Here is a 112,639-nt window from a genome sequence, read left to right on the forward strand (position 1 = left end):
TCGCGGTGGTGTTTGAGCGGGTCGACGCCGACGTTGATCAGCAACAGCACCTCTTCGGGCACCGCCGAGCGCAGCAGGCGCTCCTCATCAACGCTGGTCAGGGGCAGGGCGATGGTCTGCTGCAGGCTGCCCAGCAGGTTGAACAACTCGAACTCGGTCATGTCACTGACGCCAGGATGCAGGGCCAGGCGTGTACTGCTGTCGATGACCCCGTTGCGATGGCACCAGGTGAGCATTTCCAGCAGGTCGCGGCTGCGCTTGATCGGCGCGAAGTGCTCGCATTCGAGCGCGGTGAGGTTACCGTTATACAAGCCCCAATGGTGCTGGCCAGGCTCTTTGCGGACGGGCGACTGCACCAGCGTGAGGGTGTCTTCGGCCAAGTCCGGGGCGATGCCAGGGTTGATGAACTCGACTTTGCCGGCCTTGCGCTCGAACGCTGCATACAGCCGGCGGCCGAGCACGTTGAGGTCGCGCTTGTTGATCAGGCTGACGGTCTGCTCCGTGCGCGCGAATTGGGCCAGGAAGCGGTAGCTGTGGTTCAGCTCGTTGACCAGGGCACGGCGTTCAGAGGCCACCTGGCGTACTTTCCACTGGCTGCGGCTGTCCAGCAGGGCCAGTTGGCGATGGTCCCAGCCCCACTCATCAGCGAGACGTTCGAGCAGCAGGCGCTGCCAACTGGTCGTGCGCTGGCCGCTGCTGAGCTTGCGATTGACCTTCAGATACAGCGCGCGCCTTACCAGCTCCAGGCGTTCGGGCTCGTTGCGCTGCGTGAGGTATTCCTCGATGCGGCGGTACACCACGATGTAGGGGTCCAGCTCGTCAAGGTCAACCTGATTGGCGAACACGGCTCGCTTGAATCGCAGGCTCAGACAATGCACCTGTGGGTGCTCGCTGGCATAGACTTCGGTCAGCAGCAGTTTGAGCAGCGACTTGTAAGGTGACTCTATGCCTTTGAACAGTTGCCACAGCCCGGCTCCCATGAACTCGCCCGCCGGAATGTGTGCCAAGTGGCCCAGGTCCAGGGTCTCGTCGGCACGGATGAAGCGTTTGGACAGCAGCGTGTGAGTGAACTCGGCGTAGCGAGGTTCTTCATAGACCGGTACCAGCCACCAGATCGGCGTGCGCCCGGCCAGCCAGATGGCGGTGCGGTAGAACTCGTCGAGCAACAGGTAATGTTGGGTGGTGCCGCAATCATCGGAGCTGAGCTGCGTATCGCGCTCACCGAGTACGAAGCGGGTCGGCTCGATCAGGAAAAAATGCGCCTCGGCACCCATGCTCAGGGCCCAGGTCTCCAGCAACTGGCATTTCCTGCGCAATTCGGCCAGTTCGCTCTCGCCCAGGTCAGCTGCGTGGCACACCCACACGTCCATATCGCTCTGGTCGGCCTGCGCCAGCGTGCCGAGACTGCCCATCAGGTACAGCCCGTGAATCGGCCTTGGCGGGTTGCCATGGCGTGGCTTATAGGAGAACGAGCGGGTCAGGCGCTGAGCTTCGGCCAGGGCCTGGGCGTCGGGCTCGAAATTCGACAGCCCGGCCGGCGTGCTGCCCGATACATAACCGGGCAGCAGCGGATGATTAACATGAAAAAACAGCGGTAGCAGCGTCAGCACGCTCTGCTGGCGTGGCGTCAGCCCCTCGACGGCTCGCGCCATGCGGCCTTCGTTCAGGGTCATGAACCGCGCACGCAACTGGGCCAGCACCTTGCGGTCGATGCCTTCGTCCAGGTCGGGGCGGATTTCGTGGGTGCGGGTCATGTAGAACTCGGCGGCTCGCAGGGCCCGGCATGGGCGGCCGTGTAGGAGTTTACAGCCAGAAACGTAGGAGGTTTAGAGGGAAATGGCTTTCGAGGTTAAAAATCGAGACGCTCCATAATGCGGCCCTCGGAATCCGCAGGAAGCGGACTCCATGGGCGGCGTACGCTCTCAGGCTGCTTCTTTAGTGCTGGCGGTGGTGAGGATGGTCAGCAGGGTTTGGGCCTGCTCTGCAGCGTCTCGGCCAAGGCTGGTCAGGTAGCCTCCATCCGCTTGATCGATCAGCCCTTTCGCGTGGAGGCGCTTGGCCGCGGCGATGGCAGCGGGAGCGGCGGTCTGATGGACTTTCAGGCCTTCCTGGGTGCTGTCCAAGGGGAAGAGTACAAGGATTTCCAGTTCGGCAACCAACTCAGGGGTATACGACATAAGGACTCCAGACTTTCTAAAATTTATTAGAGGCTAGCAGACCATAAGGTGAACGCACTTTGCCGAACTGTCCAGCAGCGTTGCTGCGTGTCGGGATTAATCCTTTTCAGGCGGCAGATCGGGCAGTGCGCGCAGCGCTGTTTCATACCATTGGGTATCGAACGCGCGGTCCTCATCCAACATGGCGTCGATTTCGAACGCCAGCACATGAGCCATCAGATTCAGAATCTCCTCGCGCTCGTAACCCACTAGCGTCAACTTGTTGAACGTGGCCTTGGCGGCAGGCGGGTTGTTGTTTTCGATCTGGTTTTCGATCGCTTCGATCAACATATTTTCGGTGAATGTTTCTTCGTCGCTATCGATATCGGTGGGCTCGCTCATGGCGGGACTCCTTCAAGGAAAGGGCGCCAGTCTACCCCCATTCAGCCAGGTGATGCTGCTGGTCAGATGGCCCGGCGGCGTCTATAACGCTTGCAGCCAACCCCGCACACGGCCTGGAGGCTTTGCGATGCTCAAGCTTTACGGATTTTCGGTCAGCAACTACTACAACATGGTGAAACTGGCGCTGCTGGAGAAGGGCCTGCCCTTTGAAGAAGTGCCGTTTTATGCCGGACAAACCCCTGACGTTCTGGCCGTCAGCCCGCGCGGCAAGGTGCCGGTATTGGGGGTGAAGCAGGGGTTTATCAATGAAACCAGCGTAATTCTCGAATACATCGAACAGACTCAGGAAGGGCCGTCGCTGCTCCCGGCCGACCCGTTCCAGCGCGCCCAGGTGTTGGCCTTGTGCAGGGAGATCGAACTGTACATCGAGTTGCCTGCGCGGGCGTGTTTTGGCGAGGCATTTTTTGGCATGCAAGTGCCGGAGGCGATCAAGGAAAAATCCAGGGCGGAATTGCTGCTGGGTATCGCTTCGCTGGGAAGGCACGGCAAGTTTGCGCCGTATGTGGCGGGAGACAGCTTCACGATCGCGGATCTGTACTTTATGTACAGCCTGAACCTGGCCTGCGGGGTGGGGGATAAATTGTTTGGCCTGGACCTGCTGGCGCAGCTGCCGGCTGCCAAGGCATTGCTGGAACGTCTGAATGACATGCCTAACGCCCGGAAGGTAGAGGCTGACAGGCAGGCCGCGATGCCGGGGTTCATGGCGATGGTTGCGGCCAAAAAGTAATCAAGTATGGGAGGGGCAAAACCCCTCCCATATGTCTTAGCGACTGGCGAGCAGTGCCTGGCCGCGCACGACGGCTGCCTTCACCTGTGCCGGCGCCGTGCCGCCCACATGGTTACGGGCGTTGACCGAACCTTCCAGGGTCAGCACGGCAAACACGTCCTGCTCGATCTGGTCGCTGAACTGGCGTAGTTCTTCCAGGCTCATTTCCGCCAGGTCTTTACCAGTGTCCACGCCGTATTTCACGGCGTGGCCGACGATTTCGTGGCAGTCGCGGAACGGCAGGCCACGGCGCACCAGGTAGTCCGCCAGGTCAGTCGCGGTGGAGAACCCGCGCAGGGCGGCTTCGCGCATCATGGCGTGCTTGGGCTTGATCGCAGGGATCATGTCGGCAAACGCGCGCAACGAGTCGCGCAGCGTGTCGGCGGCGTCGAACAGCGGTTCCTTGTCTTCCTGGTTGTCCTTGTTGTAGGCCAATGGCTGGCCTTTCATCAGGGTCAGCAGGCCCATCAGTGCGCCGAATACACGGCCGCTCTTGCCACGCACCAGCTCAGGCACGTCGGGGTTTTTCTTTTGCGGCATGATCGAGCTACCGGTGCAGAAGCGGTCCGGCAGGTCGATGAACTGAAATTGCGCGCTGGTCCACAGCACCAGCTCTTCGGAGAAGCGCGACAGGTGCATCATCGCGATGCTGGCGGCGGCGCAGAATTCGATGGCGAAGTCGCGGTCCGACACGCCGTCCAGAGAGTTGCCGCCCACGGCATCGAAGCCCAGCAATTGCGCGGTGTACTCACGGTCGATCGGGTAAGTCGTACCGGCCAGCGCGGCGCTGCCCAGGGGCATGCGATTGGCGCGCTTGCGGCAGTCCACCAGGCGCTCATAGTCGCGGCTGAGCATTTCGAACCAGGCCAGCAGATGGTGGCCGAATGTCACGGGTTGCGCAGTCTGCAGGTGGGTGAAGCCGGGCATGATGGTGTCCGATTCACGCTCGGCCTGCTCCAGCAAACCTTTTTGCAGGCGGGTGATCTCGGCCAGGATCAGGTCGATTTCATCGCGCAGCCACAGGCGGATATCGGTGGCCACCTGGTCGTTACGGCTGCGCCCGGTGTGCAACTTCTTGCCGGTCACACCGATGCGGTCGGTGAGGCGCGCCTCGATATTCATGTGCACGTCTTCCAGGTCGACGCGCCAGTCGAAGGTGCCGGCTTCAATCTCACCGCGGATGGTGGTCAGACCGTCGATGATACTGTCGCGCTCGGCGTCGGTCAGCACGCCGACTTTGGCCAGCATCGTGGCGTGGGCGATGGAGCCCATGATGTCGTGGCGGTACAGGCGCTGGTCGAAGGTGACGGAGGCGGTGAAGCGCGCGACGAAGGCGTCGACGGGTTCACTGAAGCGGCCGCCCCAGGACTGGTTGGTCTTGTCGGTGCTCATGGATTCGCTCGTGATTTGCTGTAAGTAAAAGGCATGGACGTGTGACGCCGATCATAACAGGGTTGCTCGCGGAGGCGGTGGCGAGGGTCGTCGGCATTTTTATTTGTACAAAGGATGGCTAAGTGCCTTGCCGCCGATCACGTCCGGGACGAGACTGGAGAAAGACGCTTATTGAAACGATATTTGACGATTGAGCAATGTCGCCTCGGCGAGCGTCTACAGTTGGACTGAGAGTGTATGAATGCACCAAAGTCGGCTATTGCGGTCAGAGCCCAGACTAACCATTAAACAAGGGGGGTATTCGGATTGTGTATCAGCAAACCCTACGACGATGCCCGAAGGCTGCAGGTCTTGGGCACTCTTGAACAGATCCGGGTAAATATGGGTGCCACCGTCGGGGCACTTTTTGCCGCTCGCACTAGTCTTAGCGTGGATCGCTGTGACGCAAGTCACCGCACCTGTCTACGTTATCCATGTGCGAGACTCACGCAGGAATCCAGCGCAATATGAATGTCCTGATCGTTGATGACGAACCCCAAGCCCGCGACCGACTGAGCCGTCTGGTCGGTGAGCTCGAGGGTTATACAGTCCTAGAACCGAGCGCCACCAGCGGTGAGGAAGCGTTGACGCTGATCGACAGCCTCAAACCGGATGTACTGCTGCTCGATATCCGCATGCCGGGCCTGGATGGTCTGCAGGTTGCCGCCCGCCTGAGTGAACGCGAATCACCGCCGGCCGTGGTGCTGTGTGCGGCCCAGGAAGAGTTTCCCGCGCAGACGCTGGAAGACAGCGGTGTGAGTTTCGTGACTAAACCGGTGACGGCCGAAGCGCTGCTCAAGGCCCTGAAAAAGGCCGAGCGCCCCAGCCGCGCCCAGCTCGCCGCCTTGACCCAGCCTGCCGCCCAAAGTGGCAACGGCCCCCGCAGTCATATCAGTGCGCGTACCCGCAAGGGCATCGAGTTGATTCCCCTGAATCAAGTGGTGTACTTCATTGCCGACCACAAGTACGTGACCTTGCGTCACGAAGCGGGAGAAGTCTTGCTCGACGAGCCGCTCAAGGCCCTGGAAGATGAGTTCGGCGACCGCTTCGTGCGGATCCACCGCAATGCGCTGGTGGCCAGAGAGCGTATCGAACGCCTGCAACGCACGCCATTGGGGCACTTCCAGTTGTTCCTCAAAGGGCTCAATGGCGATGCCTTGATCGTCAGCCGACGGCATGTCGCCGGCGTACGCAAGATGATGCAGCAGCTTTAGCTCGAGGGCTGTGGCGCAATTTGCATTCCTTATCCCGGTGCGACGAGGCCAGGGAGGCCCCGCACTTGCTGATTCAAATCAAGGCGTATTTGCCTGAGCTGTTATTATCTGCCGTATCTATTCAGTACGGATTGATTCATGTCCTCTCGCGAAATCCGCATCGCCACCCGTAAAAGCGCCTTGGCCCTATGGCAGGCCGAATACGTCAAAGCACGCCTGGAGCTTGCCCATCCGGGCCTCAAGGTGTCCCTGGTGCCCATGGTCAGTCGTGGCGACAAGCTGCTCGACTCACCGCTGTCGAAGATCGGCGGCAAGGGCTTGTTCGTCAAGGAGCTGGAAACCGCGCTGCTGGAGAACGAAGCCGACATCGCCGTGCATTCGATGAAAGACGTGCCGATGGACTTCCCTGAAGGCTTGGGCCTGTTCTGCATCTGCGAGCGCGAAGACCCGCGCGATGCCTTCGTTTCCAATAACTACGCATCGCTGGGTGACCTCCCTTTGGGCAGCATCGTCGGCACGTCGAGCCTGCGACGCCAGGCTCAGCTGCTGACCCGCCGCCCCGACCTGCAGATCCGCTTTCTGCGCGGAAACGTCAACACCCGCCTGGCCAAGCTGGACAGCGGTGAATATGACGCCATCATCCTCGCCGCCGCCGGTTTGATCCGTCTCGGTTTCGAGGACCGCATCACTTCGGCCATCAGTGTCGAAGACAGCCTGCCAGCGGGTGGGCAGGGCGCAGTGGGCATTGAGTGCCGCAGCGCGGACAGCGAAATTCACGCGCTTCTCAAGCCTCTGGATCACTACGACACTGAAGTGCGCGTCACGGCCGAGCGTGCCCTGAACAAGCACCTCAATGGCGGCTGCCAGGTGCCGATTGCCTGCTACGCGGTGCTCGAAGGCGATAACCTGTGGCTGCGTGGCCTGGTGGGCGACCCCGACGGCGGCACGTTGCTGACCGCCGAGGTGCGTGGTCCGCAACGCGATGCGACGGCACTGGGGGTCCAGGTGGCTGAAGAGCTGCTGGCCAAGGGCGCCGGCGCCATCCTGCAAAAAGTCTATGGCGAGGCCGGGCCGCAGTGACCGGCTGGCGCTTGCTGCTGACGCGGCCCGCCGAGGAATCGGTGGCGCTGGCAGCGGCGTTATCCGACGTCGGGATCTACAGCAGCAGCCTGCCTTTGCTGGACATCGAGCCGCTGCCTGTCAGCCCGGAACGGCAGGCGGTACTTCGTGATCTGGGCCGTTACTGCGCGGTAATCGTGGTCAGCAAGCCGGCCGCGCGCCTGGCCTTGCAACACCTGGACAGGCAATGGCCTCAGGTGCAGTGGTTCAGTGTCGGCGCGGCCACCGCGCAGGTGTTGGCCGAGCGTGGCTACAGGGTTGATTACCCGCAAACCGGCGACGACAGCGAGGCTTTGCTGCAACTGCCGGCGTTGCGCGAGGCGATTGCTCGCCCCGATGCGCGAGTGCTGATCGTGCGGGGTGAGGGCGGTCGCGAGTTGCTGGCGCAACAGTTGCGCGCCAGAGGTGTTAGTGTCGATTATCTGGAGTTGTACCGGCGGCTCCTGCCTGAGTACGACGTCGGTGAACTGACGCGGCGCATCCAGTTGGAACGCTTGAACGGCGTGGTGGTCAGCAGTGGGCAGGGTTTTTTGCATCTGCAAGCCCTGGCCGGTGCCGATTGGCCACAGGTGGCACAACTGCCATTGTTCGTACCCAGCCCGCGAGTCCAGCAGATGGCGCAGGCTGCCGGCGCAGAAAAAGTTGTGGATTGTCGCGGCGCGAGCGCTGCGGCGTTGTTAGTGGCGTTACGCGGCATTGTCTTATAAAAAGATCCCGCCCCACTCTCTGATACGCAAAGGACGGATACGTGAGCGAAACAGCCTTGCCTAAAGATGAAGCTCAACCCGCACTTCAAGCGCCGGTCGAGTCAACGGTCACCGCGCCGCGCCGTGGCAATGGCTTGGCAGTCGTCGCCTTGCTGCTCGGCGTTGCCGGGGTGGCAGCCGGCGGTTGGGGCATCTGGCAGGTCCGTGCCCTGCAAGCCAGCGGCCAGCAGCAGACCGGTCAGGTGCAGGCCCTGGACGACCAATCCCAGTCCCTCAAGCAGAACCAGCAGCAACTGGCCGCGCGTCTGGCCCAGTTGCCAGCTGCGGACGAGCTGGAAGAGCGCCGTCGCCTGGTGACGCAGTTGCAGGCCGATCAACAACACTTGAGCCAGCGGCTGGAGACCGTGCTGGGCGCCAGTCGTCAGGACTGGCGCCTGGCCGAGGCCGAGCACTTGATCCGCCTGGCGAGCCTGCGTCTGTCGGCGTTACAGGACATCAACAGCGCCCTGGCGCTGGTGCAGGGCGCCGACGAGATTCTTCGCGAGCAAAGCGACCCAGGTGCGTACGCCGCGCGTGAGCAATTGGCCAAGAGCCTGGTGGCGCTGCGCAGTACCGAACAACCGGATCGCACCGGGCTTTACCTGCAATTGGCCGCCCTGCGCGACCAAGTGGTGCAGCTGGCGGCGATTGCGCCGGAGTATCAGTTGACCGAGCCATCCAGCGATGGGCGGCCGACCACTGACACACAAAGCCGTTGGAGCGAATGGTGGGAGCAGATTTCCCGCTACTTCCGTATCGATTTCAACCCGGACGACAACATTCGTCCGCTGCTCGCCGGGCAAGGCTTGAACCAGGTTCGCCTGGCCTTGAGTCTGGCTCTTGAGCAAGCACAATGGGCTGCGCTCAATGGCGAGTCGGCGGTGTACAGTCGCTCGCTCGCAGAAGCGCGCAGTGTGCTGCAGGACAACTTCAATCAGGATAATCCCCAGAGCAAAGCGATGCTGGCGCGTATTGCCGAGCTTGAGCCTAAAGCCGTTTCGGTGGTGACGCCCGATCTGGCCGCCAGCCTGGCGGCCGTGCAGGCGTATCTTGATCGTCGTCACTTGTCCGCCGATGAAGCCAAGGCGGCTGCCAAGCCGGCGACCCAGGAGTAGAGCCGATGAAGCGTTTCTATGTGATCCTGGTGCTGGCGATTGCCATCGCCCTGGCGCTGGCCGTGGGCATTTCGAAACATACCGGCTACGTGCTGATTACCTACCCCCATGTGTTGCATTACGAGTCGAGCCTTTGGGCGACCCTGATCGCGGTATGTGGCATCGCCCTGGCAATCTATCTGATCCGCGTGGCGCTGAGCCTGGTCACCACGTCGAGCGGTGTGGTCAACCCCTGGTCGCGGCGTAACCGCAGCCGTCGTGTGCAGATTGCTATCGAGCAGGGCCAGATGGACCTCGCCGAGGGACGTTGGGCCAGCGCTGAACGCCATTTGCATCGGGCTGCCGAAGCTGAGCGCCAACCGTTGCTCTACTATCTCGGCGCCGCGCGTGCGGCCAACGAGCAGGGGCGCTACGAAGAGGCCGACGGCTTGCTCGAGCGGGCCCTTGAGCGTCAGCCCCAGGCTGAATTGGCGGTCGCCTTGAGCCACGCCCAACTGCAACTGGACCGTGGCGACACGGACGGGGCCCTGGTCACCCTGCAGGCGATGCATGAGCGCCACCCGCATAACGCGCAACTCCTGCGCCAATTGCAGCGCTTGCATCAGCAGCGTGGCGACTGGTCCTCAGTGATCCGGCTGCTGCCGGAACTGCGTAAGGACAAGGTGTTACCCGCCGCTGAACTGGCCGAATTGGAACGTCGCGCATGGGGTGAGAACCTGAGCCTGGCTGCTCAGCGCGAAGAGCAGGGCGAGGCGGGGTTGCAGTCGCTGGAGCGCGCCTGGCAACAACTCACCTCCGCCCAGCGCCAGGAACCACAGTTGGTGCTGGCCTATGCCGAACAGTTGCGCCAGTTGGGCGCAGACGCCAAGGCCGAGGAGGCCCTGCGCGCAGCGATCAAACGCGACTACAACAGCCACCTGATGCGACTGTACGGCCTTCTGCGCGGCAGTGACTCGGCGCGGCAGTTGAAGTTTGCCGAAGGCCGGCTCAAGGAGCATCCAGGCGACGCCAGCCTGCTGCTGACCTTGGGTCGCTTGTGTCTGCAGAACAGCTTGTGGGGCAAGGCGCGCGACTACCTCGAACGCAGCCTGCAGGTGCAGCGCAACCCCGAGGCCTGCGCCGAACTGGCACGCCTGTTGGCGCAACTGGGGGATACCGAGCGCAGCAACCAGCTGTTCCAGGAAGGCCTGGGCTTGCTGGATAGCCGTCTGCTGGCGTCCCCCTTGCCAGTTCCCGCGCGAGTTTGATGTAGGAACAGAGCCGAGGGCTGCCTCAGATGCGTCTGAGCGTCAGCCCTTTCTGGGAGGTCAAAACTCGGCCGGGCGTTGCTGGCGGCAGCCTCCTACACACAGTGGCTTAAAGTCTTCCAGGTTCTGGCGGGATCTCCTTAAGCGCTCACGGAATCGGCTGATCTGTCGCGTATTGAAAGGAGTCAGGCCTTTCCTCTACCGTAGCCACCTGTCTTTCGCGATGCGGATAAAGCATGTCTTTGGCCCCTTCACGTTCCTTGTTTTTTCTGGCGTTCATGGCGGGTACGCTGACGTTGGGCGCTTCCTATTACCTCGAATTCGGAGCCTCGCTGCGCCCGTGTTTTCTGTGCCAAATGCAGCGCGTATTTCTAGCGGCGTTCACGTTGGTCAATCTGGTGGCCGCGCTCCATAACCCCAGGCGTCCCATCATCTACGTGTACGGCGTGGCGAGCATGGGCTGTGCATTACTGGGGGCGGCCACCGCCGTGCGCCAGGTCTTGCTGCAAAATTCCGCACCTGGGCAGGCCGCCAATTGTTGGCCGAACGCCAGCCACATGCTCGAAGATATTTCGTGGTGGCAGGCGCTGCAGCTGGCGGTCAAAGGCACCGTCGACTGCATGGAAATCAGCTGGACGCTGTTTGATTTGAGCCTCCCTGAGTGGAGCCTGCTGTTTTTCGTGGGAATGCTGATCCTGGGCATCATGCAGTTTTCACGGCTGCTGCTCAGGCGAGGCCTGCACCCTGCGAGGCATTAAAACCCGGCGGTGGTTTGTAGGACGGGATTAAACACTTGTATGAACTTTCTGTCCTGCGTACCTTGAAGCCACAGTCGTGCGGGCATAATCTGGCCCGCACGCGTTATTCAAACCGGTTGTCAGATGCAGCCTTGTTCCGCCCCCGCTTATCCTTGAATAGCGCGGGTATCAGGCGGCAGCGCCCCCTATTAGGGAAGAGAGATCATCATGTTGGAACGTTGCAAGAATGCTCGGGAACGCTGGGGTGGGGTGCACAAGCTGATCGACAGCTGGTTGAAGGCACGCCATGAACTGATTCGGGCTTTCGATGCGCTGGGTGCCGAGCCCGAGGCGTTGGCCGAGAAGCGCGAACCGTTGCAGGACTTCTGCGTTGTACTGGTGGATTACGTATCGGCTGGGCATTTGAGCATTTACACCCAACTCACCAAAGAGGCCGAAGCGTTCGATGACCGGCGTGGCCTGGATTTCGCAAAGACCCTTTACCCGCGTATCGATGTGATTACCGAGATGTTGCTGACGTTTACCGAACTCTGTGATCAAGGCAAATGCGTCGCTGAAAAATTCAAAGAATTGGGTGCGCTGCTTCACGAGCGCTTCGAGCTGGAAGACTGCCTGATCGAAGTGCTGCACAACGCGCACAAGGAACAAACCGTCGCCCAGGCCTGACCTGGGGGATGCGATAAAAACGGTGCGCGGGTCGCACCGTTTTTTTTTGGATTCAGGAACGCGTACCCAGCAGTTCGATCTCGAAAACCAGTGGCGTATAAGGCGGGATCAACTCGCCGGCACCGTCGGCGCCGTACGCCTGGGCCGATGGAATCACCAGGCGCCATTTCGCGCCCACCGGCATTTGTTGCAACGCGCTGCTCCAGCCGTTGATCACACTGTCCAGGCGAAACCACTGTGGTTGGTTGCTCTTGTCGAAGACTGTTCCATCGGGCAGTTGGCCGACGTATTTCACTTGAACCTGACTATTGGCCGACGGCGTGTTGCCCGTGCCGGGCGTGAGTTCGGTGAGCAGGATTCCATCCGCTAATTCACGAACGCCTTTTGAGGCTTTTTCCCTGGCGAGGAATTGTTGCTCGGCGGCCAATGCCTTTTCGCTTTGGGGAATCTGGGCAGCGGCTTCGATCTGCGCCTCGTGCTGCGCCAGGATCTGCTCGATGCGTGCAGCGTCCAGCGCCAGTGGCTTGCCTTGATAGGCCTGCTGGAGGCCGTCGATCAGGGCTTGTATCTGCAGGTCGGGAACCTCCTGACGCAGGCGTTCGCCGAGGCTGGCACCCACGCTGTAGGCGAGGTCGTGCCGATCCTGGTCGTTGGTCTTGGACGGCGATGATTCGCTCGCACCGGCCACTGGGATCGCCAGGCCAAGCACAAGAAAAAGGTAGCGCAACATGGGCATCCTCCAGCCGAAAGTGCGACGGATTATGCCAGTGTGGAAAGGTAAAAAGTGCTGGGTATTTTCGTCATCCCAATAAGAATTTTCGTACGGTGCAACGCAAGGCTATCGATACTGTCAACATGCGCTAGCGGCGGTAAGAGCAGAGGGCTAGTATGAGCCGCACCCACGTCAGCCAGGAGGTAAACCATGTCGGCCAAACAGAAGCCTGTTAATACCCCGTTGCACTTACTCCAACAACTCTCGGGCAGCTTGCTCGAACATCTGGAAAGCGCATGTTCCCAAGCGTTGGCTGATGCAGAAAAACTGCTCGCCAAGCTGGAGAAACAACGCGGTAAGGCGCAAGAAAAGCTGCACAAATCCCGTACCAAATTGCAAGATGCCGCCACTGCCGGCAAAGCCAAGGCACAAGCCAAGGCCAAAGACGCCGTCAAAGAACTTGAGGACCTGCTGGACGCCCTCAAGGATCGCCAGGCCGAAACCCGTGCCTACATTTCCCAACTGAAAAAAGATGCTCAGGAAAGCTTGAAGCTGGCCCAGGGCGTTGGTCGTGTGAAAGAAGCAGTGGCTAAGGCGTTGGGTGCTCGTACCCCCGTGAAAGCTGTTGCAGCAAGCACCGCTAAAAAGCCATCGGCCAAACCAACCGCCAAGCCAGCAGCTAAAACCGCTGCCGCTAAACCAGCAGTCAAGCCTGCAGCTAAAACCGCTGCCGCTAAACCAGCAGCCAAGCCTGCAGCCAAGCCTGCAGCCAAAACCGTTGCCGCTAAACCAGCAGCCAAGCCTGCAGCCAAAACCGTTGCCGCTAAACCAGCAGCCAAGCCTGCAGCCAAAACCGTTGCCGCTAAACCAGCAGCCAAGCCTGCAGCTAAAACCGCTGTCGCTAAACCAGCAGCCAAGCCTGCAGCCAAAACCGTTGCCGCTAAACCAGCAGCCAAGCCTGCAGCCAAAACCGCTGCCGCTAAACCAGCAGCCAAGCCTGCAGCCAAAACCGTTGCCGCTAAACCAGCAGCCAGGCCAGCAGCCAAAACCGCTGCCGCTAAACCAGCAGCCAAGCCAGCAGCTAAAACCGCTGCCGCTAAACCGGCTGCCAAGCCTGCGGCTAAAACGACTGCCGTCAAGCCAGCAGCCAAGCCAACGGCTAAACCCGCTGCCGCCAAACCGGCCGCTGCAAAGCCTTCGCCGGCCAAGCCCGCTACTCCAGCAGCGACCCCGGCAGCATCCACCGCTGCAACCGCACCGGCCAGCAGCACCCCTGCATCGGCGACGCCAACCGCTACCCCAACCAGCGCCTCTTAAGTGCCGGTGGCCGCGACGCGCAGCTGCTGCAGCGCGTCGTGGTCAAGGTTGGCGGCATCCTCAGCCGCCAGTCTTTCCAGCCAGTGCTGTTGATCTGCCCGCTCGCCAGATGACCATGTTTCGATCAACTCTTCGAGACGCATCAACAACTGCCGTTCGGCCTCCAACTCCATCGACTTGATCCGTTCCCGTAAGGCAGCCAACGGCTTGTCCTGCTGCGCGTTCGTTCGCCATTGCACACGCAACTGGCGTAACGGCTCGATCACCTGCGTCTGCCAAGGGCCGGCAATTTGCCTGAGCGCCTGCAATCGCTCGGCGGTCTGGATAACGCCGCGTTGTTCCAGCCATGCGCCGCAGAGCACCAGGCACACGTCCGCCCCTTGCGCCTGAAGGCGCAGGCAGGCGGCTTCTATGCCCGGGCGGGCATACATCGAAAGAGCAAAGCTCCACAGGTCAGCGCACATAGTCACACCCAAGCCAGCGGCCAACGAAGCTGGTAGACTCCGCCGCCATTATGATCCGACTTCAAAGCCTAACATTACAGCGTGGCCCGCAACGTCTTCTCGAAGACGCCGAGCTGACCCTGCACGCCGGTCACAAAGCCGGCCTGATCGGTGCCAATGGCGCCGGCAAATCCACGTTGTTCGCGCTGTTGCTGGGCGAGCTGACCCCGGACTCCGGCGACTGCCTGCTGCCGGCCGACTGGCGCATCGCTCATATGCGCCAGGAGATCGACACCCTGGACCGCATCGCGATCGACTATGTGCTCGATGGCGACCTGCGCCTGCGCCAGGTGCAGCACGACCTGGCCGAAGCCGAAAAAGCTCAGGACGGCGCCGCCCAGGCGCGCCTGCACTCGGAGCTGGACAGCGCCGACGGCTACACTGCCGACGCTCGTGCCCGCAAGATGCTCGCCGGTCTGGGATTTACCAACGAACAGATGGACCGCCCGGTCGCCGACTTCTCCGGCGGCTGGCGCATGCGCCTGAACCTGGCCCAGGCGCTGATGTGCCCCTCGGACCTGTTGCTGCTCGACGAGCCGACCAACCACCTGGACCTCGATGCGATCCTGTGGCTGGAAGATTTCCTCAAGAGCTACCAGGGCACCTTGCTGCTGATTTCCCACGACCGGGACTTCCTTGACGCGGTGGTCGATAACATCGCCCATGTCGAACAGAAGAAAATCACCCTGTACCGCGGCGGCTACACTGCGTTCGAACGTGCACGTGCCGAACGCCTGGCCCAGCAGCAACAGGCCTACGAGAAACAGCAGGCGCAACGCGCGCACATGGAAAGCTACATCGCTCGGTTCAAGGCCCAGGCCACCAAGGCCCGTCAGGCCCAGAGCCGGATCAAGGCGTTGGAGCGCATGGAAGAGCTGTCGGCGGCCCACGTCGATTCGCCGTTCGACTTCGTGTTCCGCGAGTCGGTGAAAATCTCCAGTCCATTGCTGGATCTTTCTGACGCGCGCCTGGGCTATGGCGATAAAACCATCCTGGAGAAGGTCAAGCTGCAACTCACGCCGGGTGCGCGGATCGGTTTGCTCGGCCCTAACGGCGCGGGCAAGTCGACATTGATCAAGAACCTGTCAGGTGAACTGGAGCCTTTGGCCGGCCGCCTGACCCGTGGCGAAAACACCGTGGTGGGTTACTTCGCCCAGCATCAGTTGGACTCCCTCGACGCCAAGGCCAGCCCGTTGCTGCACCTGCAGCGCCTGGCACCGACCGAGCGCGAGCAGACCCTGCGCGACTTCCTGGGTGGCTTCGACTTCCGTGGCGCGCGCATCGATGAGCCGGTGCTGAATTTCTCCGGCGGCGAAAAAGCCCGTCTGGCCCTGGCCCTGATCGCCTGGGATCGCCCGAACCTGCTGCTGCTCGACGAGCCGACCAACCACCTGGACCTGGAAATGCGCCTGGCGCTGACCATGGCTTTGCAGGAGTTCAGCGGTGCGGTGTTGGTGGTCTCCCACGACCGCCATTTGCTCAAGAGCACCACGGATAATTTCCTGCTGGTGGCCGATGGCAAAGTCGAAGAGTTCGATGGCGACCTCGACGACTACGCCCGCTGGCTCACCGATTACCGCCTGCGCAATGCGCCGGCCAGCAACACGCCGGTCAACCCGGACAAGACCGACAAAAAGGCCCAGCGCCAGGCCGCCGCTGCGTTGCGCCAGCAATTGGCGCCGCACAAGCGCGAAGCCGATAAGTTGGAGGCCGAGCTGGGCAAGGTGCACGAGCGGTTGGCCAAAATCGAAGCCAGCCTCGGTGACAGTGCCGTGTACGAAGCCGCACGCAAAGACGAACTGCGCGACCTGCTGGCCGAACAGGCCAAGCTCAAGGTGCGCGAAGGGCAATTGGAGGAAGCCTGGATGGAAGCCCTCGAACTGCTTGAAACCCTGCAGGCGGAGCTGGAGGCGCTGTCCTGATGGAGGCATTGCAACTGCCGGCAGAGTGGGTCGAGCCTGTGTGGATTGGCGCGCAGATCCTGTTGATCCTGCTGGCCGGTTACCTGGCGCAGCGCTTTGTGGGCAAGGGCCTCACGCGCCTAGGCGAGCGCTACCCATTCCCGCCGCAACTGCTGATGCCGCTGCGGGGCGGCCTGCGCTGGCTGATCATGGGCAGCGCGCTGATCTTCGTGCTCGGCCGCCTCGGTGTGTCCGCCACGGTGTTGTGGACCGCGTTGTCGGGGTTTGTGGCGGTCGCCGCCGTGGCGTTTTTTGCCATGTGGTCGGTGTTGTCCAACCTGCTCTGCGCGATTCTGATCTTTACGGTCGGACCGTTTCGTCTGGGTGACATTGTGGAATTGGTGGATACCGTCGACAAACCGGGCGTCAAGGGGCGGGTAGTGGCAATCAATCTGCTCTATACCACGCTGGTCGAAGTGGAGGCCGCAGGCACCGACAGCGCGATCGTGCAGGTGCCTAACAGTCTATTCTTCCAGCGCTCGGTGCGACGTTGGCCGGGCACCCATGTGTTCCCGGGCGACCGCTAGCGTTCATATCGAGTAAAAATTGATAGCCAGCCGTTGGTCGCTGGCGTTAGCTTTAGGCACAACCGCTAACTCTCTGCGAGGTGTGTCATGGCACTCGATACGTGGCTGGCCTTTTTCCTGGCCAGTTGGATCATCTCCCTTTCTCCCGGCGCCGGCGCCATCGCCTCGATGTCCAGTGGCCTGCAATACGGCTTTCTGCGCGGCTACTGGAATGCCATCGGCCTGCAACTGGGCCTGGCGATGCAGATTGCCGTGGTCGCGGGCGGGTTGGGTGCCATTCTCGCCGCATCGTCCACCGCGTTCTATGCGATCAAATGGTTCGGTGTGGCCTACCTTGTGTACCTGGCCATCAAGCAATGGCGTGCCTTGCCTCTGGACATGGCCAACGATGCGGCCGTGCGCCCCGTCGGCAAGCCGATGGCGATGATGTTCCGTGGTTTTCTGGTCAATGCCAGCAACCCCAAGGCCTTGGTGTTCATGCTCGCGGTGTTGCCGCAGTTCGTGAACCCGCAGGCGCCGTTGCTGGTTCAATATTTGATCATCGGCGCGACGATGATCAGCGTCGATATGATCGTGATGGCGGGCTACACCGGGCTGGCGTCGAAAGTGTTGCGCCTGTTGCGCACGCCCACGCAGCAAAAACGCGTGAATCGTACGTTTGCCGGGTTGTTCGTGGGAGCGGCGGGGTTTCTGGCCAGCCTGCATCGCGCAACGGCGTAACTGGCCAAACCGAGTCAAGAATGTGGGAGGAGGCTGGCCACTTCCCACATTGTGTTGCCTGGAGGATTAACGGTCAGCGCAGAATCTTCGGCGCTTCGTCCCTTGGCAGATTGCTACGCGGTGTCGGCTGGCCAGGTTCCTGATAGCCACCGCCCAATTGCTCTGCCAACTGCCTGGCCACATCCTCACCCAACGCTTTGGACACTTCCTTCACCACCCGTGGCCGGTTCAAGCTCACGCGGATGTCACGGCTGTTCACCAGTTTAGTGTCCTGGCCTTCGCCCATGGCGGTGAACGCCGACGTGATCTCGTAGGTGCGGGTGTTGATCAGGCTGAAATCCGCCACCAGCGTCAGGCCCAGCACAGCCGAATAACTGTTGGTGTGGTCCAGGGCGTTGATGTCCTGGGTGAAGTCGATATCCGACAAAGTGCCGAACAGCACGTAATCGGCCCCCTTGAAGTGGCCGGCCTTGATGCGCTTGATGACGTCGTAGACGTCACCCTTGGCATCGGCGGTATAGGGCGTGCCCTGCACCAGCTGAAACTGCCGCGACTTGAGGATCTCCCCCTTGATATCACCGCTGAATTTACGCAGCTCGGTCTGCTCGATATAGCTGGTACGGCTTTCGTACTCGCTGTAATTCGAGGCGCCACTGGCGTGGTAGGCGCTGGCCTGAAAGGTGTCGCTGGCCGAGACCTGGTGGATGTACTCCTCGACCCGCGCCTCGTAGGCCAGGTCGGTCACTGCGATCTTCGGCGCGGCCGAGGCGCCAAAGGCGCACAGCAGGCCGATCATGCCGATCCATGCACGCATTGTTCAGCGCTCCGTGGTTTTGCGGATTTCTTTTTCGTCCATCCATTCGGCCACGCCGCTCTCGACGTCGATCAACTGCAGGCTGAATTTGTAGAACACGTCCTTGTAGTCCGAGCTGCGCTTGACGATGGAACTGATGGAGCCTTCCAGACGGTACTGGGCAGCGACCATGTTGCCGGTCTTGCTGACCGTGGACTTCTTGTACAGGCCGCTCTGGTTCTGCAGCTTGAGCTGGTCGACCTGGCTCTGCATGTCGGTATTGTCGCTGGCGAAGCGCGCGGTGCCCGTCTTCATCAGTTGGGTCTTGATCGACGTGGTGATCTCGCGGGTATCGATGTACTCGCTGGTCTTGTTCTTCACGTCGTACACCTGCACCACCGGGCGACCTCGCAGCACGCCGGACTGCGCCAGGGAGCGGGTCATGCTTTCGGCGATCATCTGCAGGTCGGTGGAGCCGAACTCGTTGGTCACGGTTTCCACGGCCTTGGTGTCGCCGTAGTTGATGTGCTTGCTGCCGAGTACCGGCGAGGTATTGGCGCAACCGCTGGCCAGGACGGCGACCACGGCGAGCATCGAGAAGCGTGCAAACATGGGGAAATCTCTCAGAAAGGGTGAGCGGCTCAAGGGGTTTTCACTTCAAGACGAAAGTCCGCCGCCTGGGGCAGGTTGGCGATGGCCGGCAGGAAGGTGGCCTGGTTGGCGTACAGGTTGAGCACTTTCCAGGTCTCTTCGTCGCCTACCGGGAAGCCATCGGCGCCCAGCCAGGCGAAGCGGTAATACATCGTCTGGTTGCTGCTGGTGATGTTGCTCAGTTGCACTTTGGCAGTCAGGAAGCCGTTCTCGCGCGCGACGCGGATAGCGCCGACGGCGATGCCCTTGAACTTGCCCATCACTACGATTTTGCTGGCGGCGCTGCCGGGCGCCGGTGGCGGCGGGGTGGCGCAGCCGACGAGCAGGACCAGCGCCAAAGCGCCGAGGATGAAATGACGCATAGCGTGCTCCTTACGGTTGTTTAAGGGTGGCGATTGCCTGAGGCGTGCTGCTCGGCACGACATGGGCCGCGAGGCCACCGGCAAACACTTGGTTGCCGACCACGCGCAGAGTGATCACCTGATAGCGCTGATCGGCCTTGATCGTCACCAGCGTGCCGCCCAGCGCGTTGGGCAGGCTGACCTGGTGCTCGCCGTGCTTGAGGCGCAGGCGCGTCACTTGGGTCATGTCCGGTAAGGTGCGCCAGGTGCGGGTGTCGGCGCCCTCGGTCACGGCCGAAGCGATGCCCAGTACCAGGCCCGCCATGGGGTTGGTCTTGTTCAGGTTGTTCTGCGCCACGCCACGGCTGACTGCGCGTACGGTGGTGCGCAGGATGATCCCCGGCATGTCATCACGCAGGGCGCGGCGGGACATGGCGGTGGTGCTGTTGAGCGCGGTGAGGTTCTGTTGCTGGCCGTCGACACCGATCTGAGCGAAGGTGACGGTGGAGGTGTCGGCCTTAATCACGGGGAACGACAGCGGGGTGATCACCAGGTTGCCGTTGATGGGGATCGGCAACGGCAGGCGGATCGAGTCGCGGGCCGGCGCCAGACCGCTCTGGACCACAATCAGCACGTCGGTTTCATTGGCGCCGACCTTGGATTTGTCCAGGTCTCGCAAGGCCTGCTCCAGCAGCGGGGTATTGGGGCGCAGCTCGGCCGCCTTGCGATAACCGGGCGCGGCCAGGTCTTTTTCGCCCAGGGCTTCGTAGACGAAGCCGGCCAGGTAGTGGCTGAACGCACTCTGGTAGCTGTTTTTCAGGCCGACCACTTCCGGCGCGTTCAGGGCCGCCACCGGGTAGCCATTGAGGTCTTTGAGCTGGGTGGTCACGCCCTGGCGCTCGGCCTCGTCTTCGCGCTTGAGGTATTCCTTGTCGCGCAGATCGGCGATCACGGCTTCGCGCTCGTGGGTTTTCTTGATCTCGGTGCGGGCGCCGTCGAAGTCGTTCACCGCCAGCAGGTTCAAAGCCATCTGGGTGGTCAGCATGACTTTTTCGTAGTCGTAGCCTTCGTAGCGGCGCACTTTGTCGTTGGCCAGGAAGCTACCGAACTGGGCGAGGTACCTGGCGCTGTCGAACTTGACCGACTCTTCCCATTTGTAGACTTGCAGGTCGGCGCTGCGCCAGGCGGTCTGGCTGCCGGTCAGGTCGCCCTTGGCGCGCAGCAGCTCACCTTTTTCGAAGAAATACAGCAGGTCTTTGTCTTCGCCGGTGTTGTTCTTCTCCAGCAGAGTCAATGCTGCATCGACGTTGCCGGTGGCCAGTTGCTGGTTAGTGGCTTGCAGCTCGGTGTCGTAGCTGCGCAACATCGAACAGCCGGACAGCAAGGTCACCGCCGCGAGCGCAAGCGGAGTTAAGGCGCGAAATGCCATGCAGATTTCTTCCCTGAAAGTAGTCAGCCAATGTGGTCATTGCGCATAAAAAACGGCAATGACATTCCCTTTCGCACTAACAGGGCGCGGCATTATAGGCGCCATAACTGGCAAAACAATGGCTTTTTGCTGCGATGTGCTCCACAGAATGCCACTACTGAACGCGTAAACCGATGCGCTCAGGTGTTCCAGGTCACGAACGGCTTGAGTCAAATCCCTTATCGTTAAACAATGTGTTACTTCGTATTTCCCTTTGAGATTCATTCATGACTGCCCCCCACCGTTTTCTCGCCTGGCTGGTGTTGCCGGCGTTGATGTCGTGCAGCTTCAACCTGTTGGCCGCGACGGCCGAGGGCGCGCCCCAAGCCCTGCATTTGCTGGACTACATCGGTGCTGATTACCCGCCGACCGTGGACGCGGGCAAGGTGGTGGACACCTCGGAATACCGCGAGCAGGTTGAGTTTCTTGGGGTGTTGCAAGGTTTGGTGGCGGACTTGCCGGCCAAGCCGGAACGCGCCGAGCTGGTAACGGGCGTCGAAGAACTGCGCGCGGCGGTGACCGCTCGTCAGGACGGTGCCACCGTTGCCCGTCAGGCCCGGCAGTTGGGCGCCAAGCTGGCGGTGGCCTATGAAGTGAGCCAGGCCCCGGCCATTACGCCTGACCCGACGCGTGGCGCACCGCTCTACGCCCAGCATTGCTCGGTATGCCACGGCACCGCCGGCGCCGGCGATGGCCCGGCGGGCGTGGGCCTTACACCGCCGCCGGCGAATCTACGGGATGCCGCGCGGCTGGATCGCCTGAGCCTCTACGCGATCTACAACACCTTGGGCCTGGGCGTCGAAGGTACCGACATGCCGGCGTTCGCCGATCAGTTGGACGACCGTCAGCGTTGGGACCTGGCCACCTACATCGCCGGGTTTACCGCCGACCCGGCGGCCGCCAAAAGCGAGCAGCCATTCAACCTCGCTGACCTGGCCCGGCGTACACCCAATGAAGTGCTGGCCGCCGACGGCGCCGTTGCTGCCGCGACCTTCCGCGCTCAGCGCGCGCAGCCGCCACAGGTCAAGCGCGGCCCGGCGCAGTTGCTCGACTACACCGCGACGACCTTGGACAAAAGCCTCGCCGCGTACCGCAATGGCGATCACGAACAAGCCTACGACCTGTCGGTAGCCGCCTACCTGGAAGGTTTCGAGCTGGTGGAAAGCTCTCTGGACAACGTCGACGCCAACGTGCGCAAGGACACCGAGAAGGCGTTGATGGCTTATCGACAGTCGTTGCAGGACGGGCTACCGATCGAGCAAGTGCAACAGCGCCTGGACGTCGCCAAGGCCAAGCTCACCGCGTCGGCCGATTTGCTCGGTGGCGATGGCCTGAGCTGGTCGTTGAGCTACATCTCCGGTTTGCTGATCCTGCTGCGGGAAGGCCTGGAGGCGATCCTGGTATTGGCGGCGATCCTGGCCTTCCTGCGTAATACCGGCCAGCAGTCGGCGGTGCGCAGCGTCAACGCGGGCTGGGGTTTGGCGCTGTTGGCCGGCCTGGCTACCTGGGCACTGGCCGCGTATGTGATCGACGTCAGCGGCGCCCAGCGTGAATTGCTGGAAGGGTGCACGGCGTTGTTCGCCAGCGTGATGGTGCTGTGGCTGGGGGTCTGGATGCACGACCGACGCCATGCAGCGGCCTGGCAGGACTACATCAAAAGCAGCCTGGTAGGCGGCGGTGGGCGTTTTGGTTTTGCGGTGCTGGCGTTTTTCTCGGTATACCGCGAGCTGTTCGAAGTGATCCTGTTCTACGAAACCCTGTGGCTGCAAGCCGGTCCGGCCGGACATAACGCGGTGCTGGCGGGGGGCGCCACGGCGCTGGTGCTGCTGGTGGGCCTGGCCTGGGTGATCCTGCGCGGCTCGGCGAAGCTGCCGCTGGCGCTGTTCTTCGGTATCAACGCGGCGCTGCTGTGCGCGCTGTCGGTGGTATTCGCCGGGCATGGCGTCAAGGCATTGCAGGAGGCCGGTGTCTTCGGCACGCGGCCGGTGGCGTTCTTTGACTTCGACTGGCTGGGCATCCACGCCGACGCCTACTCGCTGAGTGCGCAGGTGGTGGCGATCCTGGCGATTGTGGTGCTGTACGGCCGAAGCCGCCTGGCCGAAAGACGTCGAGTGGCGGTCTAGACGTGCGCGTGTGGATCGATGCCGACGCGTGCCCACGCGCGGCCAAGGACCTGGTGGTGAAGTTCGCCCTCAAGCGCCAGTTCGAAGTGGTGCTGGTAGCCGGGCAGAGCCAGATCAAGCCTGGCTTTTCCTGCGTGAAATTGATCGTTGTGCCGAGCGGCCCGGACGCCGCCGATGACTACCTGGTGGAACATGCGGTGCCCGGCGAACTGGTGATTTGCAGCGACGTACCGCTGGCTGATCGTTTGGTGAAAAAGGGCGTCACGGCGCTGGACCCACGAGGCAAGGAGTTCAGCCCGGCAAACATGAGCGAACGGTTGGCGGTGCGCAACCTGTTCACCGACCTGCGTGAACAGGGCCAGATGGGCGGCGGACCACCGCCCCATGGAGAGAAGGACAAGCAGGCGTTTGCCAACGCGCTGGATCGTATCCTCACGCAGCTGATGCGTCAGGAGTGAGCGGGCCTGTAGCGATCAGGCGCTCACTCATCGTTCTCGTGGGTCAACTCCAGCACGCGATCCACCAGTTTGTTGATGCCTGACGCCACCTCGCTGATGTTCTTGCCCAGCATATAGGCGGGCGTGCTCACCAGTTTGCGCGCTTTATCCTCGACGATGTCTTCTACCGAGCACTCCTGATGGGTAGCGCCCATTTTATTGAGGGCGGCCGAGGTATCGGGATCGTTACCGATGGTGCATGTCACGCCCGGCCCATAGATCTTCGCGGCCAGGGCCGGCGAGATGCAGATCAGCCCGACGGGCTTGCTCGCCTCGGCAAAGGCCTCCGCCAACGCCAGTACCTGCGGGTTGACGCTGCAGGCGGTGCCTTCGCTGGCAAAATTCGACAGGTTCTTCGCCGCGCCAAACCCGCCGGGCACGATCAGTGCGTCGAAGTCGTCGACATTGGCCTGGCTGATGTCCTTCACCTCGCCACGGGCGATGCGCGCCGACTCCACCAGTACATTGCGTGATTCGGGCATTTCTTCGCCGGTCAGGTGATTGATCACATGGTGTTGGGCGATATCGGGTGCAAAGCATTGGACCTGAGCGCCGCGCTGATCCAGGCGCAGCAGGGTGATCACGCTTTCTTGGATCTCTGCGCCGTCATACACGCCGCAGCCGGAAAGGATCACTGCAATCTTTTTGCTCATGGGCGTTTCTCCTGAGTTCTTGGCGTTAAATGTCTACTAATTTGTAACCTGTTGCCAATGGGATCTCACAGCGCTGCACCTAATCTTGATGTAACAAAAATAGACCGGACTTGCCCATGGACTTCGTGCCTTACGCGGTACCGTTTTTCATTGCCTTGATCGTGGTGGAATTGCTCGCCGACCGTTGGCGCGGCCAGCGCAATTACCGGGTGGCGGATGCCATCAACAGTCTGAGCACCGGTGTGTTGTCCACCACCACGGGCCTGTTGACCAAGGGTGTGGGCGTGTTGACCTATGCCTTTGCCCTTGAGCATCTGGCGCTGCTGGAGTTGCCGGCGCAGAGCCCATGGACGTGGCTGTTCGCGTTCGTGTTCTATGACTTCTGCTACTACTGGCTGCATCGGCTGGGGCATGAGCGCAACATCCTGTGGGCGGCACACTCGGTGCATCACCAGAGCGAGGACTACAACCTCACCACTGCCCTGCGCCAGACCAGCACGGGCTTTTTGCTGAGCTGGATCTTCTACCTGCCCCTGGCTGTGCTCGGTGTGCCGTTGGTGGTGTTTATCAGCGTGGCGTCGCTCAATCTGCTGTATCAATTCTGGGTGCATACGCGGCATGTGCCCAAGCTGGGTTGGTACGAGTGGTTCTTCGTCACGCCGTCCAATCATCGGGCCCATCATGCGCAGAATGCTCTCTACATGGATCGCAACTACGGCGGGGTGTTCATTATTTGGGACCGTCTATTCGGCAGCTTCCAGGAAGAGGACGAAAACGAACCGGTGATCTTCGGCGTGACCACGCCGCTGGCCAGTTGGAACCCGCTGTGGGCCAACCTGCAGTTCTATGCCCAACTGTGCAGCGATGCGCGGCGCACGCACAGCCTACGGGACAAGCTGCGCATCTGGTTCATGCGTACCGGCTGGCGCCCGGCGGACGTGAAGGCCAAGTACCCGTTGGCCAAGCCGGACCTGAGCCAGTTCAGCAAGTTCGAGGTGCCGCTGGATGTACGTCAGCAGGTGTACGTGGCCCTGCAATTTGTGGCCTACGCAGGCTTTGGCAGTTACTTGATGAACGTCGGCCAAGGCCTGCCCACGGCAGCGCTGATCCTGGGCTGGGGCGCGATGGCGCTGGGCTTGTTTGCCTTGGGCGTGGCCCTGGAGAATCGTCCCTGGGCATTGACGGCCGAGCTGGTGCGCCTGGCGCTGAACGTGCCGCTGGTATGGCTGGCGCCGTTGGTCGGGCTGTGGCCGGCAAGCCCGTTGGCCTGGCTGGGACTGGCCAGTTACAGCCTGCTCAGCGTGATCGGCCTTTACTGCTGCAGAAGCCGGCTTACTCGACTGGTGTCTTAGGTTTCTCGCTCGGCACCGGTTCGGCAGCGCGCTGGGCTTGCGCGTCGGCGCAGGCCTGACGGGCGATACGCGCATTTTTGAAGCGACGGCGCAGCCACAGACCGAAACCCAGCACCAGCAGCGCGCCCAGCACCCACAGCTCGTACTTCTTGACGCTGCCCAGCATGCCTTCGAGCACCGCGCCAAAATGGTACGCCGCTGCGCCCAGCGCGGCCGCCCAGATCGCCGCGCCGATGCCGTTGAGGATCAGGTAGCGCAGCGGCGGATAGCCGGACAGCCCGATCGCTACCGGCATCACGGTGCGCAGCCCGTAGACGAAGCGGAAGCTCAGCACCCAGATGTCCGGGTGCTTACGGATATGTTCCAGTGCCTTGTCACCCATCAATTGCCAGCGCGGTTTGCGCGCCAGCAGCTTGCGGCCATGCTTGCGCCCCATGTAGTACCAGAGCTGGTCGCCGGCGTAGCTGCCGAAGAAGGCAACGACCACCACCAGATTGATATCCATGTAACCACGGAACGCCAGAAAGCCTGCGAGCACCAGAATGGTTTCGCCTTCGAAGAAGGTGCCGAGGAAGAGGGCAAAGTAGCCGAAGTCATGCAGAAATTGTTGAAGCATGGTCTGGGTGCTGGCGAAATGAACGCGCAGCCTACGCCTTCGCGAACATTCATGAAAGTATCGAGATGTGTCACGAAGTGAACAATTCCTACGGAAACGACGAATGCGACTACAGGCCGCATCGATAAGCACAACTGTCATTCCTTCGTCATAATGGCCGCTTATAACTGCAACGCTCGCCCGTGAACCCGGGCTCAGGAGTCTGTCGTGAGCTTTACCCCTGCCCATCGTCTGTTCCCCGCCACCCGTCTGCGTCGCAATCGCCGTGATGACTTTTCTCGCCGCCTGGTTCGTGAAAACGTGCTGACGACCGGTGATCTGATTCTGCCGGTGTTTGTGCTGGACGGTGAGAACCGCCGCGAAGCGGTGGCGTCAATGCCTGGCGTAGAGCGACTGACCATCGACCTGCTGCTTGAAGAGGCGGCCGGTTGGGTTGAGCTGGGGATTCCGGCCCTGGCGTTGTTTCCCGTGACTCCCGCTGAACTCAAGTCCCTGGATGCTGCCGAAGCCTGGAACCCGGACGGGATAGCCCAGCGCGCCACCCGTGCACTGCGTGAACGCTTCCCGGAGCTGGGAGTGATCACCGACGTGGCGTTGGACCCGTTCACCACCCACGGCCAGGATGGCATCCTGGACGCTGACGGCTATGTCGAGAACGACATCACCGTCGATGCACTGGTCAAGCAAGCGTTGTCACATGCCGCGGCCGGCGCGCAGGTGGTGGCGCCGTCGGACATGATGGATGGCCGCATCCAGGCGATTCGAGAGGCCCTGGAGCTGGCCGGCCACGTCAACGTGCGGATCATGGCCTATTCGGCCAAGTACGCCAGCGCCTACTACGGCCCGTTCCGCGATGCGGTGGGCTCGGCGTTGAACCTGGGCAAGGCTGATAAAGCCTCGTACCAGATGGACCCGGCCAACAGCCACGAGGCCTTGCACGAAGTGGCCGCCGATCTGGCCGAAGGGGCGGATATGGTGATGGTCAAGCCCGGGATGCCGTACCTGGACATCCTTTACCGGGTCAAAGAGGAATTCAAGGTGCCGACCTTCGTGTATCAGGTCAGCGGCGAATACGCCATGCACATGGCTGCAATACAGAATGGATGGTTGAGTGAAGGGGTGATCCTTGAATCCCTGACTGCCTTTAAACGTGCCGGGGCTGATGGCATTCTGACCTACTTTGCCGCCCGCGCCGCCCAATTGCTTAGAGAGCAACAATAGCCCTCACAGGAACACTCGATGAATACCGAAGGACTCTCCGAAGTTGCCGTAAAAGACGCCCACCCGGTGGTGGAGCAAGTCACCGAGACGCCGCCGGAACATGAGCCGCTCGCCCCCGTCGTCGCCGCTGAAGTGCCGGTGCCGGCCCCGGTGGCGCCGGTGGTCAACCTGGATGACAGCAGCCTGTACATCCACCGCGAGCTGTCGCAACTGCAATTCAACATCCGCGTGCTGGAGCAGGCGCTGGATGAGTCCTACCCCTTGCTGGAGCGGCTGAAATTCCTGCTGATCTTCTCCAGCAACCTGGATGAGTTCTTCGAGATCCGCGTCGCCGGCCTCAAGAAACAAATCACCTTCGCCCGTGAACAGGCGGGTGCCGACGGTTTGCAGCCGCACCAGGCCCTGGCGCGCATCAGTGAGCTGGTCCACGGCCATGTGGATCGCCAATACGCGATCCTCAACGATATTCTGCTGCCGGAACTGGAAAAACATCAGGTCCGCTTTATCCGTCGCCGGCACTGGACCACCAAGATCAAGACCTGGGTGCGTCGCTACTTCCGCGACGAAATCGCGCCGATCATCACCCCCATCGGCCTCGACCCCACGCACCCGTTCCCGTTGCTGGTCAACAAGAGCTTGAACTTCATCGTCGAACTGGAAGGCATCGACGCCTTCGGTCGCGACTCCGGCCTGGCGATCATCCCGGCGCCGCGCTTGCTGCCACGGATCATTAAGGTACCGGAAGAGGTGGGGGGCGCTGGCGACAACTATGTATTCCTGTCGTCGATGATCCACGCCCACGCCGATGACCTGTTCCAGGGCATGAAGGTCAAGGGCTGCTACCAGTTCCGCCTGACCCGTAACGCCGACCTGGCGCTGGATTCCGAAGATGTCGAAGACTTGGCGCGCGCGCTGCGCGGCGAGCTGTTTTCGCGGCGTTACGGCGATGCGGTGCGTCTGGAAGTGGCCGATACCTGCCCCAAGCACCTGTCGGACTACCTGCTCAAGCAGTTCAACCTGGGCGAGAGCGAGCTGTACCAGGTCAATGGCCCGGTCAACCTCACGCGCCTGTTCAGCATCACCGGCCTGGACAGCCACCCGGAGCTGCAATACACGCCATTCACTCCGCAGATCCCCAAGCTGTTGCAAAACAGCGAGAACATTTTCAGCGTGGTGAGCAAGCAGGACATTCTGCTGCTGCACCCCTTCGAGTCGTTTACGCCGGTGGTCGACCTGCTGCGTCAGGCCGCCAAAGACCCCCATGTATTGGCGGTGCGTCAGACCCTGTACCGCTCCGGCGCCAATTCGGAAATCGTCGATGCGCTGGTAGACGCCGCGCGTAACGGCAAGGAAGTCACCGCTGTTATCGAACTGCGTGCGCGGTTCGACGAAGAGTCCAACCTGCAACTGGCCAGCCGCCTGCAGGCCGCAGGCGCGGTGGTGATCTACGGCGTGGTGGGCTTCAAGACCCACGCCAAGATGATGCTGATTCTGCGTCGCGAGGCCGGCGAAATCGTGCGCTATGCCCACTTGGGTACGGGTAACTACCACGCCGGCAACGCCAAGCTCTACACCGACTACAGCCTGCTGACCTCCGACGACGCCTTGTGCGAAGACGTCGGCAAGTTGTTCAGCCAGCTGATCGGCATGGGCAAGACCTTGCGCATGAAAAAGCTGCTGCATGCGCCGTTTACGCTGAAAAAGGGCATGCTCGACATGATTGCCCGCGAAACCCAGTTCGCCCTCGACGGCAAGCCGGCGCACATCATTGCCAAGTTCAACTCGCTGACCGACCCGAAAATCATTCGTGCGCTGTACAAGGCCAGCCAGTCCGGCGTGCGCATCGACCTGGTGGTGCGTGGCATGTGCTGCCTGCGTCCGGGGATCGTCGGGGTTTCGCACAACATCCATGTGCGGTCGATCATTGGCCGCTTCCTGGAACACACCCGCGTGTTCTACTTCCTCAACGGCGGCGAAGAGCAGATGTTCCTCTCCAGCGCCGACTGGATGGAGCGCAACCTCGATAAGCGCGTCGAGACCTGTTTCCCGGTGGAAGGCAAGAAGCTGATCATGCGGGTCAAGAAGGAGCTGGAAAGTTATCTGACCGATAACACTCACAGCTGGAGCCTACAGTCCGACGGGCGCTATGTGCGCAACACCCCGACCGGCAACCAGAACCCGCGCAGCGCGCAGGCGACGTTGTTGGAGAAGTTGGGTAGCCCGATTCTGGCGGTGAACTAGCAGACAATACGGTCTGAAAATGAGGGAGGGAGCTTGCCCCCTCTCACATTTATTTTCGGTGTTCTCTAGCGCAGGTTCAGACTGAACCCCACCCGCGTCAGCCACTCCGCTTCCTGGGCAAAATCGGCCTGGGTCAACTGGTTTTCATCCAGCCAGCCTTTGGGGAACATGACTTCCAGGCTGTCGCCATCGGCCCGCAGTTTTACCTGGGGCATTTCCTGGGTACCGCGGATGTGGTGGAACAGGATCGCAAAGCGCAGCAGCACGCACAGTCGAATCAGTTTGATGCCATCGTCACCGAACTCCGCGAATTTGTCCTTGGGGATATTACGGCGATGGCCGCGCACCAGCAGCGCGAGCATCTGCTGGTCTTCCCGGGAGAAGCCGGCCAGGTCCGAGTGCTCGATCAGGTAAGCGCCGTGCTTGTGGTAATGGTAGTGAGCGATATCCAGGCCCACCTCATGCACCTTCGCCGCCCAACCCAGCAGTTCGCGCCAGACGCCGTCCTGCAGGTCCCAGTCCTCGGCCACCTGGTCGAAGGCATGCAGCGCCTTGCGTTCAACACGGGCCGCTTGCTCCAGGTCGACGTGATAACGCTCCATCAATGAGCTGAGGGTGCGTTCGCGCACGTCTTCATGGTGGTGGCGCCCCAGCAGGTCATACAGCACGCCTTCGCGCAGGGCGCCGTCGCAATGATCCATGCGTTGCAGTTCGAGGGCGTCGAAAATCGCCTCCAGAATCGCCAGGCCGGCCGGGAAAATCGTGCGGCGGTCGGGTTTGATGCCATCGAAGTCGATCTTCTCGGCATCCCCCAGCTTGAACAGCTTGCGCTTGAGCCACGCCAGGCCTTCGGCGTTGACCTCGCCGGTGCCATGCCCACCCGCCTTGAGGGCCAGGCCGATGGCGCGGATGGTGCCGGACGAGCCGATCGCCTCATCCCAGGTCAAGCGGTGCAGCGCGTGCTCGATGCTCATGATCTCCAGGCGCGCCGCCGTGTAGGCCTGGGCGTAGCGCGCCGGGGTGATCTTGCCGTCCTTGAAATAACGTTGGGTGTAGCTGACGCAGCCCATCTGCAGGCTTTCGCGCAGCAGCGGTTCGAAACGCTGGCCGATGATGAACTCGGTGCTGCCGCCACCGATGTCCGCCACCAGGCGTTTGCCGGGAGTGTCGGCGAGGGTGTGCGACACGCCGAGGTAGATCAGGCGTGCTTCCTCACGACCGGAGATGACTTCCACCGGGTGGCCGAGAATCTCTTCGGCGCGGCGGATGAACTCGACACGGTTGCGCGCTTCGCGCAGGGCATTGGTACCGACGATTCGAACGGCGCCCAGCGGCATGCCGTTGATCAATTGAGCAAAGCGCTTGAGACAATCGAGGCCGCGCTGCATGGACTCTTCATTGAGCTGGCGGGCATCGTCGATCCCGGCAGCCAGTTGCACTTTCTCGCCGAGCCGTTCGAGGATGCGGATCTCACCGTTCTGGGCCTTGGCCACGACCATGTGAAAGCTGTTGGAGCCCAGGTCGATGGCGGCGATCAGGGACAGATTCTTGGCTTGGGATTGCGGCATGGTTTGGGGGTCTCGGTCGATAACCTGACCATCGTGCCACGATCGACCGCTGACGCCAACGCGTAGCGCTGCGGGAATGTCACAGAGGCGGTCTGTAAGAACTTGCCGTAGGACCTATAGGTCTTCCTTTCGTAACTCTGTTACGTCTTCGTTCGGTGTCGTAGGAATCTTTTACTTTGACGGGTGATAGTGCTGTTTATGATTTCACCTACAGCTGGAAGGACAGTGTTCCGTTTGTTGTTTTGTTTAAGCCTACTGCCGTGGGGCTTTAAGCCGACAATTTATTTTTATCACTCCCACAGTTATTGAAGTCTCGTCTTATTTTTCGCCCCTTTGCTAAAGGAACAGACTGTCACTCGGCAATTTTGCCGTGGCGTTATTTATTTGTTGTTTTTCCTGATTACAACAATAAATGCGCCTGACAACTTTAAGTGACAGGTCAACTATGAAAAGAATTGTTGGATTGACTTTCGGGATCGCATGCCTGGCTGCGGCCCTCAATGCTCACGCAACCACCGGCGCCGAACTGATCGTCAGGGGTACGATCAAACCGGCCGCATGTAATCTTAGCCTGAGCGCAGGTGGCATTATTGACTACGGCAATATCCCTTCCGGCTCATTGCTGCCAACGGCATTCAACCCACTGTCGCCAAAAAACGCGCCCCTGAGTGTCAGTTGCGGCACCACTCCAGCCAAGTTCGGCTTGAGATTCGTCGATCTGCAGGCCAGCAGCAAGGTGACGGGCATCCTGGGGGATCTGGGTACGGGCTATACCGAGGCGCACAACTATGGCCTGGGCACCGTAGCTGGTCGCAAGACCGGCGGTTTCGCGATTAACCTCAAGGACCTGCGTACGTCCAGCACCACCCTTTACCCCATCATGCGTGTCGGTACAACGGGTACCTGGCAAAACTCGGACGGCAAGGTTGCCCAGTCGCCCAGCCAGTACTCGTGGCGCAATGGCGCGACCGTGACTCCGGCGTCGATCACCCAATTGACCGGAACCCTGGAAGTGAGGGCCGTCATCAATAAGGGGCAGGACTTGGATCTAGGTCGCGATACCGTCATTGATGGGCGTGCGACGCTTGAGCTGAGTTACATCTAAAAAGCGATTTAAAAACAGTCGATCAGACACCTTCGGTATTTCTGTTCGACTGTTTTTGTGTGGGCGCTCGACGGCCAATAGTTAACTTGAACGACGCGGGGAACACTGAGTGCTTAGTCTTTCGATAATAAATAGTGCGCGCGTGTTATGTGCCGGTTTGTGCCTGTGGGTTACCGGCGCTGCGGTAGCTGACGGTATGTTGCCGGAAACTACAATAGTTGTGCTTCATGAAGAGCAGGGCGAGGCCACAATCAACATTAAAAATACCGATGCGGCGCCAGCGCTGCTACACGCCGTCATTGAAAACGTGCCCGAAGACAGGGAAGCGCTGCTGGTGGTGACGCCGCCCATTTCGCGGGTGGAGGCAGGTGAAACCCAGTTGGTGCGCTTCATCAGCGCCGCCACGGCGCCTCTGAAAACCCAGCGGTTGAAGCGCGTGTCTTTCGAAGGTATCCCCCAGGCCCGTGCAGCGGGCGGTGCGACCATCGGTATCACCCTGCGCCAGAATTTACCGCTGATCCTGCACCCGCGCGGGCTTGCGGTGCACCACTCTCCCTGGGAACTGCTGAAGTGGAAGCGCTCGGCGGAGCAGCTCGTAGTGTCCAATGACAGTGCCTACGTCGTGCGCCTGGCGCCGGAGGTGCTGCTGCTGCCACACAAGGCCCTGGCGACATTGCCCCGCACTTATATCCTGCCGGGCGAAGTGCTGACGGCAGCGGTAGAGGGGCGCCTGGAAGGCGTGTCGGCTGTCGAGATCCAGCCGGCCACGGTCTACGGCTTTTCGGCGGACAGTTACCAGGCGTCGGTCAGCGCCGACGAGGGTTGATCAAGCCATGAGCAACCTGTCGAATAACCGGCGCGCGGCACCTTCCTGGGCGTGTCGACCGAGCCTGCTTGTGGGCGTCGCGACGTTATGGAGCTTGCCTGGCGCTGTGCCTGCGCTGGAACTGGGCGAGGGATTCGACCTGGCGGCGCTGACCACCCACGGTATTGACCCGAAAGTCTCCGATTACTTCCGCACGGCGGCGCGTTTTCGCGAAGGTGTCCAGGTGGTCGGCCTGCGGGTCAATGGCAACCCGCTTGGGCTGGTAGATGCTCGTTTCGACGCTCAGGGGCAGTTGTGCTTTACCGCGGATTTGCTGGATAAGGCCGGGCTGGTCAAGCCCCGCGCCCTCGTTCGAGAAGGGGCCAAGGCGGAGCAGGGCTGTCATGATTTTCTCGCCGATTTCCCCGCCACCATGGTGCGGCTGCGGCCCGGCAGCGATGAAGTCGCATTGGTGGTGCCCACGCAGTCGTTGCGCGAACCGCAATGGGAGAGCGGGCAGTTCGCCACGGGCGGTGCCGCGGGGTTGTTCAACTATGACGTACAAGGCTTCGATAGCCACTCGCGCAGCGGCACCAGCCAATTCGTGTCGGCGTATACGGAAGCAGGTTTCAACGTCGGTGACTGGATCGTTCGCAGTCGCCAGTATTACGTTTCCGACAATGGCAAGGCCCGCACCGAGCACCAGAGTGCCTTTGTGCAGCGGGATATCGCGGCGCTGCAGTCGACTTTTCAAGCCGGTCAGATATCCAGCAATAACCCTCTGTTCGGCGGCCTCCAGCTGTCCGGCGTGCAGTTCTCGCCGGATGGTCAATCGCGCGTGCCGGCGGGCAGCAACAATGCGGTCGTGGAGGGGCTGGCCCAAAGTCAGTCGCGGATTGAAGTGCGCCAGTCCGGCGCGTTGATCCACAGCACGCTGGTGCCCCAGGGGCCTTTCCGGCTCACGGGGCTGCCGTTGCTCAACGGCACCAGCGACCTGGAAGTCAGCGTGATTGATGTGCGCGGTGGCAAGCGCAGTTTCGTGGTGCCGGCAGCGTCGTTTGCCGGGGCTGCGCCTGCGGCGCCGGGCTATTACTTTTCGTTGGGTAAGGTGCGTGAGCAGGCCGCTGACGCAGCGCCGCCGCCGGTTGTTGCCATGGGCGGCGGCACCTGGGGCCTGGGGCGCGATTCATCGGCGGGCTTTGGTTTGTTGAGCACCGAGGACTACTGGTCGGCCGGTGGCACCCTGAGCAGCGTGTTTTTCCAGCGGGTTTCGGTGGGCGCGCGTCATAACCAGTCCCGAGACAGCCTCAATGCCATTTCCGGGTCTCGCAGCAGCGTGAGCGTGAGCAGCCCGGTGCATGCCAACATAGACCTCAACCTCAGCGCCACCACCCAGACCCAGGGGTATCGCGAGGTGCTGGAGGCGGGTCGTCCGGTCAAATCCGGCGACTTGGATTCGCGCTTCAAGAATCAGTACACGGCAGGCGTGAGTTGGCTCGATCCCACGCTGGGTGCCTTTTCACTGGGCTACACCCGTGGCGCTCAATTTGACGGGCAAGCGGCAGAGCACCTGTTCGCTTCCTGGAACAAGTCGTTCAGATACGCCGACGTTGGCTTGATCGCCGATTCGCAGGTCGGCGGCACCCGAGCGCGTCGTGACGTCGACACCGGCGACAACCGGCGCGACTCGACGCTCGACGATGACCTGTTCGTGCGACTGCAGGTCAGCGTGCCGCTGGGTGGGGATCGTCGTGTCAGCAGCTACGTCAGCCGCCGTGGGCAGCAGTCCCGGGCGGGTTCGGCGCTCACCGAGCGGGTCAACGATTACGTGAACTACGACATAGGCGTGGAGCGTGACCTCAGTGCGCGCGAGCAAACATTGCATGGCCAGTTGAACCTGATGCCACGGTTTACCCGGATGGGGCTTGGGGTCAGCCACGATTCGCAAGGCAGTACTTATTCCGGGCAGTTGCAAGGCGGTGTCGTCGCTCACGGCGGCGGGGTGACCTTTTCGCCCTACACCGTGCAGGACACCTTTGGCATTGTCTCGGTCGGCGACATTGGCGCTGCCAGAATCAGCACTCCGCACGGGCCGGTATGGACCGACTTCAGCGGGCAGGCGGTGATCCCGGGCTTGCCGGCGTATACCGATAGCCGAATCGAAGTGCAGACCCAGTCCCTGCCAAAAAAGGTGGATTTGAAGAACGGCACCAAAGTACTCGCCGCCAGCCGCGGCTCGGTCAATAACGTGGCATTCGATGTGGTGAAAGTGCGTCGTATGTTGGTCACTGGTCGCGATGAGCAAGGCCGACCGCTGCCCCAGGGGGCTTCGGTGTTCGACAAGAACAACCGCTTCCTGACCAGCGTGGTGGGCGAGGGCATGATTTTCCTGAATGACGCGAACGACTCACAGGAACTGCGGGTTTCAGTGTCGCAGGCTGCCACGTGCCTGCTCAAGCTCACGCCCGGCACCCAGCCGGACCATGACAAGTTCTACGAAACGACATCGGCGGTGTGCCATGGTGGTTAAGCTTAAAACGTTGGGCGGCGCCCTGTTCTTTGCGGCGTTGATGACTCCGGTGGCGCAGGCGCAGGACTGTCGGCTGTCATTGAACCAATCGACGCTCGACTACGGTGTGATTCGCCATGAAGCCGTACTGGGCACACGCCTGCTGCACTTGAGTGTCCTGTGTACGCAGCCTTCCGCCATTGCCCTGCGTTTCAGCGGCGCGGGCGATGCGGAAGGTTTCCGCTTTGGGCAGCAGGGGCGGTTCCGATTGACGCTTAAACATGCCCAAGTGGACGGGCGCGCCATCGATTGGTCGGGCGCCCATCTACCCGGTGACTCCAGCGTTGCGCCGTTGCCGCCGGGCCAGGTGCTGGTGGCGCGAGCAGTTGGGAAGCGCTTGATCGCCCAGGTCGAAATAGAGGTCGACTTGCCCGCCGACGCCTTGCAGGTACGCAACCATGTCGTGCTGGAGGGGCGTGGCAGCTTCGAACTGGTCAGCCCGACTGTTCCACTGAGCCGATGAAGTTGGCGAACTCGGGGGTTCGGGGGTGGGCGAATAGCTGCTTTGGGTCGCCTGCTTCATGCACCTTGCCCTGGTGCATGAATACCAGCTTGTCGCCGACTTCCCGAGCAAAGCGCATTTCGTGGGTCACCATGATTAATGTCATGCCGTCCTTGGCCAGTTGGCGCACCACGCTGAGCACTTCATTGACCAATTCCGGGTCCAGGGCCGAGGTGATTTCATCGCACAGCAGCACCTTGGGTGACATGGCCAGGGCGCGCGCGATAGCCACGCGCTGTTGCTGGCCACCGGACAGCCGATCAGGGAAAGCGTCGAACTTCTCGCCCAGGCCCACGCGCTCCAACATCTGCCTTGCCAGCTGTGCCGCCTTGGCCTTGGGCACTTTCTGTACCACCTGCGGCGCCAGCATGACGTTCTCCCCCACGGTCAGGTGCGGGAAAAGGTTGAATTGCTGGAATACCATGCCGACCTTCTGCCGCAGGCTGCGCAGGTCGGCGCGGGCGGCGTCGAGGTATTCACCGTCGACTTCGATCACCCCATCGTTGATCGACTCCAGGCCATTGAGGGTGCGCAGCAAGGTGGATTTGCCCGAGCCACTGCGGCCGATGATCGCCACCACCTGGCCTTCTTCTACCGTCAGGTCGATGCCCTTGAGGACGTGATGATCGCCGTAATACTTATGCAGGGCGGAAATTCTAAGCAGAGGCATGCAGTCTCCTTTCCAGGTAGCGCGCGCTGAGGGACAGGGGGTAGCAGAGCAGGAAATAACCAAGGGCCACCAGGCCATACACCATGAAGGGTTCGAACGTGGCGTTGGCGAGCATGCCGCCGGTCTTGGTCAGTTCGGTGAAGCCGATAATCGAGGTGACCGCCGTGCCTTTGACCACTTGCACGGAGAATCCCACCGTCGGCGCTACGGCAATGCGCAGGGCCTGGGGCAGGATCACGTAGCGCAGTTGCTCAAGCGGGTTGAGGGCCAGGCTGGCCGATGCTTCCCATTGCCCATGGGCGATGGAGTCGACGCACCCGCGCCAGATCTCGGCGAGGTAGGCGCTGGTAAACAGCGTCAGGGCAATCGCGGCCGCCAGCCAGGGCGATATATCCACACCGAGCAGGGCTATGCCGAAAAACACCAGGAACAACTGCATCAGCAGCGGCGTGCCCTGGAACAGTTCTATATAGAGGCGCGCGATATTGCGCGTAAACGCCGTGCGGCTGATGCGCAGGATCATCACCAGCATACCGATCACGCCACCCCCTACGAATGCCACCAGCGACAGCAACAGCGTCCATTGCAGGCCGGTCAGCAGGTTGCGCACGATGTCCCAGAAGGAAAAATCACTCATCGGCTGTTCCTCATCACAAAACGGCGGCCGATCCAATTGAGCAACTGGCGAATCATCAATGCCATGCACAAATACACCAGCGTGGTGAGGGCGTAGGTTTCAAACGCACGGAAATTGCGCGACTGGATAAAGTTGGCGGCAAAGCTCAGTTCTTCGGTGGCGATCTGCGAACACACCGCCGAGCCCAGCATGACGATGATGATCTGGCTGCTCAGGGCCGGCCACACCTTGCCCAGCGCGGGCAGCAGCACGACGTAGCGGAAGGCTTCGAAGCGGGTCATCGCCAGCGCGGCGGCGGCTTCCAGTTGACCGCGAGGGATGGCCTGGATGCCGGCACGGATGATCTCCGTGCAATAGGCTCCCAGGTTAATCACCATCGCCAGCACGGCGGCTTGCCATTCGGTGATGTTCAGGCCCAGTGAAGGCAGGCCGAAAAAGATGAAGAACAGCTGTACCAGAAACGGTGTGTTGCGGATCAACTCGACGTAGACGCCAAAGACCCAGGCAAAGGGCTGGATTTTCCAGGCGCGCACCACGGCGCCGACGGTGCCCAGTGCCACCCCCAGGATTGCGCCGATGGCCGTGAGCTCCAGGGTAAAGAGCGCGCCGCGCAACAGCAGGTCGGTATTGGCCAGTACCGGCACAAAGTCAAATTGGTACGCCATCAGTCAGCTCCGTCGCTTCAGAGATCGGCGGGCAGCGGCTCTTTCAGCCATTGCATCGCATTCTTCTCCAGGCTGCCGTCAGCCTTCGCCGCGACCAGGATCTGATTGACCTTCTCCAGCAACGCGGGCTCGTTTTTGTTCACGCCCACGTATACCGGCGAGTCCTTGAGCTTCACTTTCAGCGCCGGTACGCGTTTGGGGTTGCGCTCGCTGATCGCCACCATCACCACGTTGCCGCTGGCGATCAGGTCGACCTGCCCGGCCAGATAGGCGGCGATGGTCGAATTGTTGTCTTCGAAGCGCTTGATCGTGGCTTCCTTGGGCGCCACGGCAGTCAGCTCGATGTCTTCGATGGCGCCGCGGGTCACGCTGATGGTCTTGCCCTTGAGGTCATCGGTGCTGCCGATGGCTGCCTCAGGCGGGCCGAACACGGCCAGGTAGAAAGGCGCATAGGCCTTGGAGAAATCGATGACCTTCTCGCGTTCGGGGTTTTTACCCAGGCTGGAGATCACCAGATCGACCTTGCCGGTGGTAAGGAAGGGAATGCGGTTGGTGCTGTTGACCGGGGTCAGCTCCAGCTTGACCTTGAGTTGATCGGCCAGCAGCCTGGCGGTGTCGATGTCCAGGCCGCGGGGTTTCATGTCCGGGCCGACCGAGCCGAACGGCGGGAAGTCCTGCGGTACCGCGACCTTGAGGGTGCCACGGGCGACGATATCGTCCAGCCCGTCGGCCATGGCAGGCGCCTGGCTCAGCACCAGGCTGGCAAACAGGGCAGTGAGCAGGGCGCGGTAGCGCTGGGTCATGGCAACTCTCCGAGAAGGCGAAGGAATATTCTGTAAGTGGCATATGCCAAGTGCACAGCCCATGCCAGCCGTGGCCGATCGTCCTGCAAGGCTGGGTTTTGCTGGCGCGCAGTGGTCTTACTGGTCTGAACAGTGAGCGGATTTTTCGCACCCTTTTCGAGCGCCGGCAAAACCTCGCGAGCGCCTTTGGGGCGTGGCTTGCCGCCGACTGTGAATAGCTTTACAACTAGCCGCTCAGTCGACTGAAACCTTGAGTTTTTATGAATTCCATCGCCCAAGCGGTACCGGAAGCGGCTCTGCAGGCCATCCGCAAACTCATCAAGGAGCAAGGCTTCGGCCCGGGCGATGCGCTGCCGTCCCAGCGTGACCTGGCGGTGCGGTTGGGGGTGAGCCGAGCGTCGTTGCGCGAAGCGTTGTCGACCCTCAGTGCCCTGGGTGTGGTCAGTGTGCAGCCGGGCAAAGGGGTGTTCGTACACACCTCACAGGAGACCCCGGGAGTTGTCTGGCCTTTTGCGGCGCAGGTCACACCGCTGGAGATTTTCCAGCTGCGCTATGCCCTTGAAGGGTTTGCCGCGGGCCTGGCGGCGGTCACGCTGAGCATCGATGAACTGGACAGCCTGCAAGATAACGTCGAGGCGATGCGCAAGGTGCTCAAGACCGGTGACTTCGACGCGGCCGCGCGGCTGGATTTCGAGTTCCACCAGTGCATCCTGCAGGCCAGCGGCAACCGGGCGATGGTCAGTATTCTGAGTGCCAGCGCGGAGGTTTTTCTGGAAAGTCAGAAACTACCGTTCATCCGGCCGGAACGAGCCATGGAAACCTGGCAGGAGCACCGCAGGATCCTTCGCGCCCTGGCGCGGCGTGCCAGTACCGCGGCACAGAAAACCATGCAGGAGCATGTACGCAACGCGGCGTTACGCACCGGCATCGCTTTCGTGACCCCTGCCATTTAATGCGCCGGGCAATGTGCAAACTCACTTACCACCATAGCAAGACTCAATCAGAGGCGGCTTCCTGAACGGGGGAAGGGCGGCTATGATGGGCAACGTTTTTTTTGCTTACAATCCGGAGACATCCATGAGCAACGATCTTATCAAGCACGTCACGGACGCGACCTTTGACGCTGAAGTACTCAAGGCTCAAGGCCCGGTGCTGGTTGACTACTGGGCTGAATGGTGCGGCCCTTGCAAAATGATCGCTCCGGTCCTGGACGACATTGCAATGGCCTACGAAGGCAAACTGACCATTGCCAAGCTCAACATCGACGAAAACCAGGAAACCCCGGCCAAGCACGGCGTGCGCGGTATTCCTACGCTGATGCTGTTCAAGAACGGCAACGTTGAAGCCACTAAAGTCGGCGCGCTGTCGAAGTCTCAGTTGCAAGCTTTCCTCGACGCCAACATCTAAGCGTCGTCAAAAAAGCCCCGCAATTGGCGGGGCTTTTTCGTAAAGCAGGGCTAGACGCTCCGAAATTCAGGTGTTACATTCGGCCCCGCACTGGTTTCTCCACTGCCCCCTGCAAGCCGTCGCCGACGCATTCCTTTCGATTAGTACGCGATCCTGTCGCCTTCTCCGCGGCGCGGCCTCATTAAGCCAAAAGCTTAATTTCCCCCTCCATAAATGATTACGTCATTCCTATATGAATCTGACTGAACTCAAGCAAAAGCCGATTACCGACCTGCTCCAATTGGCCGAAGAAATGGGCATAGAAAATATGGCCCGTTCGCGCAAGCAGGACGTGATTTTCTCCCTGCTGAAAAAGCACGCGAAAAGCGGCGAGGAAATCTCCGGTGATGGCGTGCTGGAGATTCTCCAGGACGGCTTCGGCTTCCTCCGCTCTGCAGACGCTTCCTATCTCGCCGGCCCTGACGATATCTACGTCTCGCCGAGCCAGATCCGCCGCTTCAACTTGCGCACCGGTGACACCATCGTTGGCAAGATCCGTCCTCCTAAGGAAGGCGAGCGGTATTTCGCCCTGCTCAAGGTCGATACGATCAACTTCGATCGTCCCGAGAACGCGAAAAACAAGATTCTCTTTGAGAACCTGACGCCGCTGTTCCCCACCGTGCGCATGAAGATGGAAGCCGGTAACGGTTCCACCGAAGACTTGACCGGCCGTGTGATTGATCTGTGCGCGCCGATCGGCAAGGGCCAACGCGGCCTGATCGTCGCGCCGCCGAAAGCCGGCAAGACCATCATGCTGCAGAACATTGCCGCGAACATTGCACGTAACAACCCTGAAGTTCACCTGATCGTGCTACTGATCGATGAGCGTCCGGAAGAAGTGACCGAAATGCAGCGCACCGTGCGCGGCGAAGTGGTCGCCTCGACGTTCGATGAGCCGCCGACCCGCCACGTGCAGGTTGCCGAAATGGTGATCGAGAAGGCCAAGCGCCTGGTCGAACACAAGAAGGACGTGGTGATCCTGCTTGACTCCATCACCCGTCTGGCCCGTGCCTACAACACCGTGATCCCGAGCTCCGGCAAGGTATTGACCGGTGGTGTCGACGCCCACGCCCTGGAGAAACCGAAACGTTTCTTCGGTGCCGCGCGGAACATCGAAGAAGGCGGCTCGCTGACCATTATCGCCACCGCGCTGGTTGAAACCGGCTCGAAGATGGACGAAGTGATCTACGAAGAGTTCAAGGGCACCGGCAACATGGAACTGCCCCTGGATCGCCGTATTGCAGAAAAACGCGTCTTCCCGGCCATCAATATCAACCGCTCCGGCACCCGCCGCGAAGAGTTGTTGACCGCCGACGACGAACTGCAACGCATGTGGATCCTGCGCAAGTTGCTGCATCCGATGGATGAAGTGGCCGCCATCGAGTTCCTCATCGACAAATTGAAAACCACCAAGACCAACGACGAGTTTTTCCTGTCGATGAAGCGTAAGTAACCCGACGTTTCAGGTCCGAAAAAATGGCGCCCACACAGGGCGCCATTTTTTTGCGTCGAGATTCAGTCTTTTTTATGGCATAAGTGTCCGTTAAGTAACAAAATTTGTACGCGCGACTACGCTCATTCCTTTCGTCACAGACTGACCCTATTTCTTATGACCACTCTTGCTTACCGCAGAGACATTGACGGCCTGCGTGCCATCGCTGTCCTTGCTGTCGTGTTGTTTCACTTCGGAGTGCCTGGCATCACGGGCGGTTTCGTTGGGGTTGACGTGTTTTTCGTCATTTCCGGCTTCCTGATTACTTCGATTATCTGGCGTGAGCGTCAGGCCGGGCGCTTCAGTTTTATCGACTTCTGGGCGCGGCGCGCGCGTCGCATTCTGCCCGCGCTGTTCGTCATGATGGCGGCCACGCTGATCCTCGGCTGGTTTCTGCTGGCTCCCAAGGATTACGAAGAGCTGGGGCGATCTGCGCATTATCAAGTGACCTTTACCTCCAACCTGCTGTTCTCGCGCCAGCATGGGTATTTCGAAGCGGCCTCTGACATTAAGCCCTTGCTGCACACATGGTCGCTGGCGGTAGAAGAACAGTTCTACATCGTGTTTCCGCTCCTGCTGATGCTGCTTTCGAGTCGACTCAAGCATTGGCGCCTGGCGCTGCTTGCGGTACTGCTGGTGTCGTTTGGCATGAGTGTCTGGGCGGTCGAGCATCAACCGCAGAAAGCGTTTTTCCTGCTGCATCTTCGGGCCTGGGAGTTGTTGGCCGGCGCGATGCTGGCGGTGATGCCCAAGCGCGACTGGCGCGCCTCGCCGCTGCTGGCGCAGGGCGTCAGCCTGGTTTCCATGGGGTTGATCCTGATCGCGGTACTGGGCTACGACGCGACGACCCCCTTTCCTGGCGCGACCGCGCTGTTGCCTGTGCTGGGTGTGGTCGGCTTGATCTGGGCCAATGGGCAGCAACACACCTGGGTCGCTCGCCTGTTGAGTTCACGGGTGATGGTAGGCATCGGGCTGATCTCGTACTCGTGGTACCTGTGGCATTGGCCAGTATTCGTGTACGCCAGCTATGCCGCCGTGGATGGTTTGAGCGCGCTGGAACTGGCCGGCTTGATGCTGCTCTCGCTGGTGCTGGGCTACCTGTCCTGGCGCTTTGTTGAGACGCCGTTCCGGGAGAAGCGCTTGCTCGCCGGGCGCCAGGCGATTCTGACGACGGCCCTGGTGGGTATTTTGTGTCTCGGCCTGACCGGCCTGGCGATCCGCAAAGCCGACGGCGTGCCTTCGCGGTTGCCGGAGCAGGCGTTGCGTTTTGCCCAGGCCAAGAAGTGGAGCCCGGATTTACTGGCCTGCATGGCCGACAAAGACACGCCCGATGAGCGACTGTTCTGCCATTTCGGCCCGAATGGCCGCTCCGTCTCGGCGCTGGTATGGGGCGACAGCCACGCCACGGCACTGATCCCAGCACTCAAGGACGGCGCCGACCGGCATGACCTCAGTCTGGTGGAGGCCAGTTTTGCTGGCTGCATCCCGTTGGACGGCCTGGAGAACATCGCCCGCTGTGCGCATTTCAATCATCGCGTCGAGAAGGCCATGGCCGAGAAACGGTTCAGCGATGTAGTGCTGGCGGCGCGCTGGAGTCTGTATGTCTATGGGCAGATGTCCGGCGACAAGGAGCACGCACTCAAGGACCCGAGCACAGGCAAGTATGTGCGTGCCGTGGCTGAGCAGCGATTCGCCGAGGGCTTGCGCGAGCGAGTGCGGCAATTGCGCGCCGACGGACACCGGGTGTGGCTGGTCAAGGAAGTGCCGCTGCAGAAAATCATCGTGCCTTACCGTCTGAGCCGCCTGGCGATGATGAACCGCCCCGTGGCCGACGAAGGGCTACCGGTCGCCGATCATCTGGAGCGCCAGGCTTTCATTGCTCGTGTGTTCGAGGAGCTGGCGGCGGCGGACACCGGCGTCACGGTGCTGGACCCGGCGCCCTTGCTCTGCGGTGCCGACGGTCTATGCCGTGTCGAACTCAATGGGCGCGCCCTCTATACCGACGATAACCACCTTTCCGAGGTCGGGGCGCGCCACGTCGAGGCGTTCCTGGAGCCGTTGTTCCGTTCCCTGCAATCACGCGAGGTTACGGCCAATTAAGCTGCCAGCCTGCTTCAGAGCAGGTAGGATGTACGCCTATTTTACGGGTGGCATGGTTAATGAAATTCAAGGATCTTCGGGATTTCGTGCAGCAACTTGAGCAGCGCGGAGAGTTGAAACGTATCCAGATGCCGATTTCCCCGGTGCTGGAAATGACTGAGATTTGCGACCGTACCTTGCGTAACAAGGGCCCGGCGCTGCTGTTCGAAAAGCCGACCGGCTTTGATATCCCGGTGCTCGGCAACCTGTTCGGCACGCCTGAGCGGGTTGCCTTCGGGATGGGCGCCGAGTCGGTCAGCGAGCTGCGCGAGATCGGCAAGCTGCTGGCGTTCCTCAAGGAACCCGAGCCGCCCAAGGGCTTGAAGGACGCATGGTCGAAGCTGCCGATTTTCCGCAAGATCATTGCCATGGCGCCCAAGGTGGTCAAGGACGCCGTATGCCAGGAAGTAGTCATCGAAGGGGATGACGTCGACCTGGCCATGCTCCCGGTGCAGACCTGCTGGCCCGGCGACGTCGGCCCATTGATCACCTGGGGCCTGACCGTCACCAAGGGCCCAAACAAAGACCGTCAGAACCTGGGCATCTACCGCCAGCAGGTCATTGGCCGTAACAAAGTCATCATGCGCTGGCTGAGCCATCGTGGCGGTGCCCTGGACTTTCGCGAATGGTGCGAAAAACATCCCGGCCAGCCTTTCCCGGTGTCCGTGGCCCTGGGCGCCGACCCGGCCACCATCCTCGGTGCCGTGACGCCGGTGCCGGACAGCCTCTCCGAATACGCCTTCGCCGGCCTGTTGCGCGGTAACCGCACCGAGCTGGTCAAGTGCCGCGGCAACGACCTGCAGGTGCCGGCCACGGCGGAAATCATCCTGGAAGGCGTGATTCACCCCGGCGAGATGGCCGACGAAGGGCCCTACGGCGATCACACCGGCTACTACAACGAAGTCGACAGCTTCCCGGTCTTCACCGTCGAACGCATCACTCATCGGATCAAACCGATCTACCACAGCACCTACACCGGCCGTCCGCCGGATGAGCCGGCCATCCTTGGCGTCGCGCTCAATGAAGTGTTTGTGCCGATCCTGCAGAAGCAATTCCCCGAGATCACCGACTTTTACCTGCCGCCCGAAGGTTGCTCGTACCGCATGGCCGTCGTAACCATGAAGAAGTCGTACCCAGGCCATGCCAAGCGGGTCATGCTGGGTGTATGGTCGTTTTTGCGACAGTTCATGTACACCAAGTTCGTTATTGTCACTGACGACGACATCAATGCCCGGGACTGGAACGATGTGATCTGGGCCATTACCACGCGCATGGACCCCAAGCGCGACACGGTGATGATCGATAACACGCCGATCGACTACCTCGACTTCGCGTCGCCGGTGTCCGGTCTGGGTTCGAAGATGGGCCTGGACGCCACTCATAAATGGCCGGGTGAAACCACCCGTGAGTGGGGTCGGGTCATTGTCAAGGATGCAGCCGTGACCGCACGTGTCGATGCGATCTGGAAAGAATTGGGAATAGATTGATGCGTGTAACCCTGCAACCTTCCGGCGCCGTACTGGAGCTGGTCCCCGGCGAGCGAATCCTCGAAGGCGCGCGCCGCCTGGGCTACGAGTGCCCCCAGGCCTGTCGCAACGGCGTATGCCACGTGTGTGCCGCGCTGCTGGTGGAAGGCCGGGTGCGGCAGGCGGGTGAGGTGCGGGACCATGGTGAGTTCTACACCTGTATCGCCGAGCCGCTGGAAGATTGCGTGGTGTTGTGGGACGGCGTTCTCGCGCCAGGAGAATTACCGTTGCGCCAATTGGCCTGCCAATTGAGCGAGTGCGTGGAGGTGGGCGGCGATGTATGGCGGGTACGCCTGCGTGCGCCGGCCGGCAAGGCGGTGCGCTACCACGCCGGGCAATACCTGATGATCGAACGGGATAACGGCGAAAAATCCGCCTTTTCCCTGGCGTCCGCGCCCCATGCCGGGCGCGAGCTGGAACTGCATGTGCTGGCCCGCGAAGACAGCGCACGCAATCTGCTGGCCCAGTTGCAGCGCGACCGCATGGCGCGCGTGGAGCTGCCGTTTGGCGATACCCACCTGGCCGAGCTGCCCGACGGCCCGCTGGTGTTGATCGCGGCGGGCACCGGCATGGCGCAGATGCACAGCCTGATCGAGCATTGTCGGGCCTCCGGGTTCAAACACCCGGTGCACCTGTACTGGGGAGTGCGTCGCCCGGAAGATTTCTATGAGATCGAGCACTGGGCTCAATGGCAGCAACTGCCCAATCTGTTCCTGCACAAGGTTGTCAGCGACCTGTGCGGGTGGGAAGGGCGTTGCGGTCTTTTGCATGAAGCGGTGTGCGAGGACATCCACGATCTGAAGACCGTACACGTCTATGCCAGCGGTTCACCGGCGATGATCTACGGTACGTTGGATGCGCTGGTGGAGGCCGGCATGGACGCGCACCAGATGCGCGCTGACGTATTTGCCTACGCCCCCCGGCCCTGAGTGGGAGGGGGCTTGCCTGTGCTTAGAATCGTACGCCTGTCGTCACCATCGCGGCGTTGAAGCCCAACAGCACCAGCTCCGCCGCCACCGGTCCGTAATGGGTACCCACTGAAGGAATGATCACCGGCGCCACGCCGAATCGATTCAATGGGATCTTGTCGCGATACTCGCCGCGATAGCCTTGGAGCGCGCCGCCGGTCAGTTTTACGTACACCGGGTAATCCGCCATGTCATAGCGTTTGCCTCCATAGACGTAATACGAACGCTGGCTGAACGAGTTGCGAAAAGTCGCCCCGCCATAAACAAGGCCTGAGGCTTCATTGCGTTCCAGGCCGATCAGGTCCTGATTGTTATTGTGGCCTGGGTCGGGAGAAAAGTGCCGGGTGTAGACGCTGGTCTGGGCGTGCCAGAAACTTTTTTCATCCCCGGCAGGCGGTGCTTCGGCGGCCAGCGCGGTGGTGGCCTGAGCCAGGAACACCAGGCCGGGCAATCGAATTTTTTTCATGGGTGTGACCTCGATAGTCGGTATGAAGGGCGGCTAAGTGGGTCGTTGTGCGCGCTATTTTGACGGCAGGATCGTGCCCCAGGCTGAACCGGGGCTGAAGGTAGCGAGATTAGCCGCTCCAATCCTGACGAGCGGCCGTTGGGCTTATATCCGTGCTTATTCACTTCCGGTATTTAGTGTCGCCAGTGGATGTCCCTAAGCTACACCCGCGAGGTCGCTGGCTCAGCGCGGCCCGGACTTTTTCCCTTAACGGTTCCTGCGGCGCGTTTTATTACGCTAAAGTCGCTTACAACTGGTTACACAGGAGGCGCACCGCTTTTCGCCATGACCGTCATTGAAACCGATCTTCTGCAGTTGGCTTACCCTCCGCGGCTCGATCTGGGACCGCAACTCACTCACGAACAGTTAATGAGCTCCATGCAGGCCACGATGGCCCGGCATAAGGGCGGGCCGGTCTGGCTGTTTGCGTATGGTTCATTGATCTGGCGACCTGAATGCTCGTCGACCGAGCGGGTACGGGCGCGGGTCCACGGTTATCACCGCGGCCTGTATTTGTGGTCCCATGAGCACCGTGGTACGCCGGAGTTGCCGGGGTTGGTCTTTGGCTTGGATCGAGGCGGATCGTGCAGCGGGTTTGCCTATCGCTTGCCCGAGGATCAGTTGGAAGCCTCGCTGTATGCCTTATGGCAGCGCGAGATGCCCTACCCCTCGTACCGACCGCACTGGCTCAGTTGCCGGCTGGAGGATGGTACTCAGGTGCAGGCGTTGGGGTTTGTATTGGAGCGGCACCTGCCCAGCTACGCCGGCAACCTGCCCGACATCGTGCTCAACCATGTGTTGCAAAGCGCGAGCGGGCGTTACGGTACGACGCGCGACTATGTCGAACAAACCGTCAACGCCCTGCGCAGCCACGCCATGCCAGATAAGAACCTGGAGGCGCGGCTCAAGCGGTGTGCAAAAGGGGCTCAGGCGCTTAACGGGCCGAGCTGACACTGTTGGTGTGCCACAGGGTCGGGATCAGGAATGCGATGGCCAGCAGACACGCGCCGATCAGCAGCACAAAACCGCCGTCCCAGCCGAAATGGTCAACGGTGTAGCCCATAGCCGCACTTGCCGCCACCGAACCACCCAGGTAACCGAACAACCCTGTAAAACCCGCGGCAGTGCCGGCGGCCTTCTTCGGTGCCAGTTCCAGCGCCTGCAGACCGATCAGCATCACCGGGCCGTAGATCAGGAAACCGATCGACACCAGCGCGATCATGTCCACGGTCGGATTGCCTGGCGGGTTCAACCAGTACACCAGAGTCGCAACGGTCACCAGCCCCATGAACACGATGCCGGTCAGGCCTCGATTGCCACGGAAGATCTTGTCCGACATCCAGCCGCACAGCAGCGTGCCCGGGATGCCCGCCCATTCATAGAAAAAGTAAGCCCACGACGATTTATCCACCGTGAAGTGCTTGGCTTCCTTGAGGTAGGTCGGCGCCCAGTCCAGTACGCCGTAGCGCAGCAGGTAGACAAATACGTTGGCAAAGGCGATGTACCACAGCATTTTGTTGCGCAGCACGTATTTGACGAAGATTTCCTTGGCGCTGAATTCGTCTTCGTGGCTGGCGTCGTAGCCTTCCGGGTAGTCATTCTTGTATTGCTCGATAGGCGGCAGGCCGACCGATTGCGGGGTGTCGCGCATGGTAATGAAGGCGAACGCCGCCACCGCCAGGGCCACGGTAGCCGGTACATAGAACGCCGCATGCCAGTCGTTGAACCAGGCCATGCCCAACAGGAACAGCGGGCCGATCAGGCCGCCGCCGACGTTGTGCGCTACGTTCCACACCGACACCACGCCGCCGCGTTCCTTCTGCGACCACCAGTGCACCATGGTCCGTCCGCTCGGCGGCCAGCCCATGCCCTGGGCCCAGCCGTTGATGAACAGCAGGATGAACATCATGGTCACGCTGGACGTCGCCCAAGGCGCGAAACCGAAAATGAACATCACGCCCGCCGAGACCAACAGGCCAAAGGGCAGGAAGTAGCGCGGGTTGGAGCGGTCGGACACCAGGCCCATCAGGAACTTGGACAGGCCGTAGGCAATCGCGATAGCCGACATCGCCAGGCCCAGTTCGCCACGGCTGTACCCGTCTTCGATCAGGTAAGGCATGGCCAGGGAGAAGTTTTTGCGTAGCAGGTAGTAACCGGCGTACCCGAAGAAAATACCGGCGAAGATCTGCCAGCGCAGACGTCGGTAGGTACTGTCGATTTTTTCTTCAGGCAGGGGCGCCTGGTGCGCGGCAGGACGAAAGAAAGCAAACATTCAAGAGCTCCAGATTTCTTGTTTTGACTGCGGATGCGAATGTTACAGTTTCGTTACCGAAAATAGCATCGCCGCTTAAGCGCCACCACAGGAAAATGAGAGCAATTGCATGTTCTCTTACGAACACCAGAGATTAAATGGGGGAGGGGCTTGCCCCTCCCACGTTTGATTGCATTTCAGGTTAGTCAGCGGGTCTGCACGACGACCTTGCCGACCGCCTTGCGCTGGCCGAGGTCATTGATGGCCTGGGCAGCCTGCTCCAGCGGATACACCTGCGACACCAACGGCTTGAGCTTGCCCTCGGCATACCAACTAAACAGTTGCTGGAAGTTCGCCGCGTTATCCTGCGGCTGGCGTTGTGCAAACGACCCCCAGAACACCCCGACCACCGCCGCGCCCTTGAGCAGCGCCAGGTTCACCGGCAGCTCGGGGATGCGCCCGCTGGCAAATCCCACCACCAGCAGGCGGCCGTTCCAGGCGATGGCGCGCACGGCCTGGTCGAAGAGGTCACCGCCCACTGGGTCGTAGATCACGTCGGCGCCGTTGCCGTCGGTGAGGCGCTTGATCTCATCCTTCAGGCTGGCTTCGCTGTAATTGATCAATTCATCGGCACCCGCGGCCTTGGCGATTGCGAGCTTGTCGGCGCTGCTGGCGGCGGCGATCACCCGGGCGCCCATGGCTTTACCGATTTCCACCGCGGCCAGGCCCACCCCACCGGAGGCACCGAGCACCAGCAGGGTCTCGCCGGGTTGCAGGTGAGCCCGTTGTTTGAGCGCATGCATCGAGGTGCCGTAAGTCATGCTGAAGGCGGCGGCGGTGTTGAAGTCCATGCTCGGCGGGATCGGCAGCACGTTGTAGCCCGGCACCGCGACCTGCTCGGCAAAGCTGCCCCAGCCGGTCAACGCCATGACGCGATCGCCCACCTTCAAATGGCTGACTTTTTCTCCCACCTCGCTGACCACGCCTGCGGCTTCACCGCCCGGCGAGAACGGAAAGGGCGGTTTGAATTGGTATTTGCCCTCGATGATCAGGGTGTCGGGAAAGTTGACCCCGGCGGCATGCACGTCCAGCAGGATTTCGTTTTTCTTGATCGCCGGGCTGGCGATATCTTCCAGCACCAGGGTTTCGGCGGGGCCGAAGGCTTTGCACAGCACAGCTTTCATCGGACTATTCCTTTTGGCGTCGTGGCCGATAAGTGTAGGAGGGCAGGCCCCTGGGTCAACAAGCATGCCCCGGCCTGATAAGTCGCCATAAGCTTGTGCTCAGCCTTGCTAGCGTTATGCTACCGGGCACCGAATGTGAGGAATGAATTGTGAAAGCGCGGATTCTGTTGATGCTGGCCTTGATCCTGCCGATGGCGGTACAGGCCGAAGAAGCCAAGGAAGGCAAAGAAGGCGAGGCGCCGAAGGTCAGCTATATCAGCCTGAGCCCGCCGTTCGTGGGTAACTATGGCCTGGATGGCACGGCAAAACTCAAAGTGTTCAAGGCCGACATCGCCCTGCGCGTGACCGGTACCGAAGCGGCCGCCGCCGTTAAGGCCAACGATGCCTTGATCCGCAACCAACTGGTGGCGCTGTTCACACAGCAGACCAACGAGGCGATGAGCACCGTTGAGGGTAAGGAAAAACTGCGCCAGGAAGCCTTGAAGCAAACTCAGCAAGTGATGAACGATGAGACCGGCAAGCCGATGGTCGAAGACCTGTTGTTCAACAACCTGATCATCCAGTAAGCACACCAGGTGCGCGGTTTCAGGACGCCAGGCTCTTCCTGAATCGCGCCAGCGCCACGGCGAAAAACAGCAGGCCGATCGCGGTCAACGCCAGCAAATCCGGCCACACCACGCCCACACCCGCGTCGCGGAACAGAATCGCCGCGCTCAGGCTCACAAAATGCGTCGACGGCGAGCCCTGCATCACCCACTGCAGCCACTCGGGCATGCTGTCCAGGGGCGTGCTGCCGCCGGACAGCAACAGCATGGGGATAATCACCGGAATCGCCAGCAACCCGAATTGCGGGGTCGAGCGGGCGAGGGTGGCGAGGAAAATTCCCAGGGCGGTACTGGCGAACAGGTACAACGCCGTCACCAATAGAAATAATCCCAGCGAGCCGGCCAGCGGTACGCCCAGCAAGCCTTTGACCACCACTTCCAGTGATACCCAGGTACACAACACCACCACCAGCATGTTGCTCCAGATTTTTGCCAGCATGATTTCCAGCGCAGTCAGCGGCAGCACCAGCAAATGGTCAAGCGTGCCGTGCTCGCGCTCGCGCAGCAGGGCGGTGCCGGTCAGCACGATGGCGAGGATGGTGATGTTGTTGACGATCTGGATCACCGCCAGGAACCAGCCGCCTTCCAGGTTAGTGTTGAACAGCGAGCGAGTGGTCAGCCGCGCCGGTGTCTGTGCGGCGGCATCGGCCTGGCCGCTGTAGCTCAGCAACTCGCGCTGGAAAATCCGGCCAATGTAACCGGCGCCCATGAACGCCTGGCTCATGGCCGTCGCGTCCACGTTGACCTGCACGCTGGGTTGGCGCCCGGCCAGCAGGTCGGCCTGGAAATTGGCCGGCACATTGATCACGAAGGTGTACTCGCCGCTGTCCATGGCCTGGTCCAGCAGGTTGTAGGGCAACGCCGCCGGCGCCTGGAACTCCGGCGGTTGCAGGGCCTCGCCGAGTTGCCGGGACAGGGCGCTATGGTCCTCATCCACCAGCGCCACGCTGGCGTTATGCACACCAATCACCGAACCGGCGGCGGGCATGTAAATGGCCACGGTGAAGGCGTAAAACAGAAACAGCAGCAGTACGCTGTCGTGGCGCAGGCTGGTGAGTTCTTTCAGGCCCAGGCGCAGGATATGCGCAAACTTATGCATCAGACCTCCTGCTTCTTGAGCATCACCAGGCTCAGCCCGGTGAACCCGACAAAAAACCCGAACAGCGCCAGGCACTGCGGCCACAGCTGGCGCAGGTCCAGAGCCTTGGTAAAGGTGCCCACCGCAATATCCAAAAAGTGCCCGGCCGGAAACAGCATGCCCATCAGCGCTGCGGCGCCTTCCAGGGATGAGCGCGGCACGATCAGCCCGGAGAACTGGATGGTCGGCAGGCTGGTGATGATCATCGTGCCGAGGATCGCCGCGATCTGGGTGCGCGTGAACGCTGAAATCAGCAGGCCCATGCTGGTGGTGGCCAGCACATACAGCAGCCCACCGAATGCCAATGCCAGGCCGCTGCCCTTGAATGGCACGCCAAACAGCCAGCGATTCATTGCCACCAGCAGGGCCAGGTTGACCAGGCTCACGAGCAGGTATGGCGCTTGTTTGCCCAGCAGGAATTCCAGGCGGGTCAGCGGTGTGGCGTAAAAGTTGGTGATTGAGCCCAGCTCCTTTTCACGCACGATGCCCAGCGCGGTGAGCATGGCCGGGATAAACGCCAGGATCAGCGCCATCACCCCAGGGCCGATGGCATTTACGCTGACCACGTCCTGGTTATAGCGGAAACGGGTTTCGAGTTTGGCGGCGGCTTGCGGGCTGCGCGGCAGGCTGCTCAATTCGGCCAATTGCTGAAGGTTGCCCAGGTGTACGGCTTCCACATAGTTACGGCTGGTTTCCGCGCGAAACGGCATGCCGCCGTCGAGCCAGGCGGCCACCGTGGGCTGGCGCCCGGCGTACAGGTCGCGGCCAAAGCCCGGCGGGATCTCCAATGCCAGTTTGATTTCCGAGCGTTGCAGGCGCCGGTGCAGTTCATCCGCATCCTGAATGGGCGGCCGTTCGGCGAAATAGCGTGAGCTGCGAAACGCTTCCAGATAGGCGCGGCTTTGCGCGGTCTGGTCCTGGTCGTAGACAGCGAACGCCAGCTTTTCCACATCCAGCGAAATCCCGTAGCCAAAGATCACCATCATGAACATCGCCCCGAGCAGCGCGAAGGCCATGCGCACTTTGTCGCGCAACAGTTCTTTGCCTTCACGGCTGGCCACGGCCAACAGGCGCGCCAGGCTGAAACCGCGCTTGCCCTGCAGCGGTGCGCTGGCTTCGCTGACGGTTTGGCTCGGCGCGGCGGGTTCGGCTTCACCTTGGGCCTGCTCCAGGCACGTGACGAATGCGGCCTCCAGGGTCTCGCCTTTGAATTGTTGCTGCAGCGCGTGCGGCGTGTCGCAGGCCAGCACCTTGCCGGCGTGCATCAGTGAGATGCGGTCGCAGCGCTGGGCTTCGTTCATGAAGTGGGTGGACAGGAAAATCGTCACCCCTTGCTCGCGGGACAGCTCGATCAGCAACCGCCAGAAATCGTCCCGGGCGGCCGGGTCGACGCCGGAGGTCGGCTCGTCGAGGATCAACACTTCCGGGCGATGCAGCACCGCGACCGCCAGGGACAGGCGCTGGCGCAGGCCCAGCGGCAGCTCGCCCGACGGCTGTTCGGCAACGTTGGTCAGCTCAAAGCGCTGGATCAGCTCGTCGATGCGCGGGCCGCTGTCGGCCTTGGGCAAGTCGAACAATTGCGCATGCAGCGCCAGGTTCTGGCGCACGCTGAGTTCGCCATACAGCGAAAAACTCTGGGACATGAACCCCACGCGCTTGCGGGTGGCCAGGTCTTTGGCGTCCACCGTCTTGCCCAGCAGCGTCGCGCTGCCTTCCGTGGCCGGCATCAGCCCGGTGAGGACCTTCATGGTGGTGGTCTTGCCGCAGCCGTTGGAGCCCAGGAAGCCGAAGATCTCCCCACGGCCGATCGCGAAGCTGACCTTGTTCACTGCAGTGAAGTCGCCAAAGCGCAGGGTCAGGTCGTGGGCCTCGATGGCGATGTCGGTGCTGGCGCTTTCCCTCGGAGGGATCACCAGCGGCGCTTTGTCGTGAGCGCCGTCGCCCTGGAAGTGGGTGAACGCCTCATCCAGTTTGCCGCTGGGGGTGGCGGCGGCGAGGTCACGACTCAAGCCATTGGCGATCAGCGTGCCGCGATCGAGCATCAGGCAGTGTTCGAATTGCTCGGCTTCTTCCATGTAGGCGGTGGCGACCAGCAAGGTCAGTTGCGAGCGTTCGCGGCGCACCGTTTCGACCAGCTCCCAGAAGCGTCGGCGCGACAGCGGGTCGACACCCGTGGTGGGCTCGTCGAGGATCAGCAGGTCGGGCTCGTGGATCAGCGCGCAGCACAGGCCGAGCTTTTGTTTCATCCCCCCGGACAGCTTGCCGGCGGGGCGCTCGGCGAAGCGTTCAAGGTCGGTGGCCAGCAGCAGGCTGTGCATGCGCCGATCACACTCGGTTTTCGACAAGCCGAACAGCGTGGCAAAGAAGCGTATGTTTTCGCGGATCGACAGCTCGGGGTACAGGTTGCCGCCCAGGCCCTGGGGCATGAAGGCGATGCGCGGGTACAGGCTATTGCGATGGCGGCGGTCGGTGATTGCACCGCCGAGGACCTCGAGCTGGCCGGCCTGCAGCTTCTTGACCCCGGCGATCAGGCCCAGCAGGCTGGATTTGCCCGCACCGTCCGGGCCGATCAGCCCGCAACGCGTGCCGGCGGGCAGGCTGAACGCAATATCGACCAGCGCCTGTTGCTGGCCGTAGCGGTGGTTGATCCCCGTGGCGTGCAGTGCCAGGCCGGTCATTGCAGGTTGGCCGGCCAGTCTATATCGGCCGTGCGCACGTAACCGGCGCCCGGCATGCCGGGCTTGGCCTGCGGCACGGCGCTGGGTTGGGTCAGGCGCAGCTTGACGCGAAACACCAGTTTTTGCCGCTCATCGCGGGTTTCCACTTCTTTAGGGGTGAATTGCGATTTGGCCGCGACAAACGTGATTTTCGCCGGCAGCGCCTGCTGGGGCAGGGCATCGAGCAGGATGCGGGCGTCGCTGCCCACTGTCAGGCGACCGGCCACCGAGGCGGGCAAGTACAGGTTCATGTATTGATCCTCGGGATCGATCAGCAGCAACACGCGGCCGCCGGCACCGAGCACTTCGCCGGGCTCGGCCAGGCGCAGTTGGATGATGCCGTCGATAGGCGCGCGCAGGCTGCTGTCATCGATTTCGCTGGTGAGCTGAGCCACTTGCGCCTGGGCAGCGCCGATGGCGGCCTTGGCCGAATTGACCTGCGCCAGCGCGGCGACCACCGCTGCATTACCGGTGTTGTGCCGCGCCTGCTGCTGATCGATCAGTTGGCTGCTGGCGAAGCCGCGCTTGTACAGCTCCTGGGTGCGCTTGAGTTCCTGGTTGGCCAGCAGTTGTTCGCTCTGGCGCAGTTGCACGTTGGCTTCAGCGGCGGCGAGGTTTTCCCTGGCGCGCACCACTTCGGCTTCGGCCTGGGCACGCTGGGCCTCCAGGGTGCGGGTGTCCATGCGCGCCAGCAATTGACCCTTGAGCACCTTGTCGCCTTCGTCCACCCGCACATCGGCCAGGCGCCCAGGGATTTTCGCGGCGATCTGCACTTCGGTGGATTCCAGACGACCGTTGCCCATGCTCAGACCGTCGGGCAACCGGTCCTGGGTGGATTTCCAATAACCGAACCCGCCGGCGGCGACCAGCAATGCGATCAGAAGGGTGGCAAACAGCTGAGAAGTGCGAGGGTTCGTCGACATGGAAGCATCCTGCTGCGTTAGCGTCCTAGTTTGACGGTATCGCCGCTGCGGGCGTTGATACCGGTCAAATGAAGGGCAAGCCTAACGTGGTTGCGGCGAAGATGCTTGCGGCGTGAGCGTGACCGTAGGGTTCTGTGCCTAGCGCAGCGCCAGTACGGCGGCCCATTGCTCGGCGGTGACCGGCATTACCGAGAGCCGGCTGCCTTTTTGCACCAGAGGCAGTTCGGCGAGCGCTGTCTGCTGTTTCAGGTAACCCAGGCCCAGTACTTCGGGGAAGGTCTGGACATGAGCGACGGTGATCGCGCTCCACGGATTTTTTTCCGGGCTGGCTTTGGCGTCGAAGTAATGGCTGTCGGGTTCCAGTGCGGTCGGGTCCGGGTAGGCGGCCTCGATGATTTTACCGATGCCGGCAATGCCCGGTTCGGGGCAACTGGAGTGGTAAAAGAAGAACTCATCGCCCACCGCCATAGCGCGCAGGAAATTGCGCGCCTGGTAGTTGCGCACGCCGTCCCAGCGAGCTTCGCCGAGCTTTTCCAAGCCTTTGATGGAGAGTTCATCGGGCTCGGATTTCATCAGCCAGTAGGCCATTCTTGGGCTCCTCAAACAGGCATTGGGCAAGTTGTCGGGCAATTACCGGACAAACCGACAGTCGGTTGGCGTCAAGGTTTGCGTGTTGGTTCACGTTAACGCAAAATGCCGGGATTTTAAGCTTGACGCCGCTGCAACGGACTACTTTGGAACGTTGTTGTCATCGTGTACGAGGTGCCTGAAGGGGGGCAATCGATGCAACGTAAACCGGATTTACTATGGATATTGGTTATTTTGTTTGGTCTGGGCGTCGTGACCACCGGGTATGCGCAGAGCTTGTGGTCGACCAAGACCGATGCGCCGGTTGAATTGTCACCTGTGCAACAACAGTACAAGCGTTAATCTGGCTTCAAGGCGTCGCTGATTCCAGCGACGCTTCTGCGATATACCACTGCTTATCCGTCACCGTGCCAGCCATCGGCACATCCCAACTTGCCTGCGCCAAGCGATCAACCTTCTGACATTCATGGGCCAGACCCAGCAAGGTCGGCTTGCGCCAATGCTGGCGTCGGGCAAGATAAGCGAGGCTGCGGTCATAGAAGCCTCCCCCCATGCCCAGGCGGCCACCTTCATCATCAAACCCCACCAGCGGCATCAGTACCAGGTCCAGCGCCCACAGCTTGCGTTGCTGGCGGATATTGCCCCGTGGTTCCAGGATGCGAAAGCGATTAGGCAGCAGCTTTTCTCCAGGCCGCACGCGCTGGAACACCATCTTCGTACGCGGCCACGCACTGAGCACCGGCAGGTAAGTGGCTTTGCCCCGGCGCTGGGCGGCGCGCAGCAGCAGGCGCGGATCGATTTCACCGTCCGTCGGTAGATACAAGGAAATATGTCTGGACCGGCGAAACAGCGGATGCTGTGCCAGTTGCCGATACAGGCCCTGTGCGGCCTCGCGTTGCTTGCTCGGCGTCAGGGCGCGGCGGGCTTTGCGCAACAGGCGTCGAAGTTGCGGGCGGGAAAGCGGCGCAGGTTCGGTCATGGCTGTTCGGCTCATAAAACAATGCCAGTCCTGGGACTGGCATTGAGTTTGGGAATTCAGGCTCCCCGACAGAGCCGCTGTCGACTTAGCCCTTGAACCCGAAAGTTCAAGGTGGAAGAAGCAGTAGGCTTTAAGGCTTTCCGTCTAGCGGACATGCACACCAGCCCAACGTGCAACTTCCAGGGTAGTGCGAATCGGCTCAGGGACATCGCCGACTGGCAAACACGCCAGGGAGTGGGGCGAGTATACCTTAAACAGACGCAGCAATCAGCCCTTGGGTGCATCCGAGTCGCTGGAGAGCGCCAGGTCCACGCGTTCGAGCAGGTCGCGCACCTGCTCGCGTGTCGAGCCGCTGGCCTGTACATCCGGGCGTTCCTGCTTATGCAGCAGGTCATGGGTGATGTTCAGCGCGGCCATTACGGCGATGCGGTCGGCGCCGATGACTTTGCCGCTGCTGCGGATTTCACGCATCTTGCCATCCAGGTAGCGGGCGGCGCTCACCAGGTTGTTGCGCTCTTCCTGGGGGCAGATTATCGAATATTCTTTGTCGAGGATCTGCACGGTGACGCTATTGCTTGAACTCATGAGTCTTGCTCCAGGGCCTTCAGGCGCGAAATCATCGATTCGACCTTACGCCGGGCGATTTCGTTTTTTTCAATGAGGTGAGCGCGTTCCTCGCGCCAGGTCTTTTCCTGAGCTAATAGGAGTCCGTTTTGACTCTTAAGTTGCTCGACCCGAGTAATTAGCAGCTCAAGTCTGGCCATCAGCGCTTGCAGGTCGGTGTCTTCCATTGGGTTCCACTGGATTTGTCTGATGAATGGCGACTGCAGGATAAACGATCTGACGCCCTTGATAGTCGGGTGCGTCTGCCGGTGCTAGGATACAGCGCTTCATTCTAGACATCGCGCCGCCTGGCGCCTAGCTCATCATGCCCACTAAGAACTCCCCGTACGACGCTTTTTCCACTCTGCTGAACGCCAGCGGTCACCCTTGCTCCCCCGCCGAGCTCCACGGCGTACTGCTGGGTCGCAGCTGCACCGGTGTTGGTTTCGACGCCGACAACTGGCTCGCCGATGTGGCCGAGCTGCTGGAAAAAGAGCCCGAAGACAAAGTGCGCAATGCGCTGATCGGCCTGCAGGAAATGGTCAAGGGCGAGCTGACCGGTGATGACATCACCGTGGTTCTGCTGCTGCCGACCGACGACGCGCCGCTCACCGAGCGCGCCGCCGCGCTGGGCCAATGGTGCCAGGGCTTCCTCCATGGTTTCGGCGTGAACGCCGGCGGCCTGGAGCTGAGCACCGACGCCAAGGAAGTGCTGCAGGACCTGGCCGCCATCTCCCAAGTGCAAGACGCGCTGGAAGAGTCCGAAGACGGCGAAGGCGATTACATGGAAGTCATGGAATACCTGCGCGTCGCGCCGCTGCTGCTGTTCACCGAGACCCGAAAATCCGCTGAACCTGCCGCGCCCAAGCCGTCGCTGCACTGAGAAAGGACACCCATCTGCCCATGATCCATATCCCCAAAGCGGAATACACCCGACGCCGCAAGGCGCTCATGGCGCAGATGGAACCCAACAGCATCGCGATCCTGCCGGCCGCTGCCGTGGCGATCCGCAACCGTGATGTGGAGCATGTGTACCGCCAGGACAGCGACTTCCAATACCTGAGTGGTTTTCCCGAACCCGAAGCGGTGATCGTGCTGATGCCCGGTCGCCAGCATGGCGAGTACGTGCTGTTCTGCCGCGAACGCAATGCCGAACGCGAGCTGTGGGATGGCCTGCGCGCCGGCACCGAAGGCGCAATCCGTGAGTTCGGTGCCGACGATGCCTTCCCCATTACCGACATCGACGACATCCTGCCCGGCCTCATTGAAGGTCGCGACCGCGTGTACTCGGCCATGGGCAGCAATGCCGAATTCGACCGGCATTTGATGGAGTGGATCAACGTGATCCGCTCCAAGGCCCACCTGGGCGCGCAGCCTCCGAACGAATTCGTTGCCCTGGATCATTTGCTCCACGACATGCGTCTGTATAAATCGGCGGCGGAACTGAAGGTGATGCGCGAAGCCGCGCGGATTTCCTGCGCCGCCCATGTGCGGGCGATGCAGGCCAGCCGCGCCGGCCTGTACGAATTCAGCCTGGAGGCCGAGCTGGACTACGAATTCCGCAGGGGGGGCGCGAAAATGCCGGCCTACGGGTCCATCGTCGCCGCCGGGCGCAACAGCTGCATCCTGCACTACCAGCAGAATGACGCACCGCTCAAGGACGGCGATCTGGTGTTGATCGACGCCGGTTGTGAAATCGACTGCTACGCCAGCGACATCACGCGCACCTGGCCGGTCAATGGTCGGTTTTCGCCGGAGCAGAAGGCAATCTACGAAATCGTGCTGGCTTCCCAGGAGGCGGCGTTTGCGCAGATCGCCCCCAACAAGCACTGGAACCAGGCCCATGAGGCCACCGTGCAGGTCATCACCGCCGGGCTGGTAAAGCTGGGGCTGTTGCAGGGCGAGGTCGACGAGTTGATCGCCAGCGAAGCTTATAAAACGTTTTACATGCACCGCGCCGGGCACTGGCTGGGCATGGATGTGCACGATGTAGGCGAGTACAAAGTAGGCGGTGAGTGGCGCGTGCTGGAAGTCGGCATGGCGCTGACCGTGGAACCGGGGATTTATATTTCGCCGGACAACCAGAACGTGGCAAAGAAATGGCGTGGCATTGGCGTGCGCATCGAGGACGACGTGGTAGTGACCAAGCAAGGCTGTGAAATTCTGACCGGCGGCGTGCCCAAGACTGTCGCCGACATCGAAGCGTTGATGGCGGCTGCCCGATGAGCCGGGTCAGCCTGGCGATTATCGGCGGCGGCCTGGTGGGCGCCAGCCTGGCGCTGGCGTTGCAGGCCGGGGCCAAGGCGCGCGGTTGGAAGATCGTGCTGATCGAACCGTTCGCTCCCGGCGACAGCTACCAGCCCAGCTACGACGCGCGCTCCTCGGCGCTGTCGTTTGGCGCCCGGCAGATCTACCAGCGGTTGGGCCTGTGGCAGGCCATCGCTCGTCGCGCCGAGCCGATCAAGCAGATTCACGTCTCCGACCGCGGGCGTTTTTCCACCGCGCGCTTGTCCGCCATGGAAGAAGGTGTGCCGGCCCTTGGCTATGTGGTGGAAAACGCCTGGCTGGGCCAATGCCTGTGGCAAGGGCTGGACAGCGACGTGGTGAGCTGGCGTTGCCCGGCGCATGTCACGCGCATGACGCCACTGCCCGACGGCTATCGCCTGACCCTCGACGATGAAACCGAGTTGGCGTGCGACCTGGCGATCCTGGCCGATGGCGGCCGTTCCGGTTTGCGCGAACAACTGGGCATCGGCGTGAAAACCCGACCGTATAACCAGAGTGCGCTGATCGCCAACATCACCCCGAGTGAAGCTCACAACGGCGAAGCCTTCGAACGCTTCACCGATGATGGCCCGATGGCCTTGCTGCCGCTGCCGGACAACCGCTGTGCACTGGTGTGGACGCGCGTCGGGATGGACGCCCAGCGCCTGGCCGATCTCGACGAACGCAGTTTCCTCAGCGAACTGCAGAGCGTGTTCGGCTATCGCCTGGGCACCCTCAAGCAAGTCGGTGCGCGACATTTGTATCCGCTGACATTGGTGGAAGCCGAAGAGCAAGTGCGCTCTCACCTGGCCATCATCGGCAATGCCGCCCACAGCCTGCACCCGATTGCCGGGCAGGGTTTCAACCTGTCCCTGCGTGACGCGCACGCCTTGGCCGAAGCCTTGCTGGCCGGGCCGGCGGTGCCGGGAGATCTGGCAACGTTGCAAGCCTACCGTGACCGCCAGCGCATGGATCAGACGCTCACCGTGGGCTTTTCCGACCAGGTCACGCGGCTGTTTGGCAGTGCACAACCGTTAGTGGCGATGGGTCGCAACATGGGGCTGTTGGGCCTGGATCTGTTGCCACCGGCCAAGCGCTGGTTCGCCCGGCAGGCCATGGGCCTGGGCACGCGCCCCGATGCGTAAGTGGCTGATAGAGCGACTGGGCAAGGCGCGCCTGTTGCGCTGGATCATGACGGTGTACCCGCCGTACCTGGGCGCGGGTATCAGCGTGCAGCACATGAGCGCCGACTTTCGGCACGTCAAAGTGCGCATGGGCCTGGGCTGGTACAACCGCAACTACGTAGGGACGCAGTTCGGCGGCAGCCTGTATTCGATGGTCGATCCGTTCTACATGCTGATGCTCATGGAGAACCTGGGGCGCGATTACATTGTCTGGGACAAGGCCGCCAGCATCGACTTCATCTCGCCGGGCAAAGGCCCGGTGTATGCCGAATTTTTTATCGACGACACCCTGCTCGATGAGGTGCGCCGTCAGACCGAAGGGGGCGAGAAATATCTGCCTCATCTTAAGGTCCAGATTCATGACGGCTCCGGCACCCTGGTGGCGCGGGTCGACAAAACCCTTTATGTGCGGCGCAAGCCGCCAGTGAGACAGGCTTAAAGCATGGACATGCGCGCAGATGTGCTGATTGTCGGGGCCGGAATGGTCGGAAGCGCCCTGGCGCTGGCGTTGCAGGGCAGCGGCCTGCAGGTGCTGTTGCTCGATGGCAGCCCGTTGAGTGTCAAGCCGTTCGACCGTGACGCGGCCTTCGAACCTCGTGTAAGCGCGTTGTCCGCCGCCAGCCAGCGCATCCTCGAACGACTGGGCGTGTGGGACGGCATCGTCTCACGTCGCGCCAGCCCCTATGGCCAGATGCAGGTGTGGGACGGCAGCGGCACCGGGCAGATCCACTTCTCTGCGGCCAGTGTGCATGCCGAGGCGCTCGGGCATATCGTCGAGAACCGCGTGGTTCAGGACGCCTTGCTCGACCGCCTGCATGACTGCGACCTGGGCCTGTTGGCCAATGCGCGGCTCGAACAGATGCGTCGCTCCGGCGATGAGTGGCTGCTGACCCTGGCCGACGGCCGCAAGCTGCGTGCACCGCTGGTGGTGGCGGCCGACGGCGCCAATTCCGCCGTGCGCCGCCTCACCGGTACCGCCACTCGTGAGTGGGATTACCTGCACCACGCTATCGTCACCAGTGTGCGCAGCACCCAGCCGCACCAGCGTACGGCCTGGCAGCGCTTCACCGATACCGGGCCCTTGGCATTCTTGCCGCTGGAGCGCGACGGCCAGCAGGATTGGTGTTCGATTGTCTGGTCGACCACTCCGACTGAAGCCGAACGCTTGATGGCGTTGGATGAAGACAGCTTCTGCCGCGAACTGGAGCGAGCATTCGAGGGGCGCCTGGGCACCGTGGTGAGCGCTGACCCGCGCGTCTGCGTGCCATTGCGTCAGCGGCATGCCAAACGTTACGTGGCCGAAGGCCTGGCGCTGATAGGCGACGCCGCCCACGTCATCCACCCGCTGGCCGGGCAGGGCGTGAACCTGGGCTTTCTCGATGCGGCGGTACTGGCCGAGGTGCTGCTGGCGGCCACCGAGCGCGGTGAGCGCCTGGCGGACCAGAAAGTACTGAGCCGCTACGAGCGGCGCCGCATGCCGCATAACCTGGCGTTGATGGCGTCGATGGAGGGCTTCGAGCGGCTGTTCCAGGCCGACCCATTGCCGCTGCGCTGGTTGCGCAATGCGGGCCTGAAAATGGTCGACCGGCTGCCGCAAGCCAAGGCGTTATTCGTGCGCCAGGCCCTCGGCTTGAGCGGGGATTTGCCGGAGTTGGCCAGGCCCTGACGGGGCGTGCAACATCTGGTAACGCCTCTACCGAGCGCCGGCAAATGTGAGTCCTTATCATTTGCGATCCTTCGTTCATGAGAGACCGCACCTATGTTGGCATCCAAGCGCCTTCTGACTGCCCTGGCACTCACCCTGTTCGGCAGCTGCGCCGTGCAGGCTGCCGACGAAGTGGTGGTCTACTCCTCGCGCATCGACGAACTGATCAAGCCAGTGTTCGATGCCTACACCCAGAAGACCGGCGTGAAGGTCAAGTTCATCACCGACAAGGAAGCCCCGCTGATGCAGCGCATCAAGGCCGAGGGCGACAACGCCACCGCCGACCTGCTGCTCACCGTCGACGCCGGTAACCTCTGGCAAGCCGAGCAAATGGGCATCCTGCAACCGTTCACCTCTGCGGTGATCGACAAGAACATCCCCCTTCAATACCGCTCATCGGCCCATGCCTGGACCGGCTTGAGCCTGCGCGCGCGGACCATCGCCTACTCCACCGACCGGGTCAAACCCTCCGACCTGACCACCTATGAAGCCCTGGCCGACAAGCAGTGGGAAGGCCGCCTGTGCCTGCGCACGGCGAAAAAGGTCTACAACCAATCGCTGACCGCTACCCTGATCGAAACCCACGGCGCGGCCAGGACCGAAGAAATCATCAAGGGCTGGGTCAATAACCTTTCCACCGACGTGTTCTCCGATGACATTGCGGTACTGGAAGCTATCAACGCCGGCCAGTGCGATGTGGGCATCGTCAACACCTACTACTACGGCCGGCTGCACAAGAAGAAGCCGGACCTGCCGGTAAAGCTGTTCTGGCCCAACCAGGGCGACCGTGGTGTTCACGTGAATCTGTCGGGCATCGGCCTGACCAAATACGCGCCACACCCGGAAGCCGCCAAGGCCCTGGTGGAGTGGATGACCACCCCAGAAGCGCAGAAGATCTTCGCTGATGTGAACCAGGAGTTCCCGGCCAACCCCGCAGTGCCGCCGTCGGCCGAAGTGGCGACCTGGGGCAAGTTCGTCGCGGATACCCTGCCGGTGGAGGTCGCGGGCAAGCGTCAGGCAGAGGCCATTCGGTTGATGGATCGCGCCGGCTGGAACTAAGTACAATTTGTAGGACGCCGCAGATCTAACTGTGGGAGGGGGCTTGCCTCCGATGTCAGAGTGTCAGTCTACTGATCAGTGACTGATCCGCTGCCATCGGGGGCAAGCCCCCTCCCACATTGGGTTGCGGTGATTTCAAGATATTCATTACCGAGAACCCACCTTTGGCCCACCCTGCCCAACGTCGCTGGTACCTGCCGGTCTTCACCGTTGCCGCCCTGGTGCTGCTGCCGCTGAGCGTGCTGGTGTTGTCCTGGCAAAGTATCGACGCGCAAATCTGGTCCCATCTCTGGGACACCCAGATGCCCCGTCTGCTGGGCAATACCCTGACGTTGGTGCTGGGTGTCGGCGTGGGCGTAACGCTGCTGGGCGTCAGCCTGGCGTGGCTGACCAGCCTCTGTGAGTTCCCCGGCCGGCGCTGGCTCGACTGGGCGTTGATGCTGCCCTTCGCCATCCCGGCGTACGTGCTGGCCTTCGTGTTCGTCGGCCTTCTGGACTTTTCCGGCCCCGTGCAGACGCTGCTGCGCGAGTGGTTCGGTATGGGGTTGCGCCTGCCACGGGTGCGTTCGACCGGTGGCGTGATTGTCGTGTTGGTGCTGGTGTTCTATCCCTACGTCTACCTGCTGGCACGTACGGCGTTCCTGTCCCAGGGCAAGGGCTTGATGGAAGCCGCTAGGGTGCTGGGCCAGTCGCCCTGGCAAGCGTTCTGGCGCGTAGCCCTTCCCATGGCGCGCCCGGCGATCGGTGCCGGTGTGGCCTTGGCATTGATGGAGACCCTGGCGGATTTCGGCGCTGTCTCGGTGTTCAACTTCGATACTTTCACCACGGCCATCTACAAGACCTGGTACGGCTTTTTCAGCCTGTCCAGCGCAGCCCAGTTGGCGAGCCTGTTGCTGCTGGTGGTGATGCTGGTGCTTTACGGCGAGCGCCGTGCGCGAGGCGCGAGCCGCCCCGGCAATGAGCGACCGCGAGGTAAGGCGTTGTATCACCTGCGTGGGTTCAAGGCGGCGGCCGCGAGCGCGTGGTGCGGCCTGGTGTTCGCCTGCGCCTTTGTGATTCCGATACTGCAACTGGTGGCCTGGTTCTGGCAGCGCGGCCGCTTCGACCTCGATGAGCGCTACGCCGGCTTGATCGTTCACACTCTGTATCTCGGCGGTATCGCGGCGTTGATCACCGTAGCCGTGGCATTAGTGCTCGCTTTCGCCAACCGCCTGTCGCCGACCCGAGCGATTCGCTCCGGGATCGGCCTGGCCAATGTTGGCTATGCCTTGCCGGGATCGGTGCTGGCAGTGTCGATCATGTTGGCGTTCAGCTACCTGGACCGCGAATTGGTGGTGCCGCTGTCGGGCTGGCTGGGCGGCGCGGGCAAGCCGCTGCTGCTGGGCAGCCTGCTGGCGTTGGTGTTGGCGTATCTGGTGCGATTCCTGGCGGTCGCGTATGGGCCGCTGGAAAACAGTCTAGGGCGAATCCGCCCATCTTTGCCGGAGGCCGCCCGCAGTCTGGGCGTGAGCGGTCCGCGACTGTTTTGCAAAGTGTATCTGCCTCTGTTGCTTCCCGGCGCCTTGAGCGCGGCGCTGCTGGTGTTTGTCGATGTGCTCAAGGAAATGCCCGCCACCCTGCTGATGCGCCCGTTCGGCTGGGATACGTTGGCGGTGCGGATCTTTGAAATGACCAGCGAAGGGGAGTGGGCGCGCGCCTCCCTGCCCGCATTGACGCTGGTACTGGTGGGGTTGCTGCCGGTCATCGGGCTGATCCGACGCTCGGCGCGACAAATCGGTTAGGTGCCAGTCCTACGGCTTGCGGCTACAATGCGCGGCATTCGGTGCGGTCCATCCTTCGGATCGGCGCGCTTAGCGTGACTGCAGTCCTTGTCATTCAAGGCTTCCAGCGCGTTTGGCAACGCTGCGCACCTTCGCCAAGCCCGGAAGGAGAAACCCATGGGACAGCGTACGCCTCTGTATGACCTGCATCTCGCCCTCGGCGCGAAAATGGTCGATTTTGGCGGTTGGGATATGCCTTTGCATTACGGCTCGCAAGTTGAAGAACACCATCAGGTGCGACGCGACTGCGGGGTGTTCGATGTATCTCATATGACCGTGATCGATGTCACAGGCCCCCAGGCCAAGGAATGGCTCCAGCATCTGCTGGCCAATGACGTCGATCGTTTGCATGGCTGCGGCCGTGCGTTGTACAGCGCCATGCTCAATGAGCAGGGCGGGGTGGTGGACGACATGATCGTCTACCGCACCCAGGCCGGTTACCGGCTGGTGGTCAACGCCGCCACCCGCGACCAGGACATGGCCTGGATGCAGGCACAACTGGGTAACTATCAGGCGCACCTCAATGAGCGCCCGGAACTGGCGATGTTGGCCATCCAGGGCCCCAATGCGCGCCACAAGATTGCAGAGTTGGTAACCCAGTCGCGCGGCACCCTGATCCATCAACTCATGCCTTTTGAAGGCCAGGCCGACGGCGATTGGTTTATCGCTCGCACTGGGTATACCGGCGAAGACGGCCTGGAAATTGTCCTGCCTGCCGATCAGGCGCCGGGTTTTTTCAACGACCTGGTGGGCGCCGGTATTTCACCTATCGGTCTGGGCGCTCGGGACACCCTGCGTCTGGAGGCTGGCATGAACCTGTACGGCCAGGATATCCACCAAAATGTTTCGCCCCTGGCGGCCAACATGGCCTGGAGCATCGCCTGGGAGCCTGCCGAGCGCGATTTCATCGGCCGTACTGCGCTGCAAGCAGAGCTGGCGGCGGGTGTGCAGTCCAAACTGGTGGGGCTGGTGCTGGAGGAACGTGGGGTTTTACGCGCTCATCAGGTGGTTCGTATCGCCAATGTTGGCGAAGGGGAGATCACCAGTGGTAGTTTCTCTCCTACGCTGAGCAAATCCATTGCCCTGGCGCGTGTACCGGCGGCGACTGCCGATCGGGCCGAAGTGGAAATCCGCGGCAAGTGGTACCCGGTTCGAGTGGTCAAACCGACCTTCGTACGCCATGGCAAGACCTTGATCTAACTATTCCGGCGGGCAAATGGCCGCTGACATTTCTTCTTGAGGACACAGACAATGAGCAATATCCCAGCCGACCTGCGTTTTGCCGAGAGTCATGAATGGGCCCGTCTGGAAGCTGACGGTACTGTTACCGTCGGGATTTCCGATCATGCCCAGGAAGCGTTGGGAGATGTGGTGTTTGTTGAGTTGGCTGAGGTCGGCGCCACGTTCGGGACGGGAGACCAGGCTGGGGTGGTTGAGTCTGTGAAAGCGGCTTCGGATATCTACGCCCCGATTGCAGGTGAAGTAATCGCCGTCAATGAGGAATTGAGCGGTAGCCCTGAACTGCTGAACTCTGACCCATACGGTGCCTGGATCTTCAAGCTCAAGCCAAGCAGCGCGGCTGAGTTGGACAAGCTGCTGGATGCTGCCGGCTACAAAGCCGCCATCGGCGAATAAACGCGAGGCCCATGTGGGAGCGGGCTTGCTCCCTCCCACATTGAACCGCAAGTGTTCAGCTCGCCGTCAACACTGCTTTTACCGCCGCCACCGACCGCTCCACATCCGCCTCCGTCATCGCCGTGAACATCGGCAGCGACACGATCAAGCGCCCGACCTTTTCCGCCACCGGGAACATGCCTTCCTTGAATCCCTGCGCCCGATACAGGCTCAGCAGGTGGATCGGCGGGTAGTGGTAGCCAATGCCGACGCCCAGAGCCTGCATTTTTTCCATGAACGTGGCGCGGGCGGGCAAACCGTCCTGGCGTTCCGGCAGTACGAGTTGGAACAGGTGCCAGTTGCTGTTTTCGAAGTCGGCCGGCGGCAGTTGAGCGCCGTACTTTTCTTCGAAGTCACTGCCAAAACAGTTGAAGTAGTGACGCGCAAGATTCTGGCGATGGGCAGTGATCTGCTCGATATGAGCGAATTGTCCCAGCCCAATGGCGGCGGCAATGTCAGTCATATTGAATTTACCGCCCAGTACGTCCACGTCCAGGCCGTCGAAGCCAGTACGCGTAACGCCTTGCAGGCGGTATTTTTCGGCCAGACGCGCCTCTTCGGCATTGTTCAACACCAGGCAACCGCCCTCGGAAGAGGTGATGTTCTTGTTTGCCTGGAAACTGAACGACACGAAATCCCCGGTGGCGCCAATGCGCTCGCCGTCCCAGCTGGAACCCAACGCCTGGGCGGCGTCTTCGACGATGCGCAGGTTGTACTTGTTGGCCAGTGCGTAAAGCATCGGCATGTCCAGCGGCAGGCCGGCCAGGTAGACAGGAATGATCGCCTTGGTGCGTGGGGTGATGGCGGCTTCCACTTGGGCCAGGTCGATATTACGGGTGACAGGGTCTATATCGGCAAACACCGGTGTGGCGCCGACTTCCAGAATAACGTTGGCCGTGGCGACCCAGGAGATCGGCGTGGTGATAACTTCATCGCCCGGCCCGATGCCGGCGATGCGCAAGGCAATCTCCATGGTGCAGGTGCCGGAGTTGAACGTGCGCACCGGTCGGCCGCCAAAGTATTCCGACAGCTGCGCCTCGAACGCCTGCACCTTCGGCCCGCTGGTGATCCAGCCCGAGCGCAGGACGTCGCCTACCGCCGAGATGGTGGCCTCATCGATGGTGGGCTTGGAAAACGGCAGGAAAGGCTGTTGGCTCATGACGATGACGGCATCCGTTCAAATTGGCGATGGTGGTGAGGCTTGTCAGCACGGGCATGGTGGCACGGCTCGACTGAATATAGCCTGTCGCCTGTGAATGAATCGTCACCGTGCGGGCAAAAAAATGCCGCTTCAAAAGCGGCATTTTTCAGCGAGAGGCTATTACTCGGTGACGGCATTCTTCGCGAGGATGGCGTTGGCCAGTTCCATATCCGTGGCTTGCAGGCCTGGGTTGTCGGCGCGGACTTTCTGCATTGCGGCTTCCAGGTACGGGCCACGGATACCGCCGTCGCTCGCAACAAAGCTACCAGCATCGTCTTGCGCGGCGACCACCAGCTTGTGATCCTTGAAGGTCAGGTACGTCGAGCCGGTGGTAGCACCTGAGGAGATGACGTTGCGCCAGAAACTGTCGGCCATGGCTGAACCGACAGGGAGGGAAAGCACAGCGAGGGTTGCGACAGCATATTTGAGACGCATGATGGGTGACTCCGGGTGGGTGATCTGTACGTTTGGATCGTAATTTATCCAAACGAGTTCCGTCACTGACTAAACAGTTTCAACCTTCAACACCACGCCTTCCTGGGCAATCACGCGCACTTGAGTGCCTACAGGGCAATCAGGGCCGCTCACCATCCACACGCCATCCCCGACTTTCACCTTGCCTCGTCCATCCACAATCGCCTGGTGTACCACGAACGTGCGACCGACCAGTTCTGAGCCGCGCTCATTCAATCCCGGTTGGTCGCTGGCCTTGGCGCTGCTGCGTTGGCGTTTCCACCAGTAAACAGCGGTCAATATCGACAACACGGCAAACAGCAGCAATTGCCATTCCAGGCCCAGCGGCGGAACCAAAAACTTGATTACGCCCACGGCAGCCGCTGCGATGCCCATCCACAACAGGTACCCGCCGGCGCCGAAAACTTCAAGAATCAACAGCACTGTGCCCAAAGCCAGCCAATCCCAAAACGACAGGTGCAGCAGGAAATCCCACATGGCGATGGCCTCAGCCCTTTTTGTTATCGAACGTTGCTTTGACGATCTCGCCGATGCCGCCGACCGCACCGATCACCTGGCTGGCTTCAAGTGGCATCAGGATGACTTTGCTGTTGTTGGCCGAGGCCAGTTTGCCCAGGGCGTCGATGTACTTTTGCGCGACGAAGTAGTTGACCGCCTGCACGTTGCCCGAGGCGATGGCCTCCGACACCACTTGGGTTGCCCGTGCTTCCGCTTCGGCCTGACGTTCGCGGGCTTCGGATTCAAGGAATGCCGCTTGCCGGCTACCTTCGGCTTCCAGGATCTGGGCCTGCTTTTTACCTTCTGCGGTGAGGATCGCCGATGCTCGCAACCCTTCGGCCTCAAGAATTTGCGCGCGCTTGATCCGCTCGGCTTTCATCTGGCCGGACATCGCGGCCATCAGGTCGGCAGGCGGGCTGATGTCCTTGATTTCGATGCGGGTGATCTTGATGCCCCAGGGCGCGGTGGCTTCGTCCACGGTCTTCAGCAGTTTTTCATTGATGCCGTCGCGTTGGCTGAGCATGGCGTCGAGTTCCATCGAGCCGAGTACGGTACGGATATTGGTTTGCAGCAGGTTACGAATGGCATGTTCGAGGTTGTTGACCTCGTAAGCCGCCTGGGCCGTATTGACCACCTGGAAAAAGCACACGGCATCGATCTGCACGGTGGCGTTGTCGGCGGTGATGACTTCCTGCGGCGGGATATCCAGCACGCTCTCCATCACGTTGATCTTGCGGCCGATGCGATCCATGACCGGAATGATGATATTCAGGCCGGGCTTGAGAGTATTGGTATAGCGACCGAAACGCTCGACTGTCCATTGATAGCCCTGGGGCACGACCTTGAAGCCCATGAACAGAATGGCGATGGCCAATCCTACAAAAAGCAGCAGTACGGTTCCGATTTGCATGGCGATTCCCTATCTGATGATGTCAGTGGCGCGACTTACGGCCGATTGTAACGGGGTTGTCACCGATAAGAACGGTTTCCCGGCGTTACCCATTAGGGATTTGTTACTGAATCTGCTGGCGTTACCCGCAGCACCTCAGCCAGCGTTGTGTGGCCGCTCATGACCTTCTGCATGCCAGCCATGCGCAAGCTGCACATTCCTTGCCCTATCGCTGCACGGCGCAGCGCCAGCACGTCGGCTTCGGGGGTAATAAGCGTTTTGAGCGATTCATCCAGCACCATGATCTCGTAGATCCCGGCGCGCCCGTGGTAGCCGCTGTGGCGGCAGTCCGCACACCCCACGGCTTCAGGGCGGTCATGTTCCACGCGCTTGCACTGAGGGCATAACACCCGTACCAGGCGCTGCGCCATCACCCCAAGCAAGGTGGCCTTGATCAAATAGTGTGCAACGCCCAACTCCTGCAGCCGGCTGATGGCGCTGGGCGCGTCGTTGGTGTGCAGGGTGGACAGCACAAGATGCCCGGTCAACGCGGCCTGGATGGCCATTTCCGCGGTTTCGTGGTCGCGGATCTCACCGATCATGATGATGTCCGGGTCCTGACGCAGCAAGGCGCGAATACCGCTGGCAAAGGTCAGGTCGATATTGTGCCGGACCTGCATCTGGTTGAACGCCGGCTCCACCATCTCGATCGGGTCTTCAACCGTGCACAGGTTGATTTCTCGGGTCGCCAGTTGTTTGAGCGTGGTGTAGAGGGTGCTGGTCTTGCCCGAGCCCGTAGGGCCCGTGACCAGGATGATCCCGCTGGTCTGGCGTGTCATGGCGTGCCAGCGCCGCTGGTCTTCATCCGATAGGCCCAACTGGTCAAAATCCTTGAGCAGCACCTGGGGATCGAAAATCCGCATCACCAGTTTTTCGCCGAAGGCCGTGGGCAAGGTCGACAGGCGCAGCTCGATTTCGGTACCCGCCGGGCTTTTGGTTTTTACCCGACCATCCTGGGGTTTACGTTTTTCCGCCACATTCATGCGGCCCAGGCTCTTGAGGCGGCTGACCACGGCCACCGCGACCTGGGGCGGGAATTGATAGACATCATGCAGCAGCCCGTCAATGCGAAAGCGTACCCGGCCCTGATCCCGACACGGCTCGATATGGATATCGCTGGCCCGCTGGGCAAAGGCGTACTGCAAAAGCCAATCGACGATCGTGACGATGTGCGCATCGTTGGCGTCCGGCTCCTGATCGCTGGCGCCGAGGTTGAGCAGATCGAAAGGGGCAGGCCCGATGACGTTTTGATCAGCCCTGCTCACCGACTTCGTCAGTCGATAGAACTCGCCTATATACCGTTGAATTGCCTGAGGGTTGGCGACAACGCGGGTAATCGAACGCTTGAGCACCTGTGCCAGCCCCGCCTCCCAACAGGTCACGTAGGGCTGCGCGCTGGCGACGGTGACCGTCAGCCCATCCACGGCCACGGCCAGGATGCCGTGGCGCTGGGCAAACGTATGGGACATCAGCGGCACGACTGTCGCGACATCGATCTTCAGTGGGTCGATGCGCAGATAAGCTTGCCCGGCCTGCTCGGCCAGCCACTGGGTCAAAAGCTCCAGGCCCGGGCCATGTTCCGCGATGCGTTCCAAGGGATGCTGGGCATTATCGTCTGGCAGCGCCGACAAGCGACGCGCGATATCGGGCGAGATCAGCCCTCGTTCGAGCAAGGCCGGCAGCAACGAATGCAGCTTCAATCGGTGATCAATAGCCATGAGGGGTTCCTGGGCAACCTTGGATGTTCTCCCAGGCTAGTCAGCCCCTGACTTTCTTCCCGCCCGCCTGTGTTGCAGGTTTTACCCGGCAACCGCCACCTGTACGCCGGGGCCCGTGGCATCAATGGCCCATACATCCAGCGAACAGACGCTGATCAGGTTTCGAATCTTTTCACCGATCACCTGGGCCCGATGCCAGCTCAGGCCATCCAGCACGATCTCGATATTCAGCAGCTCTTTTTCTCGACTCACCGTGACCTGCGCCGGCGTCAGAAACTGCAGGGCATAGTAGTTGAGCACCCGGCACAACACATCGGGTTCAGCCTCGGCAACGATCTGGTAATGGGCGCGGCAGTGGGGGCTGTTGGCGGCCCATGCATCGACGCGGGTAAGCGAGGGGGTGGCTTCGATGGTGTGCATGCTCTTGCTCCAGATTCGACGCAGAAATTTTTACATGCGTTAACGGAGATTTCTTATCTAAGATACGGGTTACTGCCGACTATTAAGCGAGATCAATTCAAGAATGGCGGTGAATCAGGTATTTCTATGCAAAATGAACTGGATGTCTACGACCGACGCATTCTAGCGTTGCTGCAAGAGGACGCTTCGCTCTCCAGCGCGCAGATTGCCGAACAGGTGGGCTTGTCCCAGTCGCCGTGCTGGCGGCGCATTCAACGGCTTAAGGAGGAAGGAGTAATCCGCAGCCAGGTGACGTTGCTGGACCGCAAGAAAATCGGCCTTAACACGCAGATATTCGCCGAGGTCAAACTCAACGCCCACGGCCGCTCCAACTTCACTGAATTCACCGAGTCGATTCGCGGCTTTCCCGAAGTGCTGGAGTGTTACGTGCTGATGGGGGCGGTGGATTTCCTGCTGCGCATCGTGACGTCGGATATCGAGGCGTACGAGCGGTTTTTCTTCGAGAAGCTGTCGATGGTACCGGGGATCCAGGAGGTCAATTCGATTGTGGCGCTGTCTGAAATCAAATCGACCACCAGCCTGCCAGTATTGCGCTGACCGGCCTCGCCTTATCGAGGCAGAGGTATCCAGCGTTACACCAGCACGATCAAGAGCGGCTCGTTTTGCGTACTTGTGATGAGCAGGCTTGCCCAGCGCGGGGCAAGCCTGCTCACCACGGAGTTATTTTCAGCTTTCAAGATGTGCGTAGAGCTTATCGGGCCTTTGCTGGCTACAGGCGCAACAGGGTCTTCCACGCGCGGTTCTGATACACCGCAATCGCCTGGTGCATCCGCGCATCCAGCGATTCATCGGTGATCGGCTGATTGGCCAGTTGCGCCAGCTTGTTCAGCTCGCCGTACAAACGATCCAGTTCCGGAATATCCAGCACATGGCGGGCGTGGTGCAGCCAGGCCTGGATGCGTTCGATGCGCGGCAGTTGCTCGGCCAGGTCTTCCGGCTGCTGCTGGTAGCGCTGCAGTTGCAAGGCGACGGCGTCGTCGGCCAGCAGGCGCGGCAGCCAATTGGCGATTTGCGCGGCGCCCTGGCGGTTGCCACGCACGTTGCGGTTGGCGGTCCAGGTGCGGGCCATCAGCCAGCGCGAGGTGTTGAGTGAAAACAGGCCCCAGCGTACGTCGTCCAATTCTTCGGCGAATTGCTCCGGCGCGGCCTTGCGGATGTCTTCATCGTCGTCGCCGGCTTGTACCAGCGGGCGCCAGTCTTCCAACAGCGCATCCAGCGCAGTGCGCAGTTCGCTGGTGGATTGGCGGGGCGCAGCCTGGCCGAGGCTGCCGACCAGGGCGCGCAGTTCGCCGAGGTTGTCGACCCATTCCTGCAGCAGGCGCCAATGGCCATTGAAGCGGTACTGCTCAGCCAGGCGCTGGCTGCTGCCGAGCAGGTGCCACAGGATGGCGGCAAAGGCGTCGTCCAAGGGCATTTCGGCGTGCAACTGCGGTGCCGGCAGGCTCAGGGAGTAACTGCTGGCGTCGTAGAGACGATAGCCGCGCTCGGCCTTGCTGATGTCACACGGCATCAGTGCCAGGGTGGCGGCCAGCTCGGCGGCCAGTTCCAGCAGCGCCGCCGGTTCGCCTTCGCGTAGCTCCAGTTCCAGCTCACAGATCTCTTCTTTCTGCTTGCCGACCACTACGTGGCCCAGGTCCAGGGCGGCTTCGATCACCACTTTGGCCTTGCCACGGCCCCAGGCGATTTCGGCGCGCTCGCGCACGAAATCGGTGGTGAAGATTGGCTTGAGGGTCTTTTTGTCCAGCTCGGCCAATTGCTCGGGCCAGCACTCGCCGTCGAGTTTCTTCACGTCGAGCTTGGCTTTGGGCAAGTCCCAGTTGTACTCATTGCGTTCCGACAAGCCGGCGACGCTCTGGCCGCGGGTCTTGAGGGTCTGAATGATGTCGTCACCGTCCTTGCGCAGACGCAGGGCGACTTTGGCCTGGGCCAGGTCGCGCTCGGGGGTATCGAAATATTGGTTCATCAACTCACGGCGTTCCCAGCCACTTTTGTTGCGTTTTTTCAGTAGCGGGTGCTCACGCAGCGCGGCGAGTGTTTCGCGGCTGACGCGGAGCTTGATTTCGGTTTCTTTCTGCATGGCCGGAAAATCCAGGATCGGGAGCGCAGCCGGGGAAAAGAGTGGCTGCCAAGGTCGTGCAGTGTACAGGACTGAGCCCGGCAACGCGCCGCAACGGTTTATTGTGTCGTGCAGATGCCTCTATAGTGAGGCTCATCCGGGAAGTGGGGAGACCGTGTATGCCGTTGCCGTCCATGAAAGAGCAGTTCGCCGCGTTGATCGCCGCGCCGTCGGTCAGTTGCACCCAGGCGTCCCTGGATCAGACCAACCGCCCGGTAATCGATCTGCTTGCCGGCTGGCTGGGCGACCTGGGTTTCGCCATCGACATCCAGACCGTCAGCCCCGGCAAATTCAACCTGCTTGCCAGTTTCGGCAGCGGCCCCGGCGGCCTGGTGCTGGCCGGTCATAGCGACACCGTGCCGTATGACCCCGCGTTGTGGAAAACCGACCCGCTCACGCTGACGGAAGTTGACGGCCGCTGGGTAGGATTGGGCAGTTGCGACATGAAGGGCTTTTTCGCCCTGATCATTGAGGCTGTGTTGCCACTGCTGGATCAACCGTTCAGGCAGCCATTGCTGATCCTCGCCACCTGCGATGAAGAAAGCTCCATGTCCGGTGCGCGAGCGCTGGCCGAAGCCGGTCGCCCCCTGGGTCGTGCAGCGGTGATCGGCGAGCCGACCGGTCTCAAGCCGATCCGCCTGCATAAAGGCGTGATGATGGAGCGCATCGACATCCTCGGTCGCAGCGGTCATTCGTCGGACCCCAGTCTCGGTCACAGCGCCCTCGAGGCCATGCACGATGCCATCGGTGAATTGCGCGGCCTGCGCCTGGCCTGGCAGCGCGAATACCGCAACGCGCAATTCAGCGTGCCGCAACCGACCCTGAACTTCGGCTGTATCCACGGCGGTGACAACCCCAACCGCATCTGTGGCCAGTGCTCCCTGGAGTTCGACCTGCGACCCCTGCCCGGCATGGACCCTGAGGTGTTGCGCAACGCCATCCGGCAGAAGCTCCAACCCCTGGCCGAGCGCCATCAGGTCAAGATCGACTATGCGCCGCTGTTTCCCGCCGTGCCGCCATTCGAGCAGCCGGAAGACGCCGAGCTGGTGCGGGTCGCGGAACGTTTGACCGGTCATCGTGCCGAAGCAGTAGCGTTCGGCACCGAAGCGCCTTATCTTCAGCGCCTTGGTTGTGAAACCCTGGTGCTCGGCCCTGGCGATATCGCCTGTGCGCACCAGCCGGGCGAATACCTCGAAATGTCACGCTTGACGCCTACAGTGCGTCTATTGCGCGGATTGATCGAACATTACTGCCTCAAACCTGCATAAATTAACCCCTGCCTGTTCGTACATAGAAGGAGAGTGAGCGTGTCGCCAAGCCTGTTCCGACGATAACCATCAGCCCGCCGTGCGCTTTCACGATTCATCCTTTTTTGGCTGCTTTTTATTACAGGCCCAGGTGTTATGCCCGAATACGTCAATTGGCTTCGTCATGCTTCCCCTTACATCAATGCCCATCGTGACTGCACCTTTGTGGTCATGTTGCCTGGCGACGGTGTGGACCATCCCAACTTCGGCAATATCGTCCACGACCTGGTACTGCTCCACAGCCTGGGCGTGCGTCTGGTGCTGGTGCACGGTTCGCGCCCACAGATCGAGGCGCGCCTTGAAGCGCGCGGCCTTACCCCGGCATACCACGAAGGTATGCGCATCACCGATGCCGCCACCCTGGAGTGCGTGATCGATGCGGTCGGTCATCTGCGTATCGCCATCGAAGCGCGCCTGTCGATGGACATGGCCTCATCGCCCATGCAGGGCTCGCGCCTGCGCGTGGCCAGCGGCAACCTGGTGACCGCGCGTCCCATCGGCGTGCTCGAAGGCGTGGACTACCACCATACCGGCGAAGTGCGCCGGGTCGACCGCAAGGGCATCAATCGGCTGCTCGACGAGCGCTCGATCGTATTGCTCTCGCCGCTGGGTTACTCGCCGACCGGGGAGATCTTCAACCTGGCCTGTGAAGATGTCGCTACCCGCGCCGCCATCGACCTGGGGGCGGATAAGTTGCTGCTGTTCGGTGCCGATCTTGGATTGATCGACGAACATGGGCGCCTGGTGCGTGAGTTGCGCCCGCAGCAAGTGCCGGCGCATTTGCAGCGTCTGGGCAGCAGCAACTACCAGGCCGAGTTGCTCGACGCAGCGGCGCAGGCTTGTCGGGGCGGGGTAGGGCGCAGCCATATCGTCAGCTATGCCGAAGATGGCGCGTTGCTCACCGAGCTGTTCACCCGAGACGGTGGCGGTACGCTGGTGGCTCAGGAGCAATTCGAACTGGTACGCGAGGCGGCGATTGAAGACGTCGGCGGCTTGCTCGATTTGATCAGCCCGTTGGAAGAGCAGGGCATTCTGGTGCGTCGTTCGCGGGAAGTGCTGGAGCGTGAAATAGAGCAGTTCAGCGTGGTGGAGCGCGAAGGCATGATCATCGCCTGCGCGGCGCTGTATCAGATCGCCGATTCGGATGCCGGTGAGCTGGCGTGCCTGGCGGTGAACCCCGAGTACCGCCACGGCGGGCGCGGTGATGAGCTGCTTGAGCGCATCGAAACCCGGGCCCGGGCGCAGGGTTTGAAGACCTTGTTCGTGCTCACCACTCGCACCGCCCACTGGTTTCGTGAACGGGGCTTTGTGCCGAGCAGCGTCGATCGCCTGCCGTCCGCCCGCGCCTCGTTGTACAACTACCAACGTAATTCGAAGATTTTCGAAAAGGCCCTCTAGCTAATCCTCTCCCAAGGTAGGAGCGAACGCGCTCCTACCCTTTTCCTGTCCCCCGTCCTGTTTGTGCTCCGGCAAACGACACCACCCCCTTCAGAACCGTTGAATCAGGCCGATACGCTGAGCGCGAGCAGGGATAGAGCGCGTGACGGGAGGGGCATCGGAATATGAGCCTTGGCAGGCTTGTCATCAAAAGAAACTATTCCGATACAAAAACTGTAACAAATTGACGGGAGGATATGCGTTTGGCCATCATGGCGTCGCTTTTTTGATCGTACGTGACGTATGCGGCTTTAGACCTGCATTCGATGATCTAAAAAGTGGAAAACAAATACCCTTTAGGAATTAGCTTTTAGGGAGGTTCGTCTATCCTGACCTGCCCGATCTACGTAATGGCTTATTCCGAAATTGTATGAAAAAGAATGAAACAATTCTTTTTGGGTGTATGAAAAACTCATTACCCTGCAGGGACCAAATCAACGGTGGTTAGACGAAGGTAGTAGACACACTAGGTTACGATTGACTTGGTAGTCACTATCTGGCGCTAATCGCGCATCTGTGGATCGAGGGCGTCAGACCCGAGACCTAAGAACTACAAAAATTAGAAACGAGAGGAGCGGTACATGAAGAAGTCCACCTTGGCACTGGCTGTAGCCCTGGGCGCAATCGCTCAGCAAGCAGGCGCTGCTGGTTTCATCGATGACAGTAAAGTAACCCTGGGTCTGCGTAACTTTTACATCAACACCGACAACCGTGATTCGGCTGCTGGCTCTGCTGCCAACAAGCGCGCCGGTGTTCAAAGCAAGCAGGAAGAATGGGGCCAAGGCTTCGACCTGCGTTTCATCTCCGGTTACACCCAAGGCACCGTAGGCTTCGGTCTTGATGCTATCGGCCTGCTGGGCGTTCGCCTGGATTCCGGTGGCGGCACCAACGGTGCTACTGCCTCTTCCTACGGTGGCACTGTGTTCCCGAGCAAGTCCAACGGCGAAGCCGTTGATAACTACTCGAGCCTGGGCCTGACCGCCAAGGCCAAGATTTCCCAGACCGAACTGAAGCTGGGGACTCTGCAGCCCAAGCTGCCGGTCATCGTGACCAACGACGGTCGTCTGCTGCCGCAGACCTTCCAGGGTGGCCAGATCACCACCAACGACATCAAGGATTTGACTCTGGTTGCCGGTCAGATCGAAAAAGCCAAAGGTCGTAACTCCAGCAACGTCGACAACCTGTCGATCTCCGGTGCCAACTCCCGTGGCGCCAACTGGCGTGACAGCAACAAGTTCTACTACGCCGGTGGTGACTACAAGATCACCAAGGACCTGACTGCCCAGTACTACTACGGCAATCTGGAAGACTTCTACAAGCAGCACTTCCTGGGTCTGACTCACAACTGGGCAATCGGCCCGGGCGTGTTGAAATCCGACCTGCGCTACTTCCACAGCACCGATGACGGCAAGAACGGCAACGAGTCGGCCTATTTCTCCTCGGGCAACTACAGCGGCGTGAACTCCGGTCGCGGCAAGGTCGATAACAACCTGTACAGCGGCCTGTTCCTGTACACCCTGGGTGGTCACACCTTCGGTGGTGGTTATCAGGTCAGCAACGGTAGCAGCGACTTCCCTTGGCTGAACCAGGGCGACGGTTCGTCGGCTTACATCACCACCGACATGCAGATCGCCAAGTTCGCCCGTGCCGGCGAGCGCACCTGGCAGGCTCGCTACGCGTATGACTTCGCCAAGGTCGGCGTGCCTGGCCTGACAGCGGGCGTCGTGTACCTCAAAGGTACTGACATCGACACCGTTAACGGTAGCCGTGCAGAGTTCACCGGCCAGTCCGAGTGGGAGCGCGATATCACTGTTGCCTACGTGGTGCCGGAAGGCCCGTTCAAGAACGTCGGCGTGGCCTGGAAAAACGCTATGTGGCGCAACGATGTTGCCGCCGCGCGCGACCAGGACGAAAACCGTGTAATCGTCAGCTACACCTACGCGTTCAAGTAACTGCGTAAAACCTTGCCCGGCGCAACGCCGGGCAAGGTGTGTTGCCTTTCAAGTCGGGCTCACCCCCGTAAGCCCTTCCTGAACCCCTCTTTTACAACGTCTCAAGGCCTTCTCGAACCTTGAAACCGATGGTGCCCTGCGCCCGGTTCAGCGTCCAATGAACGATTTTTAATATTCCTTTATCGTCTAGATAAATCGATATTTATTCTTTTTAAAATATTCACAACCCATGCACAGTGGCCTCCATAAGCACTCATCAGGAGCCACACCATGAGCCTAAGACTGGGCGATATCGCCCCCGACTTCGAGCAGGATTCCAGCGCCGGCAAGATTCGTTTCCACGAGTGGCTGGGCGATAGCTGGGGTGTGTTGTTTTCCCACCCGGCCGACTTCACGCCGGTATGCACCACCGAGCTGGGTTTTACCGCCAAGCTCAAGGACGAGTTCGCCCAGCGCGGCGTCAAAGCCATCGCGCTGTCGGTCGACCCGGTGGACTCACACCACAAGTGGATCGAAGACATCAACGAAACCCAGCACACCACCGTCAACTTCCCGATCCTGGCCGACGCCGACCGGAAGGTCTCTGACCTCTACGATTTGATCCACCCCAATGCCAGCGACACCCTCACCGTGCGCTCGTTGTTTGTCATCGACCCGAACAAAAAGATTCGCCTGACCATCACGTACCCGGCCAGTACCGGGCGCAACTTCCATGAAATCCTGCGGGTAATCGACTCGCTGCAGCTGACCGACAACCACAAGGTCGCCACCCCCGCCAACTGGCAGGACGGTGATGAAGTGGTGATCGTGCCGTCGCTCAAGGACGAAGACGAGATCAAGAAACGCTTTCCAAAAGGCTATCGCGCAGTGAAGCCGTACCTGCGGCTTACCCCGCAGCCCAATCGTTAACGCGGATATCGCCTCGGGGGCAAACCCCCTCCCACCGTCGATGCACCGCATCTGTAACTGAATCAAAGCAGGGGTTTTCAGGCCGTTTCCACGGCCTTTTTTTTCGCCTGGCGATTGATAGGGCCAATATATTTTTATGGAATAAACAAATGAAAAAATAAGATTTATAGATATATAAATCAGCTGATAAGGTCTGTTCCATCTTGGCGCCATCGCCACACAGCGAACCGCCGACACCTGCTCAAGGAATTCCTGCATGTTGGTCGTAACACTAGGAGGCAGTCCCAGCCAGCGCTCCCGCTCCGGGGTCTTGCTGGAAAAAACCCGTCAGTGGCTGCAACACAAAGGCGTGGAAGTAGTGAGTTACCAGATACGGGACTTCCCGGCTGAAGACCTGCTGCACGCGCGGTTCGACAGCCCCAAGGTCATCGACCTGCTGGAGCAGGTAGCCAACGCCGACGGCCTGGTGATCGCCACGCCGGTGTACAAGGCCTCCTTCTCCGGTGCGTTGAAAACCGTGCTCGACCTGCTGCCCGAACGGGCCCTGGCCCACAAGGTGGTGCTGCCGATGGCCACTGGCGGCAGCATCGCGCACATGCTGGCGGTGGACTACGCGTTGAAGCCGGTGCTGTCGGCGCTCAAGGCCCAGGAATTGCTCCACGGTATTTTTGCCGAAGACAGCCAGATCGCCTATGGCGAAGGCAACGCCCAGGCGCAATTGGTGCCGGTGCTCGAGCAGCGGTTGCACGAGGCGCTGGACACGCTTTACAGCGCCATGGCCCGTCGCCCAAAACCGCTTGATCCGCATGTGTTAAATGAACGTTTGTTGAGTGCTCGCTGGAGCATTTAAGCCTCACCTGAAACCTGGAAACACTCACCTTACTCAGCCGCCAACGGCCAAGCAGGTGCAGCCAAAACCCCTCATCGCATTTTGGAGAGAGCGCCATGCGCACTGTCATCTTGCGTCGCGGTCTGGTCGCACTGTTTGCTGCGGCCGTGTCCTTCGGCGCCATTGTTCAAGCTCACGCCGCCGAGCCCCTGCGGATCGGCTATCAGAAATACGGCACCTTGGTCCTGCTCAAGGCCAAGGGCACCCTGGAAAAACGCCTGGCCGCCCAAGGCGTGCAGGTGCAGTGGACTGAGTTTCCCGGCGGCCCGCAGTTGCTCGAAGGGCTGAATGTCGGCTCCATCGACTTCGGTGTGACCGGCGAAACCCCGCCGGTCTTCGCCCAGGCTGCAGGTGCCGATCTGCTCTACGTGGCCTACGAGCCGCCGGCGCCGAGCAGTGAAGCGATCCTGGTGCCCAAAGACTCACCGATCAAATCGGTCGCCGAGCTCAAGGGCAAGAAAATCGTGCTCAACAAAGGCTCCAACGTGCACTACCTGCTGGTGCGCGCCCTGGAGGAGGCCGGCCTGAAATACACCGACGTGCAGACCGTATTCCTGCCGCCCGCCGATGCCCGCGCGGCGTTCGAGCGGGGCAGTGTGGACGCGTGGGTGATCTGGGACCCGTATCAGGCCGCCGCCGAGAAACAACTGCAGGCGCGCACCCTGCGTGACGGCACCGGTATTGCCGACAACCATCAGTTCTACCTGGCGACCAAACCCTACGCCGAACAGCACCCCGACGTGATCAAGGCGCTGGTGGAAGAAGTGCGTGCCGTGGGTGAGTGGTCCAAGGCCAACCCGCAGGAAGTCACCGATCAAGTTGCGCCGCTGCTCGGCCTGCCGGCGGACATCACCCTTACCTCGGTCAAACGCCAAGGCTACGGTGCGCTGTTCCTGACCCCGCAGGTGATCGCGGCCCAGCAGAAGATCGCCGACAGCTTCTATCAACTCAAATTGATCCCCAAGCCCTTGAGCATCAAGGACGTGATCTGGACGCCACCTGCCGCGGTGGCTAACGCGCCGTAATCCGACTTCTTCAGGAGACAACTCCATGAGCCTCAATATTTTCTGGTTCCTGCCTACCCACGGTGACGGCCATTACCTTGGCACCGCCGAAGGCGCGCGCGCCGTCGATCACGGCTATCTGCAGCAAGTGGCCCAGGCGGCAGATCGTCTGGGTTTTGGCGGGGTGCTGATCCCCACCGGGCGCTCCTGCGAAGACTCGTGGCTGGTGGCCGCTTCGCTGATCCCGGTGACCCAGCGCCTGAAATTCCTGGTAGCGCTGCGCCCTGGGATCATTTCCCCGACGGTGGCCGCGCGTCAGGCTGCGACCCTGGATCGCTTGTCCGGCGGGCGGGCGTTATTCAATCTGGTGACCGGTGGCGACCCTGAAGAACTGGCCGGCGATGGCCTGTTTCTCAGTCACGAAGAGCGCTACCAGGCGTCGGTGGAGTTCACCCGCATCTGGCGCCGCGTGCTCGAAGGCGAAACCGTGGATTACGACGGCCAGCACATCAGCGTCAAAGGCGCAAAATTGCTTTATCCGCCGATCCAGCAGCCACGACCACCGCTGTACTTCGGCGGTTCGTCGGAGGCGGCCCAGGACCTGGCGGCCGAGCAAGTGGAGATGGTGCTGACCTGGGGCGAGCCGCCGGCTGCCGTCGCCGAGAAAATCGAACAAGTGCGCGCCAAGGCCGCCAAACTCGGGCGCACCGTGCGCTTCGGCATTCGTCTGCATGTGATCGTGCGCGAAACCAATGACGAGGCTTGGAGAGCCGCCGACAAGCTCATCTCCCATCTGGACGACGACACCATCGCCCGCGCCCAGGCCTCGCTGGCGCGTTTCGATTCCGTCGGCCAGCAACGCATGGCCGCCTTGCATGGCGGCAACCGCGACAATCTCGAAGTCAGCCCCAACCTATGGGCGGGTGTCGGTCTGGTGCGTGGCGGCGCGGGCACGGCGCTGGTGGGCGATGGCCCAACCGTGGCCGAACGTGTGAAGGAGTACGCGGCCCTGGGCATCGATACCTTTATTTTCTCCGGTTATCCGCACCTGGAAGAGTCATACCGCGTAGCGGAACTGCTGTTCCCGCACCTGGATATCGAACGGCCCGAAGCGCCGAAAAGCGCCGGCTACGTCAGCCCGTTCGGTGAAATGGTCGCTAACGATATCCTCCCCAAAGCTGCGTCACAAAGCTGAGGCGGCGCCATGAGTATTGAAAAAGTGAGCCATCGCGTGGCGCCCTGGGTGCTGCCGGTGCTGTTGCTGGCGGTGTGGCAGTTGTCGGTGTCGGCGGGTTGGTTGTCGACGCGCATCCTGCCGGCGCCGAGCGCGGTGATCGAGGCCGGGGTCAACCTGGTGCGCAGCGGCGAAATCTGGACACACCTGGCCATCAGCGGCTGGCGCGCGGGCCTGGGCTTTGTGATCGGCGGCGCTATCGGCCTCGCGCTGGGCTTTATCACGGGGCTTTCGACGTGGGGCGAGCGCCTGCTCGACAGCTCGGTGCAGATGATCCGCAACGTGCCGCACCTGGCGCTGATCCCGCTGGTAATCCTGTGGTTCGGCATTGACGAGACGGCGAAGATCTTCCTGGTGGCCCTCGGCACGCTGTTTCCGATCTACCTGAACACCTACCACGGCATCCGCAACGTCGACCCGGCGCTGGTAGAGATGTCGCGCAGCTACGGTTTGTCCGGTTTCAGTCTGTTCCGGCAGGTGATCCTGCCCGGCGCGTTGCCGTCGATCCTGGTGGGCGTGCGCTTTGCCCTGGGCTTCATGTGGCTGACGCTGATCGTGGCGGAAACCATCTCCGCCAGTTCCGGCATCGGTTACCTGGCAATGAACGCCCGTGAGTTCCTGCAGACCGACGTGGTGGTGCTGGCCATCGTGATGTACGCGGTCCTCGGCAAGCTCGCCGACCTGGCGGCGCGTGGCCTGGAACGTGTGTGGCTGCGCTGGCACCCGGCGTATCAAGTGAATAAAGGCGGTGCGGTATGACGGCTCAACAACCTCCGCGCCTGCTCAAGGGCATCCCCCTGGCGGTGCGCAAATTGCGCAAATCGTTTGGCGCTCGGCACGTGCTTAAAGAGATTGACCTGCACATCCCCGCGGGCCAGTTCGTGGCTGTGGTCGGCCGCAGTGGTTGCGGTAAAAGTACTTTGCTGCGCCTGCTGGCGGGTCTGGACAAGCCCAGTGGCGGCGAGCTGCTGGCCGGTTCCGCGCCGCTGAGTGAAGCGATTGAAGACACGCGGTTGATGTTTCAGGAAGCGCGCCTGCTGCCGTGGAAAAAAATCATCGACAACGTTGGCCTGGGCCTCAAGGGCGACTGGCGGCCCAAGGCCTTGGAGGCCCTGGGCGCGGTGGGCCTGGCCGAACGCGCCAATGAATGGCCGGCGGCATTGTCCGGTGGCCAGAAGCAACGCGTGGCGCTGGCCCGCGCGCTGATCCACCAACCACGTCTGTTGCTGCTCGATGAGCCGTTGGGTGCGCTGGATGCCCTGACGCGCATCGAGATGCAGCAACTGATCGAAAACCTCTGGCAAAAACATGGCTTCACCGTGCTGCTGGTTACCCATGACGTCAGCGAAGCCGTGGCGATTGCCGACCGGGTGATCCTGATCGAAGACGGCGAAATAGGCCTGGACCTGATCGTCGACCTGCCGCGCCCGCGGGCGCGTGGCTCTCATCGCCTTGCGGCGTTGGAAGCCGAAGTGCTCAACCGTGTGCTGTCGCTGCCCGGCACGCCGCCCGAACCCGAACCTGTTTCACCGTTGCCGACGCAACTGCGTTGGGCGCAATAACTCACTTGTCCCACGAAGGAAGAACACCATGACTATTAAAGCCATCAACGTGCGTAACCAGTTCAAAGGCACCATCAAGGAAATCGTGGTCGGCGACGTGCTGTCGGAAATCGATGTGCAGACCGCCTCCGGTATCGTCACTTCGGTGATCACCACTCGCTCGGTCAAAGAGCTGGAGCTGGTCATTGGTAGTGAAGTGATTGCCTTTGTGAAGTCCACTGAGGTGTCGATTGCCAAGTTGTAATTCGCGTCGCCCTTGAGGCTGCCATCGGGGGCAAGCCCCCTCCCACAGTTTGATCTGTAAACACATTCAATTGTGGGAGGGGGCTTGCCCCCGATGAGGCCGCCCCAACCAACACAAGGCTCAACGCTTGGGCAGGTAAACCGGCAAATACAGCCCCACATACGCATCGAACACGCGCATCCCTTCCTCGGCCATGCGCGGCGTGATCAGCCCATGCTGATGCACCGAGCGCGCATACACGCGGTCGCTCAACTCCAGCGCCAGCGCGAACACATCCACATCGCCGGGCAGTGTCGGCAGCTCGAAATGGCGGTTGAACACCTTGAACATCAGATCGCCCAGTTCCAGATCATGCTGCCGGTCGGCCTGGGTCACTTCGGTGAGGCCATGCTGCGCCAGGATCAACTGGCGCGCGGCGGCGTCCTGGTCGTAGATGGTGAGCATGCGTTGCTCGACAATGCAGGACAGGTCGCGCCATTGCTTGAGGCATTCATGGTCGATGGGGGCCTGAATCGCCGCGCGAAACGCCCCATGCACATCGGCCGTCAAAGCCTCCAGCAGCGCCGGCACACCGGCGAAAAAGTGATACACCGACGACGGAGGAATCTGCGCGCGTTCGGCCACGCTGTAGATCGACAAACCTGCCACCCCTTCGGCGGCCAGCAGGGTGCGGGCGGCGTCCAGAATCGCATCGATCCGGGCCTGGCTGCGGGCGCGGGGTTTGCGAGGGGCGGTAGCGGTCATGGAAGTCTCCTACAAGGCAGCGGGCATTGTATGAGCAGGAATCTGTGTTGTCTGCCAGGCAGCTATCGGGGGCAAGCCCCCTCCCACATTCTGAAAGCATTCACAGGTCAAAATGTGGGAGTGGGCTTGCCCCCGATAAGACCGACCCGGTCTCTCAGAACAAGCCCATAAAAAAACGCCACAGACCCAAAGCCTGTGGCGTTTTTTTATCGCCGCAACCGCTTACACGGTATGCAGGTACCAGTTGTACTCAAGGTCGGAGATGGAGTGTTCGAACTCTTCCAGCTCGCTTTCCTTGCAGGCGACGAAGATGTCGATGTACTTCGGATCGATGTACTTGGCCATCACCTCGCTGTCGTCCAACTCGCGCAGGGCATCGCGCAGGTTGTTCGGCAGGCTCTGCTCGTTCTGCTCGTAGCTGTTGCCTTCCACCGGTGCGCCAGGCTCGATCTTGTTGGTCAGACCGTGGTGCACGCCTGCCAGGACCGAAGCCATCAGCAGGTAAGGGTTGGCGTCGGCACCCGCTACGCGGTGTTCGATACGCACCGCATCGGCCGAGCCGGTCGGTACGCGAATCGCCACGGTACGGTTATCCAGACCCCAGCACGGCGAGTTCGGCACGTAGAACTGTGCGCCGAAGCGGCGGTAGGAGTTGACGTTGGGGCACAGGAACGCCATCTGGGCGGGTAGGGTCTCCAGCACACCGCCGATCGCGTGACGCAATGCGGCGTTCTGCTCGGGATCCTCGCTGGCAAAGATGTTCTTGCCGTCCTTGTCCAGGATCGAAATGTGTACGTGCAAACCGTTGCCTGCCTGGCCTGGGTAAGGCTTGGCCATGAAGGTGGTGTCCATCTCATGGTCGTAGGCGATGTTCTTGATCAGGCGCTTGAGCAGTACCGCGTAGTCGCAGGCCTTGATCGGGTCGGCCACGTGGTGCAGGTTCACTTCGAACTGCGCCGGGGCACTTTCCTTGACGATGGCGTCGGCCGGGATGCCTTGCTCTTTGGCACCTTCCAGAATGTCCTGGAGGCAGTCGACATATTCGTCGAGGTCGTCGATCAGGTAGACCTGTGTCGAGTGCGGGCGTTTGCCGGAGATCGGCGAGCGGGGCGGTTGTGGTCGGCCGTTCACGTTCTCCTGATCGATCAGGTAGAACTCAAGCTCGAAGGCGGCGCAGATGGTCAGACCGAGGTCGTCGAATTTGCTGACAACCTGGCGTAGTACTTCGCGCGGATCGGCGAAGAAAGGTTCACCTTCCAGTTCGTGCATGGTCATCAGCAACTGCGCGGTAGGGCGCTTTTGCCAAGGTTCATTGCACAGGGTGTCGGGGATTGGATAACAGATTCGGTCAGCATCGCCGATGTCCAGACCCAGGCCGGTGCTTTCCACCGTCGAGCCGTTGATATCCAGAGCAAATAAAGAGGCAGGCAGGTTAATGCCCTTCTCGTAAACCTTGTGGAGGCTGGTGCGTTCGATGCGCTTGCCGCGCACCACACCATTCATATCCGCAATTAGAAGGTCTACGTACAGAACCTCAGGATGATCCTTAAGGAACGCGTTCGCTTCGTTAAGCTGAACGGCACGCGGGGGTACCGACATGATGCAACACCTTTGTTGTTAAAAATATCAATCATTGATCTTTTCTGGTTTCAGTCAACCCGAACGGCATGCCGAAGTCAAGCGAGGCCTTTTTTGCCCTAAAAAAGCGCCGTGACGGCTTTTTTGGGGCTTTTCGGGGCGTTTTTTTCGCTTTGACCGGCTTGGGTACCGCAGGCTTGAGCGGGCCGTGTTGTATTTTTTACGGGGGTGTTGTGTAAAAAAATGAACAAGGCTAAGCTCGATTCAAACCCATAACAGCAATAATACCGGGGTGCTTCATGTCTCGCCTGCCGCCAATCGGCGTCTCGGCCTGCTTCACACAGGCTTTGTCATCTGTTCGTTCTTCCTGCGTGAATGCCCATGCCCCGGCCAATATTCTTGACGCCTCGGCCGACCTCTTTTTCCCCCCTTCACTCACCTCGCCTTCGCCCCTGAAGGGCGCCGACCCTGGGTGCCGCTCATGATTCTGCACAAGTTTGGCGTGAGGAATGCATCTGCGCTCCAAATGGCAGGTAAGCTCCTACCCTGAGTGAAGAAACGACGCGGATGCTGCGTCAACCAACGCCTGGCCTTTAATGGATGCCAGGAAACCCAGCCCAGAGGCATTTATGAGTAACAACCTCGACCAGCTCACCGATTGGTTGAAAGACCACAAGATCACAGAAGTCGAATGCATGATTGGCGACCTCACCGGTATCACCCGGGGCAAAATCTCGCCGACCAACAAGTTCATCGCCGAAAAAGGCATGCGCCTGCCCGAGAGCGTTCTGCTGCAGACCGTGACCGGCGACTATGTCGAAGACGACATCTATTACGAACTGCTCGACCCGGCCGATATCGACATGATCTGCCGCCCCGACCAGAACGCGGTATTCCTGGTGCCCTGGGCCATCGAGCCCACCGCCCAGGTGATCCACGATACCTACGACAAGCAAGGCAACCCCATCGAGCTGTCGCCGCGCAACGTGCTCAAGAAAGTCCTCAAGCTCTACGCCGACAAAGGCTGGCAGCCCATCGTGGCGCCGGAGATGGAGTTCTACCTGACCAAGCGCTGCGAAGACCCGGACTTCCCACTGCAACCGCCGATCGGCCGCTCCGGGCGCCCGGAAACCGGTCGCCAGTCCTTCTCTATAGAAGCGGCCAACGAATTCGACCCGCTGTTCGAAGACGTCTACGACTGGTGCGAGCTGCAGGAACTGGACCTCGATACCCTCATTCATGAAGACGGCACGGCGCAGATGGAAATCAACTTCCGTCATGGCGATGCGCTGTCCCTGGCCGACCAGATCCTGGTGTTCAAGCGCACCATGCGTGAAGCCGCACTCAAGCACGACGTGGCCGCCACCTTCATGGCCAAGCCGATGACCGGTGAGCCCGGCAGCGCCATGCACCTGCACCAGAGCATCATCGACATCGCCACCGGCAAGAACGTCTTCTCCAATGAAGACGGGACCATGAGCGAGCTGTTTCTCAACCACATCGGTGGCCTGCAGAAATTCATCCCTGAGTTGCTGCCATTGTTTGCACCCAATGTGAACTCGTTCCGCCGCTTCCTGCCCGATACGTCGGCGCCGGTGAACGTGGAATGGGGCGAAGAAAACCGTACCGTGGGCCTGCGCGTCCCGGACGCCGGCCCGCAGAACCGTCGTGTGGAAAACCGCCTGCCGGGCGCCGATGCCAACCCGTACCTGGCGATTGCGGCCAGCCTGTTATGCGGCTACATCGGCATGGTCGAAGGCCATAAGCCGAGCGCTCCCGTGGTAGGCCGTGGTTACGAGCGGCGCAACCTGCGCCTGCCGTTGACCATCGAAGACGCCCTGGAACGCATGGAAAACAGCAAGACCATCGAGAAATACCTGGGGCACAAATTCATCACAGGCTACGTCGCGGTCAAGCGGGCCGAGCATGAAAACTTCAAGCGCGTCATCAGTTCGTGGGAGCGGGAATTCCTGCTCTTCGCCGTCTGATGCGCCGGGCGCGCGGGGCAACCCGCGCGCCCTTCACTGAAAAGTCTAGGAGATCGGTATGTCCAGCAACAACCCGCAAACCCGTGAATGGCAAGCCTTGAGCAGTGATCACCACCTGGCGCCGTTCAGCGACTTCAAGCAATTGAAAGAGAAAGGCCCGCGCATCATCACCAAAGCCCACGGCGTGTACCTGTGGGACAGCGAAGGCAACAAGATCCTCGACGGCATGGCCGGCCTGTGGTGCGTGGCGATCGGTTACGGTCGCGATGAACTGGCCGACGCCGCCGCCAAACAGATGAAAGAGCTGCCGTACTACAACCTGTTCTTCCAGACCGCTCACCCGCCGGTGCTGGAACTGGCCAAAGCCATTTCCGACATCGCGCCGGCCGGCATGAACCACGTGTTCTTCACCGGTTCCGGCTCCGAAGGCAACGACACCATGTTGCGCATGGTCCGCCACTACTGGGCGATCAAGGGCCAGCCGAACAAGAAAACCATCATCAGCCGCAAAAATGGCTACCACGGGTCCACCGTGGCCGGCGCCAGCCTGGGCGGCATGACCTATATGCACGAGCAGGGCGACTTGCCGATCCCGGGCATTGTCCATATCGCCCAGCCGTACTGGTTCGGCGAAGGCGGCGACATGAGCCCCGAAGAGTTCGGTGTGTGGGCCGCCAACCAGCTTGAAGAAAAGATCCTGGAAGTGGGCGTGGATAACGTCGGTGCGTTTATTGCCGAACCGATCCAGGGCGCCGGCGGTGTGATCGTGCCGCCCGAGACCTACTGGCCGCGCATCAAAGAGATTCTGGCCAAGTACGACATTCTGTTTATCGCCGACGAAGTGATCTGCGGCTTCGGACGTACCGGCGAGTGGTTCGGTAGCGATTTCTATGGCCTCAAGCCGCACATGATGACCATCGCCAAGGGCCTGACCTCGGGGTACATCCCCATGGGTGGCCTGATCGTGCGCGATGACGTGGTGGCCGTGCTCAACGAAGGCGGCGATTTCAACCATGGCTTCACCTACTCCGGTCACCCGGTGGCGGCGGCGGTGGCGTTGGAAAACATCCGCATCATGCGCGATGAACAGATTGTTAAACGTGTGCATGACGAAACGGCACCCTATTTGCAGAAACGTCTGAGGGAGCTGGCGGATCACCCTCTGGTAGGTGAAGTGCGTGGCGTCGGCATGCTCGGTGCGATTGAACTGGTGCAGGACAAGGCCACGCGCAAGCGTTACGAGGGCAGGGGTGCAGGCATGATCTGCCGCACGTTCTGCTTCGAAAATGGCCTGATCATGCGCGCCGTGGGCGACACCATGATCATTTCGCCGCCACTGGTGATCAGCAAGGCGGAAATCGACGAACTGGTCACCAAGGCTCGCCAGTGCCTGGACCTGACTTTGGCGGCATTGCAGGGCTAAATGCTAGGCTCAGTGCGCAGTGCACCGAGCGGTTATAAATGTAGGGGCTTTGGTTGAAAGCCGGCCCCTGAACTTGCCAGACTGTCGCCCTGTTGTGTTGCCCTTTGGCTGGGCTGCGGAACATACATAGCGTGTGGCCCAAAAAAGAAAAATTGGAGCATTACCAAATGAAGGCATTAGGTTTGAAGAACGCGGGCAAGACCCTCCTCGCCTTGTCCCTGATGGGCGCGATGGCGGGCGCGGCACAGGCGGACGATAAAGTGCTGCACGTCTACAACTGGTCCGATTACATCGCACCGGACACCATCGCCAACTTCGAAAAAGAGTCGGGCATCAAAGTGGTGTACGACGTGTTCGACAGCAACGAAACCCTGGAGGCCAAGTTGCTGGCCGGCAAGTCCGGGTATGACATCGTCGTACCGTCGAACAACTTCCTGGCCAAGCAGATCAAGGCCGGCGTTTATCAGGAGCTGGACAAGTCCAAGCTGTCCAACTACGACAACCTGAACAAGTCCCTGCTCAAGGCCGTGTCGGTCAGTGACCCGGACAACAAGCACGCCTTCCCTTACATGTGGGGCTCGATCGGCATCGGCTACAACCCGGAGAAGGTCAAGGCTGCGCTGGGCGTGGACAAGATCGACTCGTGGGACACGCTGCTCAAGCCTGAAAACATCGCCAAGCTCAAAAGCTGCGGCGTGAGCTTCCTCGATTCGCCAACCGAAATGCTGCCGGTCGCACTGCATTACCTGGGCCTGCCGACGGACACCCAGAAAAAAGACGACCTGAAGAAAGCCGAAGAGCTGTTCCTGAAGATCCGTCCTTCGATCGGCTACTTCCACTCCTCCAAGTACATCTCCGACCTGGCCAACGGCAACATCTGCGTGGCCGTCGGTTACTCGGGTGACATCCAGCAGGCCAAGTCCCGCGCGGCTGAAGCCGGTGGCAAGGTCAAGGTGGCGTACGACATTCCTAAGGAAGGCGCCGGCAGTTTCTATGACATGGTCGCCATCCCTAAAGACGCCGAAAACGTCGACGCGGCCTACAAGTTCATGAACTACCTGCTCAAGCCGGATGTCATGGCGGCTATCACCAACAGCGTGCGTTTCCCTAACGGTAACGAGAAGGCGACCGCACTGGTCGACAAGGACATTACCAGCGACCCGGGCATCTACCCATCGGCGGATGTGCAGGCCAAGCTCTATGCCATTGCCGACTTGCCGGCCGCGACCCAGCGTGAAATGACCCGCAGCTGGACCAAGATCAAGTCGGGCAAGTAAGCCTTAAAACCTGTGGGAGGGGGCTGGTCCCCTCCCGCACATTAATTAAATGACAGAAAGTTTTGCCGGATCGGTTTATCGAGGGTAAGTTGCGCGCCGGTTTTGTTGCCGGGCAACAACTTTGGGCCCAACTATTTAAGAGGACCTCCACTTGCCAATTTCTTTATTCAGCAAAGCCATGCTGGCGGCTGCAGGCATCACGCTGAGTGTCAGCGTGCAGGCTGCACCGACCGTGCATATTTATAACTGGTCGGATTACATCGGCACCGACACCCTGGTCAATTTCGAAAAAGCCAGCGGCATCAAGCCTGTGTATGACGTGTTCGATTCCAATGAAACCCTGGAAGGCAAGTTGCTGGCCGGTCATACCGGTTACGACGTGGTGGTGCCGTCCAACCACTTCCTCGGCAAGCAGATCAAGGCCGGGGCGTTCCAGAAGCTCGACAAGTCACTGTTGACCCATTACGCCAACCTCGACCCGGCACTGCTCAAGCGCCTGGAAAAGAACGACCCCGGCAACCAGTACGCCGTACCGTACCTGTGGGGCACCAATGGCATCGGTTACAACGTCGACAAAGTCAAAGAAGTGCTGGGCGTCGACCATATCGACTCCTGGGCCGTGCTGTTTGAACCGGAAAACATGAAAAAACTCGCCACCTGTGGCGTGTCGTTCATGGATTCGGCGGACGAAATGCTGCCGGCGGTGCTCAACTATATGGGGCTGAACCCTAACAGCACCAACCCCGAGGATTACAAGAAGGCCGAGGAAAAGCTGCTGAAAGTGCGGCCCTACGTGACCTATTTCCATTCGTCCAAATACATCTCGGACCTGGCCAACGGCAATATCTGCGTGGCTGCCGGGTTCTCCGGCGATGTGTTCCAGGCCAAGGCGCGTGCCAGCGATGCCGGCAAAGGCGTGAACATCGCTTACGTGATTCCCAAAGAGGGCGGCAACCTGTGGTTCGACGTACTGGCCATCCCCAAGGATGCCACCAACGTCAAGGAAGCCCACGCCTTCATCAACTATTTGCTGCAGCCTGAGGTCATCGCCCAGGTCAGCGACGTCGTCGGTTACGCCAACCCTAACCCAGGGGCGGACAAACTGATGGAGCAATCGATACGCACTGACGAAGCGGTTTACCCACCGCAGGCGGTTCTTGACCGCACGTTCGTCAACTTCGAGCTACCCCCGAAGGTGCAACGTTTAATGACCCGTAGCTGGACCAAGATCAAGACGGGCAAGTAAGGCTCAAACTATCCTGGGTTCGCCCGCCTCGGGCGAACCGCACTCTGTTTTTTTGGGAGTTTCGTAAATGGCAGTTGCCTCCGGCGCCTACAAGAAAGCCCTCGAGGGCGACCAGACACCGAAGAAGGTGCTGGTCAAAATCGACCGGGTCACGAAGAAGTTCGACGAGACGATTGCCGTGGACGATGTGTCCCTGGAAATCAAGAAAGGCGAGATCTTCGCCTTGCTCGGCGGTTCGGGTTCGGGCAAGTCCACCTTGCTGCGCATGCTCGCAGGTTTCGAGCGTCCGACCGAGGGCCGCATTTACCTCGACGGTGTGGACATCACCGACATGCCGCCCTACGAGCGGCCGATCAACATGATGTTCCAGTCCTACGCCTTGTTCCCGCACATGACCGTGGCGCAGAACATTGCGTTCGGCCTGCAGCAGGACAAGATCCCCAAGGCCGAGGTCGACGCCCGCGTGGCCGAGATGCTCAAGCTGGTGCAGATGAGCCAGTACGCCAAGCGTAAGCCGCACCAATTGTCCGGTGGTCAGCGCCAACGCGTGGCCCTGGCCCGCTCCCTGGCCAAGCGCCCGAAACTGCTGCTGCTCGACGAGCCGATGGGCGCCCTCGATAAGAAACTGCGTTCGCAGATGCAGCTGGAACTGGTGGAAATCATCGAGCGCGTCGGCGTGACCTGTGTGATGGTGACCCACGACCAGGAAGAGGCCATGACCATGGCCGAGCGCATCGCGATCATGCACCTGGGCTGGATCGCGCAGATCGGCAGCCCGATCGACATCTACGAAACGCCTACCAGCCGCCTGGTGTGCGAGTTCATCGGCAACGTCAACATCTTCGACACCCAGGTCGTGGATGATGCCGAGGGTCACGCCGTACTCAAGTGCGCCGACCTGGACCGCGATATCTACGTAGGCTACGGCATCGCCACGGCGGTGGAAGACAAGTCGGTGACGTATGCCATCCGCCCGGAAAAACTGCTGGTCACTACCCAGATGCCGACCTGCGAACACAACTGGTCCAGCGGCAAGGTGCACGACATCGCCTACCTGGGCGGCCACTCGGTGTTCTACGTCGAGCTGCCCAGCGGCAAGCTGGTGCAATCGTTCGTGGCCAACGCCGAGCGCCGTGGCCAGCGTCCGACCTGGGGTGACCAGGTCTACGTGTGGTGGGAAGACGACAGCGGCGTGGTACTGCGCTCATGAACATGAAGAAGTTCAAGCGGCGCTTGCACCGCATCGTCCCCAGCGGCAAGCAGGTGGTCATCGGGATTCCGTTCCTGTGGCTGTTCCTGTTCTTCGCCCTGCCTTTTTTTATCGTCCTGAAAATCAGCTTTGCCGAAGCCGACGTCGCGATCCCGCCGTACACCGAGATCTATACCTACGTTGAGCAGAAGCTGCAGGTGGTGCTCAACCTCGCCAACTACAGCCTGCTGGCAGGCGATGAGTTGTACATCTCGGCATACCTGGGCTCGCTGAAAATGGCGTTCTTCAGCACCCTGCTGTGCCTGCTGATCGGCTACCCGATGGCCTATGCCATTGCCACCGCGCGCAAAGAAATGCAGACCGTGCTGGTCCTGCTGATCATGATGCCGACCTGGACGGCGATCCTGATCCGCGTCTATGCCTGGATGGGCATCCTCAGCAACAACGGTCTGCTCAATGGTTTCCTGATGTCCATGGGGTTGATCAACGAGCCGCTGCAGATCCTCAACACCAACATTGCGGTGTATATCGGCGTGGTTTATTCCTACCTGCCGTTCATGATCCTGCCGCTGTACGCCAACCTGGTGAAGCACGACCAGAGCCTGCTGGAAGCCGCGTCGGACCTGGGGTCGAGCACCTTCAACAGTTTCTGGAAGATCACCGTGCCGCTGTCCAAGAACGGCATTATCGCCGGCTGCATGCTGGTGTTTATCCCGGTGGTGGGCGAGTTCGTGATCCCGGAACTGCTGGGCGGCCCGGAAACCCTGATGATCGGTAAAGTGCTGTGGCAGGAATTCTTCAATAACCGTGACTGGCCTGTGGCTTCTGCACTGGCGGTGGTGATGCTGGCGATCCTGATCGTGCCGATCATCCTGTTCAACCGCAGCCAAGCCAAAGAGATGGAGGGCAAGATATGAAGCGCTTCAGTTTCTCAAGCTTCATGCTGGTGGCGGGGTTGCTGTTCATCTACCTGCCGATGCTGATTCTGGTGATCTACTCGTTCAACGAATCCAAGCTGGTGACGGTGTGGGGCGGTTGGTCGATCAAATGGTATGTGGGCCTGCTGGACAACACCCAGTTGATGGGCTCGGTGGCGCGCTCCCTGGAAATCGCCTGCTACACGGCGGCGGCCGCGGTGGCGCTGGGTACGTTGGCCGCGTTTGTGCTGACGCGTATCAGCCAGTTCAAAGGCCGCACGCTGTTCGGCGGCCTGGTGACCGCGCCGTTGGTGATGCCGGAAGTGATCACCGGTCTGTCGCTTTTGCTGCTGTTCGTGGCCATGGCCCAGATGATCGGCTGGCCTCAGGAGCGTGGCATCGTCACCATCTGGATCGCTCACACCACCTTCTGTGCTGCGTATGTGGCGGTGGTGGTGTCGGCGCGTTTGCGTGAGCTGGACCTGTCGATCGAAGAGGCGGCGATGGACCTGGGCGCGCGGCCGTGGAAAGTGTTCTTCCTGATCACCATCCCGATGATCGCGCCGTCCTTGGCGGCGGGCGGCATGATGTCGTTTGCGTTGTCCCTGGACGACCTGGTTTTGGCCAGCTTCGTGTCGGGCCCGGGCTCGACCACCTTGCCGATGGAAGTATTCTCGGCCGTGCGCCTGGGGGTTAAACCCGAGATCAACGCGGTGGCCAGCCTGATTCTGCTGGCGGTGTCGCTGGTGACCTTCCTGGTGTGGTTCTTCAGCCGCCGTGCCGAAGAGATGCGCAAGAAAGCCATCCAGCAAGCCATCGAAGAAGCCGCCGCCGATGGCTGGCAGCAACCGGACAAGCGCCGCGCTCCGGCGCCGGTCTAAATGTGTGAGGGGGCTTGCTCCCGATGGCGGTGGGTCAGTCAACAGATGCAGTGACTGGCACTCAGCAATCGGGGGCAAGCCCCCTCCCACAGTCTTGACCGCATTCCAGATTGGCTATGCAGTCCAAGGCGACTTGCGAATCACCTCGACAAAGTTCATCGGCTTGAACCCTGGCTCCTGATCCACCAGCACATCCGTCTTCACGTTGCCAAACGTGGTCTGCGGGCGATGGCGCAAGCCGTCGGCAAAGGCGCAGATGATGCACTCCTTGAATCCTTCACCGCGTGGATGCGCATGCACCACGGCTTCGCGCTGCACGCTGCTGAACGCGGCGTAGTCCATGCCCAGCACGTCCATTTCGACGCCGGCGGTCACCAACGCCACGGTCGGACGCAAATGTTGCGGTATGCCGGGCGTGGTGTGCAGGGCGATGGACAGCCATACCTGTTCGATATCGTCATCGCTCAGCCCATACGGCTTCAGGAAGGCGGCGGCAGCGTTGGCGCCGTCCACTTCGAAACGCTCGTTGTCGCTGCGATGACCTGCCACCAGGCCCAGGTCATGAAACATGGCGCCGACGTAGAGCAGCTCGGGGTTGTAGGCCAGTTGCTTGCGTTCACCGCTCAGTGCGCCGAACAGAAAGACCCGACGGGAGTGGTGATAGAGCAGGTCGGATTCGACGTCGCGGATATATTCGGTGGTGGCCTTGGCCAGCGCGCTGTTCGGGATTTTGATGCCGGCAATGGTAGTGGTCATGGTAGCTCTCCTGTGGAAAGCCCACAGTCTGGTCGCGCACCCGCGAAGCGACCATGGCGACGGGGATGCGATCCCGGCCAAAGTGCCGTCACTTCGTGCCAAGGGTATATGCCGTCAATGGGGGCGCTGGCTTGCCCGCGATAGCATCACCTCGGTATACCTGATGGGCCTGGTCGTCTGTATCGCAGGCAAGTCAGCCCCACAGGGTTTTGCGCCAGCCCCAGCTATAAGGTTTACCCATGCACAAGACCGTCGCGATCCTGATTTTCCCCGGCGTCCAGTCACTGGATGTGACCGGCCCCATGGATGTGTTCTGCGAAGCCAACCGCTTTCTGCCGGCCCAGGATCATTACCGGATAGAGGTCATCGGGCTGCACCACGGCACCATGGTCGCCTCCAACGGCTTGGCATTGCAGGCCCACCGGCATTACAGCGAGGCCCTGCAGGACTATGATCTGCTGCTGGTCGCTGGAGGCCCGCAACTGCCGTTCGAAGATTTCGGCTCGGCGTTCGATGACTGGCTACGGGGTGCAACCGCCAGGGCGCAACGCTTCGGTTCTGTCTGCAACGGCGCCTTTATGCTGGCGCGCGCTGGATTGCTGGAGGGCAAAACCGTCACTACCCACTGGAACGATGCTGCCGACCTGGCGCGTCTGTGCCCGTCGGCCCAGGTCGAGGTTGACCGCCTCTACGTACAGGACGGCAATCTCTATACCTCGGCGGGCGTCACGGCAGGCATCGACTTGTCGCTGTACCTGCTGGCCCAGGATCACGGCCCGGAAGTCGCGTTGAGCGTGGCCAAGCGCTTGGTGGTGTTCACCCAGCGCTCCGGCGGGCAGTCGCAATTCAGCCCGTTCCTTGCGCCCCACGCCGAACCCACGTCGGCGGTGGCGCAGGTGCAACTGTATGTATTGGCGAACCTGACCGGCGACCTGACCATCGCCGACCTGGCCAAGGCGGCCAATATGAGTGCGCGCAATTTCTCCCGGGTGTTTGCCCGTGAGGCCCGCATCACGCCGGCGGAATTCGTCGAAAGGGCACGGGTGGACGCGGCGCGAGTGATGCTCGAAAGCACCCGCGCGCCGCTCAAGACCGTGGCTTATCGATGCGGCTTTCGCGATGCCCAGCACATGCGCAGCGTGTTCAACCGCCGGTTGGGCGTGACGCCGCATCAGTTCCGGCTCAACTTTGCGGCGCCGGTATAGACGCGCCACTGCAGCGACACTGTGTGAGCGGGCCAGCCCCTGCCACGGTTTTTGCGCTGCAGGCCGTTATCGAGCGGGCAGCAGCTTCAGCGTGCCACGGGTGTTGGCCGTGACTTCCTCATCACTCAAATGCGCCTGCTCGTAACCGCCTTCGATATAGGTCTCGGCCTGGTCGCCATAGTGCTTGTCGAACGGTACGCCGCTTTGCCCCACGGGGTTGATGGTCAGCGCGTGGGCGACGTCGGCGAAGTCGATCAGGCGGCGCGTGGACGGGCCATACGTGACCGGCCAGGGCGCGGGTCCGATGGCGGCGGATTGGTTGTTCGGCACTTCGTGGGTGCCGGGAGCGGGGAATGGGCCGACGTTGAACAGCCTGTCCAACGGCTTCTGTTGGCCCAGCGGATGGCCATGGGTCAGCGTATGCGCCTTGCCCCACTGCCATTGGCTCGGATCGTCGCCGAACGTGGCCTGCAGGTGGGCGAGGCTGTTGTCCCATGCACGTTTGACGACGGCGGCGCGCTGGCCGTCCCACCAAGGTGAGTCCGCATCGGCGGCCAGGCGTGGCAGGGCCGCGTCGATGATGCGGGTGCCGAGCAGGGTCTTGAACATCGCATCGCCGAGCTTGGGGTGGAACGCGGCGTCGGCGAGGTTGAACAGGAACTGGTTGAACAGCGTGGCGCTGATGGAATCCAGCGGGTAGTCGCCTTTCCAGTTGGCCAGTTGACCCACCAACTTGAGTTGCGCCGGGTCCGTGACCACTTCACGCAATACCGGCAGCAGCGGTGCCAGCAGGCGCGGGCCGAAGGCGGTGGTGGTGCCCAGTTGCAAGGCCTGGCTGTTGGTCACGTCCCACTTCACGCGGGCGTCGCTCAGCTGGGCGTTCAGCTGCTGGCCACGGTCGGCCAGGTTGTAATAACCGGGGATCTCCATGCCGGTGGGCGACGCCGGCTGGGCGTTGGCCGAGACCACATAGCCGCGCGCCGGGTTTTCTTCCTGAGGGTTGGCATTGAACGGGTAGAAACCCAGTTTGTCGGCCTGGGCGGTGCTGCCGTCGAGGATAAACCCAGGGTTCACGCCTGCCGGGCGAATCGGTAACTGCGCCGCCGCCCACCAGCCGATATCGCCCTTGGCATTGGCCCATACGATATTCAAGCCGGGTGCCGAGACCTTGGCGGCGGCGGCGCGCGCCTTCGCCAACGTGTCGGCGCGGTTGAGCTGGTAGAAGCCTTCAAGGATCGGGTTCTGCGTGTCGAGAAACGCCCACCACATCGCAATCGGTGTTTTGCCGCCCGCCTCGCCGAGCACGTCATTGACGATCGGGCCATGGGGCGACTGGCGCAGGGTGAAGGTGACCGGCGCCTGGCCCTTTACCGCGATCTGCTGCTCGCTGCGGGTCATGTCGACCCACTGGCCCTGGTACCAGACCTGATTGGGATTATCCGGGTTGACCTTCTCGGCGATCAGGTCGAGGTCGTCGTTCTGGAACATGGTCAGGCTCCAACCGAAATTCAGGTTGTGCCCGAGGAACGCCATCGGCACCAGTGCGTTGTGATAGCCATACAGCTCAAAACCCGGCGCGGATAATTGCGCCTCATACCACACCGACGGCACCGAAAAACGAATATGCGGGTCACCCGCCAGCAACGGTTTGCCGCTGCGCGTGCGGCTGCCGCTGATGGCCCAGGCGTTGCTGCCTTCGAGCTGCGGCAGGCCGTTGTCCGCCAAAGCCTGGTCGCTCAGGGCGGCGAGGGCGCCGAGGGCCTGCCAGTCGCTGGCGGCCAGGTTAAGGGCACCCTTGGGTTGCCAGTCGAGGTCGAAGACTTTCAGGTAGTCGCTGCCCAACTGGTCGCGGATGTAAGTCAGCAACGGCTCGGTACGAAACGCGGCGGCAAAACTGTAGGCCATGTACCCGGCGACGCTGATGGTGTCCTCGGCGGTAAAGGGCCGCTTGGGAATGCCCAGCACGTCGAACTCCATCGGGCTGGGGTGGCTGTCCTGATACTGGTTGATTCCATCCAGATAGGCTTGCAGCGCCTTCCAGTGCGCCGATTCATGATCCAGCTGCGTCACATACGTCGCGGCGCGGTCGCGGATGCGCAGGCTGCGGAACAGTTTGTCGGTGTCGACCACCTTGGGGCCCAGCACTTCGGCGAGTTCGCCACGGGCCAGGCGACGCATGATCTCCATCTGGAACAGCCGGTCCTGGGCGTGCACATAGCCCAGGGCGCGATACAGATCGGTTTCGTTCTCGGCTCGGATATGCGGCACGCCGCGGTCGTCATAGCGCACCGTGACCGAACTTTGCAGGTTGGCCAGCTCTACCGTGCCCTGGCGCGTGGGCTGTTTGCTGTAGACATACCAACCGACGGCAAGGGCGAGCAGCACCGCCAGAGCCGCCAGCGTCTGCAGGACGCGTTTCATGAACATTCCTTACCCAAAGTGGGAGTGATGGCCTACGGACCGGTAGACCACGAACAATAGCAGCCCTCCGCCAGGGTGTGCGTGGCATTCACCTCGCGCCCGGCTGCCAGGGCCTGCAGGATCGGCTCGATAAAACTGTTGCCGGCATTGCACGTCAGGCCTTCGCTGTACGGTCCGAAATACGCGAGTTTGCCGCTTCGATCCCAAATGCCCACGGCCGGGCTGGCCGGCACCTGGTCGGCACCGGGCAGGGCGGTGAGGATCTTCATCCGGCTCAGGTTGTCCGGCAATTGGCCGTGGCTGCCGGCTTTTTGCAAGGCATAGAACTCGACGCCCAAGGGCGCATAGGCCTCGATCAGCTCCCCCAGGTGCTGCTGGTTGATCACGTTGCACGGGCAGGCCGGGTCCCAGAAATGCACCAGACGGATCGGGCCGGGGCCGCTGAGTTCGGCGGGCAGTTGCAGCGCATCGCCGGAAAATACGGCGGTGTGCTCGCTGAACGCGCGCAGGTAGCGGCCCTGGAACCAGTCATACGCCGCCCACAGCAAGCCGGTGCAAATGAGCAGGATCAGGGCGGCGAACAAGGTAGTACGGTGGGGCTGTCGCATTCGGATCTATCCTCGCAGGTCGCGTAGCTTGCCATGCTTGCCCTGACAGATGAATATCGCTGCTCGATAGTGTGAGTCTGGAACCCTTTATGCCCGTCACCTTTGACCCCGATCATCTGCGCGACAGCTTGCGCCCCTTGTCGGATGCGCAACCGCTCAGCGCCGAGGCGCGGGTGTACCAGCGCTTCTACGGGCTGGACCTGGCCGCGCGCAAAGTGCCGGCGGTAAGTCGCCTGGGGCGCTTCGAGGTGGACGGATTCGACGTTGTGGCGCAAGTGTGGTGGCCGCCGGTGCCGGTGGCGACGATGTTCATGTTCCACGGCTTCTACGACCACATGGGGCTGTACCGCAACGTGGTGGGCTGGGCGCTGGACCAGGGTTTTGTGGTGATCGCCTGCGATCTGCCGGGGCATGGATTGTCCAGCGGCGCGCGTGCCAGCATCGGTGATTTCGCGGTGTATCAGAATGTGGTCCAGGCACTGTTCACCGAGGCCGAATCGCTGCAATTACCCACGCCATGGCACCTGTTCGGGCAAAGCACCGGCGGCGCTATCGTCGTTGACCATCTGCTGCATCACGGCGCCGACAGCCCGGCGCAGGGCAAGGTCTTGCTGTTGTCACCGCTGGTGCGTCCGCGGGCGTGGGGCTGGTCCCAGGTCAGCTATTACCTGTTGCGGCCGTTCGTCAAAGGCATTGCGCGGCGGTTCAGCGACAACTCCAACGACCCGGCCTTCAAGCCGTTCCTGGAAGCCGATCCACTGCAGCCACGGCAACTGCCAACCGCCTGGGTGGGCGCCCTGGCGCGCTGGATCAAGCGCATCGAAGCCGCCCCGCGCAGCACGCGGCGGCCGGTGATTGTGCAGGGTGAGGAAGACATGACGGTGGACTGGCAACACAACCTGCAAGTGCTGCGCGGCAAGTTCGACCGGCCCGAGGTGCTGATGCTGCCGCGTGGCCGGCATCATCTGGCGAATGAGATTCCTGAGATTCGCGAAGAGTACTTCCGGTATTTGACGGACCATCTGAAATAACACGGTGCCAATGCGGGAGGGGGGCAAGCCCCTCCACGTTTTCTACTGCGCCAGGCTTGAGGTGCTCTGGCCGACTGCCAGACCTGCGCGAATCGCCGCCAGCGCCGCCTGGTAATACGCCTTACCTTCCGGTGACTCCGCAAACGTTGCGAACTCTTCCAGCTCCGGGTCGGATAAATCCCGATAGACGTACAGCAGAGTGTTGTTCAGGTCTTTGTCTATCTGTTGCATCAGCCGCTCACGCTGGCCATTCAGCATGCCCTGGGCCTGACCGCCGCCCAGCAGGCCAGGGATCATCTGGCTGAGGCTGTCGGCCGCCACACCGGCAATCGCCAGGCTGACCTCCGCGCCGGCTTCGCGGGCGGGCAGGGCTTGGGCCAGGTGGCCGATGATCAGGCTGCGGGTGGCGTCGGCCTGGATTTTCGGCAGGCCCTGGGCGTTTTTAGCCAACTGATCGCGGCGGGTGGCCAGCAACTCGGCAGCGACGATCTTGCGCCCCAAGGGTGACTGAAAGAACGCCAGCGCCGGCGCCGGGTCCGCCAGGTGCTTGCGCAACTGCGCTTCGGCGCGCTGATCCATGGCCTGAGCGGCGAAGCGCTGGTTACTGTTATCCACCAGCGCCTGATACACCGCCGGCGGCAGGCTGTTGCGATAGCGCTGCTGGGCGGCGGCGAGGGCATCATTGAAATGCGCACGTTGTTCGGCCCAGCCGGCGACCTTGTACAACTGGTCATGGCCGTCTGCCCAGGCGGGCAAAACGCAGAACATCAGCAAGGAAAAAAACAAACGACGCATATGGACTCCTGTCAGTCGGCCACTATTGTCCGTGTCGGGCGTAGGATTTGTCGAGAAATCCTGTCGGTCACTTGAACTAATCTATGTTCAGACGCTCGGCGGCTCTGTCGGATTCACAGGCGTATGGATACTATGCGCGCCATGCAAATACCCTTCGATCATCCCCTGCTGCAACGCATTGTCGACGACCTGGCCGAAAAAGGCTGGTCGCAGCAGAATGGCTTCCTGCCCCAGGCTCTGACCCTGGAACTGGCGGCTGAGTGCCGTAAACGTGCGGCCGAGGGCGAATTAGCACCCGCGGCGGTAGGACGCGGGCCGGCACAGGAGATCCGCGAAGGCATTCGCGGCGACCATATCCAATGGTTGGAAGAGGGCGATGCGCCAGTCTGCGACGCCTACATGGCGGTGATGGACAGCCTGCGCCTGGCGATGAACCGGGGGCTCTTCCTCGGCCTGGAAGATTTCGAAAGTCATTTCGCGATGTACCCGCCGGGGGCGTTTTACCTCAAGCATCTGGACCGTTTTCGCGATGATGACCGGCGCATGGTCTCGGCGGTGATCTACCTGAATGACGCCTGGCTGCCCGAACATGGCGGCCAGTTGCGCATGTACCTCAAGAATGGCGTCGAATACGATGTGGTGCCCACCGGCGGCAGCCTGGTGGTATTCCTGTCGGGCGAAGTGCCCCACGAAGTCATGCCTGCCTCGCGCGAACGGCTGTCCCTCACCGGCTGGTTTCGCCGGCGGGGCAACGAGCCGTTTTAACCATGCACAAGATACTGATCAGCCGCTGCCTGCTGGGCCACAAAGTGCGCTACGACGGCAGCGCCAGCGGGCCGTTCGACCAACTGGCCGCGTGGCAGGCTGAGGGACGGGTGGTTGCGATTTGCCCGGAAGTGGCGGGCGGTTTGCCGACGCCCAGGCCTTCTGCCGAAATCCCCGGTGGTCAGGGCGTCGACGTGTGGGAGGGCCGTGCCAAAGTGCTGACGGCCGAGGGCGAAGACTTCAGCGCCGCCTTCATGGGCGGCGCGCGCCAGGCCCTGGCCCTGGTGCAGCAGCACGATATCCGCCTTGCTGTGCTCAAGGCCAATAGCCCGTCGTGCGGCAATCTGCTGACCTATGACGGTACCTTCGCCGGGGTAAAGGTCAGTGGCGAGGGCGTAACGGCGGCGCTGCTCAAGCGTCATGGCGTGCAGGTATTCAGTGAGCTGGAGCTGCCGGAGGCGGCACAGGCGTTGACGCGCCTGTAGGGGCGTCGGCCTCGAACCATTTTTGCGACAGCGTCTTCAATCGGCCATCGTCCTTCATCCGCTTCAACGCCCCGTCCACACTCGTCTTGAACGCCGGGTTGCCCTTCTGGAACGGGATCGCCAGTTCAGGCTTCTCGTGATAGGCCTCACTGAAATCGAACTGATCCTCAAGCTCGGCAGTCTTAGCGATATGGTTGATGGCCACGTCGTATTTGCCGGTTGCTACACCGGGTAGCATGTCGGCGTCATCGGTGGTGATGAACGAGGCGCGCACATCCATTTCCTTCGCCAGCAGTTCACCCAGCTCCACTTCAAAACCGGTGAGCTTGTCGCCTTCCTTGAAGTTGTAGGGCGGGGTATTGGCTTCAAGGGCGATGCGCAGCTCACCACGATCATTGACGTCGTCGATCAGTTCGGCATGAGCCAAAGGGCTCAGAAGGGGAAGCAGCAGTAACAGGCCAGGCGAAAAGCGCATGGTCACTCCTAGAAAATTCGAATGTGCGAGGCGCCGTTCAGCATCGCTTTGCTATGGTGTTGAGTGCCTTGGACAGCAATTTGTCGCGAAGTTGTCACAACCCTGCAGATTTCATAAAGAAGTGGAGAAGCGAATGAAAGCCCTTTTGTCCCGTGCAACGATTGCCAGCCTGTTGCTGGGTGCCTCGATGTTGGCCAGCGCCGCCGACCTGCCGCGCACGCCGGCGCCTGAAGGTGCGGAAGTGTTTATCGTCTCGCCGAAGGATGGCGCGACCGTCGACAAAACCTTCACCGTCAAATTCGGCGTGAAAAACCTGGACCTGGAGCCGATCGACAAGCAAGTGCCTAACGCCGGCCACCATCACCTGCTGGTTGACCAGGATGTGACGGCGCTTAAGGCCGCCGACGCGATCCCGGCCACCGCGACCTCGATCCACTTCGGCAAGGCGCAAACCGAAACCGAGCTGACCCTGACCCCAGGCAAGCACACCTTGCAACTGGTGGCAGGCGACAACGTGCATCGCCAGTTCGAGCCAACGGTCGCCTCGAAAGTCATCACCGTTAACGTCAAGTAAGCGTTCTGCGGACAAAAAAATGGGAGACCCCTGCGGGTCTCCCATTTTTTGTGCAGCGGTTAAAGCCTTAGAACAACACGCGGCTACGAATCGTGCCGTTGATGTGCTGCAGCTTCTCTTGCGCCAGGTCCGAGTACTCGGCGTCGACGTCGATTACCACGTAGCCGACCTTCTCGTTGGTCTGCAGGAACTGACCGGAAATGTTGATGCCGTTTTCCGCGAAGACCTTGTTGATCTCGCTCATCACACCCGGAATGTTCTGGTGGATGTGCAGCAGGCGGTGCTTGCCAGGGTGAGCCGGCAGGGCCACTTCCGGGAAGTTGACGGACGAGACCGACGTACCGTTGTCGCTGTACTTGACCAGCTTCTCGGCCACTTCCAGACCGATGTTGGCCTGGGCTTCAGCGGTGGAACCGCCGATGTGCGGAGTCAGGATCACATTGTCCAGGCCACGCAGCGGGCTTTCGAAAATGTCATCGTTGGAGCGCGGCTCAACCGGGAATACGTCGATGGCGGCGCCGATCAGGTGCTTGTCCTTGATCGCATCGGCCAGGGCGTCCAGTTCGACCACGGTACCGCGCGCGGCGTTGATCAGGATGCCGCCTTTCTTGATGGCGCGGATTTCCTTCTCACCGATCATCCACTGGGTCTCAGCGGTTTCCGGTACGTGCAGGGTCACGATGTCGGACATGCCCAGCAGTTCGGTCAGGCTCGACACCTGCGTGGCGTTGCCCAATGGCAGCTTGGTCAGGGTGTCGTAGAAGAACACCTGCATGCCCAGGCCTTCGGCCAATACCGAAAGCTGCGTGCCGATCGAGCCGTAACCGACGATACCCAGCTTCTTGCCGCGGATTTCGAAGGAGTTGGCCGCGCTCTTGATCCAGCCGCCACGGTGGCAGGAAGCGTTCTTCTCAGGGATACCGCGCAGCAGCAGGATGGCCTCGGCCAGCACCAGCTCCGCCACGGAGCGGGTGTTGGAATACGGTGCGTTGAACACCGCGATACCGCGCTCGCGCGCTGCGTTGAGGTCGACCTGGTTGGTGCCGATGCAGAAGCAGCCGACCGCCACGAGCTTCTTGGCGTGATCGAAGATTTCTTCGGTCAGCTGAGTGCGTGAGCGAATGCCGATAAAGTGCGCGTCGGCGATCTTTTCCTTGAGCTGGGCTTCCGGCAGAGAACTGGTGATGTACTCAATGCTGGTGTACCCGGCGGCTTTCAGAACGTCGACAGCCGATGGGTGGACGCCTTCCAGAAGAAGGAACTTGATCTTGCTCTTATCGAGAGAAGTCTTGCTCATCTGCGTAAACCTGTATCCCGGAGAAAAATGGCAGGGAGTCGGATCACTTAAGCTGACCCGGACGGCAGGAAAGCCGTCACCGCAGAAACGCCCTTGGGCTCTGTCCTGCGGGGGCGGTATGCTAGCATACGCGCCCCGCTAAACACCTATTCCTGCGACGTGAAGCGTTCTCAGGATGACCATGAATTGTTCGAGAGTTCTGTCGATGACCCATCCTGCCCTGATTGATGAGCTGAAGACCCTGGTTGAGCCCGGCAAAGTGCTGACCGACGCCGACTCCCTGGAGGCTTACGGCAAGGATTGGACCAAGCATTTCGCTCCGGCACCCATGGCTATCGCATTTCCCAAGACCATCGAGCAGGTGCAGGCCATTGTCCGTTGGGCCAACGAGCGCAAGGTGGCGCTGGTGCCGTCGGGCGGGCGTACCGGCCTGTCGGCGGCAGCGGTTGCGGCCAATGGCGAGGTGGTGGTGTCGTTTGACTATATGAACCAGATTCTCGACGTGAACCTCACCGACCGCACTGCCGTGTGCCAGCCGGGCGTGGTCACCAAGCAACTGCAGAATGTCGCCGAAGAAAACGGCCTGTATTACCCGGTGGACTTCGCATCGTCCGGTTCCAGCCAGATTGGCGGCAATATCGGCACCAATGCCGGCGGGATCAAGGTGATTCGCTACGGCATGACCCGTAACTGGGTAGCGGGCATGAAAGTCGTCACCGGCAAGGGCGACGTGCTGGAACTGAACCGCGACCTGATCAAGAACGCCACCGGCTACGACATGCGGCAGTTGTTCATCGGTGCCGAAGGCACGCTGGGGTTTGTGGTCGAAGCGACCATGCGCCTGGACCGCGCGCCGAAGAACCTCACCGCCATGGTGTTGGGCACCACCGACTTCGATTCGATCATGCCGGTGCTGCACGCGTTTCAGGGCAAGCTCGACCTGACTGCCTTTGAGTTCTTCTCCGACAAAGCCCTGGCCAAAGTCCTCGGCCGTGGTGACGTACCGGCGCCGTTCGACACCGAGTGCCCGTTCTACGCACTGCTGGAATTCGAAGCCACCACCGAAGAAGTCGCCAACCATGCCCTGGAGACCTTCGAGCACTGTGTCGAGCAGGGTTGGGTGCTGGACGGGGTGATGAGCCAGAGCGAAACCCAGTTGCACAACCTGTGGAAGCTGCGCGAGTACATCTCCGAGACCATTTCCCACTGGACGCCGTACAAGAACGATATTTCGGTGACGGTTTCCAAAGTGCCGGCGTTCCTCAGCGAAATCGACGCCATTGTCGGCGAACATTACCCGGATTTCGAAATCGTCTGGTTTGGCCACATCGGTGACGGCAACCTGCACCTGAACATCCTCAAGCCGGAAAACCTGAGCAAGGACGAGTTTTTCGCCAAATGCGCCACTGTGAACAAGTGGGTGTTCGAAACCGTTCAGAAGTACAACGGCTCGATCTCCGCCGAGCACGGCGTGGGCATGACCAAGCGCGATTACCTGACCTACAGCCGCTCGCCGGTTGAAATCGAATACATGAAGGCCGTCAAGGCCGTGTTCGACCCGAACGGGATCATGAACCCGGGCAAAATCTTCGCTGTTTAACCGCCCCTCAAGGAGTCGTTTCATGAGCTACCAGCACAAGTATGTCGACGGCACCCACATCCACTTCCCAGTGGGCAAGGTGGTGTGCATCGGGCGTAACTACGCCGAACATGCCAAGGAACTGGACAACCCGGTACCGACCGAGCCGTTGTTGTTCATCAAACCGGGCAGTTGCGTGGTGCCGCTGGAAGGCGGTTTCGCCATTCCTGCCGAGCGCGGTTCGGTGCACTACGAGGCGGAAATCGCGGTGCTGATCGGTAAGCCGCTGTCGGCCAAGCCAAGCCGTGAGGAAGTGCTGGACGCCATTTCCGGTTTCGCGCCGGCGCTGGACCTGACCCTGCGCGACAAGCAGGCCGAACTCAAGGCCAAGGGCCTGCCGTGGGAAGTCGCCAAGTCATTCGACGGCGCGGCGGTGATTGCGCCGTTCGTGGTCGACAGTACCTTCCCTGACCTGACCGACATTGGCATTCGCTTGACCATCAACGGCGAAGTGCGTCAGGACGGCAGCAGCGCGCAGATGCTCAACCCGATCGTGCCGATGATCCAGTACATGGCCGGCTGCTTCTCGCTGCAGGCAGGGGATGTGATCCTCACCGGTACTCCGGCCGGCGTCGGGCCGTTGAATGCAGGCGATGAGCTGGTGTTGGAATTGCCGAACGTGAGTCGCTTCGAAAGCGTCGTTCGCTGAACGAAAGGGTGGGAGGGGTTTGCCCCTCCCACATAGCGGCTTTTGCATTTTTTTCACACGCAATCCGGATAATCCTCAGCCTCCAGCACGCGAGCCCATTGATCCTGTGCTAACCCCTAAAGCTCATCTGCAGGAAAAGCGCTCAATGGCCGTGCCTCTGCCCTCTGCACCATCCAAGTCCCGTTCCCGTTTCGCCCTGCGCTGGTATTCCTGGCTGTTCCTGGCCGGGGCGGTGGTGTATGGCGTGGCGTGGCTGATGCATTGGGACGATCGCGGCGTACTGTGGGTGCTGGAACGGTTCGAAAGCCCTGCCGAGCGCAAGGAAAGCGTATGGCTGCCCGACTACCAGGCGATTATCGACGCCAAGGTGCTGCCGGGCCTGGAGAAGGACGAAGCCTCGGACATTACCTACAATCCGCAGACCAAAACCCTGTTTTCCGTGATGGGTAAAAACCCGTTTCTTGTCGAGCTGAGCCTGCAAGGCGACGTGCTGCGCAAGATGCCGCTCAACGGCTGGGACAACCCCGAAGGCGTTGCGATGATGGAGAACGGCCTGATGGCGATTGTCGACGAGCGCCAGCATACGCTCAGCATCGTCAAGGTCGAGGCCGCCACGCAACAGTTGACCAAAGCCGACTTCAAGAGCTATGACCTGGGCCCTTCCAAGGACCAGAACAAAGCGTTTGAGGCCGTGACCTGGGACAAGCATAACCAGCAGATAGTGTTGGGCGAGGAGCGCCCGCCGGCGTTGTTCACCTGGAAAAGCGACGGCGCCCAGCTCTTGACCGGCGCTAAACAAAAGCTGGCGAGTAAAGAGTTGGACATGCGCAACCTCTCGGCCCTGGCCGTCGACCCGCGTACGGGCCATCTGCTGGTGCTGTCGGCCGATTCTCATTTGTTGCTGGAGTTGGATGAAAAGGGCGAGCAAGTCAGCTTCATGACCTTGCTCGGTGGCTTCAACGGCCTCAAGGACACCATTCCACGGGCTGAAGGGGTCACCCTCGACGAGGACGGCAACCTCTACGTGGTCAGTGAGCCGAACCTGTTCTATCGTTTTGAAAAGCAGAAGTAGCTGGCGAATTACGTCGGATATTTCTCTTTCAGCGGCATTCGCCAGACACTGTGGCGCGTTTAAGTTTAAATTCAGACCGGCGTGATATTCATTCGCCACTTTTGACTTTGAGCTTGCCCGATGCGTCGATTAGCCCGCCCTAAACCTCTTCTTCTCCTGCTTGCGCTGGTCATCGTGATCGGCGCCGTCGCTGTTGCCCAGAACTTCCGTTTGTTCGAGCGCGCCTGGTTCAACTGGCAGGCGTGGCGCCAGCCCACTCAGGCGCAATCCATCGGCCTGGCCGATTACCGCGTGGTCCTGGAGGCTCAGGTGATCGAGGGGCTCAACGACGACGTATCGGCGCTGACCTATGACCCGGTGCGCAAAAGCCTGTTTACCGTGACCAATAAAAACGCCGAGCTGATCGAGCTGTCCCTGGAGGGCAGGATTGTGCGGCGCATTCCTCTGATCGGGTTTGGCGATGCCGAAGCGGTGGAATTTATCAGTGAAAATATTTACGTCATCAGCGACGAGCGCCAGCAACGGCTGATCAAGGTGCACGTGGACGACGACACCCAATTCCTCGATGCCGCCGATGCCGAGCAAATGACTCTGGGCGTGCATGTCGGCGGCAACAAAGGCTTCGAAGGCCTGGCTTATGATTCGGTGGGCAAGCGCCTGTTCGTCGCCAAGGAGCGCGACCCGATGCTGATCTACGAGGTGCACGGCTTTCCCCATTTCAAACCGGAAAAAACCTACTCGGTGCACGTGATCAACAACCCCAAGCGCGATGCCGGGTTGTTTGTGCGCGACCTGTCGAGCCTGCAGTACGACGAGCGCAGCGGGCATTTACTGGCGCTGTCGGATGAGTCGTTCCTGGTGTTGGAACTGGACATCGACGGTCGCCCGCTGAGCAGCCTGTCTCTGCTCAGCGGGCGCCATGGCCTGAGCAAACGTGTGCCACAGGCCGAAGGTATCGCCATGGATGACGACGGGGCGTTGTACCTGGTCAGTGAGCCGAACCTGTTCTACGTGTTCAAAAAGCCCTGATCAGAACAGCCATTGCACACCCAGCGAATAGCCGGTCTGGCTGCCTTCGTCGTGGCCCAGCCGGCTGTTGACCTCGGCATACACCCCCAACTGCGGAGTGATCGCCAGCTGGCTGCCCAGTTGCGCGCGACCAAAATGCTTATCCACCGCGCCCAGCCGTGCTGTGCGCGCCTGGTCATCGGCCCGGGCGGTCAGTTGCAGGTTGTCCAGGCGGCCGTCGGCCAATTCCGAGACCCAGGCTATGTCGCCGTAGGGCATCAGGCTCAGGCCGCGGGGCAGGCCAACCACGCCGCGTACGCGCCAGCCCAGGCTGGCTTCCAGGGAGTCGAAGGACTGCTCTTCATACTCCAGTGCAGTACGCAGATTCTGTTTTTCGTGGAATTGATCGATGCGCGAGTGGCTGTAATCCAGGCCGGCGAACGGACCGCTCTTGATCGCGCCGAGGTCAAAGTCGTACCCACCCAGCACCCTTGCGCCGAGCGTTAACGCATCGGTGCTGCCGGTCAGCTGTTGATTGAGCAGGATCGGCCCGCCATTGGCCTGAATCAGCAGGTTGCGCCGGCTGTCGAAGCGGGCGTGGCCTATGCTCAGATCGCCGGCCAGCCAGGTCGGCCCGCCATCGTTGAGCAGCGCGTAGGCGGCGGCCTGCCAGGTATCGCTGTCGAGCTTGCCGCGATGTTCCAGTTTGTCGCGACCGTTGAGGTAGCTGAGGCTGGCGCCGATGTTCAGGCTGGGGGTGAGTTGGTAATCGCCCAGTGCGTGCAGGCCCACGCGCCGCGCTTCGGGGTTGGGCGCCGTGTCGAAACCGCTGTCGGGGTTGTATTCGCCGTCCACACCGATCTCGCCGTCAAAGCTGCCGATCTCGCGGCTGGCCGACTGCAAGGTCAGCCAGCGGCGGTCATGCAGGCGCACCATCGTCTGGTGCTGGCGCTGCAGGTTGTCCTGCATATTGCGCGCGACGGCGCCGCCGGAGGCGGTCGAGGCCAGCAGATCGGCGTTGGTCAACTCAAGCACCAGGCGGCTGAGCAGGCGTGAATAGTCGCGCAGGCGCTGGTCGATGCGCGCCTGGCCGAAGGCATCCGTGAGCACGGCTTTGTTGTCTTCGGCAGGGTCGTGCCAGGTCGAACCG

At 61.1% G+C, this 112,639-nt stretch carries 109 protein-coding genes, 1 other RNA gene and 1 pseudogene (2 of these 111 cut by a window edge); 67 read left to right on the top strand and 44 right to left on the bottom strand.

The genetic code is table 11. The features are described 5' to 3' along the window. From QRN10_RS12490 to QRN10_RS12500, 3 genes are all read right to left on the bottom strand, one after another. Positions 1-1,754, bottom strand: the 5' portion of a protein-coding gene (locus QRN10_RS12490; RefSeq protein WP_266247427.1) for a class I adenylate cyclase. Its footprint begins 1,087 nt before the window's first position; the window shows 1,754 of its 2,841 coding nt (coding positions 1-1,754); its start codon is at positions 1,752-1,754; the stop codon falls past the left edge of the window. A 168-nt stretch (positions 1,755-1,922) separates the two neighbouring features. Then, a complete protein-coding gene (locus QRN10_RS12495; RefSeq protein ID WP_181076327.1) occupies positions 1,923-2,177 on the bottom strand; it encodes a TIGR02647 family protein in 255 nt (84 codons plus the stop codon). Between the two features lie 96 nt (positions 2,178-2,273). After that, positions 2,274-2,558 (bottom strand): hypothetical protein, encoded by a 285-nt coding sequence (locus tag QRN10_RS12500; RefSeq protein WP_285428477.1) that lies wholly within the window; start codon positions 2,556-2,558, stop codon positions 2,274-2,276. 127 nt (positions 2,559-2,685) lie between these two features. Between QRN10_RS12500 and QRN10_RS12505 the strand changes: the two genes are divergently transcribed. Then, positions 2,686-3,345 (top strand): glutathione S-transferase family protein, encoded by a 660-nt coding sequence (locus tag QRN10_RS12505; protein ID WP_266247426.1) that lies wholly within the window; start codon positions 2,686-2,688, stop codon positions 3,343-3,345. Between the two features lie 36 nt (positions 3,346-3,381). On the opposite strand, the gene argH is transcribed toward QRN10_RS12505, so the two are convergent. Next, positions 3,382-4,776 carry an argininosuccinate lyase gene (gene argH, locus QRN10_RS12510; RefSeq protein WP_043046914.1) on the bottom strand — a complete coding sequence of 465 codons (1,395 nt, stop codon included), beginning with the start codon at positions 4,774-4,776 and terminating at the stop codon, positions 3,382-3,384. A gap of 393 nt (positions 4,777-5,169) precedes the next feature. Between argH and QRN10_RS25320 the strand changes: the two are divergent. The 8 genes and pseudogenes from QRN10_RS25320 to rsd all read left to right on the top strand — a co-directional run. Beyond that, a pseudogene (locus QRN10_RS25320) lies at positions 5,170-5,286 on the top strand (sensor histidine kinase); the annotation flags it as partial. Beyond that, positions 5,283-6,029 carry a LytR/AlgR family response regulator transcription factor gene (locus tag QRN10_RS12515; protein ID WP_181076332.1) on the top strand — a complete coding sequence of 249 codons (747 nt, stop codon included), beginning with the start codon at positions 5,283-5,285 and terminating at the stop codon, positions 6,027-6,029. The pseudogene QRN10_RS25320 and the gene QRN10_RS12515, both read left to right, overlap by 4 nt. Positions 6,030-6,167: 138 nt before the next feature. Continuing rightward, complete coding sequence (hemC, locus tag QRN10_RS12520; protein WP_285428478.1) at positions 6,168-7,109, top strand: hydroxymethylbilane synthase; 942 nt, start codon at positions 6,168-6,170, stop codon at positions 7,107-7,109. Continuing rightward, positions 7,106-7,855: a uroporphyrinogen-III synthase gene (locus tag QRN10_RS12525; RefSeq protein WP_285428479.1), complete on the top strand. Its 750-nt coding sequence runs from the start codon at positions 7,106-7,108 to the stop codon at positions 7,853-7,855. The genes hemC and QRN10_RS12525 overlap by 4 nt, the downstream gene beginning before the upstream one ends. A 41-nt stretch (positions 7,856-7,896) precedes the next feature. Next, positions 7,897-9,009, top strand: coding sequence for a uroporphyrinogen-III C-methyltransferase (locus QRN10_RS12530; protein ID WP_181076337.1), 1,113 nt, complete (start codon positions 7,897-7,899; stop codon positions 9,007-9,009). Positions 9,010-9,014: 5 nt separating this feature from the next. Next, the gene (locus tag QRN10_RS12535) at positions 9,015-10,256 is read left to right on the top strand and encodes a heme biosynthesis protein HemY (RefSeq protein WP_253509770.1); all 1,242 of its coding nucleotides are present in this window, start codon (positions 9,015-9,017) and stop codon (positions 10,254-10,256) included. 236 nt (positions 10,257-10,492) lie between these two features. Beyond that, on the top strand, positions 10,493-11,014 hold the full coding sequence (locus QRN10_RS12540; protein WP_181076340.1) for a disulfide bond formation protein B: 522 nt from the start codon (positions 10,493-10,495) through the stop codon (positions 11,012-11,014). Positions 11,015-11,221: 207 nt separating this feature from the next. Further along, positions 11,222-11,680 (top strand): sigma D regulator, encoded by a 459-nt coding sequence (gene rsd / locus QRN10_RS12545; protein ID WP_181076342.1) that lies wholly within the window; start codon positions 11,222-11,224, stop codon positions 11,678-11,680. Between the two features lie 52 nt (positions 11,681-11,732). On the opposite strand, the gene QRN10_RS12550 is transcribed toward rsd, so the two are convergent. Further along, positions 11,733-12,410, bottom strand: a complete 678-nt coding sequence (locus QRN10_RS12550) for an FKBP-type peptidyl-prolyl cis-trans isomerase (protein WP_285428480.1) — start codon at positions 12,408-12,410, stop codon at positions 11,733-11,735. A 192-nt stretch (positions 12,411-12,602) separates the two neighbouring features. Here QRN10_RS12550 and QRN10_RS12555 point away from each other — a divergent pair, with 192 nt between their 5' ends. Continuing rightward, positions 12,603-13,709, top strand: coding sequence for an AlgP family protein (locus QRN10_RS12555; RefSeq protein WP_285428481.1), 1,107 nt, complete (start codon positions 12,603-12,605; stop codon positions 13,707-13,709). Here QRN10_RS12555 and QRN10_RS12560 read toward each other — a convergent pair. Next, complete coding sequence (locus QRN10_RS12560) at positions 13,706-14,173, bottom strand: TIGR02444 family protein (RefSeq protein ID WP_285428482.1); 468 nt, start codon at positions 14,171-14,173, stop codon at positions 13,706-13,708. The two genes, QRN10_RS12555 and QRN10_RS12560, sit on opposite strands and share 4 nt — an antisense overlap. 50 nt (positions 14,174-14,223) lie before the next feature. Here QRN10_RS12560 and QRN10_RS12565 point away from each other — a divergent pair, with 50 nt between their 5' ends. The 3 genes from QRN10_RS12565 to QRN10_RS12575 all read left to right on the top strand — a co-directional run bounded on the left by QRN10_RS12565 (position 14,224) and on the right by QRN10_RS12575 (position 17,420). Next, positions 14,224-16,134, top strand: a complete 1,911-nt coding sequence (locus QRN10_RS12565) for an ATP-binding cassette domain-containing protein (RefSeq protein WP_253509766.1) — start codon at positions 14,224-14,226, stop codon at positions 16,132-16,134. Further along, positions 16,134-16,700, top strand: a complete 567-nt coding sequence (locus QRN10_RS12570; protein WP_181076349.1) for a mechanosensitive ion channel family protein — start codon at positions 16,134-16,136, stop codon at positions 16,698-16,700. Before QRN10_RS12565 ends, QRN10_RS12570 begins: the two co-directional genes overlap by 1 nt. 87 nt (positions 16,701-16,787) lie before the next feature. Then, complete coding sequence (locus QRN10_RS12575) at positions 16,788-17,420, top strand: LysE family transporter (protein ID WP_181076351.1); 633 nt, start codon at positions 16,788-16,790, stop codon at positions 17,418-17,420. A 73-nt stretch (positions 17,421-17,493) separates the two neighbouring features. On the opposite strand, the gene QRN10_RS12580 is transcribed toward QRN10_RS12575, so the two are convergent. The 4 genes from QRN10_RS12580 to QRN10_RS12595 are packed head-to-tail and all read right to left on the bottom strand — an operon-like array spanning position 17,494 to position 20,634. Further along, a complete protein-coding gene (locus QRN10_RS12580; RefSeq protein WP_181076352.1) occupies positions 17,494-18,234 on the bottom strand; it encodes a penicillin-binding protein activator LpoB in 741 nt (246 codons plus the stop codon). Between the two features lie 3 nt (positions 18,235-18,237). Next, positions 18,238-18,825 (bottom strand): penicillin-binding protein activator LpoB, encoded by a 588-nt coding sequence (gene lpoB, locus QRN10_RS12585; RefSeq protein ID WP_181076353.1) that lies wholly within the window; start codon positions 18,823-18,825, stop codon positions 18,238-18,240. Between the two features lie 29 nt (positions 18,826-18,854). Then, positions 18,855-19,226 carry a YcfL family putative periplasmic lipoprotein gene (locus QRN10_RS12590; protein WP_181076354.1) on the bottom strand — a complete coding sequence of 124 codons (372 nt, stop codon included), beginning with the start codon at positions 19,224-19,226 and terminating at the stop codon, positions 18,855-18,857. A 10-nt stretch (positions 19,227-19,236) separates the two neighbouring features. Continuing rightward, positions 19,237-20,634, bottom strand: coding sequence for a COG3014 family protein (locus tag QRN10_RS12595; RefSeq protein ID WP_285428483.1), 1,398 nt, complete (start codon positions 20,632-20,634; stop codon positions 19,237-19,239). A gap of 266 nt (positions 20,635-20,900) precedes the next feature. Here QRN10_RS12595 and QRN10_RS12600 point away from each other — a divergent pair, with 266 nt between their 5' ends. Beyond that, entirely contained in the window at positions 20,901-22,796 is a 1,896-nt protein-coding gene (locus QRN10_RS12600) for an FTR1 family protein (RefSeq protein ID WP_285428484.1), read from the top strand. A gap of 2 nt (positions 22,797-22,798) precedes the next feature. Then, positions 22,799-23,254 carry a YaiI/YqxD family protein gene (locus QRN10_RS12605; protein WP_181076357.1) on the top strand — a complete coding sequence of 152 codons (456 nt, stop codon included), beginning with the start codon at positions 22,799-22,801 and terminating at the stop codon, positions 23,252-23,254. A 23-nt stretch (positions 23,255-23,277) separates the two neighbouring features. On the opposite strand, the gene elbB is transcribed toward QRN10_RS12605, so the two are convergent. After that, positions 23,278-23,946 carry an isoprenoid biosynthesis glyoxalase ElbB gene (gene elbB / locus QRN10_RS12610; protein WP_181076358.1) on the bottom strand — a complete coding sequence of 223 codons (669 nt, stop codon included), beginning with the start codon at positions 23,944-23,946 and terminating at the stop codon, positions 23,278-23,280. A gap of 116 nt (positions 23,947-24,062) precedes the next feature. On the opposite strand from elbB, the gene QRN10_RS12615 reads away from it, so the two are divergent. Next, positions 24,063-25,298 (top strand): sterol desaturase family protein, encoded by a 1,236-nt coding sequence (locus QRN10_RS12615; protein WP_285428485.1) that lies wholly within the window; start codon positions 24,063-24,065, stop codon positions 25,296-25,298. Here the strand turns inward: QRN10_RS12615 and QRN10_RS12620 are convergent. Then, the gene (locus QRN10_RS12620; protein ID WP_285428486.1) at positions 25,279-25,914 is read right to left on the bottom strand and encodes a DedA family protein; all 636 of its coding nucleotides are present in this window, start codon (positions 25,912-25,914) and stop codon (positions 25,279-25,281) included. The two genes, QRN10_RS12615 and QRN10_RS12620, sit on opposite strands and share 20 nt — an antisense overlap. 207 nt (positions 25,915-26,121) lie before the next feature. On the opposite strand from QRN10_RS12620, the gene hemB reads away from it, so the two are divergent. Further along, a complete protein-coding gene (hemB, locus tag QRN10_RS12625) occupies positions 26,122-27,135 on the top strand; it encodes a porphobilinogen synthase (RefSeq protein ID WP_181076362.1) in 1,014 nt (337 codons plus the stop codon). An 18-nt stretch (positions 27,136-27,153) separates the two neighbouring features. Continuing rightward, positions 27,154-29,376: a polyphosphate kinase 1 gene (gene ppk1 / locus QRN10_RS12630; RefSeq protein WP_253509761.1), complete on the top strand. Its 2,223-nt coding sequence runs from the start codon at positions 27,154-27,156 to the stop codon at positions 29,374-29,376. 65 nt (positions 29,377-29,441) lie between these two features. Here the strand turns inward: ppk1 and ppx are convergent, their stop codons facing one another. Continuing rightward, positions 29,442-30,944, bottom strand: a complete 1,503-nt coding sequence (gene ppx / locus QRN10_RS12635; RefSeq protein ID WP_181076365.1) for an exopolyphosphatase — start codon at positions 30,942-30,944, stop codon at positions 29,442-29,444. Between the two features lie 445 nt (positions 30,945-31,389). On the opposite strand from ppx, the gene QRN10_RS12640 reads away from it, so the two are divergent. From QRN10_RS12640 to QRN10_RS12655, 4 genes are all read left to right on the top strand, one after another. Further along, a complete protein-coding gene (locus QRN10_RS12640; protein ID WP_285428487.1) occupies positions 31,390-32,049 on the top strand; it encodes a DUF1120 domain-containing protein in 660 nt (219 codons plus the stop codon). 127 nt (positions 32,050-32,176) lie between these two features. Continuing rightward, positions 32,177-32,875, top strand: coding sequence for a fimbria/pilus chaperone family protein (locus tag QRN10_RS12645; RefSeq protein ID WP_431196901.1), 699 nt, complete (start codon positions 32,177-32,179; stop codon positions 32,873-32,875). A 7-nt stretch (positions 32,876-32,882) separates the two neighbouring features. Then, positions 32,883-35,384 (top strand): fimbria/pilus outer membrane usher protein, encoded by a 2,502-nt coding sequence (locus QRN10_RS12650; RefSeq protein WP_285428488.1) that lies wholly within the window; start codon positions 32,883-32,885, stop codon positions 35,382-35,384. After that, on the top strand, positions 35,374-35,886 hold the full coding sequence (locus QRN10_RS12655; RefSeq protein WP_266247410.1) for a DUF1120 domain-containing protein: 513 nt from the start codon (positions 35,374-35,376) through the stop codon (positions 35,884-35,886). Before QRN10_RS12650 ends, QRN10_RS12655 begins: the two co-directional genes overlap by 11 nt. Here QRN10_RS12655 and QRN10_RS12660 read toward each other — a convergent pair. Genes QRN10_RS12660 through QRN10_RS12675 form a run of 4 tightly spaced genes read right to left on the bottom strand, consistent with a single transcriptional unit; the run spans position 35,858 to position 38,700 of the window. Then, a complete protein-coding gene (locus tag QRN10_RS12660) occupies positions 35,858-36,595 on the bottom strand; it encodes an amino acid ABC transporter ATP-binding protein (RefSeq protein WP_181076373.1) in 738 nt (245 codons plus the stop codon). The genes QRN10_RS12655 and QRN10_RS12660 overlap by 29 nt on opposite strands. Continuing rightward, entirely contained in the window at positions 36,582-37,232 is a 651-nt protein-coding gene (locus QRN10_RS12665) for an amino acid ABC transporter permease (RefSeq protein WP_181076375.1), read from the bottom strand. The genes QRN10_RS12660 and QRN10_RS12665 overlap by 14 nt, the downstream gene beginning before the upstream one ends. Continuing rightward, positions 37,229-37,897, bottom strand: coding sequence for an amino acid ABC transporter permease (locus QRN10_RS12670; RefSeq protein ID WP_181076376.1), 669 nt, complete (start codon positions 37,895-37,897; stop codon positions 37,229-37,231). Before QRN10_RS12670 ends, QRN10_RS12665 begins: the two co-directional genes overlap by 4 nt. A gap of 17 nt (positions 37,898-37,914) precedes the next feature. After that, entirely contained in the window at positions 37,915-38,700 is a 786-nt protein-coding gene (locus tag QRN10_RS12675; RefSeq protein ID WP_181076378.1) for a transporter substrate-binding domain-containing protein, read from the bottom strand. 260 nt (positions 38,701-38,960) lie between these two features. Between QRN10_RS12675 and QRN10_RS12680 the strand changes: the two genes are divergently transcribed. From QRN10_RS12680 to QRN10_RS12705, 6 genes are all read left to right on the top strand, one after another. Then, positions 38,961-39,653, top strand: a complete 693-nt coding sequence (locus tag QRN10_RS12680; protein ID WP_181076379.1) for a FadR/GntR family transcriptional regulator — start codon at positions 38,961-38,963, stop codon at positions 39,651-39,653. A gap of 124 nt (positions 39,654-39,777) precedes the next feature. Further along, positions 39,778-40,107, top strand: a complete 330-nt coding sequence (gene trxA / locus QRN10_RS12685) for a thioredoxin TrxA (protein WP_253509756.1) — start codon at positions 39,778-39,780, stop codon at positions 40,105-40,107. Positions 40,108-40,339: 232 nt separating this feature from the next. Next, positions 40,340-41,599, top strand: coding sequence for a transcription termination factor Rho (gene rho / locus QRN10_RS12690; protein WP_003176825.1), 1,260 nt, complete (start codon positions 40,340-40,342; stop codon positions 41,597-41,599). A 156-nt stretch (positions 41,600-41,755) separates the two neighbouring features. Continuing rightward, positions 41,756-43,738: an acyltransferase family protein gene (locus QRN10_RS12695; RefSeq protein ID WP_253509755.1), complete on the top strand. Its 1,983-nt coding sequence runs from the start codon at positions 41,756-41,758 to the stop codon at positions 43,736-43,738. 59 nt (positions 43,739-43,797) lie between these two features. Then, on the top strand, positions 43,798-45,264 hold the full coding sequence (ubiD, locus tag QRN10_RS12700; RefSeq protein WP_181076382.1) for a 4-hydroxy-3-polyprenylbenzoate decarboxylase: 1,467 nt from the start codon (positions 43,798-43,800) through the stop codon (positions 45,262-45,264). Next, positions 45,264-46,232, top strand: a complete 969-nt coding sequence (locus QRN10_RS12705; protein ID WP_181076384.1) for a CDP-6-deoxy-delta-3,4-glucoseen reductase — start codon at positions 45,264-45,266, stop codon at positions 46,230-46,232. The genes ubiD and QRN10_RS12705 overlap by 1 nt, the downstream gene beginning before the upstream one ends. A 22-nt stretch (positions 46,233-46,254) precedes the next feature. Here the strand turns inward: QRN10_RS12705 and QRN10_RS12710 are convergent, their stop codons facing one another. Beyond that, a complete protein-coding gene (locus QRN10_RS12710; RefSeq protein WP_285428489.1) occupies positions 46,255-46,737 on the bottom strand; it encodes a sn-glycerol-3-phosphate transporter in 483 nt (160 codons plus the stop codon). Positions 46,738-47,061: 324 nt separating this feature from the next. Between QRN10_RS12710 and QRN10_RS12715 the strand changes: the two genes are divergently transcribed. Next, positions 47,062-47,727 carry a gamma-glutamylcyclotransferase gene (locus QRN10_RS12715; protein ID WP_181076387.1) on the top strand — a complete coding sequence of 222 codons (666 nt, stop codon included), beginning with the start codon at positions 47,062-47,064 and terminating at the stop codon, positions 47,725-47,727. Here the strand turns inward: QRN10_RS12715 and glpT are convergent. Continuing rightward, positions 47,711-49,048, bottom strand: a complete 1,338-nt coding sequence (gene glpT, locus QRN10_RS12720) for a glycerol-3-phosphate transporter (protein WP_181076389.1) — start codon at positions 49,046-49,048, stop codon at positions 47,711-47,713. The two genes, QRN10_RS12715 and glpT, sit on opposite strands and share 17 nt — an antisense overlap. Before the next feature lie 185 nt (positions 49,049-49,233). Further along, a complete protein-coding gene (locus tag QRN10_RS12725) occupies positions 49,234-50,211 on the bottom strand; it encodes an NADPH:quinone oxidoreductase family protein (RefSeq protein WP_181076390.1) in 978 nt (325 codons plus the stop codon). A gap of 149 nt (positions 50,212-50,360) precedes the next feature. Here QRN10_RS12725 and QRN10_RS12730 point away from each other — a divergent pair, with 149 nt between their 5' ends. Continuing rightward, positions 50,361-50,777 (top strand): flagellar basal body-associated FliL family protein, encoded by a 417-nt coding sequence (locus tag QRN10_RS12730; RefSeq protein WP_034101391.1) that lies wholly within the window; start codon positions 50,361-50,363, stop codon positions 50,775-50,777. A gap of 19 nt (positions 50,778-50,796) precedes the next feature. Here QRN10_RS12730 and QRN10_RS12735 read toward each other — a convergent pair whose 3' ends face one another. The 4 genes from QRN10_RS12735 to QRN10_RS12750 form a co-directional block, all read right to left on the bottom strand. After that, a complete protein-coding gene (locus QRN10_RS12735; protein WP_181076392.1) occupies positions 50,797-51,915 on the bottom strand; it encodes an ABC transporter permease in 1,119 nt (372 codons plus the stop codon). After that, positions 51,915-54,632 carry a ribosome-associated ATPase/putative transporter RbbA gene (gene rbbA, locus QRN10_RS12740; protein ID WP_285428490.1) on the bottom strand — a complete coding sequence of 906 codons (2,718 nt, stop codon included), beginning with the start codon at positions 54,630-54,632 and terminating at the stop codon, positions 51,915-51,917. Before rbbA ends, QRN10_RS12735 begins: the two co-directional genes overlap by 1 nt. Next, the gene (locus QRN10_RS12745; RefSeq protein ID WP_253509752.1) at positions 54,629-55,594 is read right to left on the bottom strand and encodes an HlyD family secretion protein; all 966 of its coding nucleotides are present in this window, start codon (positions 55,592-55,594) and stop codon (positions 54,629-54,631) included. The genes rbbA and QRN10_RS12745 overlap by 4 nt, the downstream gene beginning before the upstream one ends. Before the next feature lie 138 nt (positions 55,595-55,732). Then, positions 55,733-56,182 carry an EVE domain-containing protein gene (locus QRN10_RS12750; protein WP_285428494.1) on the bottom strand — a complete coding sequence of 150 codons (450 nt, stop codon included), beginning with the start codon at positions 56,180-56,182 and terminating at the stop codon, positions 55,733-55,735. A gap of 195 nt (positions 56,183-56,377) precedes the next feature. Between QRN10_RS12750 and QRN10_RS12755 the strand changes: the two genes are divergently transcribed. Beyond that, positions 56,378-56,524 (top strand): hypothetical protein, encoded by a 147-nt coding sequence (locus QRN10_RS12755; protein WP_181076398.1) that lies wholly within the window; start codon positions 56,378-56,380, stop codon positions 56,522-56,524. Positions 56,525-56,531: 7 nt separating this feature from the next. On the opposite strand, the gene QRN10_RS12760 is transcribed toward QRN10_RS12755, so the two are convergent. The 4 genes from QRN10_RS12760 to QRN10_RS12775 form a co-directional block, all read right to left on the bottom strand. Then, complete coding sequence (locus QRN10_RS12760) at positions 56,532-57,161, bottom strand: 5-formyltetrahydrofolate cyclo-ligase (protein WP_285428542.1); 630 nt, start codon at positions 57,159-57,161, stop codon at positions 56,532-56,534. Positions 57,162-57,219: 58 nt separating this feature from the next. Next, a non-coding RNA gene (gene ssrS / locus QRN10_RS12765) (6S RNA) lies at positions 57,220-57,398 on the bottom strand. Between the two features lie 30 nt (positions 57,399-57,428). Further along, a complete protein-coding gene (locus tag QRN10_RS12770; protein WP_181076399.1) occupies positions 57,429-57,746 on the bottom strand; it encodes a cell division protein ZapA in 318 nt (105 codons plus the stop codon). Continuing rightward, positions 57,743-57,952 carry a TIGR02449 family protein gene (locus QRN10_RS12775; protein ID WP_007982902.1) on the bottom strand — a complete coding sequence of 70 codons (210 nt, stop codon included), beginning with the start codon at positions 57,950-57,952 and terminating at the stop codon, positions 57,743-57,745. The genes QRN10_RS12770 and QRN10_RS12775 overlap by 4 nt, the downstream gene beginning before the upstream one ends. Positions 57,953-58,089: 137 nt before the next feature. On the opposite strand from QRN10_RS12775, the gene QRN10_RS12780 reads away from it, so the two are divergent. From QRN10_RS12780 to gcvH, 9 genes are all read left to right on the top strand, one after another. Next, positions 58,090-58,647: a YecA/YgfB family protein gene (locus tag QRN10_RS12780; protein WP_285428495.1), complete on the top strand. Its 558-nt coding sequence runs from the start codon at positions 58,090-58,092 to the stop codon at positions 58,645-58,647. A 20-nt stretch (positions 58,648-58,667) separates the two neighbouring features. After that, entirely contained in the window at positions 58,668-59,990 is a 1,323-nt protein-coding gene (gene pepP / locus QRN10_RS12785; protein ID WP_253509749.1) for a Xaa-Pro aminopeptidase, read from the top strand. Beyond that, positions 59,987-61,174 carry a 2-octaprenyl-6-methoxyphenyl hydroxylase gene (ubiH, locus tag QRN10_RS12790; protein WP_181076402.1) on the top strand — a complete coding sequence of 396 codons (1,188 nt, stop codon included), beginning with the start codon at positions 59,987-59,989 and terminating at the stop codon, positions 61,172-61,174. The genes pepP and ubiH overlap by 4 nt, the downstream gene beginning before the upstream one ends. Then, positions 61,167-61,652, top strand: coding sequence for a DUF4442 domain-containing protein (locus QRN10_RS12795; RefSeq protein WP_181076403.1), 486 nt, complete (start codon positions 61,167-61,169; stop codon positions 61,650-61,652). The genes ubiH and QRN10_RS12795 overlap by 8 nt, the downstream gene beginning before the upstream one ends. A gap of 9 nt (positions 61,653-61,661) precedes the next feature. Next, positions 61,662-62,879 carry a 2-octaprenyl-3-methyl-6-methoxy-1,4-benzoquinol hydroxylase gene (locus QRN10_RS12800; protein WP_181076583.1) on the top strand — a complete coding sequence of 406 codons (1,218 nt, stop codon included), beginning with the start codon at positions 61,662-61,664 and terminating at the stop codon, positions 62,877-62,879. A 93-nt stretch (positions 62,880-62,972) separates the two neighbouring features. Continuing rightward, positions 62,973-63,977, top strand: a complete 1,005-nt coding sequence (locus QRN10_RS12805; RefSeq protein WP_181076405.1) for an extracellular solute-binding protein — start codon at positions 62,973-62,975, stop codon at positions 63,975-63,977. Positions 63,978-64,141: 164 nt separating this feature from the next. Next, entirely contained in the window at positions 64,142-65,758 is a 1,617-nt protein-coding gene (locus tag QRN10_RS12810; RefSeq protein WP_285428496.1) for an ABC transporter permease, read from the top strand. A gap of 156 nt (positions 65,759-65,914) precedes the next feature. Continuing rightward, the gene (gcvT, locus tag QRN10_RS12815; RefSeq protein WP_253509745.1) at positions 65,915-66,997 is read left to right on the top strand and encodes a glycine cleavage system aminomethyltransferase GcvT; all 1,083 of its coding nucleotides are present in this window, start codon (positions 65,915-65,917) and stop codon (positions 66,995-66,997) included. 51 nt (positions 66,998-67,048) lie between these two features. Next, positions 67,049-67,432: a glycine cleavage system protein GcvH gene (gcvH, locus tag QRN10_RS12820; RefSeq protein ID WP_285428497.1), complete on the top strand. Its 384-nt coding sequence runs from the start codon at positions 67,049-67,051 to the stop codon at positions 67,430-67,432. A gap of 55 nt (positions 67,433-67,487) precedes the next feature. Here gcvH and QRN10_RS12825 read toward each other — a convergent pair whose 3' ends face one another. The 6 genes from QRN10_RS12825 to QRN10_RS12850 form a co-directional block, all read right to left on the bottom strand. Beyond that, the gene (locus QRN10_RS12825) at positions 67,488-68,630 is read right to left on the bottom strand and encodes a DegT/DnrJ/EryC1/StrS family aminotransferase (RefSeq protein WP_181076410.1); all 1,143 of its coding nucleotides are present in this window, start codon (positions 68,628-68,630) and stop codon (positions 67,488-67,490) included. A 162-nt stretch (positions 68,631-68,792) separates the two neighbouring features. Next, entirely contained in the window at positions 68,793-69,107 is a 315-nt protein-coding gene (locus QRN10_RS12830) for a DUF2388 domain-containing protein (RefSeq protein WP_003176799.1), read from the bottom strand. 69 nt (positions 69,108-69,176) lie between these two features. Then, complete coding sequence (locus QRN10_RS12835; RefSeq protein WP_266247379.1) at positions 69,177-69,623, bottom strand: NfeD family protein; 447 nt, start codon at positions 69,621-69,623, stop codon at positions 69,177-69,179. Positions 69,624-69,633: 10 nt separating this feature from the next. After that, entirely contained in the window at positions 69,634-70,554 is a 921-nt protein-coding gene (locus tag QRN10_RS12840) for an SPFH domain-containing protein (protein ID WP_010207363.1), read from the bottom strand. Between the two features lie 92 nt (positions 70,555-70,646). After that, complete coding sequence (locus QRN10_RS12845) at positions 70,647-72,311, bottom strand: GspE/PulE family protein (RefSeq protein ID WP_285428498.1); 1,665 nt, start codon at positions 72,309-72,311, stop codon at positions 70,647-70,649. An 81-nt stretch (positions 72,312-72,392) separates the two neighbouring features. Then, positions 72,393-72,731, bottom strand: coding sequence for an ACT-like domain-containing protein (locus QRN10_RS12850; protein ID WP_181076414.1), 339 nt, complete (start codon positions 72,729-72,731; stop codon positions 72,393-72,395). A gap of 126 nt (positions 72,732-72,857) precedes the next feature. Between QRN10_RS12850 and QRN10_RS12855 the strand changes: the two genes are divergently transcribed. Continuing rightward, positions 72,858-73,328 carry an Lrp/AsnC family transcriptional regulator gene (locus QRN10_RS12855; RefSeq protein ID WP_181076415.1) on the top strand — a complete coding sequence of 157 codons (471 nt, stop codon included), beginning with the start codon at positions 72,858-72,860 and terminating at the stop codon, positions 73,326-73,328. Positions 73,329-73,500: 172 nt separating this feature from the next. On the opposite strand, the gene QRN10_RS12860 is transcribed toward QRN10_RS12855, so the two are convergent. After that, entirely contained in the window at positions 73,501-74,868 is a 1,368-nt protein-coding gene (locus QRN10_RS12860) for a CYTH domain-containing protein (RefSeq protein WP_181076417.1), read from the bottom strand. 158 nt (positions 74,869-75,026) lie between these two features. Here QRN10_RS12860 and argE point away from each other — a divergent pair, with 158 nt between their 5' ends. The 10 genes from argE to QRN10_RS12910 all read left to right on the top strand — a co-directional run bounded on the left by argE (position 75,027) and on the right by QRN10_RS12910 (position 85,445). Then, positions 75,027-76,175 (top strand): acetylornithine deacetylase, encoded by a 1,149-nt coding sequence (gene argE / locus QRN10_RS12865; protein ID WP_266247352.1) that lies wholly within the window; start codon positions 75,027-75,029, stop codon positions 76,173-76,175. 135 nt (positions 76,176-76,310) lie between these two features. Then, positions 76,311-77,612 carry an amino-acid N-acetyltransferase gene (gene argA / locus QRN10_RS12870; RefSeq protein WP_034101368.1) on the top strand — a complete coding sequence of 434 codons (1,302 nt, stop codon included), beginning with the start codon at positions 76,311-76,313 and terminating at the stop codon, positions 77,610-77,612. A 620-nt stretch (positions 77,613-78,232) separates the two neighbouring features. Further along, entirely contained in the window at positions 78,233-79,603 is a 1,371-nt protein-coding gene (locus QRN10_RS12875; RefSeq protein WP_034139726.1) for an OprD family porin, read from the top strand. A gap of 270 nt (positions 79,604-79,873) precedes the next feature. Next, on the top strand, positions 79,874-80,512 hold the full coding sequence (locus QRN10_RS12880; protein ID WP_181076420.1) for a peroxiredoxin: 639 nt from the start codon (positions 79,874-79,876) through the stop codon (positions 80,510-80,512). A 256-nt stretch (positions 80,513-80,768) separates the two neighbouring features. Beyond that, positions 80,769-81,362, top strand: a complete 594-nt coding sequence (gene ssuE, locus QRN10_RS12885) for an NADPH-dependent FMN reductase (RefSeq protein WP_181076421.1) — start codon at positions 80,769-80,771, stop codon at positions 81,360-81,362. 95 nt (positions 81,363-81,457) lie between these two features. After that, on the top strand, positions 81,458-82,426 hold the full coding sequence (locus tag QRN10_RS12890) for a sulfonate ABC transporter substrate-binding protein (protein WP_181076422.1): 969 nt from the start codon (positions 81,458-81,460) through the stop codon (positions 82,424-82,426). Between the two features lie 25 nt (positions 82,427-82,451). Beyond that, on the top strand, positions 82,452-83,600 hold the full coding sequence (ssuD, locus tag QRN10_RS12895) for an FMNH2-dependent alkanesulfonate monooxygenase (RefSeq protein WP_181076423.1): 1,149 nt from the start codon (positions 82,452-82,454) through the stop codon (positions 83,598-83,600). A 9-nt stretch (positions 83,601-83,609) separates the two neighbouring features. Further along, a complete protein-coding gene (gene ssuC / locus QRN10_RS12900) occupies positions 83,610-84,398 on the top strand; it encodes an aliphatic sulfonate ABC transporter permease SsuC (protein ID WP_181076424.1) in 789 nt (262 codons plus the stop codon). Beyond that, on the top strand, positions 84,395-85,201 hold the full coding sequence (gene ssuB, locus QRN10_RS12905; RefSeq protein WP_253509740.1) for an aliphatic sulfonates ABC transporter ATP-binding protein: 807 nt from the start codon (positions 84,395-84,397) through the stop codon (positions 85,199-85,201). The genes ssuC and ssuB overlap by 4 nt, the downstream gene beginning before the upstream one ends. Positions 85,202-85,229: 28 nt before the next feature. Then, entirely contained in the window at positions 85,230-85,445 is a 216-nt protein-coding gene (locus tag QRN10_RS12910; RefSeq protein ID WP_003176783.1) for a TOBE domain-containing protein, read from the top strand. Positions 85,446-85,565: 120 nt separating this feature from the next. Here QRN10_RS12910 and QRN10_RS12915 read toward each other — a convergent pair whose 3' ends face one another. Together QRN10_RS12915 and QRN10_RS12920 are read right to left on the bottom strand one after the other, a co-directional pair. Next, on the bottom strand, positions 85,566-86,189 hold the full coding sequence (locus QRN10_RS12915) for a TetR/AcrR family transcriptional regulator (RefSeq protein ID WP_285428499.1): 624 nt from the start codon (positions 86,187-86,189) through the stop codon (positions 85,566-85,568). Positions 86,190-86,411: 222 nt separating this feature from the next. Continuing rightward, positions 86,412-87,788, bottom strand: coding sequence for a glutamine synthetase family protein (locus tag QRN10_RS12920; RefSeq protein WP_034101359.1), 1,377 nt, complete (start codon positions 87,786-87,788; stop codon positions 86,412-86,414). A gap of 608 nt (positions 87,789-88,396) precedes the next feature. Between QRN10_RS12920 and QRN10_RS12925 the strand changes: the two genes are divergently transcribed. The 7 genes from QRN10_RS12925 to QRN10_RS12955 all read left to right on the top strand — a co-directional run bounded on the left by QRN10_RS12925 (position 88,397) and on the right by QRN10_RS12955 (position 96,709). Beyond that, positions 88,397-89,755, top strand: a complete 1,359-nt coding sequence (locus QRN10_RS12925; protein WP_181076427.1) for a glutamine synthetase family protein — start codon at positions 88,397-88,399, stop codon at positions 89,753-89,755. Positions 89,756-89,813: 58 nt separating this feature from the next. Continuing rightward, a complete protein-coding gene (locus QRN10_RS12930; RefSeq protein WP_253509738.1) occupies positions 89,814-91,178 on the top strand; it encodes an aspartate aminotransferase family protein in 1,365 nt (454 codons plus the stop codon). 182 nt (positions 91,179-91,360) lie between these two features. After that, the gene (locus QRN10_RS12935) at positions 91,361-92,455 is read left to right on the top strand and encodes a polyamine ABC transporter substrate-binding protein (RefSeq protein ID WP_181076585.1); all 1,095 of its coding nucleotides are present in this window, start codon (positions 91,361-91,363) and stop codon (positions 92,453-92,455) included. Between the two features lie 151 nt (positions 92,456-92,606). Then, positions 92,607-93,701 carry a polyamine ABC transporter substrate-binding protein gene (locus QRN10_RS12940; RefSeq protein WP_181076430.1) on the top strand — a complete coding sequence of 365 codons (1,095 nt, stop codon included), beginning with the start codon at positions 92,607-92,609 and terminating at the stop codon, positions 93,699-93,701. A 67-nt stretch (positions 93,702-93,768) separates the two neighbouring features. Further along, positions 93,769-94,911: an ABC transporter ATP-binding protein gene (locus QRN10_RS12945; RefSeq protein ID WP_046069993.1), complete on the top strand. Its 1,143-nt coding sequence runs from the start codon at positions 93,769-93,771 to the stop codon at positions 94,909-94,911. Next, positions 94,908-95,828, top strand: coding sequence for an ABC transporter permease subunit (locus QRN10_RS12950; RefSeq protein ID WP_253509735.1), 921 nt, complete (start codon positions 94,908-94,910; stop codon positions 95,826-95,828). Before QRN10_RS12945 ends, QRN10_RS12950 begins: the two co-directional genes overlap by 4 nt. Further along, entirely contained in the window at positions 95,825-96,709 is an 885-nt protein-coding gene (locus QRN10_RS12955) for an ABC transporter permease subunit (protein ID WP_285428500.1), read from the top strand. Before QRN10_RS12950 ends, QRN10_RS12955 begins: the two co-directional genes overlap by 4 nt. A 114-nt stretch (positions 96,710-96,823) precedes the next feature. On the opposite strand, the gene QRN10_RS12960 is transcribed toward QRN10_RS12955, so the two are convergent. After that, the gene (locus tag QRN10_RS12960) at positions 96,824-97,465 is read right to left on the bottom strand and encodes an HD domain-containing protein (RefSeq protein ID WP_181076433.1); all 642 of its coding nucleotides are present in this window, start codon (positions 97,463-97,465) and stop codon (positions 96,824-96,826) included. A gap of 239 nt (positions 97,466-97,704) precedes the next feature. Here QRN10_RS12960 and QRN10_RS12965 point away from each other — a divergent pair, with 239 nt between their 5' ends. After that, complete coding sequence (locus tag QRN10_RS12965; RefSeq protein WP_285428501.1) at positions 97,705-98,670, top strand: GlxA family transcriptional regulator; 966 nt, start codon at positions 97,705-97,707, stop codon at positions 98,668-98,670. Between the two features lie 66 nt (positions 98,671-98,736). On the opposite strand, the gene QRN10_RS12970 is transcribed toward QRN10_RS12965, so the two are convergent. Together QRN10_RS12970 and QRN10_RS12975 are read right to left on the bottom strand one after the other, a co-directional pair. Further along, positions 98,737-101,091: a penicillin acylase family protein gene (locus QRN10_RS12970; protein WP_285428502.1), complete on the bottom strand. Its 2,355-nt coding sequence runs from the start codon at positions 101,089-101,091 to the stop codon at positions 98,737-98,739. A 32-nt stretch (positions 101,092-101,123) separates the two neighbouring features. Then, positions 101,124-101,699, bottom strand: coding sequence for a DUF6436 domain-containing protein (locus QRN10_RS12975; RefSeq protein WP_285428503.1), 576 nt, complete (start codon positions 101,697-101,699; stop codon positions 101,124-101,126). Between the two features lie 89 nt (positions 101,700-101,788). On the opposite strand from QRN10_RS12975, the gene bipL reads away from it, so the two are divergent. After that, positions 101,789-102,730, top strand: a complete 942-nt coding sequence (gene bipL / locus QRN10_RS12980) for a phospholipase BipL (RefSeq protein ID WP_253509731.1) — start codon at positions 101,789-101,791, stop codon at positions 102,728-102,730. Positions 102,731-102,772: 42 nt separating this feature from the next. Here bipL and QRN10_RS12985 read toward each other — a convergent pair whose 3' ends face one another. After that, complete coding sequence (locus QRN10_RS12985) at positions 102,773-103,525, bottom strand: DUF2059 domain-containing protein (protein ID WP_181076441.1); 753 nt, start codon at positions 103,523-103,525, stop codon at positions 102,773-102,775. Between the two features lie 132 nt (positions 103,526-103,657). Here QRN10_RS12985 and QRN10_RS12990 point away from each other — a divergent pair, with 132 nt between their 5' ends. Further along, positions 103,658-104,290 carry a 2OG-Fe(II) oxygenase gene (locus tag QRN10_RS12990; protein ID WP_181076586.1) on the top strand — a complete coding sequence of 211 codons (633 nt, stop codon included), beginning with the start codon at positions 103,658-103,660 and terminating at the stop codon, positions 104,288-104,290. A gap of 2 nt (positions 104,291-104,292) precedes the next feature. Then, entirely contained in the window at positions 104,293-104,775 is a 483-nt protein-coding gene (locus QRN10_RS12995; protein WP_285428504.1) for a 2-thiouracil desulfurase family protein, read from the top strand. On the opposite strand, the gene QRN10_RS13000 is transcribed toward QRN10_RS12995, so the two are convergent. Further along, positions 104,726-105,250 (bottom strand): transporter substrate-binding domain-containing protein, encoded by a 525-nt coding sequence (locus QRN10_RS13000; RefSeq protein WP_181076444.1) that lies wholly within the window; start codon positions 105,248-105,250, stop codon positions 104,726-104,728. The genes QRN10_RS12995 and QRN10_RS13000 overlap by 50 nt on opposite strands. Before the next feature lie 133 nt (positions 105,251-105,383). On the opposite strand from QRN10_RS13000, the gene QRN10_RS13005 reads away from it, so the two are divergent. Then, positions 105,384-105,824 (top strand): DUF4399 domain-containing protein, encoded by a 441-nt coding sequence (locus tag QRN10_RS13005; RefSeq protein WP_181076446.1) that lies wholly within the window; start codon positions 105,384-105,386, stop codon positions 105,822-105,824. A gap of 67 nt (positions 105,825-105,891) precedes the next feature. On the opposite strand, the gene serA is transcribed toward QRN10_RS13005, so the two are convergent. Next, positions 105,892-107,121, bottom strand: a complete 1,230-nt coding sequence (gene serA / locus QRN10_RS13010) for a phosphoglycerate dehydrogenase (protein WP_034101340.1) — start codon at positions 107,119-107,121, stop codon at positions 105,892-105,894. Between the two features lie 205 nt (positions 107,122-107,326). On the opposite strand from serA, the gene QRN10_RS13015 reads away from it, so the two are divergent. The 4 genes from QRN10_RS13015 to QRN10_RS13030 all read left to right on the top strand — a co-directional run bounded on the left by QRN10_RS13015 (position 107,327) and on the right by QRN10_RS13030 (position 111,510). Next, a complete protein-coding gene (locus QRN10_RS13015) occupies positions 107,327-108,721 on the top strand; it encodes a D-2-hydroxyglutarate dehydrogenase (RefSeq protein WP_285428505.1) in 1,395 nt (464 codons plus the stop codon). 22 nt (positions 108,722-108,743) lie between these two features. Next, positions 108,744-109,409, top strand: a complete 666-nt coding sequence (locus QRN10_RS13020; RefSeq protein WP_285428506.1) for a fumarylacetoacetate hydrolase family protein — start codon at positions 108,744-108,746, stop codon at positions 109,407-109,409. A 145-nt stretch (positions 109,410-109,554) separates the two neighbouring features. Beyond that, positions 109,555-110,481, top strand: coding sequence for an SdiA-regulated domain-containing protein (locus tag QRN10_RS13025; protein WP_253509728.1), 927 nt, complete (start codon positions 109,555-109,557; stop codon positions 110,479-110,481). A 120-nt stretch (positions 110,482-110,601) separates the two neighbouring features. Beyond that, on the top strand, positions 110,602-111,510 hold the full coding sequence (locus QRN10_RS13030) for an SdiA-regulated domain-containing protein (RefSeq protein WP_285428507.1): 909 nt from the start codon (positions 110,602-110,604) through the stop codon (positions 111,508-111,510). Here the strand turns inward: QRN10_RS13030 and QRN10_RS13035 are convergent, their stop codons facing one another. Next, positions 111,511-112,639 carry the 3' portion of an autotransporter domain-containing protein gene (locus tag QRN10_RS13035; protein ID WP_285428508.1) on the bottom strand. Its footprint extends 818 nt past the window's final position, so only the last 1,129 of its 1,947 coding nucleotides appear in the window; its start codon lies beyond the right edge, outside the window — the gene reads right to left on this strand; it ends in the stop codon at positions 111,511-111,513.

It is taken from the genome of Pseudomonas sp. lyk4-R2A-8 (assembly GCF_030209095.1).
Taxonomy (GTDB): Bacteria; Pseudomonadota; Gammaproteobacteria; order Pseudomonadales; family Pseudomonadaceae; genus Aquipseudomonas; species Aquipseudomonas quebecensis.

Bases quoted from the DNA above. Each gene is read 5' to 3' on its own strand.
- QRN10_RS12580 (WP_181076352.1), bottom strand. From the start codon at position 18,234: ATGCGTGCATGGATCGGCATGATCGGCCTGCTGTGCGCCTTTGGCGCC.
- QRN10_RS12670 (WP_181076376.1), bottom strand. From the start codon at position 37,897: ATGGCGTACCAATTTGACTTTGTGCCGGTACTGGCCAATACCGACCTG.
- QRN10_RS12855 (WP_181076415.1), top strand. From the start codon at position 72,858: ATGCAAAATGAACTGGATGTCTACGACCGACGCATTCTAGCGTTGCTG.
- QRN10_RS12780 (WP_285428495.1), top strand. From the start codon at position 58,090: ATGCCCACTAAGAACTCCCCGTACGACGCTTTTTCCACTCTGCTGAAC.
- QRN10_RS12825 (WP_181076410.1), bottom strand. From the start codon at position 68,630: ATGAGCCAACAGCCTTTCCTGCCGTTTTCCAAGCCCACCATCGATGAG.
- QRN10_RS13005 (WP_181076446.1), top strand. From the start codon at position 105,384: ATGAAAGCCCTTTTGTCCCGTGCAACGATTGCCAGCCTGTTGCTGGGT.
- bipL (WP_253509731.1), top strand. From the start codon at position 101,789: ATGCCCGTCACCTTTGACCCCGATCATCTGCGCGACAGCTTGCGCCCC.
- rho (WP_003176825.1), top strand. From the start codon at position 40,340: ATGAATCTGACTGAACTCAAGCAAAAGCCGATTACCGACCTGCTCCAA.
- QRN10_RS12835 (WP_266247379.1), bottom strand. From the start codon at position 69,623: ATGTGGGATTTCCTGCTGCACCTGTCGTTTTGGGATTGGCTGGCTTTG.
- QRN10_RS12970 (WP_285428502.1), bottom strand. From the start codon at position 101,091: ATGAAACGCGTCCTGCAGACGCTGGCGGCTCTGGCGGTGCTGCTCGCC.
- QRN10_RS12590 (WP_181076354.1), bottom strand. From the start codon at position 19,226: ATGCGTCATTTCATCCTCGGCGCTTTGGCGCTGGTCCTGCTCGTCGGC.
- QRN10_RS12540 (WP_181076340.1), top strand. From the start codon at position 10,493: ATGTCTTTGGCCCCTTCACGTTCCTTGTTTTTTCTGGCGTTCATGGCG.
- QRN10_RS12795 (WP_181076403.1), top strand. From the start codon at position 61,167: ATGCGTAAGTGGCTGATAGAGCGACTGGGCAAGGCGCGCCTGTTGCGC.
- QRN10_RS12775 (WP_007982902.1), bottom strand. From the start codon at position 57,952: ATGGAAGACACCGACCTGCAAGCGCTGATGGCCAGACTTGAGCTGCTA.
- ubiH (WP_181076402.1), top strand. From the start codon at position 59,987: ATGAGCCGGGTCAGCCTGGCGATTATCGGCGGCGGCCTGGTGGGCGCC.
- argE (WP_266247352.1), top strand. From the start codon at position 75,027: ATGCCGTTGCCGTCCATGAAAGAGCAGTTCGCCGCGTTGATCGCCGCG.
- QRN10_RS12930 (WP_253509738.1), top strand. From the start codon at position 89,814: ATGTCCAGCAACAACCCGCAAACCCGTGAATGGCAAGCCTTGAGCAGT.
- lpoB (WP_181076353.1), bottom strand. From the start codon at position 18,825: ATGTTTGCACGCTTCTCGATGCTCGCCGTGGTCGCCGTCCTGGCCAGC.
- ubiD (WP_181076382.1), top strand. From the start codon at position 43,798: ATGAAATTCAAGGATCTTCGGGATTTCGTGCAGCAACTTGAGCAGCGC.
- QRN10_RS12845 (WP_285428498.1), bottom strand. From the start codon at position 72,311: ATGGCTATTGATCACCGATTGAAGCTGCATTCGTTGCTGCCGGCCTTG.
- gcvH (WP_285428497.1), top strand. From the start codon at position 67,049: ATGAGCAATATCCCAGCCGACCTGCGTTTTGCCGAGAGTCATGAATGG.
- QRN10_RS12550 (WP_285428480.1), bottom strand. From the start codon at position 12,410: ATGTTGCGCTACCTTTTTCTTGTGCTTGGCCTGGCGATCCCAGTGGCC.
- QRN10_RS12560 (WP_285428482.1), bottom strand. From the start codon at position 14,173: ATGTGCGCTGACCTGTGGAGCTTTGCTCTTTCGATGTATGCCCGCCCG.
- QRN10_RS12660 (WP_181076373.1), bottom strand. From the start codon at position 36,595: ATGCCTCTGCTTAGAATTTCCGCCCTGCATAAGTATTACGGCGATCAT.
- elbB (WP_181076358.1), bottom strand. From the start codon at position 23,946: ATGAGCAAAAAGATTGCAGTGATCCTTTCCGGCTGCGGCGTGTATGAC.
- QRN10_RS12975 (WP_285428503.1), bottom strand. From the start codon at position 101,699: ATGCGACAGCCCCACCGTACTACCTTGTTCGCCGCCCTGATCCTGCTC.
- trxA (WP_253509756.1), top strand. From the start codon at position 39,778: ATGAGCAACGATCTTATCAAGCACGTCACGGACGCGACCTTTGACGCT.
- QRN10_RS12705 (WP_181076384.1), top strand. From the start codon at position 45,264: ATGCGTGTAACCCTGCAACCTTCCGGCGCCGTACTGGAGCTGGTCCCC.
- QRN10_RS12505 (WP_266247426.1), top strand. From the start codon at position 2,686: ATGCTCAAGCTTTACGGATTTTCGGTCAGCAACTACTACAACATGGTG.
- QRN10_RS12640 (WP_285428487.1), top strand. From the start codon at position 31,390: ATGAAAAGAATTGTTGGATTGACTTTCGGGATCGCATGCCTGGCTGCG.
- ppk1 (WP_253509761.1), top strand. From the start codon at position 27,154: ATGAATACCGAAGGACTCTCCGAAGTTGCCGTAAAAGACGCCCACCCG.
- QRN10_RS12890 (WP_181076422.1), top strand. From the start codon at position 81,458: ATGCGCACTGTCATCTTGCGTCGCGGTCTGGTCGCACTGTTTGCTGCG.
- QRN10_RS12755 (WP_181076398.1), top strand. From the start codon at position 56,378: ATGCAACGTAAACCGGATTTACTATGGATATTGGTTATTTTGTTTGGT.
- QRN10_RS12965 (WP_285428501.1), top strand. From the start codon at position 97,705: ATGCACAAGACCGTCGCGATCCTGATTTTCCCCGGCGTCCAGTCACTG.
- QRN10_RS12850 (WP_181076414.1), bottom strand. From the start codon at position 72,731: ATGCACACCATCGAAGCCACCCCCTCGCTTACCCGCGTCGATGCATGG.
- rsd (WP_181076342.1), top strand. From the start codon at position 11,222: ATGTTGGAACGTTGCAAGAATGCTCGGGAACGCTGGGGTGGGGTGCAC.
- QRN10_RS12990 (WP_181076586.1), top strand. From the start codon at position 103,658: ATGCGCGCCATGCAAATACCCTTCGATCATCCCCTGCTGCAACGCATT.
- QRN10_RS12800 (WP_181076583.1), top strand. From the start codon at position 61,662: ATGCGCGCAGATGTGCTGATTGTCGGGGCCGGAATGGTCGGAAGCGCC.
- QRN10_RS12955 (WP_285428500.1), top strand. From the start codon at position 95,825: ATGAAGCGCTTCAGTTTCTCAAGCTTCATGCTGGTGGCGGGGTTGCTG.
- QRN10_RS12675 (WP_181076378.1), bottom strand. From the start codon at position 38,700: ATGACCCAGCGCTACCGCGCCCTGCTCACTGCCCTGTTTGCCAGCCTG.
- glpT (WP_181076389.1), bottom strand. From the start codon at position 49,048: ATGTTTGCTTTCTTTCGTCCTGCCGCGCACCAGGCGCCCCTGCCTGAA.
- QRN10_RS12920 (WP_034101359.1), bottom strand. From the start codon at position 87,788: ATGTCGGTACCCCCGCGTGCCGTTCAGCTTAACGAAGCGAACGCGTTC.
- QRN10_RS12945 (WP_046069993.1), top strand. From the start codon at position 93,769: ATGGCAGTTGCCTCCGGCGCCTACAAGAAAGCCCTCGAGGGCGACCAG.
- QRN10_RS12715 (WP_181076387.1), top strand. From the start codon at position 47,062: ATGACCGTCATTGAAACCGATCTTCTGCAGTTGGCTTACCCTCCGCGG.
- QRN10_RS12750 (WP_285428494.1), bottom strand. From the start codon at position 56,182: ATGGCCTACTGGCTGATGAAATCCGAGCCCGATGAACTCTCCATCAAA.
- QRN10_RS12695 (WP_253509755.1), top strand. From the start codon at position 41,756: ATGACCACTCTTGCTTACCGCAGAGACATTGACGGCCTGCGTGCCATC.
- pepP (WP_253509749.1), top strand. From the start codon at position 58,668: ATGATCCATATCCCCAAAGCGGAATACACCCGACGCCGCAAGGCGCTC.
- QRN10_RS12515 (WP_181076332.1), top strand. From the start codon at position 5,283: ATGAATGTCCTGATCGTTGATGACGAACCCCAAGCCCGCGACCGACTG.
- QRN10_RS12880 (WP_181076420.1), top strand. From the start codon at position 79,874: ATGAGCCTAAGACTGGGCGATATCGCCCCCGACTTCGAGCAGGATTCC.
- hemC (WP_285428478.1), top strand. From the start codon at position 6,168: ATGTCCTCTCGCGAAATCCGCATCGCCACCCGTAAAAGCGCCTTGGCC.
- gcvT (WP_253509745.1), top strand. From the start codon at position 65,915: ATGGGACAGCGTACGCCTCTGTATGACCTGCATCTCGCCCTCGGCGCG.
- QRN10_RS12620 (WP_285428486.1), bottom strand. From the start codon at position 25,914: ATGCTTCAACAATTTCTGCATGACTTCGGCTACTTTGCCCTCTTCCTC.
- QRN10_RS12555 (WP_285428481.1), top strand. From the start codon at position 12,603: ATGTCGGCCAAACAGAAGCCTGTTAATACCCCGTTGCACTTACTCCAA.
- QRN10_RS12495 (WP_181076327.1), bottom strand. From the start codon at position 2,177: ATGTCGTATACCCCTGAGTTGGTTGCCGAACTGGAAATCCTTGTACTC.
- argA (WP_034101368.1), top strand. From the start codon at position 76,311: ATGCCCGAATACGTCAATTGGCTTCGTCATGCTTCCCCTTACATCAAT.
- QRN10_RS12770 (WP_181076399.1), bottom strand. From the start codon at position 57,746: ATGAGTTCAAGCAATAGCGTCACCGTGCAGATCCTCGACAAAGAATAT.
- QRN10_RS12840 (WP_010207363.1), bottom strand. From the start codon at position 70,554: ATGCAAATCGGAACCGTACTGCTGCTTTTTGTAGGATTGGCCATCGCC.
- QRN10_RS12950 (WP_253509735.1), top strand. From the start codon at position 94,908: ATGAACATGAAGAAGTTCAAGCGGCGCTTGCACCGCATCGTCCCCAGC.
- QRN10_RS12615 (WP_285428485.1), top strand. From the start codon at position 24,063: ATGGACTTCGTGCCTTACGCGGTACCGTTTTTCATTGCCTTGATCGTG.
- QRN10_RS12925 (WP_181076427.1), top strand. From the start codon at position 88,397: ATGAGTAACAACCTCGACCAGCTCACCGATTGGTTGAAAGACCACAAG.
- QRN10_RS12915 (WP_285428499.1), bottom strand. From the start codon at position 86,189: ATGACCGCTACCGCCCCTCGCAAACCCCGCGCCCGCAGCCAGGCCCGG.
- QRN10_RS12805 (WP_181076405.1), top strand. From the start codon at position 62,973: ATGTTGGCATCCAAGCGCCTTCTGACTGCCCTGGCACTCACCCTGTTC.
- QRN10_RS13000 (WP_181076444.1), bottom strand. From the start codon at position 105,250: ATGCGCTTTTCGCCTGGCCTGTTACTGCTGCTTCCCCTTCTGAGCCCT.
- QRN10_RS12985 (WP_181076441.1), bottom strand. From the start codon at position 103,525: ATGCGTCGTTTGTTTTTTTCCTTGCTGATGTTCTGCGTTTTGCCCGCC.
- QRN10_RS13030 (WP_285428507.1), top strand. From the start codon at position 110,602: ATGCGTCGATTAGCCCGCCCTAAACCTCTTCTTCTCCTGCTTGCGCTG.
- QRN10_RS12565 (WP_253509766.1), top strand. From the start codon at position 14,224: ATGATCCGACTTCAAAGCCTAACATTACAGCGTGGCCCGCAACGTCTT.
- QRN10_RS12960 (WP_181076433.1), bottom strand. From the start codon at position 97,465: ATGACCACTACCATTGCCGGCATCAAAATCCCGAACAGCGCGCTGGCC.
- QRN10_RS12650 (WP_285428488.1), top strand. From the start codon at position 32,883: ATGAGCAACCTGTCGAATAACCGGCGCGCGGCACCTTCCTGGGCGTGT.
- QRN10_RS12710 (WP_285428489.1), bottom strand. From the start codon at position 46,737: ATGAAAAAAATTCGATTGCCCGGCCTGGTGTTCCTGGCTCAGGCCACC.
- QRN10_RS12860 (WP_181076417.1), bottom strand. From the start codon at position 74,868: ATGCAGAAAGAAACCGAAATCAAGCTCCGCGTCAGCCGCGAAACACTC.
- QRN10_RS12665 (WP_181076375.1), bottom strand. From the start codon at position 37,232: ATGAGTGATTTTTCCTTCTGGGACATCGTGCGCAACCTGCTGACCGGC.
- argH (WP_043046914.1), bottom strand. From the start codon at position 4,776: ATGAGCACCGACAAGACCAACCAGTCCTGGGGCGGCCGCTTCAGTGAA.
- QRN10_RS12600 (WP_285428484.1), top strand. From the start codon at position 20,901: ATGACTGCCCCCCACCGTTTTCTCGCCTGGCTGGTGTTGCCGGCGTTG.
- QRN10_RS12745 (WP_253509752.1), bottom strand. From the start codon at position 55,594: ATGTCGACGAACCCTCGCACTTCTCAGCTGTTTGCCACCCTTCTGATC.
- QRN10_RS12875 (WP_034139726.1), top strand. From the start codon at position 78,233: ATGAAGAAGTCCACCTTGGCACTGGCTGTAGCCCTGGGCGCAATCGCT.
- ssuC (WP_181076424.1), top strand. From the start codon at position 83,610: ATGAGTATTGAAAAAGTGAGCCATCGCGTGGCGCCCTGGGTGCTGCCG.
- QRN10_RS12760 (WP_285428542.1), bottom strand. From the start codon at position 57,161: ATGACCGAACCTGCGCCGCTTTCCCGCCCGCAACTTCGACGCCTGTTG.
- QRN10_RS13020 (WP_285428506.1), top strand. From the start codon at position 108,744: ATGAGCTACCAGCACAAGTATGTCGACGGCACCCACATCCACTTCCCA.
- QRN10_RS12910 (WP_003176783.1), top strand. From the start codon at position 85,230: ATGACTATTAAAGCCATCAACGTGCGTAACCAGTTCAAAGGCACCATC.
- QRN10_RS12830 (WP_003176799.1), bottom strand. From the start codon at position 69,107: ATGCGTCTCAAATATGCTGTCGCAACCCTCGCTGTGCTTTCCCTCCCT.
- QRN10_RS12680 (WP_181076379.1), top strand. From the start codon at position 38,961: ATGAATTCCATCGCCCAAGCGGTACCGGAAGCGGCTCTGCAGGCCATC.
- ppx (WP_181076365.1), bottom strand. From the start codon at position 30,944: ATGCCGCAATCCCAAGCCAAGAATCTGTCCCTGATCGCCGCCATCGAC.
- QRN10_RS12725 (WP_181076390.1), bottom strand. From the start codon at position 50,211: ATGAAAGCTGTGCTGTGCAAAGCCTTCGGCCCCGCCGAAACCCTGGTG.
- QRN10_RS12500 (WP_285428477.1), bottom strand. From the start codon at position 2,558: ATGAGCGAGCCCACCGATATCGATAGCGACGAAGAAACATTCACCGAA.
- QRN10_RS13015 (WP_285428505.1), top strand. From the start codon at position 107,327: ATGACCCATCCTGCCCTGATTGATGAGCTGAAGACCCTGGTTGAGCCC.
- rbbA (WP_285428490.1), bottom strand. From the start codon at position 54,632: ATGACCGGCCTGGCACTGCACGCCACGGGGATCAACCACCGCTACGGC.
- QRN10_RS13025 (WP_253509728.1), top strand. From the start codon at position 109,555: ATGGCCGTGCCTCTGCCCTCTGCACCATCCAAGTCCCGTTCCCGTTTC.
- ssuD (WP_181076423.1), top strand. From the start codon at position 82,452: ATGAGCCTCAATATTTTCTGGTTCCTGCCTACCCACGGTGACGGCCAT.
- QRN10_RS12655 (WP_266247410.1), top strand. From the start codon at position 35,374: ATGGTGGTTAAGCTTAAAACGTTGGGCGGCGCCCTGTTCTTTGCGGCG.
- QRN10_RS12735 (WP_181076392.1), bottom strand. From the start codon at position 51,915: ATGCATAAGTTTGCGCATATCCTGCGCCTGGGCCTGAAAGAACTCACC.
- QRN10_RS12995 (WP_285428504.1), top strand. From the start codon at position 104,293: ATGCACAAGATACTGATCAGCCGCTGCCTGCTGGGCCACAAAGTGCGC.
- ssuB (WP_253509740.1), top strand. From the start codon at position 84,395: ATGACGGCTCAACAACCTCCGCGCCTGCTCAAGGGCATCCCCCTGGCG.
- serA (WP_034101340.1), bottom strand. From the start codon at position 107,121: ATGAGCAAGACTTCTCTCGATAAGAGCAAGATCAAGTTCCTTCTTCTG.
- ssuE (WP_181076421.1), top strand. From the start codon at position 80,769: ATGTTGGTCGTAACACTAGGAGGCAGTCCCAGCCAGCGCTCCCGCTCC.
- QRN10_RS12570 (WP_181076349.1), top strand. From the start codon at position 16,134: ATGGAGGCATTGCAACTGCCGGCAGAGTGGGTCGAGCCTGTGTGGATT.
- QRN10_RS12595 (WP_285428483.1), bottom strand. From the start codon at position 20,634: ATGGCATTTCGCGCCTTAACTCCGCTTGCGCTCGCGGCGGTGACCTTG.
- QRN10_RS12575 (WP_181076351.1), top strand. From the start codon at position 16,788: ATGGCACTCGATACGTGGCTGGCCTTTTTCCTGGCCAGTTGGATCATC.
- QRN10_RS12535 (WP_253509770.1), top strand. From the start codon at position 9,015: ATGAAGCGTTTCTATGTGATCCTGGTGCTGGCGATTGCCATCGCCCTG.